Here is a 115,343-nt window from a genome sequence, read left to right as displayed (position 1 = left end):
CGTTTGCGCGAATTCGCGGACGAACTCGGAATCGATCCCGATGGCCTCACCGAAGGCGAACTGCGCCGGCGGATTCGGGCCGACCAGCTCCGGCAGCGTCGCGCGGTGGCGCATCTGGTCGACCTGCGCGACAACGGCGATGCCCGCACCGACGCCGAATTCCGCTCTCGCGCGGCTGATCTCGGCGTCGAGGAGCCTTCCCGTCACCAGATCGACGAGGCGCTGCGCGAGCATGCCGAACAGGACTCCAGGGCCGCGGCCCGGCGACAGGCCGCGGTGCGGCAGGAGTTGGCGAATACCCGCACGCGCATGCCGCGACTGCGGGAGTTGGCGCGCGAATTCGGCGTCGATCCGGAGCTGGATCGAAAAGTGTTGGTGCGCAAGGTCGGCAAGGCGATGCAGGCCGAGACGAACCGGACCATCGAGGGTGCGCGCAAGCTGATCGAGCGGTTGAACGAGTTCCGGGTGGCGCAGGCGAACGAGCGGTTGCGCGATTCGCAGGCCCAGACCGAGGCCGAGCGTGAGGTGATGGACCTCGCGGCGGGCGCACGGGGCAAGGGGCCCAAGGTCTACGCCGGCCTGCGCAAGGTCCGGCTGACGTACGGCGTCTCGCACACCCGCGAGGTCGGGGGTGCGGACGGCCGGACCCAGCGTCTGGTCGGCGTCGGCAAGACCGGTGATCCGACCATCCACATCGATGACGGGCGTCGCCGCGCCCTGGCCGAGCAGGGCGCCGACGCCGTCTACTACCAGGTGCGAGTCGGTGCGGACGGTACCGTGCACGTCACCGAACACCGCCCCGACGACGTGCCCGCGCCACGGCCACAGCTCCCGCCCGCGCCGCGTCCGGGCGATTGGCGCGCCGGCGCGGAGACCGAATATGTGCCCGCGTCGCGGGCCGACCGGAAAGCCCTGCGCAAGTTGGCTGTTCAGGTCGGCGATATGGACAAGGCGGTGAACCGCAACTTCCGCGCCATCCTGCGCGATGTGCGTTGGCTGGACATCGATCCGGCCGGTATGAGCCCGCACGAACTGGCCCGCGCCGTGCGCGAGTTGATCGCCGAGCATCGGGCGCGGGCCGACGAGTTCTTCGACCGCACGGCCATTCCGGCCGGTCGGATGGAGGAGTTCTTCGATCAGCGGCGTGCGATCGAGGCACGGGCGGCGGAGGTGTCCTCGCGCGGCAACGCCTTGTTGCAACGGTTGGGCATTCACGAGCTGGGCGTGGTCATGCACGATCGCAAGGCAGCCGAGCTGACCATGATGGCGGTTCGGAACGTGTTGCGGCACGTCGGCGGCGTCCCGATCGGACGTGACGGTCTGCCGGTCGACGCGGACCATGCGACCGCGGAGGTCGCGCGGCTGCGGGCCTCGGCCGCGGGGCATCCGGCTCGCCTGGATCTCGTCGTACCGACCGCGAATCCGGATCACGTGCTGTCGCGTGCGGTGCGCGAGGGCCTGCTCGGACCGAACGGCGAGCTTGACGTCCGGCGGATTCGGGTGGACGACGAGGGGCGGGTGTGGCTGGCCGATCTCACCGAACCCAGCGGCCGGGAGCCGATCGAGGGTGCTGCCGCGGTCGAGCCGAGGCGAACCGGTGCGCCTACCACGACAGCGGAGTCCGGGATCGCCCGAAAGTCCGGTACCGCCGAGAAATCCGGCGGCGAACCGCAATCCGGCGCCCGCGAGCGAGGAGGCATCGCGAGCGAGGGCCGTGCTGAGAACTCCGGACGGACGGACCCATCTCCCGGCCTCGAAAAGGTACGCAGCACAGATGAATCCGACGCTGGCAAATCGGAGGGAGTCGAAACACCCGGCGAGACAGCCGATCCGGTGGCGAAGTTCGCACCCGATCCGAATCAGGTCGAACTCGACGAGCTGGTGAACCGGCGCGTCGGAGTTGCCGCGGTACACGAATTCTGGCGCACCAAACTGGAATACCGCGCCTCCCGCGTCGATGGCGTGTCGCTGGAGGATGTGTCCCGGGACGACTGGGCGGGCACCGTCGCGCGATTGAGTTCCGAGCGGGTCGGCTACACCCGGGAGGACGCGGGTCTGGATACGCCGGGCATGTCCACCCGGGAGCAGGTCAGCGAGGAGGAGCTGACCCGGCGCCAGGATCCGATCGACAAACTCGCCGAGGCCGCCGAAAAGTATTATGAGCTGGGCGATCAGCTGCGCGAAATCGATCTGCGGATCCACCGGCTCGAACAGCTCGGCGCGAAACACGATGTCTCCGAATCCGCTGAGGCGCATCGTTCGGTCGGCCGGCTCGCCGAGGCGTACAAGGCGGCGATCGATCGCGCCAAACCGCTGCGGCGGCGGTACTTCGGCCTGCGCGAGCGGCACGAGGCCGATCCGGGCGCGGCCACGCCGGAGGATCTGCGTGAACTCGCCGATGCGCGGGAGGCGGTCGACCGCGCCGACAACGAGATCGATCGGATCAACGACCGCCGGGTCGGCATGGGCGGCGGCTGGCGCGCGGCCGCCGAGGGCGTCGTGGACCCGCGAAATCTGTTGCGGGTCACCGACAATGTGTGGATCGATCACGGCCGCGTCCCGGACGAGAACGGCGAGGGCGCCCGCCCGCCACGGATCGTCGTGACCGCGGGCCGTTCGGAGTACGGCCTGGCCGCGGGAGTGGATCACGATCGCGCTCTCGCCGACGCGCTCAGCCGCCATCACATCGTTGCCCGGCTGTTCGAGCGGCCGGAGACATCGGTCCACTATCTGCAGGTAGCGGCCGAGGTCAGCGGCAACGGCCATCAGGTGACCGAACTGGCGTCGCCGCGCGTCGAACATCAGGGCATGCGAACCGAATTCGACGAGGACGGGAATCCGGTCGAGTCGCTGCGCATCATCCAGCACGGTGAGCGGCCGGTGACCATCTCGGGCGCGGTGCGCTGGCGTCAGATGTTGTACGAGGCAACGGGAATCAAGGCGCCGGGCACCGGTGATCGCCGCGCGCTGCCCAGCCGGGACCGGGAGGCGGCCGAGGTGGGCCGCCGTCTTCGCGAACCGGCCGTCCCGCTGGAAATCATGCTCTGGGAACGGCGTTCGGAGACTCCGGGCGGCGAGCCGACCTGGCACGACGTTCGCGAGGGCGAGGCGTACGGCTTCCGGGCGCACAAACCGCGACTGCCGCTGGGGACCGGGCTCGACAAGTACGGGCAGAAGGAGGTCGACGGCTGGCAGCTGCCGCCGAAGGGCTGGGCCCCGTTCGGCGGTGAGGACAAATCGCATCTGCCCGCGCGTTCCTACGAGGAGAAGATGCCGGACGGTTTCAGTGGCGCCATGGCCGCGGAGCCGTTCCAGAACATGGTGGAGCCGGGGCTGTTGCGGCTGCTCACCGGTCACTGGCCGGAGATGAGTTACGAGGAGATTCTGAGCCTGTCCGAGGAGGGGCGGGCGATGCTGTGGGCGACGCAGGGGCCGGGACCCAAGCCCGAAGCGCCGATCGGCTGGGACGAGGACGCGCATCACGAAATGCCGCTCGACGGTGCGCTGTACACGATCGGCAAGCGGTGGTTCCAGCTCTACAATCTCGCGCGCAAACATCCGTGGGTGCTCAATCGTTTCTACAACCATCCCGAGATCGGGCGGTGGGTGCTCGAGCACACCCGCGGCCTGCCGAACGGTCCGTTCGACGAGAATCATCCTGTGCTGCGGTTCGTTCCGGGCCTGCGCAGCATCCGGACGTTCCGCGGATTCCATCCGCCGATCGATATGGAGGTCCAGCCGCCGCATCCCCGGTACCACGTCGCCGAGTTCGCGCCGCCGGCCGGTCGGGTGGACTTCATCTCGGCGAAGTGGGACCGGATGGTCGATCGCTATTCGAAGGTGCGGGCCTGGGCCGAGCAGAGCTACGACGAGTTCGCACCCGACCGGACCGTTCCGGACCTGGCCGATGACCCTGCGGGACAGACACTCCGGCAGGCCGCGCACGACGATATCGCGCACGAGTACAACGCCGATGTCCGGGAGATTCTCGACGCGCTGACGCGGGCGGGCAATCCGCTGCTGCGCCCCGAGGACGGCGGAGTGACCTATGCCGACGGCCTGCGCCTGGCCCACCGCGACGACGGCGCTCCGCTGACGAAAGCCGAACTGGGACAACGGCTGCTGCGCATCAAGAACCACATGATGCGCGATGCGATGTCGGTGTTCGACGCGAGTACCCCGGAGAACCGGTCGAGTACGCGGCGGATGGACGCGATGCCGCAGGTGGTCGATGCCTGGAACCGGTTGACCGGTCGCGGCGACGGTGTGGGCAAGACCTCGCCGACGCGGCCGGATCTGGTGATGCTGGAACACTACTGGGCCGAGGCGCACTACCTCGACACCGAGGACAAGATCACCTGGCACGATGCCGAGGCGCATGCGGACCTGTTGGGGTACAAATGGATTCGCCCGGCGCTGACCGAACATTTCGTGGTCCGCGACGGCGAGCTGATCCATCCGCGCGACCTGCCGCCCGATGCGCCCGAGCGCGGCGGTGCGCCGTTCGCGCGCGACAAGAAGGTGCCGTTCGCGCGGATTCCGTACGCGGTGGAGATGCGGCCGCTGGACGACTCCTGGAAGCATCCGAGGGTGCGCAGGGCCGAGCACATCATCGAGGTGACCCGGCTGCGCGACTGGTACGGCGAACTGCCGGACGATCCGGTCGCGGCGTTGCGGAACGTCGCACTGCACGCCTGGCTCGAGCTGGGCCCGGACGTCACCGCGCGACAGCTCGTCCGGGCGGACCCCGAGCTTGCCGTGGTGATCCGCGCCGGAACGATCGAGCTACTGGCCGATGCGACAACCGGAGACGAACGCCTGGAATGGTCCCGCCGACTGGACGAACCCGCCGAGACCGCCGACCCCGGCAACCTGGACCAAGCGCTGAGCAGACTGCGCAGGGGCGTCGAACGAGACCTCGAACCATCGACCCGAGAACAACTCGGAAGCCCCGCGCGGCCCGGTGAACTGCCCAGCGGCGAACCGGAATCGGCCCGCCCGCAACAGCACCCGACACAAGGTACCACCGAGAAGACCGATCCGGCCGCGCCGACGCAACCGCTTCAGCGTGGGCTACCGCAGCCGGAAGGGCCGGAGCACGCGGCACCCGAACAAGCGGCCGCAGCGTCGAAACCGGCTGCGGCGGGCAGCGATTCGGAGCCCGCAGAACGAACGTCCGAGCCGCCGAAATCTATGACGCTATCCGAATCGTCGCGGGAGACCGGTTCGGCCGCGCCCACGCAACCGCTGCGGCGTGGGGTACGGGAGCCGGAAGGGCCGGAGCGCGCGGCACCCGAACAAGTGGCCGGAGCGCTGAAACCGGCTGATCCGCCGAGGGGGGCGGAGCCGAACGGGCAGCCGGAGCGAACGCCCGAGCCGCCGCATTCCGCGGAGCTGCCTGGATCGCCGACGGTCAGCGACCCGGATGCGCCGACCGAGCCGCAGCGGAGTGGGGCCGCATCCGCGCGGCCGTCCCGGCAGTCCCCGGAGTCGGGTGGCACTCCCGGATCCGTCGAGTCGCCGAAGAAGCCGGGGGCCGTGGGTTCGGACGGGGCCGGCGAGGTAACCGAAACACCGCGGGCGCAAAAGAAGCCGCAGGTGCAGCGCACGGCGAAGACGAATGAGCCCGAGGGCGAGGGCTCTTCGGAGCCGCACAAGGCGCCGAAGCCCGCTGCGCCGGAGACGGCGCCGGGGCGGTCGAAGCCGCAGCCATCCGAGCCGGAGGAATCCGGTGTACCGCCGAAGGGCCGGAAACCCCAGGGGGAGCGGGAGTCCGGGGGCGGTAAGCCGCCGACGTCGCGCAAATCCTCGGGTTCGAAGTCCGGGACGCCGGGTGCGGGCGGCCCGCGTGGGCTCGGGGGCCGGCGCGGCGAGCCGTGGCCGTATTACGGGCCGCGTACGCCGCGCATTCCGATCCGGCATCACTTCCGCTGGCCGGGAAAACCCGGTGCGCCCGAACATATTCCGGGTGCGGACCTCACGCCGGTACCGCCCGACCCGGGACAGCCGCCCAAGCCGCCGAAGCCGCGCGGCCCGGCCCCGCACGGCCCCGGACCGCAGGGGCCGGGGCCGCACGGGCCGGCCGGACCCCAGTCGCCGAATCCCGTACCGAGACCGCCTCGGGGGTCCGAACCGGGCGGTGGGCAGCCGGGTTGCGATCAGCACGAACACTGCCCGCACGGCCATTGCCCGGACGATCCGAATCCGTGTCCGCGGTGTCCGGGACAGGTATCCGACCCGGGCACACAGTGGCCCGGCCTGCCCTCGCTGCCCGATGTTCCGTCGCTGCCGAATATTCCGTCGCTCCCGGGTATCCCGGGATCGACCGGCGCGTCGCAGCCACCCGGATCGCCAGGTGGCGTGCCACCCGGAACTCCGGAAGGTGGCGTGCCACCCGGAACTCCGGAAGGCGCTGTCCCGCCGGGAACTCCGCGATCACCCCGGGACTCCGGCGGCTCGGGCCCCGCGGAGCCGGGCGGGCCCGGATATCCCGGCCCGAACACATTCGGCTCGCTCCCTGGTGCGCCGCAGCCCGGCCGATCCGGTATGAACAACGGTTCGAATGGCGCGAATCCGTCTGCCCCGCAGGGTGATTCGAACGGCAATACGTACCCGATGACGCCCGGCTTCCCCGGCGCCCCCGGACTGCCGGGCGCCGGGCCGGGCGGCTCGGCGAATTCACCGAAGCAGCGCAGGAACTACATGCCCCGCGTGGGCAGCGGTACCGGGCCGGGCAACGACAGCGAGATCTACGTCCGGTCGCACACCGGCTGGGGCGAGAGCGCCGCCTTCGACCCGGCAACGGGCATCCTGCGTCCGGTCGAACTCGCCATGGGCGGGCTCGCCGGGGTGTACGGCGAACTGGGGGGATCGCGAATCGTGTTCTACCGCTGCGCAACCGGTCTGTCGCTGCGCGTGGACGATCGAAGCGTGGACCTGGACGCGCCGGACGTCGCCACGCACTGGCAGCGCATCGATTCGAGCCGGACCCGGTTCGCGGTCGCGGTCGGCGGAGTCGTGGTCTGCGATCTGTACTATCCGGCCACGCCGGACGAGACGGATCTGGGCCTGCTCATTCGCGATGTCCTGGCCGATGCGAACCGGCGCGGCCAGATATTCGCGCGTTGAGCGTCCGCTACCACCACGATCGCGGCCGCAGCCGGTTGGCCAGATCGATCAGCGCGTACCGCTGCAGGCGGCGCGGTGTGGTGCGGGCGATATGACGCAGCGCCAGTTCGATTCCCTCGCGCAGCGCCTCGTCGGAGTAGTGCAGGCCCAGGATCGTCGAATCCGGGTCCGGCGGGGATCCGCCGCGGCGCAGCCAGTCCAGCGCCGCACTCAGGACCAGAACCCGCATCTGCTGCAGGCGGGGTTCGTCGGGCAGACCGCGCAGCTGCGCCGCGGCGTCGTCGAGGTCCTGGCGGGTCAGTTCGTCGGCCGGCCGGGTCACCAGCAGCAGGCAGGCGGTCATCCGGGCCACATCGTGGTGACGCGAGGTCTCCGGCATCTGCCGCAGGGTGGCGACGGCGGCGGTGTGATCCTTCGCCTCGGCCAGGCATCGAGCCAATCCGAAAGCGGCGCTGGCGATTCCGTGATTGGTGCGCCACACCGCGCGATAGTGCTCGGTCGCGGCGCGCTCCCACCGATCCGTATCCTCGGCGTCGGATTCGATCAGCAGTTCGGCGGTCGCGGCCAGAGCCAGCAGCGGGGCGGCCTCGCCGGGCACCATATCGGCGACGAGATCGAAATGCGCATAGGCCTTTTCGTAATCCGCGTCGATGAGTTCGGCGACCGCGGCATACCATTCGATGCGCCAGTCGACGCGGTATCCCGAACGCAGGCCCACCAGTTTGGATCGCGCGTATTCCACCTCGCCGAGATCCAGGTAGGCGCGGATCTCGGTCAGCGCACCTTCCAGTTCGAAGGTCTCCGGCATGGCGATCTTGCCGATGCGCATGTTCTCCCGGCCTTGGCGCAGGGTGTCCAGGGCCCGATGCGGTTCGCCGTGCAGCAGCGGCGAGAGCAGATCCGCGCTGGGATCCTCCGCGTCGATCAGCGGAACTGGAAGGGCCGCAGCGACATTCGCGGCATCCAGGTCCGGCGGGCGAGGCACGCCGTCGACCATCGCGTCGGTCTGCCGGATCAGCGTATCGATGCCGAAATCCCCGCGCGGCGCGCTGAACACGGTGGAAACCTGGGGATATTCCCGACCTGTGTCCTCGGCCAGAACCGCGCGCAGCACGCCGAGCAACTGCCGGTACAGCGCATAGGCGGACGGAAAGCGCTGGGCGGGATCGGGGTCGGTGGCCCGGTGCACCAGCCGTGCGAACGCCGGATAACGCGCCAGCACCGGTTCGTCCTCGGCGGAAGGGATTCCGGGCAGTTTGTGGCCGTGCGCGTCGGTGGGCATCCGCATGGTCAGCGCGGCCAGGGTGCGCCCGACGGTGTAGATGTCCGAGGCGACGGTCGGACCGGTGCGGGTGAATTCGGGCGCCTGATAGCCGGGCGTGCCGTACAGACTGCCGCCGGATCGGCGAGCGGCCACCGCGCCGAGGTCGATCAGCTTGACCTCGTCCTCGCTGACCATGATGTTGTCGGGCTTGAGATCGTTGTAGGCCAACCCGAACGAATGCAGATAGTCCAGTGCCGGAAGCACTTCGAGCATGTACGCCACGGCCTCGGCGACCGGCAGGAATTCGGGGGCGCGCTCGTCCAGCTCGGTTTTGAGCGAGCGCCCGCCGACGTACTCCATCACGATGTAGCCGCACGGAATCCCGTCCGCACCACGATGTTTGACGAAATTGTAGATCTTGACGATCGCCGGATGAGCCATCTCGGACAGGAATTGGCGTTCGGCCAGCGCCACCACGTGCGCCTCGATGTCCAGGGGATTCTGCAATCCCTTCAACACCACCCAGCGTCCGCTGACATTGCGGTCGCGGGCCAGGAAGATCCAGCCCATCCCGCCGTAGGCCAGGCAACCCCGCACCTCGTACTGATCGGCGACCAGTTCGCCGGGTTCGAGCATCGGCCGGAAGTTGAACGGGGAGCCGCAGTGTTCGCACGTCCCGGCCGAGACATCGTGGGCCCGCAGGCCCGACGTGGGTTCGGGAGCGCTGCGCTCGGAGCGCCCGACCGGATGCTGGCATTTCCAGCAGAAGCGTTTGTCCTCGGGCACTTGGGGATCGCGCAACACCGCGGCCGTCGGATCGACCGGACTCACCCGCGGCAGCGTGACCAGCCCGACGCCGACCCGCCGCACCCCGGGACGTGAGCGCTGCTCGGTATCCGACGCAGCCGGAACCGAATCCTCCTGCCCCGCCCAGGAACTGGGCTGGGTGACCACCGTGCGCCGGGTCGCCCACCGATAGGACGTATCGGCGGCCTCGCGCAGCTGGCGCGTCGCCCACGGGGGTGGACTCGGGTGGCCGGACGGGATGGAATTCTCGGCCATTCGTCTTCTCAGAACCTCGAACCTCGCAGTGACCCGGAAACCCCACCGCTCCGCAGCCGGAGTGATCCGTACTGCGGAGCGGCGGGGACCGGTCCCGGCGGTGTTCCGGTGGTTACCGGAATCGTCGGGTATCAGTGCGATTGTGCCTCATCGTCCGAGCTCCCGCTGGGACTGGAGAACTTGTCCTCCCGGTGTTCCATCGGACGCTCGGCGAGCACCGGGAACTGCCCGGTGTAGCCGACCCGCGCTGCCGCCAGCTCGAGCACCCGCTTGCGGGCCAGGAACCAGCCGCCGATCAGCAGCGGAACCACGACCACGGCCATGGCCAGGACCGCACCCCATTGCGTCGAGTCGCCGCTGATCGCCATCAGCACCACGATCGCCGCGAGGAAGATCAGCGTCGCGAAGCTGGTGTACGGCGCGCCGACCAGCCGGAAGGACGGACGTTCGATCTTGCCGTCCCGAGACCACCGCCACAGCTGCAGCTGGCACAGGATGATCGCGGTCCAGGCGAACATGGTGCCCAGTGCCGACATGTTCATCACGATCTCGAACGCCTGCTTCGGCACGACCGCGTTCAGCCCGACGCCCAGCAGAGCGACGCAGCCGGTCGCGAGAATGCCCACGTAGGGCACGCCGCGGCTGGACATCCGCGAGCCGATCTTCGGTGCGCTGCCGTTCATCGACATGGACCGCAGGATGCGACCGGTCGAATACAGGCCGGCGTTCAGGCTGGAGAACGCGGCGGTCAGGACCACCAGGTTCATCAGCGTGCCGCCGCCGTGCAGGCCGAGCTTGGAGAAGAACGTCACGAACGGGCTGACCTTCGGGTCGAACTGGTTCCACGGGATCAGCAGCGACAGCAGCACCAGCGAGCCGACGTAGAACAGCGCGATGCGGGCGATGACCGAGTTGATCGCGCGGGGCATGACCTTCTCGGGGTTCTCCGACTCGCCGGCCGCGGTGCCGATCAATTCGACGGCGGCATAGGCGAATACGACGCCCGTGGTGGACAACACCAGTGGCCAGGTGCCGTTCGGGAACAGCCCGCCGTGCTGGCTGATGACGCTCCAGCCGGTGCTCTGACCCGCCAGGGTGAACCGCCCGGCCAGGAAGACCGTGCCCAGGATCAGGAAGCCGACCAGCGCGACGACCTTGATCAACGCGGCCCAGAACTCCATCTCACCGAACCACTTCACCGAGATCATGTTGATGCTCAGCACGATGGCCAGTGCGATCAGCGCGATCAGCCACTGCGGGATGACCTTGAACGCGCCCCAGAAGTGCATATAGGTGGCGATCGCGGTGATATCCGCGATGCCGGTCATGCACCAGTGGAAGAAGTACATCCAGCCGACGCCGAAGGCCAGCTTCTCGCCGTAGAACTCCCGGGCGTAGGAGACGAACGAGCCCGAGGACGGCCGGTGCAGCACCAGCTCGCCGAGGGCGCGAAGTATGAAGAACACGAACACGCCGCAGACGGCGTAGGCGAGGAACAGGCTCGCGCCCGCTGTGTGCAACCGGGAACTCGCGCCGAGGAACAATCCCGTGCCGATCGCGCCGCCGATGGCGATCATCTGCATCTGACGTGGGCGCAGGGCCTTATGGTAGCCCTCGTCCTCGGCGTGCAGGGTCTGCGCCTGCGTCTCCGGAGGAGGTTGAACGGTGGTCATGTGCGGGACCTTCCTTGTGATGCCGATCATACCGCTGTGTGGTGTAACGTACCGCTGATAAATGGCACATGCAAGAGGTAAGTTCAGATGTAACGTCATGGAAACCCATGGCCCTCACCGAAACCCGGTGGTTACGGGGCACTGTGGACGTGGGTTTCCATATGGTTTCCTGGAGGTATGGCTGTGGAATCGGAGTTCACGATCGACGAGTTGGCGCGCGAGGCCGGGATGACCGTGCGCACGCTGCGCGTGTACAACGAGCGCGGTTTGCTGCCGCCCCCGCAGTTGAAGGGCCGCACCGGCTTCTACAGCGAGGAACATCTGAACCGGGTGCGGATCATCAGCCGGTTGCTCGACCGCGGCATCAAGCTCAACGGTGTGCGCGACCTGCTCGAGGCGTGGGATCGCGGCGATGATCTGGCCGCGGTGCTCGGCGTGAGCGCCTCGAGCGCGCCCGCGCCGGCGCCACCCAAACCGGCTGCTGTCGCGACCGAAACCACCGTTGCCGCAACCGAACTCGCCGAACGCTACAGCGAGATCCCGAACGGTCTGGCGCGCGTGGTGGCCACCGGTCTGTACGAACCGGTGGACGCCACCACGTACCGGGTCAAGGATCCGCACCTGGTCGAGATCGCCGCGCAGCTGATGAGCGCGGGCGTTCCGCCGACCCGGGTGCTCGACGAGATCGAGCGGTTGCGGGACGATTGCGATCACATCGCCCGGCAGTTCGTGGACATGTTCGAGCGGACCGCGGTGCGTGAGTTCCGCCGGTCCGATCGCAAAGCGCAGGACGTCGCCGAATTCGTCGGGCACCTGTCGATGACGCGGTCGATGCCCGGCAAGGTGGCCGGCGACCTGATCGGTCAGTACGTGGCCCGCTATCTCGAACACGTCACCCGGGAGCTGGGCGACATCCTGCCCGACGGCGTGTGAGCCGCTACTGCGACGAGGTCTTCTCGTTGTCCTCGAACGTCTTCGCGGAGTCCCGCAGATTGTTCGCGTTGTCGGTGAACACCGATACCAGCTGCGAGAGCGTATGGAACATCCCGTCGCGGTTGGTGATGTAGCCCTTGTCGCCCTCGGCGAACCGCTTGCCGTTCTTGTCGTCGCCCCAGGGCGCGCCCTTGGCGGCGGTCGAGGACTGCAGTTTGTCCAGAATCGACTTGGTGGTGGCGGAGACCTCGTCGAACTCCGTCGCGGCCTTGCGCAGTCCGTCGGGATTCAGCTCTACCGGTTCGCTCATGTGATCCTCGCTCTCACGGGCCGGTCGGTCCGGGCCGATCAGTCGTCGTCGGATACCGACCAGGGCTGGGCCCGGTCCGGTTGCTCCTTGTTGCGCGCCGAGGGCGGATCGAACGACGCACGTTGCGGTTCGGGCACTTTCACCTGCAGATCCGGCAGATCCGCGACGATCGAGGACAGGCTCGGCAGCCGGGAGCGGGTCTTGCGCACCGGCGCGATCAGTTCCTCGGCCTGGCGGGCGACCGAGGCCGCGGCGTCCTGCGCGGCTTCCAGCACCGCCGTGGCGATCTCGTCGTAGTCCAGATCGTCGATATCGTCGGCGAAGACGATGTCGATCGGCACGCCGTCGGCATTGCAGGTCACCTCGACCCGGCCCTCCTGGGCGGTGGCCGTGGCGACGAGTTCGGTGCGCTGGCGCTGCGCATCCGCGATCGACCGGATGTGGGTGTTGACCGTGTCCAGCAGATCGGCGAGATCGGCCTTGGCTCTCTCGTTACTCACGACAGCGAAATCTCCTCGTGCGGAAACTGGTTCGAGTCTACCGGGTATTCGGGATCGGTTCAGTGCAGATTGAACTCGTATGTGGCGTAACGCGGCTGCTCGGTGCCCGCGTCCTCCCACTGATAGGTGTGCCGCCCGATGTGGCCCAGCCGGATCCGGCTGTCGGCCATGACCCGGAAACCGCTGCGGCGGGCGCGCTCACAGAACGAGTATTCCGCGCTCATGTACCAGTGTTCCTCGCCGTCGGGCAGGACCAGCGGCATGAAGTACGGCACCGTGATGCGGTCGAACTGCTTGTTGCACACCGGAAGTTCCTCGTGCACGATCATCTGCTCGTAGACCGTGCGCTGGGTGTAGCAGAAACCCATTGGCGCGTAACGGATCTCCAGCAGGCCGCCGCCCTCGCCGAAGATGATGCGCGGGGTGTCGGGAAGCAGTTTGCAGGCCAGCTCGCGCCGGCCCTTGCGCGGGTAGATCCCGCACACGATCGGAAGATCGTGCTCGCGCAACAGATCCACCGCGTCCGCGTCGAAGCCGATGTCCGAATCGATCCACATCATCGCTTCGTAGTCGTCCATCAGCGCGTCGGTCGCCATCTGGCTGCGGCCCTGATCGATCGCGGCGTATCGCGGCACGGCACGCACGTGGTAGCCGCGCGCTTCGAGTTGTCCCAGCCCCCGGGCGCATTCGGGCTCCAGGTAGCCGCCGATCGGCACCAGCACGACACAGCGCGACGGGTCCATCGAAGTTCACTCCCTCGTCGAAGTTTGCTCCCTGACCCCGTGCGACCCGATGCGGTCGCGCCGGATCGGAACGGGAGCTCAGAAGTTGAAGGTGAAGCTGGCGAACCGTTCCTGCGAACTGCCCGCGTCCTCCCAGCCGTAGGTCCGCCGACCGATGTGCCCCAACCGGATCTTGGTATCGGCGATGATGTCGTAACCGCAGCGGCGCGCACGCTCGCAGAACGCGAAATCCTCACCCAGATACCAGAAGTTATCGCCCACCGGAACGGCCATCGGCAGGAAGTACGGCACGACCGGGCGGCCGAAATGCTTGTTGCACGTGGGCAGTTGCTCGTGCTCCTGGATCTCGTCGTACAGGTGCCGCCGGGTGTGCATGAATCCGGTGGCGCCGTACTTGATCTTGGCCAGGCCGCCGCCCTCGCCGAAGGTCATCCGCTCGGTGCCCGGCTCGAGGTGGACGACCAGCTCGCGCTGTCCCTTCTTGGTGTAGATGCCGCAGGAGATCGGCAGGTCCAGCGAGCGCAGCTGGTACACCGCCTCGACCGGGAAGGACATGTCGGCGTCGATCCACATCAACTCTTCGAACCCGGCCGCGAGCGCGTCGGTGGCCATCTGGCTGCGGACCTGATCGATACCCGAGGCGCCGTACACCCGCCACACTGGATACCCCTGCTGCTCGAGCATGAAAAGCCCACGCGCGCAATCGGGTTCGATGCTGTCGGCGACCGGTACCAGAATCGCGCACCGAGCCGGATCGAGGCGTTCGCGAGCATCGGAGGCGACCCAGAACGGTTCCAGCCGCGGCCGCGGTGCGGCCGGCGCGTCCGGATCGGCCGCGACCTCGCCGCGCACCCGCGGCTCGACCGGCGTCAGGCCCCTGGCATCGAGGAAGCGCCGGTATTCCACGATCCGGAAATCCACGTCGGGGGCGTCGTCGTACGCATCGGTCCCCTCGAGCTCGGCGAGCCGGTCGAACAGCTCGAGCTCCTCGTCCGTGGCGGGCTGCGGGATCGCGCGCGAGCGGACGTTGCGCACCGACGCGTGATCGATCACGGCGATATCGCGTTCGCCGAGCATGGTCGGCCACAGTGCCGCCAATCCGAGTTCCGAGACCGTCGCGCCGAAATCCGGTACGCACCGATTCAGGAATTCCCGGCCGAAGCACGGCGCCATACCGCCGATATAATTCGTATATCGCAGAACGTGATCCGGAACCGCCCGGCTGATCTCGTGATCGACATAACTGTCGGCCGTGAGCGATGGTTGAGCCAGCGCCAAGGAGTATTCGGCGCAGATATCGAACATCGCATTGATCGATGCCGTATCGGCCTGGAGGTCGTCGTCCGGAATCCATATGTGGTCGTACTGCTCGAGCCTGTCGCCCAAGGTCCGCACCACGTGCTGCACCAGAGGCCATTTCCTGCCCTCGAAATCCATGCGCACCGCGTGCGGAGTACGGAAACGTTTCGCGTTGGGGCCGGTGTAACTGACGATCAGATCCCAATTCCGATCGCCCGGACCGGTCAGCCAGGACTCGTGCTGCGATATTTCGGTGGCTTGGACGATGACAAGGTTACGTCGCACAACGACAGTATTACATCGGTCGCCGAACTCCGCCCGGGCACGTGCGGGGCCGGTGACGTCGGGAAACTCGGTCACGAATTCGGTCCGGACGCCGGTAGTGCGTCGCCGGTTTCCGGCCGCGCCGCGGCGGCGTCCCGCTCGTCCGGCGCCGCCTCGGCCACCTGCTCGGCGTCGGGCTCCTTCGGCGGGCGCAGGTGGTAGGTGTAGGTGTCGTAGCGAGGCGAGTCGGTGCCGGCCTCCTCCCAGCTGTAGGAGTTACGGCCGATGTGGCCCAGGCGAATCCGGGTATCGGCCATGATCGAGAAACCGTTGCGCCGGGCCCGCTCGCAGAAGGCGAAGTCCTCGCCCAGATACCAGGGGTTCTCGCCGTCGTCGACGACCATCGGCAGGAAGTACGGCACGGTAGGGGTGCCGAACTGCCGGTTGCAGGTCGGAAGTTGTTCCGCCGCTTCGATCTTCTCGTATACGCAGCGCTTGGTGAGCAGGAATCCGGTGGCGGCGTACTTGATCTCCAGCACGCCGCCGCCCTGGCCGAACACCAGATGATCGGTGCCGGGCTCGAAGTGCACCACCAGCTCGCGCCTGCCCTTCTTCGCGTAGACCCCGCAGACCACGGGCAGATCCAGTGCGCGCAACCGGTTCACCGCGTCGACCGGGAAGTCGATGTCGGCATCGATCCACATCAGTTCCTCGAACCCGGCCGCGAGCGCGTCGGTGGCCATCTGACTGCGGGCCTGGTCGATCGCCGACGCGCCGTACAGCCGCCAGACGGTGTACCCCTGCCGCTCGAGTTCGAAAAGGCCACGGGCGCAGTCGGGTTCGATCTTGTCCGCGACCGGGACCAGTACGACACAGCGCTTCGGGTCCAGCGCCTCCGGGGACGGGGCCTGCCACACCAGGCGGCGCGCGGTCAGGCCGGGCGGTTCCGGGAAGCCCGCCGGGATACCGCGATACATCACCTGCTGCTGCCGGACCACGCCCTTGCGGGCCATGTAGGCCTCGTACTCCTGTCGCGGGTCCTCCACCCCGGCCTCGCGCACCGCCGCGTAGAGCGGACCGCTGCCCTGAGCCCGGCTGTGCCGCATCGGGACCGCGTCGAGGATGGCGATATCACCCTCGCCGAGCATGGTCGTCCACACGTAGTCCATACCCCAACCCGATTGGGTCTCACCGAATTCCGCGACGGTGCGACGCAGGAACTCCCGGCTCAGGCACGGGGCCATGACCTCGGCGAAGTTGGTGTAGCGCAACGTGTATCGCGGATCGAGCCGGGTGATCGGGTGGACGATGGAACTGTCCGGGGTCAGCGCGGGCTGCGCCAGTGAGAGCTGGTACTCCGCGCAGTAGTCGAACATCAGGTTGACCGCGGCGGTGTCGGCGTCGATGTCGTCGTCCGGCAGCCAGACGTAGTCGTACTGGCCGACCAGGGTGGCCAGATTCTCGATGAGCTGCCCGAGCGGCGGCCATTTGGGGCCCTTGGCATCCACTCGCACCACGTCGGGCACCCGGTAGCGATCCGGGTCGTCGCCGAAGTAGCTGACGATCAGGTCCCAGTTCCGCTCCACCGGCCCGGCCAGCCACTTCTCGTGCATCGACGTATCGCCGGCTCGGACAATGACAAGGTTGCGTCGCACCGCGCCAGTATTGCATCGTCCGTTCGGGCGTGCCCGCGGCCGTCGCCCGGCGAACGGCCCCGCGACCAGCGGTATCGCCTGCGGCGGACACGCCGGTGTGCCGGGCCGGCGAGGCGGCTCGTCGTGTGCGCTATGTCACGCCGAGAGTCGTTGGCCTTCAGGACATCTCGTCGCCGCTGCCGATTCGTCCAGAGTTCTCTGGAGGTTTCCCGGGCGATCCGGTCGCCGGTCGCCCTCCCGTCATGTGACCGGAGATCGGCTGGGCAACTTCGGCATTGCGATGCGAAACCGACCGTGAACCGGCCATGATGAACGTTAACACCGGAAGTGGGTTCAACGATCCGGATATTGCTGGGCGTGCGCCGGGATGAGGCTCTCGACGTGCGGCTCAGGGGGTTCGGCCGTAGCATTGATCCGTGGAGGTTGCCGATGAGCAATGAGCGATTGCAGGCCGATGCCGCGATGATGATGGAGGCGTTCGCCGAGCAGATGTCCGGCCTCGCCGAGATCCAGCGCAACCGGTCACGGCTCACCGCCACGGTCACCGCGTGCGACAAGCGTATCGAGGTCACCGTCAACGCCGATGGCATCCTCATCGCGACCAAATTCGCCGACGACATCAAGGATCTGACCTACGAGGAGATCGCCACCGCGATGACCCAGTCGGTCCAGGCGGCCTCGGCCAAGGTGCAGAAGATGGCGCGCGAACTCATGGAGCCGCTGCGCGAGCGCAAGGAGCGGTTGCCGAAGCTGTCCGAATTGCTCGACGGCGCACCGGATCTCGGCGAATTGATGCCGTTGGTCCCACCCGCGTCGACCGCACCGCCGGATGCTCCCGAGCGACGTCGCGAGGAGGAACCCGCGATGGTCTACGGTGACGTCGAGGATATCCGCCCGCGCTCGATGATCAGTGACACCGACCGGTAGGTGCGGGTTGCGCCGTGAGCCTCTATCTGCCCCCCGAGCTGCGATGGCTGGGGTATGTCGCGGGAACCGAATGGCCCGATGGCGATGAAGACGCGATCTGGGCGGTCTCGCATATCTGGAAGGACGCGGCCGAGGGCCTGCGCGCGGTCATCCCGGAAGTCCAGTCCGCCAAGGGCGTAGCGGTCTCGGCCTACCCGCAGGGAACCGGCGGGGAGAACATCGCGAGCATGTTCGACCAGATCCTGCAGGGTGATTCCTCACTGGAAACCCTTGCCAAATACATGGATTCGGTCGGCGACGCCGCGTTCGACATGGGCACTCAGGTCCAGGCCGCCAAACTCATGGTGATCATCTCGCTGATCATGCTTGCCATCGAGATCGCCTGGGCGTGGCTGTTCCCGCCGACCGCACCCGCGGTGGAGGCCGCCGAGGTCAGCGCCACCCGGCTGGTGGTCCGATTCCTGGCCCGGATGATCGAGGACCAGATCGTCGCGCGCGTGCTGCGGATCTTCGGTGAGAAGTTCGCGAATCTGGCCAAGGGGTGGGTCGCGCGAATCCTGGAGTCCGCGCTCATCTCCGGTGGCGTCGATGCCGCCGTGCAGTTGGGACAGATGGCGGACGGCAAGCGAAAGAGCTTCAACGCCACGGAGTTCGGCGTCGCGATGGCCGGTGGCGCCGGGGTCGGCGGCCTGAGCAAGACCTTCGGCAACTTCTTCGGCAAGCAGTCCGCGAAGTTGTTCGGGGAGATGACGAATCCGTGGATGCGCACCGGCCACGGGATGCTCGTCGGTGCGGCTGGCGGCGAATTCGGCAACGCGGTCACGAGTTTGGTGGCCGCGGGCATCACCGGCGACTGGGGCGACACGTTCGGTAACGGGGCCGGGTGGGCCGGCGGCGCGGTGCGCGGCGCTCTCGGCGGTGGCCTGGGCGGATACCGCGGCATCGTCGCGCCGCCCGGATCCAAGAGCTTCGAGATCGGAACGTTCGCGCCCAAGGGCGGTTTCGAGAATTCCTTCACCCGCGGCGCGGGAGAGGATCCCGGGTCGAGCTTCTTCGGTGGATCCCGCGGCGGGGGCGACGATACCCAGCCGACGTTCTCCACCGGATATCGCAGCGGCAGTACGGAATTCGCGCCGGGCGGCGGCACGAACGGCGCGACCCGGGGCGGGAGCTTCGACGAGGAACATCCGGTCTCGCAGAATCAGGTCCCGATCGGCAACGGCAACAGCCGCGGCTTCGGCTCGGAAGATTCGCTGCCGAACAACCAGAAGCCGACCACCCCGGCCGGCTCTACCCAGAGCAATACCCGGCCGGAGCCGAATTCCGCTGGCGGACAACAGCGTTCCGATTCGACTTCCAACGAGTCCACGGGTCTCGGCGTGGACGGCAGGAAGCAGCCCTCGCAAGGGCCGGTGAATCAGTCCGGCTCGAAGACCGATGTCACCGATGGTCCGGTCATCCAGTCGGGTTCGAAGACCGATGTCACCGATGGTCCGGTCATCCAGTCGGGTTCGAAGACCGATGTCACCGATGGTCCGGTCATCCAGTCGGGTTCGAAGACGGACGTCACGGATGGTCCGGTCGGTCAGGCGGGTTCGAAAACCGAAGTCACCGACGGCCCGGTCACCCAGTCGAGTTCGAAAACCGAAGTCACCACCACTAACAACAACACGAGCAGCAGCACCGGTAACCAGGCCGGCCGGTCGAGCACGAGCACGTCCTCGACCGGATCCAGCAGCACGCAGTCCTCGCCGATCAGATCGTCCTCGTCCACGACCGGGAGCACCGGAGACGGCACCACGGCGCGTCCGGTGCTGCGCCTGAACACCGACGTGAGCTCCTTCAACCTCGCCCGTCAGGGCGACGGCGATGTGAGCCCGTTGTCGGACACCTCGCCGTGGAACTCGGAAGACCTCTCACCGGTGAGCCCGATCACCCCCAAGGCCACACCGTCGTTCCCGGGCGGATCGCAGTTCGGCTCCGACCTGTCGACGAATTCCAGTGCGATACGGCCGGTTTCGTCCTCCGATGCGGCTACCACGAGCAGCAGCACGCCGATCCGGGCGTCCAACTCCACCGCATCCCTCGGCGACAGCGGCGGCACCGGTACGCGCAATCCGATCGCGGCCTCGGTCAAGAACACGCCGGGCGGCTCGTCGCTGCAGAGCGGCCCGCGCCCGGCGGTCAACCTGACCGGCGACGGAACCTCCACCCCGGTGCGAGTCGGCGCTGCTCCGGCGACCGGCTCGCCCAATACCGGAAACTCCGGCGGCCGGCCCCTCGGCGACGGCACGACCACCTCCACCCAGTCCGGCGGCCGCGGCTCGAACGACGATCCGGTCACCACCGGCAACGGCCCCCGCGCCGGGGTCGGCGGCGGGTCGAACCGATCCGATCCGCCGTTGGCCCCCTATGGATCCCGGTCCGGCGACGACGGCGGCGGCTCGCACACCGAACCCGCCCCCGGGACCAACCGCGGCGACTCGCAGGACAACGACAACCCCACCTGGAAGCGGAACAAGGACGGCAGCATCACCGTCCGCCTGCCGGACGGTACCGAGGTCCAGGTACAGGACGGCTTCGTATTCGTCGGCGTGCACGGCGGCGTCGAAGGCGGCGGATCCGCCGCACCGCACAACTTCGGTCGGGACGGTTCGGTCCGGATCCCGGGCCCGAACGGGTCCGACGTCACCGTCAAACCGAACGGCGAAACCGAGGTCAACGCCGGGAACGGCAAGAAGACCACCTACCGCCCGGACGGCACGAAGGTGGAAACCGAACCGGGACAACCCACCATCGTCACCAGGCCGGACGGCACCGAGCACATCGTCCCGACCGACCGGCACAGTTGGACGAAGAACGACGACGGCACCTTCACCGCCACCTCGCACGACGGCACCCGGCACACCGTCGACTCCGAGGGCAGCATCACGGTCGTGCGCCCCGGGGACGAACACGGGATCTCGATCTCGCCGGACGGCAAGACGGTTCGGCTCGTCGGTCCGGACGGCCACGAAACCGGGAGTCCCGCAGGCGAACCCGGCAAGGGCGCGGGTAAGTTCGAGGAGCAGACCTTCGGCCGCCCGGATCAGACGACGCACACCACGCTCTCCGGCGGCGGGGTGCGCACCACCGGCCCCGATGGCTCGACCACCACCGTGAAACCGGACGGCACAACCGAATTCGCGTCCCCGTCGGGACAGCACACCATCCACACCCCGGACGGCGGCAAGGTCGAATTCGGTCCGGACCGCCCTACGATCGTCACCCACCCCGACGGCAGCACCCACATCGTGCAGACCGATCGCGGATCCTGGAACAAGAACTCCGCCGGCGATCTGCTCGCCAGCTCCACCGACGGCACGTCGCACCTGATCAAATCCGACGGCGGCCCGATTCAGGTGGGACGCAGCGGAGACGATCCGCATCGCTTCACCGTCCATCCGCCGGCGCCGGCGGGCAAGCCCGGTCTCCTCAGCCGGATCACCCCGAGTTACTCGACGCCGAAGACCAACGACCACAGCGTCGAATTCTTCGGCCGGGACGGGAAATCGGTCACGGTCGAGGTGCAGCCCAACGGCACGGTCAAGACCACCGCAGCCGACGGCTCGACGATCACGATCAAGCGCAACGGTTCCGCGGATTTCGTGGCCGAGGACGGCACGAAGACCGGGTTCGGTTCCAGCGGAAGGGAATCGGGGTCCAAGTCCGGGTGGCAGGGCAGCGTCGCGGCCTGGAACAAGAGCGGCGACGAAGTGCACATCACCGCACCGGACGGCACGCACTTCACCGTCGACAAGGACAAGAACATCACGTTCGGGCACCCGGGCGATCCGCAGCGCACGATCACCATCGATCCCGATCGCTCGATCTCCTTCGACCGGCCCGACACCACGACCCACGCGATCGGTCCCGACGGAACCGTGCGCACCCGGACGCCCGACGGCACCGTAACCACCGTCAAGACCGACGGCACAACGCATTTCGAGCAGCCGGACGGCCACACCACGCTGTCCAAGCCGGACGGCACCGCGGTGCAGAAGGGCCCGGACTCCCCGACCGTGGTCACGACGCACGACGGCACCGAGCAGACACTGCACACCGACGGCGCGGTGACGGTGAAGGATCCGGACGGCACCACCCACTCGATCGGCGACGTCTCGAATCCGTTCGGCGGGCGCAAGACCACGTATCCGGACGGCTCGACCACCACCGTGCCCAAATCGCCGGTACCGACGGGATTCCGGGACCGGATGACCGGACCGCAGCGGCAGCCGGTGACGCTCGACCGGCCCGACGGCACCGGGCTGCGGGTGGACCCGAAGGGCACCGTCAGGGTCACCGATCCGAACGGCACCACCTTCGAGAAGGACGCCAAGGGCAAGGTCATCGTCACCGGGCCCGATGGTGAGGCGCTGAAAGGCGGTTCGCCCGTCGAGTCGTTGCACGGGACCGTCGAACTCTCCAACGGCGCGATACTGGAGCACACCTCCACCGGGTTCAAGGTGTTCCACGGCGAGTCGGTGTCCGAAGTCGGCAAGGGCGGGGTGAAATTCACCGACCTGCAAGGTATTTCGCGTGAGACCAGGCCGGACGGGATGGTCGGGGTCGCCGAGCCCGGCGGGTCGGTCCGGGAGGTCCGCGCGGATGGTTCGGTGCGGATCACGGCCGAGGACGGCACCTCCTGGGGCAGCCGTCCGGACGGCACCACCTGGACCGTCGACGAGAACGGAAAGGTGCACGTCAACGATTCGGACGGGGTGAAGCAGCCGCCGGTGGACCGGGACAGCCCGTTCGTCGAGGGTGGCAGTCTCACCACTCCGTTCCGTTCCCGGCTGGTGCTGCCCGCGCCGCCGCCGGAACCGGTGATGTTCGTCGCGCCGATGGGACCGTTTCCCGTCCAGTTCATCCCGGAAGCCGATCTGGTGCCGCCCCCGCCGCCGCCACTGGAAATACCGCCACCGTATCTGCCGCCGCCCCCCTTCGTGCCGCCGCCGCCCTTCGTGCCGCCGCCGAACTTCCAGCCGCCGCCGTTCCACTGGAATCCGCCGTGGACGAGCAACTGGGGCGGCGGCGGATACGGCGGCGGTCACCACTCCGGCCCGGATCTGTCGGGTCTGGACCGGGCCGCGCGCCGGGCTGCCAGGGATCTGGCGGGTGTGTCGGGCCCCTCGTCGGCTGCCGCCCAGCAGGCCGCCGCCCGCGCGGCGGAGGCGCACCAGGCCGCCGCCGCGGCCCAGCGAGCGGCGGCCGAGCACCTGGCCGCGGGGCTGCGGGGATTGAACTCCGCGCAACTTGCCGGGCTGTCGAATCTGGCCAACCTGCCGGGACTTTCGAGCCTCGGCGGACTGTCCGGACTGTCGCCGTCGCAACTGTCGGGGCTGGCGGGCCTGTCGCATCTGTCGCCGTCGGCGATGTCGGATCTGCTCGGTTCGACGGGTGGCGGCGGGCCACTCGGCCTGGCGAGCCTGCTGTCGGGATTGAACGGTCCCGGTGGACTGGCGGGTCTGAACAACATGCTTTCCGGGCTGAACGGCCTGTCGGGTCTGAACGGCCTGTCGGGACTCGGCAATCTGTCGGGGCTGGGCGGTCAGGGGACCTCGGGCCTGGGCGCTCCAGGTTCGCCGGGCCTGTCGAATCTGCTGAACTCGGCCACTCCGGCCCTGAACGCGCTGCTCAACGCGCTCACCGGACAGAACGGCCTGCAATCGCTTTCGGGGACCGGACTGCTCGACGCGTTGCGGAACCCGCTCGGTTCCCAGGACGCATCCGGCTCGGGTGCGGGCGGATCGTCCTCGGGGACGGGCAGCGGCGGCACCGGATCGGGATCGGGCGGAACCGGTTCCGGCGCGGGCGGGCCCGGATCCACCACGGACGGAACGGGTTCCGGCACCGATGGAACCGGGTCCGGCAGCGACCGAACAGGTTCCGGCACCGATGGGACGGGCACGGACGGCACAGGTTCCGGCACGGGCGGTACGGGTTCGGCCACGGGCGGTACGGGTTCCGGCACGGACGGCACAGGCTCGGGCACGGACGGAACAGGCGATCAGCAGCCGGGATCACCGTACGGAGCCGACGCGAACAAGTCGATGGCCGACGTCACCAGCGATGACGGCAGCAACGGCGCCCACCACGGTTCCCCTGGTTTGCTGGACGACGGGACCGGTTCCCCGGACCCGTCGAACCGGAGCGATCCGCTCACCCAGAGCGATCCGAACGCCCAGAGCCCGAATGGGTTCGACGACCAGAGCATGCCGGGCTCGGGCGGTTCGGGTTTCGGCGGTTCTGGTGGTATGGGTGGTATGGGTGGTGGTCCGGAGACGGCCGAATCCAAGGGCCCCAAGGACCGCAAGAAGGATCGCAAGAAGGACGACAAGCGAAAACGCAAGCGGCCCAAGGCCGTCCTGATGCCCTCGCCGGACGAGGAAGTCGGGGTCGAGGGTCCCGAGGCCGATGTGGACGTCAAGTTCACCCTGGGGGAACCCTTACTGCCGCAGGCGGGTTCCCGAGATCCGGACAAGCGGAAGGCGAAGCCGAAGCCCGAGGCGACGCCGGTGACGACGATTTCGGAAGGCGAGCCGAAGGGTTCCGACGGCGAACCGAGGGCCCCGAGTACGAGCTATCGGGATTCCGACTAGGGCAGCAAGCTCGAAACACGTTAGTGACCTTGATGAGGGAGTAGGAAGCAGATGGCTGACGGCACCGGCACCAGCGGGAGCATCGGCACAACGACCGGTGGGCCCGGCGATACCACACCGGAGGATTCGTCGGACTGGCAGTACTTCGCGAACAACCCGGGTTCTGTCGGCATCAGCACCGCACCGGGGATGAGCGCCGACTACCAGGTATTCAAGGACAGTGCCGCGGCGATCCACGAGCTGATCAAGCAACTCGACTCTTACCACAAATACATCACCGACAACCAGCTGAACGCCATCAAGCCGATCACGAACTACGCGCTGGATCCGGCCGGTCCCGAGCTGACCAATATCTACAACCAGAAGGGCACTACGATCCTGACCGGGATCGAGGGCCTGCAGAAGATTCTGACGAATATGCAGGACACCTTCATCGGGGCGCTGAAGGCTTATCAGACTGCTGAGCACAACTCCTCGGACGACTTCACCAGCATCACCAATGCCGGGGTCAAAAACGATCCAACGAGCCGCACACCACCGGACCCGTCGCAGTTCTCGGTGGGCAACGGTGATATGCCGGATGCGCCGACGACACCGCAGAACCATGATCAGAGCCAGACGGTCCAGATCAACGATGCCAGCTCGTGGACTTACGACGACTTCTACTACTTCGATCGGTCGATGATCGGCAGTGACTGGAACACCGACGCCGCGGCCGTCCGCTACGGGTGGGTGGCCACGCAGATGGCCAACGACTTCTCGAACGTTACGCAGCAGTTGTCGAAGATCACCGGCGATATGTGGACGGGCACGGGCGCGACCGCGGCCATGGCCGCGATTCAGCGTTTCGAGAACGGTGCGACGGCGTTCAGCAACAGCATCAGCGAACTGGCCTCGGTCCTGAAATACACCAGCGGCTTCCTCAAGGCCACATTCGATCAGATGCCCACTGACACCAGGGAAAATCAGTCCGGTTACGCCGACTGCACGATCAAGAAGTGGCGTCAGAAGGCTCTGGACGCATACAACAACGACTACAAGGTCGGCATCCAGAACGCGATGAAGGCCCTGCCGTACATCACGGTCCTCGGCTCGGGCACCGGGAATACCAGTTCGAGCGGCTCGAACAGCAGTAGTACCAGCACGACCAGCAGCGCGAGCACCACCGCCAGCGCGAGCACCAGTGCCAGCGGTTACGGTAGCGGCAGCGGTTACGGCAGTGGTAGCGGTTACGGCGGTGGCAGCGGCTACGGCAGCGGTGCCGACTCCGGTTACAGCGCAGGCTATTCCGCGGGTTACGGGGCTGGTTATTCAGCAGGCTATTCGGCCGGTTACGGCGCCGGATATTCCGCCGGTTACGCCGCGGCACAGGCAGCGGCGAGCAGTGGCGGCGCGGGCGGCTACGGCGGCGGTACCGGTGGCGGGACCAGTGGTGGCACAGGCGGCGGCACAGGCGGTGGCACAGGCGGTGGTGGCACCGTCGGCAGTTACGGGGGTTACGGCGGCTCCAGCGGCGCCGCGAGCGGTACGGGCGGCGGCACCGGCGGTACGGGCGGCGGCACCGCCGGCAGCTACGGCGGTGGTACCGGCGGCGGTACCGGTGGTGGCGTCGCCGGCAGTTACGGCGGCGCCGGTTCCAGCCACCCCTACGGCGCCTACAGCGGCGCCGGGGCGACCAGCGGCGCGGGCGCTGCCGGTGGCGGCGGCAGCTACGGCGGCACCGCGGGTGGCGGCGGCACCACCGCCGGCGGTGGCGGTTCGGCAGGCATGGGCTCGGCGTACATGGCCGGTTACTCCGCCGGCCTCGCGGCCGCATCCAGCGTCACCGGCGGTTACTCCGGAATCGGGGCATACTCCGGAATCGGCGCTTCCGGACTCGGTTACGGCAGCGGTGCCTACGGAAGTGGTTACGGCAGCGGTTACGGTTCGTACGGTTACGGCAGTGGCTACGGCAGCGGTTACGGCTCGTACGGTATGAGCGGCTCGGGCTACGCCGCCGGTTACAACGCGGGCTACTCGGCGGGCTACCTGGCCGCCGAAGAGGCGCTGGGCATGTCGGGGGCCTCCCCGTACAGCGCGCTGTCCGGGCTGGACTCGCTGGGCAATACGCTCGGTGGTGCGCTCTCGGGCATCCTGCCCTCGCTCCTCAACGCCGCGACCTCGGGCCTGGCCAATGTGCCGGGCATGCTCAACAACGCGCTGAGCAGCATCGGCCAGGGGCTGACCGACGCCGGGAACGCGCTCGGCGCGGCCGGGCACGATGTCTCCAATGCCGTTGGCGCGGCGCTGGATCCGAACGGTTCGCCGGACGTGTCGAAATTGTTTCCGCGCGCGGCCGGCGGCAGTACACCGTTCACTCCCGACCATCAACTCGACGCGTCGAATGCCAACGGTCCGAGCATGCCGGGTATGCCCGGGCCCATGGGCGGCAGTCAACAGGCCAACAGCAACAAGGAACACAAACGGGCGAAATTCCTCGATGGCGCAACGAATCTCGATGAAATCCTCGATCCGGTCGACAAGGTCAGGCCGGTGATCGAGCCGTGAATCTGTCGTGGAATTTCACCGGTATCGAATTCCAGGTGCTCTGTGAGAAGTACCGCGAGGGCCAGATGCCGGACCCGCTGTTCTGGACGCTCGACGAGCATATGTCGATCGACAAGTCGGCGGCACTGAAAGCCGAGGTCTGGGAGGAGCTTCGGGCCAAGTGGGATCCGGCCTGGGACTCGATGATCGATGTCATGTGCGCCCCGGAGATCTACATTCGGCTGCACGGCTGGGACGAGCGGGATATGAACAACGGCCAGAAGTGCATGTACATCCATTTCGCGCGCAGTGGCGCACAGGCGTTCAAATTCGAGCAGAAGCCCGGAAAGACGTACTGGCACACCGACGGATACATCGTCACCGAGTGCGATCCGCGCAGTCTGGCCTCCGAGGTGGTCAAGGCCCTGCCGCCCACCGAAGCGGGCAGCCTGCCCAGCACCCCGATCATCATCGATCCGGCCGAGCACGTCGGCCACGGTGGCGGAAGCTTCTTCAAGGACGACGACGAGGATCCGCCCGCCGTCGCCTCCACGAAGTTCTTCAACATGCCGGCCAGCAAGACCGGGACGTTGCGCGTCGTACAGGGCCGTTCGAAATTCGGCCCGCGCGGAATTCAGGAGACGAAGCTGCTCTGGCGCGACGTGATCGGCGACGGCCGCTACGTGATGAATATGGATGGTTCGCCGGTGGCTGTCGGAATCGGTCGCGCCGCGCTCGCCAACAAGATCCAGCAGCAGATCGACAATTTGATGGAGCGGCTCGATACCCATTGGGAGAGCGGACGTCCCGAGGATCGTTGGTGAGGCGGTCGCGGATGATGATCAGAAAGGAAGAATTCGATGGGTAAACCGGTCGAAGTCGACACCACGAAACTGCGGCAGGCCGCGGGCACGATGAACGATGTCACCAGCCGGGTCACCACGGTCATCAACACGCTGAAGAACGGCCTGAACGCCAAGGGATATCCCTGGGGCCACGACCATTACGGCGACAAGTTCACCGGCGGCGAGAGCGGTTACACCACCTCCAGCAAGAACCTGTTGGCAGGCGGGGACAATATGGTGGCCTCACTCGGCAAGTTCGGCACCGGTATGACCGATGCCGCGCAGAAGATGGATGATATGGACCACTAGTCCCGGGTTTCGGCCGCGGTCGTTTTCGAAGTATTGGCTCGTCGTTCACGTCGATCGGCGATACCGTTGAATAGCGTGACGGTCGGTGACACGGCATGATTGCGCGTGTCCGTGATGAGGCAGGCCGTTGCGGCACACAGGAGGGTTCGAGCACATGACCGATCCGCACCAGGAGGCCCCGAAGGGCCAGGACGCGCCGGACGTCACCTTCAGCCTGGGCGGTCTCCTGGGTGGGGACACGTCCGGCGACCCCGCGGCCCCGGCCGCTGCCCCGGCCGCGGCCCCGGCCGCGGGGCCGGCGGCGGACGCGAGTGCCGCGCCGACGCCGCAGGCCGCTGCCGAAGCGCCACTGGACATCTCGCTCGTGGACGAGGAAGCGCCCGGTGCTGCCCCCGCCGCGCCGCAGCCCGCTGCCGAGGAACCCTCCTCCATCGAGCAGCAGGCGACCCAGCTCGCGCACACCATCGCCCGCGAACTGGCGGTCGCCGGCCCGGAGGGCTGGAGGCGGCTCGAGGCGTACTTCGCCATCACCGTCGCGGGCGGGGTGACCTACACCCTGTACTACGACGACGCCGATCGGGTGGCGCGGCGCGAACCGTCCTCGGAGATCCTCGATCTGGTGCAGATGCAGCGCGAGGTTTCCGCGCAACTCGGTGACGGCCCGTGGTGGCGGATGGAGATCCGGCTCGATGTCGCCGGTCACATCGAGGCCGACTACGACTACGGTGACGAGCCGTTCCCCGAGGATCAGATGCTGGTCCCGGACGCGTATCTGGCGGACCTGCAAGCCTTTCCGCGTGAGCGGCTGCCGGTGTGGTTGGCCGCGTATGTCGGTCACGACAACCGGCAGTGGCGTTCGCCGCAGCAGGCCGCGCAGAACGCCCGCGCGGATCGGGAGGGGGGCGTCGTCCCGGTCCCGTCGTACGACGATTTCCCTGTGCTGCCGGTGTTCTGGTCGCGCTGGGCCACTATCGCGGCGGCCTTCGTCGCGATCGGCTCGGACTGGGGGCCGCGGGTGCTGCCCGCGCTGGGCGTTTTCGAGGGCGCCTCGCGCAGCGGCTCGACGCTGTACATCCTGCCCGGCGGGCGCGCTGTGCTGTCCGGCGGCGTCTGGGACGCACCCGCGCTGGATGCCGCCTACAACGATGGTGAACCGATGCCGGACCTGTATTCCGGTGCGCCGGAATGGGTTGCGAACCAGGTCTTGAATCCGCGCGCGGCGCGCGGGCTGATGTCGTTCTGCTACTGGTGGGATCGCGACAGCTGGTATCGCGGCGAATCGCCGACCTCCGACCAGATCAGCTCCGCGATTCCGGGCGTGTGGTCCGCCGATACGGTCGCCGACGTGCTGTGCGGCGTGGTGAGCAACGATCCGAGCACTGAACAGCGCACTGCCGCAATGAATCTGGTGTCCGCCGCCGAGGCGGGCGTGGTCACCCGCGAAACCCTCACCGCGCTGTTCGACGACCCCGCCGACGATATCGACGGCGCCCTCTACCAGTTGTCGCTGGCGGGTCTGGTGACCGGCGATCCGGTTGCGCTGTCCCAGGATCGGGCCATCGCCCTGGTGCGCGAGCACATCCTGAGCCTGGGCATCGACACCACCAACTACCCGGTCGAGGAGCTCGTCGCCGAGCGCCTGAACGTCGGCTGGATGGTCTTCGTACCGGTCCCGGAGGGCGAGATCGCCATCGGCCGCGCGATCTTCTACATCGCCGACGACGGAGTGATCGAACAGTCGTCCTCGTCCACAGCGCCGTCTGTCTACGCCACGGGTTTCGAGGAGCGTTTCCACCAGCGGCAGACCGGTGCGGCAGCCGATCTATCGATTTGATCCGGCGCCGCGCGGCCCGGGCGCGGCGGGGGAGCGAGTCAGGCGGATTCGTCCTTGATGCTGCGCACCATGGTCACGATCTCGCTGTTGATCAGGTTGATCAGGTGATCCTTGTCCGCGCAATGGGCGACGTTCGGCGTATCGGCCGAGGTGACGTATCGGCCGTCCTCGCTGACGTCGCGCCAGTGCAGGGCCCGCTGAATTCGCCCGCGCGGGCCGAATGCCGAACGCATCTGGCTGATTTCGATCATGCCCCGGGTGGTGACGGGCATGCTCATGAATCGACGCGCCGTGTCGGCGGAGCCGAGCTGGATGGGTTCCAGCACCGCGGATCGGCCGTAGGCGTAATCGGTGGCGGTTTCATCGGTGTCATCGATCTCGGTGTCTTCGTTCGAGAGCACGACCTCGGGGATACGTCCGGCGTTCATCTCCGGCAGATTCGCCACGATGGCGTCCGCCAACCGCACTGCCTCACACTCCGTCGCGACGAAACCGCCGCTGTGCCAGAATGTTTCGCCCGGCTTCTGCCGAACGACCCAGCCGTGCGGGCCTTTTCGAGCACCGAACAGCCGAATGGCGGCCTTCGGATCGAGGATGTCCACACCGCTGTACCCACGGACGGTGACGAGTATGTCGGCGGTCGTCAGCACGTCGAACAGCGCACCGATGCCCTCCCGTCGGAGTTGCTGTATGCGGTCGGCGATACGTAATTGGGCGTGCTCCAAGGCATCCAGAGTTCGGATATCCGTGGTGTACGACAACGGAAGCGGGACCATGTTGCCGTCTGCCCGGTTCCAGAGCGTGACGAACTCCAGGTCGGTGAGATCCCACACCCGCGTCACCGGTCCACGACGGGCCGGGCGACGACCACGGGATCACCGAGCGCCTCGTCGAGGTCCTCATCGGACTGCAGATAGTCCGGCCGCTTGTACTTGTCGTCGTCCTTACCGCCGCGCCCGGCGCCGCCCATGGCGGGCATACCCATACCCGGCATTCCGGTGGTCGACGCGGCAGCCACCGAATGAGTGGTGTCGGCCAGTTCGCCCTCCGTGGCGGCGCTCAAAGTGGCGCTGGCCCTGGGGAACAGCTTCGACGAGGCGAGCGCGGCATCCTTCGAGATCGTGTCGAGGGGCGAGGAGAGTCCATCGCCTCCGCCACCGCCGCCACCGCCTCCGGCCAGGCCGGTGAGCGCCTTCTTGGCCTCGTCCGCCAGCTCCCCGGGCGTTTTCTCGAGGTCCGCCAGGCGGGCCGCGGCCTGCTGCTGGGTCTGCTGCAACTGCGACTGTGCGGTGGACATGAGCGAACTGAGCAACTGCTGGCCCATCGACAGGGCGGTGCCCAGCTGGCTGAACACATCAGTGCTCGACGACGTCCCGCTGCCGCTGGTTCCGAAAGCGCTGCTCCCCGAGCCGGAGCCGGACGTGGCTCCGGGGTAGGTGCTCCAGCCCTGTGAGGAGGAGGTGCCGGAAGTGCCCGTCGATCCGTAGCCGGTTCCGTACGGACTGTTGCTCGCGGACTGCTGTTCCAGTTGAGCGAGTTTGGCGTTGGCTTTCTTGGCCGCGGCGGCAGCCGCACGGCTGCTGGCGCTGCTGGACCCGTCGGTGTTGCCGCTCCCGCTGGGGGTGCTCGGGTTACTCGGAGTGGACGGGGTGCCGTTCTTGTTCTTGTTCTTGTTCGGGTCGCCGGTATTGTCGGGTGGCGGTGGCGGGGCGGGATTGGTGGCCAGCGCCGGCGGCGATGTCAGCATCGGAATGGCCGACGATGCGGTGGCGACCGCTTTGACATAGGTATCGTCGAATTCATTGATCGCATCGGCGCGTTTTTGTTCGGCAACGTGGATGTCCACGTCCACATTGGACATGCTGGCTTCGCTCAGAGTGCCGTTGGCGATCTTGTCGATCGTATCCTGCGCGTTCGCGATCGCGTGATCGTACTCATCCAGGTCCGGCTTGATCTTGCCGATCGCCTCGCTCGTTTTACCGACCACCGCATCCAGAGCGTCGCCGATCGTGTTGAATTGTGACACCAAGCCGTCGCCCTTGGTGCCGATAATTCCGGACTGAAAAGCCTTCGCGTTGTCGATCGCGGCGTCGTGACCTTTTCCGGTCCAGTCCGATACGGCTGACGTCAGGCTTGTGAAAAACGTATCCGCCGCGCCCTGCAGATCGCTGGCAGCTTTTTTCCACGCCGCAGGCTTGATCTGGTTCTTGGTGTCCGGATTGGCGACAAAGGTCCTCAGTCTTTCTTCCCACTGGCCGGCGCCCAATTCCAGGACAGGGTTCTTCACACCTTGACTCACCTGCTGTTTTGCGCGCGCCAGCAGTTGATCGGGGGTGGGATTATTGGGGTCGTGTGTATCGTCGTTTATATTGACGGGATCCGGCACTTTTGTCTTGGGAATGTAATCCGGTCCCTGGTCCTCGGTGCTGCCCCCCAACGTGTAGCGCGACTGTTTGTAGCCGTCGATCAGGGAATCGCTCGGTTCTTTGTAGGGCGATTTCACCATGGCGTCGAGGCTCGCGGACCATTTATGGCCGAGGTCGACCGAAGACGATGAAACGTCGACCAGTGCCGAAAACTCGTCGTCCGCCTCCTTGGTGCTGCCGTACAGGTTGCCGGCCTTGCTCACCTTATCGGCGTTGCCCTGGTCGGTGGCGTTGTAGAATTTTCCGACCTGGAGGAACGCGTTACCGAAGTGGTTGAACGCGTCTCGGGTGTTCTTGAGGATTTCGTAAGCGGCGAGCCCGGCGCTGTAGAACTCGCCGCCCAATGATTTTCCGGAATCCACGGCGCTGATCGGATCGTTGTTGGTGATCCCGGCGGTGACCAGGTCGTACATGATCGTCTGCAGTTGTACGTACCCGTCGGCGCACACCTGCGCGGCCTTGCCCATCACGTCCTCCGGCACCGAGATGGGGTCCGTGGTGAACTGCCACTTGGGGACGTCCGGAGCCATCGCACTCCTACCTCTCTGCGATCACGTCATCCGCTGTGCCGGCGGTCCGCCCGCACGTGGGATAACCGTGAGCCCCCACACCCGAACGGAAGACGAACCGCGCCCGCGGCTCGCTGGTGTACCACACCCGCCCACCCCATCCTGACATATATCGGCGACAGGCGCGCCGGGATATTGCCGCGTCGACAACCCTGCGCAGGCACTGTCCGCGGCCTTCGGACAGGCGGATATGGCAACGCGCGGCGTATTCTGAGGCGGGCGCGGCCGACGAGATGAACGAATGGGGATCCTGTCATGAACGCGGAGAACTTCGGGCCGGCAATGGATCCGGTCGTGGGCGAGCAGGCGGCTCAGGAGGAGTCCGGCGACGGTGCCCCGGTCGCCGAGCAGGCGCAGCAGCCGGTGCTCGTGGAGTGGTCCGCGGCCAACCGGACCGGGTCGATCTCGGTGCGAACCACCGAACAGGGTCTGCCGCTGGGGATTTCGGTGGATCCGGCCGAATTGCGGCGCGATCCACAGGCTTTGGCGGCCGAGGTGTTGCGGCTGTGCAAACAGGCGGCGAATCGTGCTGCGCTGGCGCGGCGGTCGGAACTCGAGGAGGCCGGGGTCGCGCCGGAGGCGTTGCGTCGGATGGGGCTGCCCACCCCCGCGGAGGTCGCGCAGAGCGAGCTCCAGGAGGAGGACGAGTACGAGACCGAGCCGGACAGCTGGCTGCGGTCCGTCTGAGACGGTCCGGCCCGTCCGAACGACGAAAACCCTTGGGAGGAGCCTCATGTACGAAACGATGGACGAGCTCGAGGCCAGCGTTCGCCGGCGGCTGTACCGGCTGCGTGACCTCGGTGATCAGATGGCGGGGGTGCGCGCTCGCGAGACCGCGCCGGACGAATCGTTGACCGTCGAGGTCGACGGCAACGGCGCGCTCGTGGATCTGCAACTGTCCGAATCGATTTCGCGGATGACCCCGGAACAGTTCGAGAACACTCTGGTGACCACGGCGTATGCCGCTGCGCGCCAAGCCTTTGCCGAACGTGCCGATCTGGTTAATACGTTCAATGACGAGGTTTCGAGCTGGTGAACTTCTGACCGAAGGCCGCAGGCCCTGGGCTACGAGGGCAGCAATTGCGTAGCGCGATGAGCGCGGCTCCGCTTACCATTGGTGGCAAGTAAGGATTTTCGTCACCGGATCGGGGTTTTACGATGGAGCCTTTTGTCACAGTGCCGGATGCCATCCGCGGATACGGCGCGTCGTCGGCCGCGATGGCGACGACGATCGCCACGGTCGGCAATGTCGACCAGGCCGCCACCGTGGGTGCGGCGGTGCCGGTGTTCGGCTTGATCGGCCAGGATTTCCTGGCGGCGTTCGCCTATGCGCAGGCCAACCACATCTCGTCGGTCAACGAGCTCGCCAACGTGCACGCCGGAACCGCGCTCGCCGCCTTCACGGCCGCGGATCACTACCAGGCCACCGATGACGACTCCGCCGCGCACCTCGGCTCGGTATAAGCCCGATGAGCGCGCCACTCGACCCCAGCATCTCGGATCTGCTGCGGGGTAGCTCACTGGCGCCGATGATGGATCAGCCGGTGAGCCACATCCTGCACAGTATGGGATTGCCGCAGCTGCCGACCATTCCACCGATGCCGCCCCTGCCGGGATTGCCGCCGATGCCGGTGATCGACCTGACGGCGATCGTCCGCCCGCTCACCGACATGGCCTCGAGTTTCGGCACCGGGCAGTTCGGCGGCGCCGCCGTGCACCCCGCTGTCGGTGTCGCACCGGTGCCCAGCAATCCGGTGAATGTACCTGCGGTACAACATAATTCACCGACGCCGCAGGCGAACGCACCGCAGGCGGCCGCGCCGCGGCCCGCGACCCCGGGGGCCCCCGCGGGCGCCAACGCGCCGGGCGCGCCGACCGCCGCGCAGCCGAATGTCGATCCGACCCAGGTACTCACGGCGATCACCACCGGCCTGCAGACCGCCATGCAGCTCGGCATGTCGGCACTGCAGCTGGTGATGCAGATGTGGCAGGGCCAGGGCGCGCAGCAGGCGGCCTCGACCGCCGCGCGCACGGAGTCCACCGGTAACCAGCTGGCCGCGCAGAGCACCGGGCAGAAGGCGATTCTCGGCGCGGGCGCGACCTCGGTCTTCACCGGCGGCGCGCTGATGGCGACCGTGGTCGGCAAGTACATGACCACGATGGCCCTCACCGCACCGGCTCTGTCGGTGCCCGGCGGTGCGGCGTTCGTGGTCGCCGAGACGGCCGAAGCCATCGCCGAGGCGCTCGCGGTGATCACCAAGACGCGCGTCGAGCTGACCATCCACTCGGCCAATATGACCGAGGCCGGGCAGAAGGTGGCGGTCAGCACCGCACCCACCGGCGTCAACGCGGCGTCCCGGGCGGCGACCGCCGCGGATACCGCATCCGCCACCTCCGGCTCGTCCAGCAGCGAACTCCAGCAGCTGATGCAACTGATCACGCCGGTGGGCCAATTGCTCACCACCGGAGCGCAATCCGCGACGCAGCTGGGGGAGGCGGCCAAAACTCTCGTCCCCGGCATCACCACGACACCCACGGCGGCGGCGCTGTCCGGCGACAAGATCGCGCTGGGTGCGTACAAGGGATCGGATTCGAAGAGTTCCGACGCTGCCGGCGGTGCCGGCGTCGGCGGCGCCGGCAGCATCGCCGCGGTTCCGGCGACGCCGCTCACCCCGTACGTCGGAACCCAGCTGGCCGGCGGCGCCACCGCCGGGCCGGGCGCGGCGGCGGCCTCCGAGGCGCTCGCGGCCGAGCCGGTGGCGACATCGACCCCGTTGTCCGCCGCCAGCCCCATGATGCCGATGGGTGGTGCGGGCGCCGCCGCGGTGGCGGCCAGAGGTGTCGGTGGTGCGGGCGATGCCGATGGCGGGACGAACAGCAATCTGGTCACCGGGGTTAACGGTGATGAGGTCATAGGCGATCTCAAAGGTGCGACGTTGCCCGTGGTCGGCGCCTACGTCCGGGCCACCGAAGCGCCACCCGACAAAGAACTGACGTTGTGATGGTGCAGCGCAAACCAATTGGAGGGATCGTCATGACAGACAACAACTTCGACGGGGTGTACTTCAGCCCGGCTGCCGCGACCGACGCCGCGGGCCGGCTGGACGCGCTGGCCCAGCGCCTGCAGCAGGACATGCAGACCAGCAAGACCGCGCTCACCGTTCCGGCGGCCGGGACCGACGAGGTGTCGGTGCGTGCCGCGCACACCATGAACGAGGTCGCGGGCTCGTTCTCGACCAGTGCGGATGCGGGCGTACTCGAACTGCAGAAGCTGGCCGCCTCGCTGCGGGCCCAGGTCACGCATTTCGATCGGGTCGAGAACGAGAACACCACCGGGATCGAGCAGGCACGGTCGGTCTAGATGATCGAGCCACCGCAGCCCGGATTCACCGGGGTCGTCTGGGAGGCGCGCGAACCCGACCGGCTCGCACGCGATCTCGACACCGGCCCCGGTCCGCTTCCGATGGCCGAGGCCGGTGCCGCCTGGTCCCGCCTGGCCGTCGGTTTCGCGGCTGCGGCGGCCGAGTACGAGGCGATCGTCGTCAGCCTGCGCGGCGCGTGGCAGTCGATCAACAGCGCCGGTGTGCACGACCGCATTTCGGCGTTGCGTGATTGGCTGGCCGGTGCCGCGCAGGCGGCGGCCGCCAATGCCGCCAAAGCGCAGGAGCATGCCGCGGCCAATGAGCTGGCTCGCCTGACGATGCCGAATATGGCCGACATCAAGGCGATTCAGGAAGCGCAGCAGATGTTGCAGCTGATCGGCGTCTCGCTGGGCGCACCGATCCAGGCGATCGCGGCGGTCACCGATACCGATTCGGATATGGCCAAGGCCACGGCGTCCCGGGTGATGCGCGTCTACGAGGCGGCCACCGAGCCGCTGGCCACTCCGTGGGTGCAGGACCATCCGCCGCAGCTGACCACCGGTGCCGCGCTGGCGGCCGAGCAGGCCGGAGCGCAGGCGCCGAAACTGCCCACGCCCGAGGGCGTCACGATACTGCCGCCGAATTTCGATCCGGCCGCGTTCGCCATCGCGCCGCCGGCCAAGACCGCTTACCGCGCACCGTCTTTGGTGGAGTCGGCGACCACGGCCGAGGAGGCCGCGGAGGTCGTTCCGGCGTCCGCGACCGGTTCCGCGAGCCCGATTCCCGCCGGCGGCGTCCCGGGCGCGGTCGCACCGGCCGCGGCGGGGTCGACGTTGCAGAACGAGGAGCATCGCGCCGGAATCGCGGTGGAAGGTGCGGACGCGATCGGCATCGACAACGGAATCGTCAGTGCCCCTGCTGTTCTCGGTGGTTCGACCGCCGCGCCGCAGCAGACCGCACAGGCCGCGCCGGGTACCGCTCAGCCCGGAGCGGCCTGATGACGACGCTCACCAACGACGGCCTGTTCGCGGTGGCCGAGCGTCTCGGTGTGCAGACCCTGCCGGTGGTGCTCGCCGTTGCGCCGCAACACGATTCGCACGACGACTGGCAGGCGGCGCAGCAGGAGGCGATCGCCGGACTGACCGAGGCCGGGGTGTTCGACTCCTACGGCGAGGTGAGTCCGGATCTGGCACAGGCGTTGTTCGTCCTGGCGCAGCCAGAGCGCGAACTGGTGGCGCGGATCTACCGCGTCGCGCCCGATCGTGCCGGCGCGGAGCCGGGCGAACCCGCCGACGTGGTGCGAGTGTGCTTGGCGCGCAGGGGAGAAGACCACGCGATCGCCGTGCGTACCGGCGACGATTTCGAGCTGGCGACCTTCTGGTCCGACGGTTCGGGCGAGTCGCTGGCGCGTCCGCTGCTCGGTGCGCTCGGATCGTGCGCACCGGCCGAGATTCCCGATTTCAATGTGCCGTCACAAGATCTGAGCGAGCGGCTCAGTGCGGCGAACACCGCCACGGAGTATGCCGACGCCTGTTATGCACTCGGCGTGCCAGATCGCGAGGCCACCATTCTCGGACTGGCCTTCGAATCATGTTATGCCTACGCCGAAATCGTGGCTTACACGCACGAGGACGGCATTGCCACCCGGACGCCGGGCGCCGTCGCGATGTACGACACCGGCCGCGGCCGGATTATCGCCATTCCGGCGCTGGCGCCCGATCAGCAGTCTTGGTCGACCGTCACATCGGGTACGGATCACCGGATCGCGCAGGCGATTTCGGCGCTGATCCAGTTGTTGCCCGGGGAAAGGTGGCTGCGGCTATAAGTTCTGAAATATGTCCGGAAGTCTTCTATTCTGAGGAGGTCGGACGACCTCCGAACAGCAGTAAACCGTGATGAAAGGTTGGGAAAATGGCAGGCGCAGTCGGTCTTGATAAGGCCGCCATCGAGAAGGTGGCCAACGACATGGACACCTCGATCAACAACATTCGTAACCACATCCAGAAGATCGAAGATGCCGCCGACGCCGCCAAGGCCGGGTGGCACGGTGACGCGAACGCCTCGTTCGTGAAGTCCGCCACCGCGTGGCACGAGGAGGCGGAGACCCTCAAGGCCAACCTCACCGCGCTGCACCAGGCCGTTGTCGACGGCAAGAACAAGCTGCTGTCGATGGACCAGGAAAACGCTGGCTGATCGCATTCCGGCACCCGCCGACGCAGCGGCGATCCTGCTGCACCCCATTCCTTCACGATGAGGAGATACATTCATGAGTGATATCCTTTACGACCCCGCCACAATGAACACGCTGTACGACGACCTGCAGCACTCCGGTTCGCAGCTCAAGCAGGAGGGGCAGAACCTCGAGACGAACGCCACCGCGTTCCACAACGCTCTGCAGGGTGACAACGCGTCGGCCAACTTCGACTCGGTGCACAAGAAGTGGTCGGACGAGTTCAGCCAGCACCTGGGCGTTCTCGACCAGCTTTCCAACTCGGTGGAGGAGGCGCTGCACCGTGCGCTGGCCGCCGACTCCGCCGTCGGTCAGGGCTTCGAGGTCTTCTGATTTCGCGGCGTGAACGGCCGCTCGGGGAACTCCGAGCGGCCGTTCACATATTCGAACCATCCGGCCGTGCGAAATATCTTTGCGCGGCCTTTCCGCTGTTGTCCGGCAGCGTAATCCAAACGCGGGCGGCGCAATCGAATCGGGTCTGCCGACAACGAAGGGACTTCCGTTCCTGCTTTCGTTTCGAATACCGAATCTTCGGATAAGACGGGGTTTCCCGTTGCCGGCGCAAACCTGGACGGCCGCCGGATGCGTGTTCACATATGTGGCGAAGAATTCACGTATATGACCGAATCCGAAACGGCGGCACTCCGATATCTCGGTGCTCCAGGCGAATTCATCGTGTGGCGAGCGATTCCCCGATGTATTGCATCTCGTCCGGGGTGGTGACCATGTGCACCGTCGCCGAATCGGTCGCGGTGCGGACGGTGATCATATTCGGCGACGCGGGATCCTGCAGCAGCGTGACGTCGGCGTCGAACGGGCTTTCCGGACCGTCCTCGTCGCGCACGTGCAGAATCGTGGCCCCACCCGGCAGCGCCGTCGGAGTGATCCCGTCGAAGACCACGACAGTCGTTGTGGGATAAGAGCTTCCGGGCTGCATCGGCGGTGCGGGCGGATGGTGACTCGCGCCCGCCGAACGCGGTGCGAGCGAAAGCGAATGCGGTGCGGCCACACTCGCGACCATGGCGTTCCAGGCATCGGGCCGAGCGGTGTGCACCACCGTATGCGCACCCAGCGCGATCGCCCGTAATACCACCTGCTGGGCCAGGTCGAGCATGCCGATGACCTCGAGATGCCTTGTGCCCTCACCGATCAGCGGCACCGCGACGCCCTGGCCGGTCGGATCCGCGCCGATCAGCTGCCCGCATCCCGCGGTGGGCACCGCGAGCCCGTCCAGCGCGTCCAGCGGGCCGCGATAGTCCTCCGGCGCCTCTCCGGGCGTCACCGCGATGGGCAGGCTGTCCAGGAAGGCGCGCAGTTGCTGTCCGGGCAGCCGCCGCAGGCCCGGCACCGGCGGGTCGGCCGGTTCGCTGAGGGTGTCGAACCGAACCAGCGCGTGCAGCGCGATGCCGGGCCGGATCTCGTCGTGCCCGGCGTGCACCGGCTGCGGGCGCAGCCGGACGGTGATGGTCGTGGAAAGACTCGGCGCGGCCCACAGATCGGCGAATCCGGGCGAGGCGATCAGGTCGCGCCCGATCGCGTAGCTGGTCAGGTGCAGCCCCTCGTACTCCAGGGTGTTGGGCGATTCGGTGAACTGGTCCGGCGTAATGCCGTGCGTGAGTTGCCTTACCGCACTGTTGATCTCACCGGCGGTCAGCACCGAGACGGTGATGTCGCGTGCGGCGAGCCGGTTGGCGACCCGGCGGGTGGCGATGATCGCCGCGCGCAGCGCCCCGGCCCCGCCGCCGCCGCGGTTGTCCACCGCCTGCGCATTGGCCAGCGGATCGAACCGGAGCACCAGCCACACCGTGCGCCGCGCGATCGCGGGCAGCGGGCCCAGGATGCGGTCGTAGAGCCAGGCGACCGCGCCGTTGCCCGCGGTGCGCGCACCGGTGCTGATGACGTCGATGGAGTCCAGGGTGATGTCGAATTGCCCGAGGCAGTTGGCGATTTCGCTGAGCGGCAGCTCCTGCACCGAGCCGAGCGAGCCCGGGCGCAGCCAGGTCATCGAGTCCGGCGGCGGTTCGATCCGCAGCATGCTGATCAGCCGGTCGTCGTCCCAGCGCACGCCGTAGCTGCCGCCCTCGGGCAGCGGGACGTCGAACGCCTCGGGCGGCTCGGCGCTCGGGTCGTGCCGCCACCGGTTCCAGCGAAAGGTGATGGCGCCGCTGATGATTCCGGCGAGTGTGCGCGGCAGGCGACGGCGCAGCGGCACGAGTCCGATCAACACCACGACGACGCCGATCGCGACGATCAGGTACAGCCGCAGGTGACATGCGGTGGCGATCCAGGCCGCTAGCGCGGCCAGCAACAGCACCGGAACCACCTGGCGCAGCGGGAAATCCCGGAACAGCCAGAAGTCCTGATCATGCAGCGCGATCGCCGGGCGGCCGGTACGCGCCACGCCGTGCTGCGACGGCCCCTCCTGCGATCCGGATTCCCGCTCCTCGGGTCCGGTGTACACGATCGCTTCTTCGACCATCGTTTCCCATATCTGTTCACGAGCCTGCCGCAATGGAGCCCGGCCGGTACGGCCGGAAGCACGGTCCGAATGGCCGGTTTCGCGGATTACGTTACCCGTTTCGGCTGCGAGTGGCGTCCCGCCCGCGCAACCGCTTAGTCTTTTCCCTGCGGGGAGTTCCCGAAATGGGCGGCCACACCCGCGCGTTCGACCGATGCCCTACCGTTCGAGGGAGATCCAGTGCCGGCACAGCTGACGACTCGGGCACAGGTCAATGGTTACCGCTTCCTGCTGCGTCGTCTCGACCACGCGATGGTCCGCCGGGATGTGCGAATGTTGCACGATCCCATGCGCTCACAGTCTCGTTCGCTGATCATCGGCGCCATTCTCGGCGTGCTGGCCGTGGCCGGTTGCATGATCCTGGCGCTGCTGCATCCGCAGGGTTCGGTCGGCAAGGCATCGATCATCGTCGGCAAGGACAGTGCCGCGCTGTTCGTGCTGGTGAAGGACCAGTCCGGGAATCAGACCCTGCATCCGGCGATGAATCTGGCCTCCGCGCGATTGATCAGCGGCACCGCCGAAACGCCCACCTCGGTGAAGGATTCGAAGCTTTCGGCCTACCCGCGCGGCCCGTTGCTGGGGATTCCGGGCGCTCCGAACGCGTTGCCGGGCAGTTCGCAGGGCAATCACTCGGACTGGTCGATGTGCGAATCGGTGGCCCTCTCGGCCAGCGGCAGCGCGACGAGTTCCTCCGCGGTCACCACGACCGTCGTGGCCGGTGCGCCGGAGCTGGGGTCGCGCGCGCGGACCGCGAACCAGGACGAGGCGGTGCTGGTGCGCCACGAGGACAAGACCTATCTGCTCTACGACGGTAAACGCGCGGAGATCGATCCCGGCAATACGGTCGTGGCCCGCACGCTGAATCTGGGCGCGCATCCGGCGCGGGAGACCGGCACCGGCCTGCTCGACGTCGCGGTCCCGATGCCGGCCCTGACCCCGCCGACGATCCCGCAGGCCGGTCATCCGGGCCCGGGTAAGTTGTCGAATGTGCCTGTGGGCGGCGTGATCTCGGTCGCGCCGTTGGAGGGCAGCGGCGCTCCGGACCTGTACGTGGTGCTGTCGAACGGCGTGCAGCACATCGGCCCGTTCGTCGCGCAGTTGATCCGCAACGCCGACTCGCAGGGGATGAGCGAGATCAAGACGGTGCCGCCGGACGCGCTCGACGGCGTTCCCGTGGTGACCACGCTGCATCTGGACCAGTTCCCCACGCAGGTGCCGAAAATCGTTTCCGCCGAGGACGATCCGGTGACCTGCGTGCACTGGAAGAAGAATTCGGGGATGGCCACCGAACAGGCCGAGTCGAGTAATCCGGCGGACAAGGCGGACGTCTCCATGGTGCTGGGAACCCAACTGCCGCTGAGTAATTCGCAGCATCCGGTCAAGCTGGCCACCGCCACCGGCGGCGGCGACCACGTCGACGAGGTGTTCGTCCGGCCGATGTCGGGTGAGTTCGTGCAGACCACCGGGATGGACGCGGGCAGCCTGCGCCGGGACAGTCTGTTCTACATCGCGGACGACGGAGTCCGTTACGCCGTACCGGATCTGGCCACCGCGCAGATGCTGGGCCTGGGCAAGACGCCGCATCTGGCGCCGTGGGCGATCGTGGGCCAGCTGGTCCCGGGGCCGACGCTGTCGCGGACCTCGGCACTGCAGAGTTACGACAGCGTGCCGCCCAGTGCGTCGAGTTCGGACGATTCGTCGAAGACCAGCACGGCGTCCAACTGAGCCGCCGAAACCCGGTCCGGCCCCGAAACGACTGAGGCTCTGCGTCTTTCGAATCCCTTCGCAAGAAGCAGAGCCGCAGTGGTACTCAGCTCAGGCCGAGCGAGGCCAGAATGGTCGCGAGGGCCGCCTGCATGTCCGGCGCCTCGATACGCATCAGCACCGACTCGTCCACCTCGGACAGATCCAGCGAATCGTCGTTGGCCAGACGGAATTCGCGCTCCTCCTCGGCCGCCTCGATGACGTTGCGGATGAAACGACCGTTACCGGCGAGATCGACCCCGCGCCGCGGCTGGCCGCTCTGATCGGTGCTCTCCATGTCGTACAGCCGCCGGCAGGCCGCGACCAGTTGCTCGGTGGCGCCCTCGGCCAGTTCCGAGTCGCGGGACTTGGCGATGACCTCGCCGATCTGTCCCAGCTCCTCGGCGGTGTAGGACGGGAACTGCAGGCGCTTGGAGAAACGTGAGGCCAGACCGTCGTTGGCGGCCAGCAGCCGGTTGATCTCACCGTCGTATCCGGCGATGATCACCACGAGCCGGTCGCGGTCGTTCTCCATGCGGGCCAGCAGCGTGTCCACGGCCTCACGGCCGAAGGCGTCACCGCCGGAAAGGCCGGTTTGGATCAGGGTGTACGCCTCGTCGATGAAAAGCACACCGTCCATTGCGCTATCGATCAATTTATCGGTTTTTATCGCGGTGCTACCCAAATGTTCACCGACGAGATCCATTCGCTTCGCTTCGACGACCTTGTCGGTTTTCAGAATTCCGAGCCCGCAATAGATCTTGGCGACCACGCGAGCGATCGTGGTTTTACCGGTACCCGGCGGACCGGTGAACGCCAGGTGATTGCCACGCGATTTCGCCGAAAGCCCCTTCTCGGCCCGGATCTTGGCCAGCTGCGCACTCGACTGCAACCGGGCGACCTGGGTTTTCACCGAGACCAGACCGATCTGGCGATCGAGTTCCTTGCGCGCCTCGTCCAGGATCTTCTTCGCGCGATCCTGGAATTCGGCCTCCTGCTGCTCCTGCATCGAGGGGGCCGATTCGGGGTCCCAGCGGTCGGTCCGGGCGGCGATGGTCTCCTTGGAGGTGATGGTGATCCGGTAGGTGCGATCCCGCATGGCCTCGGTGTTCGCGGCGAAGTCGGGCGCCTGCGAGTACACCTTCTCGAAGAGCTTCTGCGCCTCTGCCTCGGCGCCGTTCTCGCGCAGGCACAGGCCGCGACAGAACATCGCCGTGGTGCGCGCGGCCGGAATCGGGCCGTGCTCGGCCATTTCCATGCGGCGAATGGCCTCACCGAACAGGCCCAGCTGAGCGCAGGCCGAACCGACCATGACGTGCGCGCCCGCCGCCATGAACGGATCGTCCCACTCGGCCGAACCGGCCAGCACGGTCATCACATCGGGCCAGCGCTGGGTGTTGTAGTGCAGGACACCGCGCACGTAGGCCGAAATCCGGTTGTCCGGCTCGGTTTCCGGGGCCGGCTGCTGGCCGCGACGGAATTCGGCGAGTTCGTCGAGGACCTTCTCGGCCTCGTCGTATTGTTTGGCGGCGATGAGCTGCGCGGCGTGGGCGACCCAGATCTCGGTGTAGTTCGCGAGCGGGTAGTCGATGTACAGGCCGGTGACGAACCGACCGGCCAGCTCGCGCGGGCGCAGTCCCAACCGGCGTTGCTCACGGTAGAGCGTTGCGCCACTGGTCTTCTGCAGTTGGGTGAGCACCTCGGGGGTCGTCTCGCCGGCGGCGGCCAGGCCCAACCAGGCGTCGCACATCGTGGGATCCCACTCGGTGGCCCGCTGGAACGCCAGTTTGGCGTACTCCAGGTCGCGCGTGGCCTCTTGGCCGTCGATCGTCAGACCCAGCGACAGAACGCCGGCGTCGAAGGCGCGTTGAGCTTGGCGGTTGCTGGTCATAACACTCGAACCCCGAATTTTCTTTTGTGAAGGCCCATTCCGTATCTCTCCTGACCAGCCTACCGATCGCGCGCTACTCACCTGTCCGATACATTAGGGTTCGCTGCGTAGAGGTCGCAACGCGAAGGCAATTGACGGGGTGAAAGTGGTTCGGCCAGCTGACAGATCGTCGTGTGAAACACCGTTGGTTACCGTAGGTCCGGGATCGGCGGCCTCATGACGGCACCATCGCCCGGTGGCCGGACCGCCGCGGAGCCCGAGCTCTGCCGAGTCTCGGTCATCGGAGGAAACACCCAGATCGATGTGGGCCTGCCCACGGCGATTCCGGTCGCCTCGTTCATCGGTGACCTGGTCTCGCTGATCGAATCCCGCAATCCGAGCGTCACGGACGGCGAGGACGACGCCGGGCCGCTGCAGACCCAGCACTGGACGCTGGCCCGGCTCGGCCGCGACCCGATCCCGCCGAGCCGGACCCTGGTCGAGGCCGAAGTGCACGACGGTGATCTGCTCGTGCTGCGTGCGGTGGGCGCCAAGGAGACTCCGGCGCTGTTCGACGACGTCATCGACGCGGTATCGCGCTTGACCGCGGACACCTTCCGCGGCTGGTCGGCGCAGTCGGCGCGCTGGACGGGCCTGGTCGCGGCCGTGGTGTCCACGGTCGTGGCGATGTCGCTGCTGGCCGTGGGCCGATCGCACATCAACTCCCTGGCCGCCGGTTTCATCGCGGCCGGTGTCGGGGTGGCGGCCATGGTCGCCGCCGCGATCGCGGTGCGCCGCTACAGCGATACGCTCGCGGGCACCTGGCTCTCCCTCGCGTCGCTGGTGCTGTTGTTCTCCGGTGGCGCGTTCTTCGTCCCGGGCAGTCTGGGCAGTCCGCATCTGCTGCTGGGCTTTTCGGTGGCCTTGGTGGCCGCCGCGGTGGGCTATCGCGCGACCGGCATCGGCGCGACGCTGTTCCCGATGGCGATCACCGTCGCGCTGTTCGGCGGAATCGCCTCGGCGGTAAAGATGTTCGGGGATGTGGCACTGCCCGGCATCGGCGCGGGAATGCTGGTCGGCGCGCTGATCGTGATCTCGATGGTGCCGCGGCTGTCCGCGGTGCTGGCCCGGTTGCCCGTGCCGCACGTGCCCACGGCCGGCGCCGCGATCGATCCGGCCGATCACGAACCGCGCCCGACCATCGAGGGCATCGGCGCGATCGGCGCCACGGCACTGCCGTCGGCGGTGGGCCTGGGCCGGCGTGCCAAGGCCGCCAACGCATATCAGACCGGGATCATGGCGGGCTGCACGCTGGCCGCGGTCGTCGGCACGGTCGGCGCGGCCGCTCCGCTCGGCGGCGTGCACTGGCCGGGTATCGGGCTGGCGATCGTGACCTCGATCATCCTGGCCCTGCGCGGACGCTCCTTCGCCGATCTGACCCAGGCCGGAGTGTTGATCATCGGTGGTGCGGTGATCTTCGTCGCGACGTCGGCCGGTGTGGCACTGGGGGATTCGCGCGCGGTGCTGATCTCCGCGGGACTGCTGCTGGTGTTCGCGGCGGCGGTGGTCATCTTCGGGGTCATCGGTCCGCACATCGAGATCACCCCCGTCATGCGCAGGATGAACGAACTCTTCGAATATCTGCTGATCGTGCTGGTGATCCCGCTGGTGCTGTGGATCATGGACGTGTACTCGATGGCCCGCGACATATGACCGGTGTCGGCCCGGTGGGCGGGGAAGGTTTCGGCCGGAGTCGATCCGTGCTTCGGATGCTTTGCGCGGTAGCGCTTCTCGGGGCCGCGGTATTCGCCGTCCCGGGGCCGGCGAACGCGGTGCAGCCGCCGAAGGTCGATCCCGGTGCGCTGGGCGCGGCCCAGGCGCTGAGCGGACGTCCCGCACCGCTCGAGCCGACCGAGCAGCGCGAGGTCTGCGCGACTCCGATGCTCAGCGGGACCGCGCCCTCGGACGCGCCGATCGCGCAGCGGGTGCTGAATCTGCCTGCGGCATGGCGGTTCTCCGAGGGCGCCGGGCAGAAGGTGGCGGTGATCGACACCGGGGTGAACCGGCATCCGCGACTGCCGAATCTCCAGCCGGGCGGCGATTACGTCTCCAACTCCGACGGCACCTCCGACTGTGACGGTCACGGAACCATCGTCGCGGGCATCATCGCCGGACAGCCCAGCGCGGACGACGGATTCTCCGGTGTCGCACCGCAGGCGCAGATTCTGAGCATCCGGCAGCTGAGCCTGGCGTTCTCGGCCAAGAACAACCGGTCCAGCGGGCAGGCGCCGGGCGCGATCTCCGACTCCGGCTACGGCAATGTGCTCACTTTGTCCGCGGCGGTCGTGCGGGCCACGGACATGGGCGCCACGGTGATCAACATCTCCGAGGTGGCCTGCACGGGAGCGGGGTACGACACCGCGGACGGATCACTCGGCGCGGCAGTGCAATACGCCTACAATCACAATGTGGTCGTGGTCGCCGCGGCCGGGAACATGCAGTCCGACGGGCCGTGCAAGACGCAGAACTCCGGCTCGGGCTGGGATGGAGTGCAGACGATTCCGAGTCCGGCGTGGTTCGATAAATATGTGCTCTCGGTCGGCTCGGTGGATCCCAGCGGGTCTCCTTCGGAACTGACGCTGCGGGGACCGTGGATCGGCGTCGCGGCGGTCGGCCGCGAGATCGTCTCGCTGGACAGCAAACCCGGCGGTACCGGCCTGGTCAACGCCGTGCAGGGCACCGACGGCATCCGGCCCATCGAGGGCACAAGTTTCGCCGCGCCCTACGTCGCCGGCCTTGCGGCACTGGTGCGTTCGCATTTTCCCGGGCTCACCGCCGGTCAGGTCATCGACCGGATCGAGCAGACCGCGCACCATCCGGGCGCGACCCGGGACGATTCGGTCGGTTACGGGATGATCGACCCCGTCGCCGCGCTGACCGCTGTGCTGCCGGATCGTCCGGTGTCCGCGGGCGCGGACGTGCCGCGGGCCATTCCGACGCCCTATTCGCCCCCGCCCGCGGACGCGCGCCCGCGCAAGTACGCCACGATCGGCTCGATCGCCTGTCTGGCCGTGCTGGGAATCGGAGTCGCACTGGCGATTCCGCTGCGCCGACGCCCCGGGGACGCCGCCGATACCCTCGACCACGATCGGTAGGACCCATGATTACCGAAGGTTTCGTCCGCCGTCCCCGCATCGCGCCGCCGCGCGCACCCGGCGGCGAGGTGACGCTGAGCCCGCCGCCCGAGGTCACCCGGCCGGTGCCCGGTCCGCTGATCACCAAGCTGATGCCGGTGGTGATGGTCGTCGCCGTCGTGGGCATGCTGGCGATGATGGTGATGATGGGACGCTCGCTGCTGAGCAATCCCATGATGATGATGTTCCCGATGATGATGCTCGTGTCGATGGTCGGCATGATGATGGGCCGCGGCGGCGGTGGCAGCAAGTCCGCCGGTGAACTCAACGAGGAACGCAAGGACTACTTCCGCTATTTGGACCAGATCCGCCGCGACGTCCGCAAAACCGGTCTGCGCCAGCTGGATTCGCTGCGCTGGTCGCACCCCGAACCGGTCGATCTGGAATCGCTGGTCGGCACCCGCCGGATGTGGGAGCGCCGCCCGAACGACCCGGACTTCGGACATGTGCGCGTCGGGGTGGGCAGCCACCGCCTGGCCACGAAACTGGCTCGCCCGGAGACCGGTCCGCTCGAGGACCTCGAACCCGTCTCGACCGTCGCGCTGCGCCGGTTCGTGCGTACCCACTCGGTCGTGCACCAGCTTCCCACCGCGGTCTCGCTGCGCGCCTTCCCGGCGATCAACATCGAGGGGCCCGACGAGGATTCCCGAATGCTGGTGCGCGCCATGTTGATGGAGTTCACCGCGTTCCACGGGCCCGATCACGTCGCGGTCGCGATCGTCTGTGCCGATCCCGACGGCGAGGCGTGGTCCTGGGCGAAATGGCTTCCGCACCTGCAACATCCGACCCACCGCGACGGAATGGGCTCGGCCCGGATGATGTACGGCTCACTCGGTGAGCTGGAGACCGCGCTGTCCGCGGAGCTGATGGAACGCGGCCGGTTCATGCGCAATCCGCAACCGACGCAGGGCCGAACACACCTGATCGTGATCATCGACGACGGATTCGTGAACGGCACCGAGCGCCTGGTCAGCGAATCCGGTCTGGACTCGGTGACGGTGCTGGACCTGACCGCGCCGGAGAACGGCCTGGCCGTGCGCCGCGGTCTGCAACTGGTCGTCGGCGACGGCGCGGTGAGCGCGCGCAGCGCGGCCGGGGTGGAACGCTTCGCCACCGTGGACGTGATCAGCACCGCGCAGGCCGAGACCTTCGCCCGAGCCTTGGCGCGGTACCGGATCGCCACCGCCGCGCAGATCGTCAGCCTGGGGGAGGAGACCCGCACCGACCCTGGCCTGATGGCGCTGTTGAAGATTCCCGACGCCGCGCAGATCGAACCGGCCAAGGTCTGGCGTCCGCGCACTCCGCGCGAACGGCTGCGGGTGCCGATCGGCGTCACCCCGGACGGCACCCCCGTCGAACTCGACATCAAGGAATCGGCCGAGAACGGCATGGGCCCGCACGGATTGTGCATCGGCGCAACAGGTTCGGGTAAATCGGAGTTTCTGCGCACGCTGGTGCTGTCCATGGTGACCTCGCATTCCCCGGACGCGCTGAACCTCATCCTGGTCGACTTCAAGGGTGGGGCGACGTTCCTCGGCCTGGACCCGCTGCCACACGTGGCGGCGGTCATCACCAACCTCGAGGCCGAGCTCTCCATGGTCGACAGGATGAAGGACGCGCTGGCCGGCGAGATGAACCGCCGCCAGGAGCTGTTGCGCTCCGCGGGCAACTTCGCCAACGTCACCGACTACGAGAAGGCCCGCGCCGCGGGTGCGGCGCTGGACCCGCTGCCCGCCCTGTTCGTCGTGGTCGACGAGTTCTCCGAATTGCTCTCGCAGAAGCCGGATTTCGCGGACCTGTTCGTGATGATCGGCCGGCTGGGCCGGTCGCTGCACGTCCATCTGCTGCTGGCCTCGCAGCGACTCGAGGAGAACAAGCTGCGCGGCCTGGACTCGCACCTGTCCTACCGCATCGGCCTGCGCACCTTCTCCGCCAACGAATCCCGCGCGGTACTGGGTATCACCGACGCCTACCACCTGCCGAGCGTGCCCGGTTCCGGATATCTCAAGACCGATGCCGCGGATCCGTTGCGGTTCAACGCGACCTACGTCTCCGGTCCCTACGTGGCACCGGTGGCCAGCGGCCCCGTCGTGGTCGGCGGCCGGACAATCGGCGGTTCGCCCACGATCTTCACCGCGAGTCACGTCGAGATTCCCGAGTTGCCGCCGGAGCCGGAGCCGGAATTCGATCCGCTCGAGCTGCCCGAACCGCCCACGGCCGAGGAGGGCATCCCGGATTCACTGCTGACCGTGGTGGTCAAGCGGCTGACCGGGCACGGCCGCCCCGCGCACGAGGTCTGGCTGCCGCCGCTGGAGGAATCCCCGTCGGTGGATATGCTGCTGCCCGACCCGGATTGGCGGTCGCCCGCGAACCGGCACGGTCAGCTCTGGATGCCGATCGGCATCATCGACAAGCCCTACGAACAGCGCCGCGATGTGCTGACAATCCAATTGTCCGGTGCGCGAGGACATGTCGCGGTGGTCGGCGGTCCGCAGTCGGGCAAGTCCACCGCGCTGCGCACCATCATCATGTCCGCGGCCGCCACGCACACTCCCGAACAGGTGCAGTTCTACTGCCTGGACTTCGGTGGCGGCAGTATGGCGGGTCTGGTCGGTCTGCCGCACGTCGGCTCGGTGGCCGGTCGCCTCGACGTGGACCGGGTCCGGCGCACGATCGCGGAGCTGACCTCGCTGATGCGTCAGCGTGAGGAGCGGTTCAGCGAACTGGGCATCGAGTCCATGGCCGAGTTCCGGCGGCGCAAGTTCTCCCGGATCCGTACCGATGGCACGATGCCGCCGGACGATCCGCTGGCGGCGGACCGCTTCGGTGACGTATTCCTGGTGATCGACGGGTGGGCGACCATCCGCGAGGAGTTCGAGGCGCTCGAGCCGCAGATCAATGCCATTGCCGGACAAGGCCTCTCGCTCGGCATCCACCTGATGATCGGCGCCTCCCGCTGGGCCGAGATCCGCGCGGTGGTCAAGGATCAGGTCGGCACGCGCCTGGAATTGCGGCTGGGCGATCCGACCGATTCGGAGATGAATCGGCGTTCGGCGGCGCTGGTTCCGGTCGGCCGTCCCGGCCGGGGTCTGACGCCCGAGGAACTGCACATGTTGATCGCGTTGCCGCGCTTGGATTCTCAGACCGAGCCCGGCAACCTGTCCGAGGGCGTGGCGGCCTCGCGCGAGGGCCTGGCGCAGCTGTGGGGCCACCGCAAGGCGCCCGAGGTGCGCATGCTGCCCATGCAGTTCTCCCGCGAGGAACTGCTGGCCGTGGCGGCCGAGCGCGGTATCGAGCAGAGCCCGACCCGGATCGTGGTCGGCCTCGGCGAGAACGAACTGGAGCCGCTGGTACTGGATTTCGGCTCCGAACCGCATCTGATGGCCTTCGCCGACGTGGAGTGCGGCAAGACCACGCTGCTGCGCAATATCGCGATGGGCATCATCGAGAGCGCGACGCCCGAACAGGCCCGGATCATCATGATCGACTACCGCCGCACCATGCTCGGCGTGGTCGAGGGCGACCAGCTGGCCGGATATTCGACCTCCTCGCAGACCTGTGGGTCGATGGTCAGCGATATCGTCAAATTCCTGTCCGAGCGCATCCCGGGCTCGGATATCACCCCGAAGCAGTTGCGCGAACGCAGTTGGTGGAGCGGTCCGGAGATCTACATCCTGGTCGACGACTACGACATGGTGGTGCAGGGCGCGGGCAACCCGCTCACCCCGCTCCTGGAGTATCTGCCGCAGGCCCGCGACATCGGCATGCACCTGATCGTGACCCGCCGCACCGGTGGCGTGTCCCGTGCGCTGTTCGATCCGATCCTCGGCGGTATGAAGAACATGTCCGTCGACGCGCTGATCATGAGCGGCCCCCGCGACGAGGGCAAGATCATCGGCGACGTGCGCCCGTCCAAACTCCCGCCGGGGCGCGGAATCCTGGTGTCCCGCACCCACGGTCAGGAAATGGTCCAGATCGCCAACTTGCCGCCGTTGTAAGGGTTCGACCGTTCACCAGGCGGGCAGGCGGCGGCGTCCGGCCAGGACGTCGGCGACGAGATCGTCGTAGGCGTCGGCCAGTTCGGCCAGGTGGTGCCAGGCGACGTGCAGGATCTCGTCGTTCGCGTCCAGCGTCATCAGGGCGTGGTGGGCACGGACCGATGCCTCGGCGATGCGGTCGATGACCGCGCCGATGGTTTCGGTGTGCAGGGTCGCGCCGAGGCGGTGCTGGGGGATCGACCGGGAGATCCAGTCGTCGATCGCCATCACCAATTCGTTTCGGCGACGGTCGATCTCGATGAGGGTGGGCGGATCGTGAGCCGGCTCGGACCCGCCGCGCCCGATCAGTCTGCGCTCGTGCAGCACCGCGAGATCGCGGGTGAACCACACCATCGGCCCACCGACCACGCGATACCCGCGACATGCGCGTAGGAGCAGATCGGAACTCGGCAGAATGCCGCTCACGAATTTTTCGACCGTGGTCACACTCCGAGGTGTGTCGGGCACTGCCACGACCACCGTCTGAGATGTCTCCGAACCTGCCACGTTGCCTCGCCGTCATCGCCGTACAACACCCGTTCAGGACGTTCATTACAATAAACCTCTGAAGCCCGGTGTCAAGGGTCCCGCGCCGAGCGAACAGCGGGGGTAAACTTTCTTACCTTGAAGTAACAACCCGTAGGAGCGAGATGGCGGACGGTCCGAGGTATCAGCGGATCGCGGATCTCCTCCGAGAGGAGATCCGCAGCGGCACATGGAAGCCGGGCGATCGGCTGCCGAGCCACAACGAACTGGCCGATCAGATGCAGGTGTCGATCACCACCGCGCGTAACGCGATTCAGGTCCTGGTCGCCGAAAACCTGCTCTACACGGCCACTTCGCGCGGCACCATCGTACGCAGTCAAGAGGTGCTGGAATCGGTGGTGACCATTCCGCTGCGGCCCGATCGCCCGAAGTCCTCGCAGGACATCTTCTCCGAGATCGCGCGTGCGGCCGGTCGGGAACCGGCCAAACATTTCACCGCCCGGATGGAACCGGCCGGTCCGGATGTGGCACTGTGGCTGGGTGTACCGGAGGATTCCTGGGTTGTCGCGCGCACGGTCGTGCAGTACCTGGACAACGAGCCGTGGTCCTGGGAGGTCAGCTTCTATCCCCGAGACTTGGCCGAGGCCACCGGTGTCGACTCGCCGCGCGACATCCCCGAGGGCACCACGCGCCGCCTGGCCGAGCGCGGTCATGCCGAATCCGCGCATCGGGACACCGTCGTCGCCCGGCCCGCGACCGCCGAGGAGGCTGCTGTGCTGGGGGTAGGGACGGGCACTCTGCTGCTGGATCATCTGCGCATCGGCGCGAACGCTTCCCGGATCACTCGCGTGACCCGGACCCGTTCCATCGCCGCGCGCAATCGTCTGGCCTACGAACTCGGCGACGACGCCGGCACCGAGCTCATCCGCAAGACCCTGGGCGCGCAGTATCCCCGGGGCAATTCCCATTCCTTCGGTAACTCGCTGGTCCCCGGAACGCCATGACAGTTCGCATACGCCAGGCCACGCTGGCCGACCTCGGCACTATTTGCCGACTACGGCTCCAACGAACGGCCTGGCTTGCGGCGCGCGGGTCGGATCAGTGGACGAGGCAGGGCCGGGGCCTGCCCATCGAGATATTTGCTCACGTCGTGGGCCGTGCGGTGCACGCCGGGGAAACCTGGATCGCCGAGGAGTCCGGCGAACCGGCAGGCACCATCACGGTGAACGACCGTGCGGACGAAGGACTCTGGACCCCGCAGGAAACCGCCGAATCGGTCATCGTGCACTACATGATCGTCGACCTGCGCTTCGCCGGCAACGGTGTGGGGTCGCATCTGCTCGCCCACGCCGCCGCGCTCGCCCGCGCCCGCGGCCGCACCTGGGTCCGCCTGGACGCCTGGACCACCAACACCGATCTGCACGACTACTACCGCCGCGCCGGATTCCGCCTGGCCCGGGTGGCGGGCCCGGAGGCCCGGGGCCCGTCCACGGCCCTGTTCGAACGCCGCGCCCACTCCTGGCTTCCCGCAGTGATTCCCAGCATTCCCCGCGATCCCGAAAGCGCCATCCGTTCGGCGACCTCGCGCTGAATTCCGCGGTCGGAATTCGGCCGGCGACAGGCCGCCGTCACACCGCTGGGTGCCGTGTTGCCAAGCCCCCTTGCTTCGCCGCGGCCGACGGGTGGTGACCAGCCGAGATGGATTCGAATCTCGGGTACCGCGATTCCGGCCGCGTGTGCCCGCACCGATTGCGGGTATTGCGTCGCCGTACTGGCCGGACGAGTTGCGAGTGAAGTGATGGACCGAGTATCCGAATTTCCGTGCCCGTGTCGACCCGAGTGCGCACCCGCGTACATTCGGACAACTTCGGCGGTGCGTTCGGCACCAGAGGCTGGTTGCTGAGTGTCGGCGGCGGGCGTGGTCGGCGGCCGGTGTTGTCGATCGGAGCGATCGGAGCGATCGGAGCGACTGGGTGAGATCGATTCGCACTATCGGCAGTCGTTGCGGCGCTTCGCCGCTCGGCTTCTCGGCGACACCGGTCGTGCCGACGAGATCGCGCAGGAGGCTCTGGTCAAGCTGTGGCAGCAACCGCGACTGTGCGAACAACCGGTGCCGTCGCTGCGCGGATGGTTGTTCAAGGTCACCCGCAATCTGGCCTATGACGATCTGCGGTCCGCTCGACGGCGTCATGAACTCCTCGGCGATGTCCACGCGTTGCTCGACCGTCCGGTCCCGGACCCGTGCGCGAGCGTGGCCGACGTGCTGGCCGTGCGCCGAGCCCTGGCCGCATTGAGCCGTGAACATCGGGAGGTCATCGTGCACGCCTACTACCGCCGCGGCAGCACGGCCGATATCGCCGCCCAGCTCGCCATCCCGCCGGGAACGGTCAAGTCCCGCTTGCACTATGCCCTGCACGCGCTCCGGGACGCCTGCGCCGAACAGGGCATCACCGCGGGGAGCTGATCGGGACCGGTGACCGGAATAACATCGGCGCGAGCGTCGTTCGACAGCACATGCCGAAACCTTTCTCGGAAGCAGAGCGTCAAGAGTTCCTGGCGGGCAAGCACATCGGAGTTCTGTCGGTCGCGGCGACCGACGGGCGTCCGCCCGCCACCGCGCCGATCTGGTACGACTACACTCCCGGCGGCAATATCCGGATCAACACCGGCGCCAAACGCCGCAAGGCGCGGCTGGTGCGGGAGGCCGGGGTGGTAACCCTCACGGTGCAGCGCGAGGAACTGCCGTACCAGTACGTCATCGTGGAGGGGACGGTCATCGACGCCGCCACCCCCGCACCCCGGGACGCGCGAGTGGAGATCGCCACCCGCTATCTCGGCCCCGAGGGCGGCCGTGCCTTCGCCGACCGAATGGACGGCGCCGACTCCGTGCTGTTCACGATTCGCCCCGACCGCTGGATCTCCCAGGACTATTCGGGCGATCTGTGACCATCCCGGCGCTGCCGCGTGACTCCGGCCGCTGAAGTGCGCAGGCCGGCTCGTATCGCGTCGTGACTTCCCGAACTCTCCAGTACGGCAACCGAATACGAGCAGTCTGCCGAATACCTGCGCCGCGGCGCTGCTCGCGGTGCGTCGGGTTTCCCGGCAACCGCCGTCAGCAGGCCGATCGAGTGGGTATGCGCAGAGGGTGTGCGGCGGTGACGGCTCTCGGGCCCGCGGGAGTGTCGAAGGTTATCGGGCCGCCGGAAGTGAGGGTCAGTGTCGTGGTGTGCGGGGCGATCCGGACGGTCACCGCGCTGGTGCCCACCGAGAGTCCGCGCACCGTGAGGCCGCTGGGAAAACCGTTGGGCAGCATGGGATCCAGCCGTGGTCGCGGATCGGCCCAGCGCAGCCCGGTCGGGGCGTAGAGCAGCCCCTGCAGGAAGCCTGCCGCGCCGGTGACGAAGACCCACGCCGCCTGGCCGAGCGCGTTGGCGCCGGAACGGTCGCCGCGCGCCTCGGACTGGAAGTCGTAGGGGCCGCGCGTATACGGCTGCACCGACTGGTCGAGGAAGTGCTGGGTGCGGCAGGGGTCGTATTCGGCGCTGAGAATCGCGCCGATGGCATTGCTCATGTTCGGGCCGCCGGGGTCGGTGCGGTCGAAGTAGTAGTGCAGCGTGTCGACCGGCGAGTATCCGGGTGCGGTGTAGGAGAACGGGTAACTGAGCAGGACGGTGTCGGCCTGCTTGATCGGTGCCCCCGCGTACCCGAGGTATTCGGCGGGTACGCCGGGGGCGATGTCGGGCGGCATGGCCATGTTGGCCGCGACGTCGGCCCAGCGCGGGTCGACCGGCAGCCCGGCCGACTCGGCGGCCCGGGCGGCGATGCGCATCGTGTTCATCACTCCGCCGTTGGTGAGAGCGTTGTCGACGGACGCCGCGACGTACTCGTCGGACCCGGCCGCGGGCGCGTAATGATATTTGCCGTCGGGCATTCTCGGGCCCACCCGGGCGGTGAGGTAGTCGGCGATGGCGGTGATCACGGGGGCGCCGCTGTCGTGCAGCCATCGCCGATCGCCGGTAGCGGTGTAGTACTGCCACTGAGCCAGGGCGATCTCGTTGCTCAGGTGTTCCTCGCCGAGCCCGCACACCGCCGGTGAGGCGCACTGCTGGGCAGGACCGTCATTCCACGGGTACAACGCGCCCGGAAGTCCGTAACCGCGAGCGTTGGCGCGTGCGGAGGGCAGCGACCGGCCGCGGAAGTCGACTATCGTGCGCGCCAGATCCGGATACAGCGCCAGCAGCGTCGGGAAGATCCAGGTATCCGCATCCCAGAACGTCATCCCGCCGTAGTCGTCGGAGGACAGACCCGCCGGCTGCACGGCCCACCGGTCGCCCGCACGGACGCTGGCCAGCACCGAATACAGGGCCGCATGGATCCACCGGGTGTAGTCCGCGCGGCCGGCGATTTCGATCCCCCTGCGCCACAACCGTTCCCATGCGGCCGTATGCGCGCCGTACTCGGCACGGTAGCCTGCCGCGCGGCCGGCCTCGGCCGCTGCGGTGGCGGCGCTGAGCGGATCGGGACCGTAGTCGGTCGAGGAGAATCCCACGTACTTGGTGAAGGTGTAACTCCCGCCCGCGGCCACCGGCGTGGTGTAGCGGATGCCGCTGGTGGCCGGCAGTGCCGCGGCAGCGGTGTGCCGCGGGGTGTCGACGGCCGAGACCACGAAGGCGGTATCGGTGGTTCCGTCCGCGCGCACCCCGGCGGCACTGCGCTGATGAGCAGGATCGGCGGACGCGGCCAGCGGGGTCACTCGTCGCGCGGCAGCGGTGTCGATCAGGTCGGTGACATCGAGATCTCCTGAGAAGTCCGGGACCAGAGTCAACCGCTGCACCGCCAGGTCGGGTTGTGAGCGGGAGACGAAGGTGTCGTAACGCAGCCGCACCCGATGCCCGCGATCCGGCGTCCAGGTGACCCGGGTCGTCGCCGTCGCGCTCCGGTAGTCCAGTGTCTGCCGGTAATCGTGCACCGTCGCCGGATCCACATCGGCGCCGTATCGATGACCGAGGACCCCGACGGTGAGCCCGGACCACGCCGGTAGGGCCGCGATCACCTGGGTGTACTGCGGCGAGGGAGCCGCCCGGGCGTAGAAACCCGCCAGATAAGTGCCGGTGTACCGAGGCTGCTGCAGCGGGAACGAGGTGCGCGCGGTGTCGCCGTAATCCTGGTACCCACCGCCGCTGGGCGGCAGCATCGTGCCGATCCGGCCGTTGCCCAGGTACGGGGCGGCGCGGAAATCGTTCGGCGCGAACATGTTCGACGTGGCGGACCACTCCGCGTCCGCCCCGTCGCGCGCCCGTGCGACACCGGGCGTCAGCGTCACCGGCACCACCACACCGGCCACCACGACCAGCACCATCCACAGGAACCCGCCCCGCGCCCGCACGACGCTCCCGATCCGGATCACGCGGCCCATCCTCGGAACCCGGCCGATGGTCGGTCAACCCGACACGCGCAAACGCACGCGGCAATTACTCAGCGGCTTTCCCGGTGCACGGATTCGTCGCGCACCGGCCGCCGGAACACAGCCGCTCGAGGACGCCGACGTACTCGGGGGGAGTGGTTCCCATACCGAACAGGAGGCGGATGTACAGCGATGCGAGCAGGTGGTCGAGCCGCGCGCTGCTCGGCGCCGACCACTTCGGCAAACGCCGCTCCGCAATCGTCGTTCAGCCCGGCGGCTGGTTCCGGGCCTGGGACCGGCCGGCCCAACTCATCGGTGGCTGAGCGCGACAACACATCCCTGCGCCGTATGCGTCGGATACCGCTCGGCGCAATCGGATTCGGCGGCCGCTGCCGAAGCCCGTCGGCAACCCGTCGTCTATACGCAGATCTCCCGGAATCCGGTGTGCCGCCCTCGGCTCACGCTCGTGGTGCGGCGCGGATCCGGCGCAGCACCAAGGCGAGTTGGGTGCGCTGTTTTCCGCGCTGGCTCAACACGTTCCAGCCGAGGACCCGGTCGGCTCGGGCGGCGCGCTCCTGCACCGTCGAGTGGTGCAGATGCAGCAGGCCCGCGGCGTCGCGCACACTGTTGGTGGTACTGATCGCGTGGAGGGTCTCCAGCATCCACGGGGTCGTGGCCGCCGCGTCGTCCAGGGCCACGACATCCGCGGGTGGCGGCTCGTCCGGGCGGACGCCGGCGGCCAGGACCAGCAGGGTGTCGCTCTCCTCGGCGATGATCACCCGATCGCCCGGATCCTGTTGTGTGCCTTCGGCGGTCAGCATGCGCGCCAGCCGGGCCCGGGCCCAGGAGGTCGCGGCTGCTCGGGCGGGAACGATCGGGCCGATGCCCGCGCGGCCCGTGCCGATCGCCTCGCGGGCATCGTCGAGCGAGCGGGCGAGCAGCGGACCGTCGTCCATCGCCACGACGCACAGCGGGGTCGTGGCGGTCAGTTCGAGTCCGCGCAGGGCGGTGTCCCGGGCCGCGTCGTCCGAATCGTCGGCCAGCAGCGCCCGGACCCATTCGGCTCTGCGCTGTTCGGGGGTGTCCAGGGTGCGGCCGAGCATGGCCGCCGCCGCCAGCAACGCGCGTTCCAGCACGAGCGCGTCGAGACTCCCGTCGACGGGTTCGTCACGCTCCAGCCACATTTCGAGCGATCCGTCGCCCGCCACGGCCCGCGGCCACACGTCCGCGAGCGTGGAATCCGGTGTCGTGTATGTGCCTTCGGGAAGAACCCGCAGACGATCGCCGCGCGATCGATCGACGAAACCGGCCGGGCAGCCGGAAAGTATCGCGGCGCCGCGCAATACCGAACGATAACCGGCGCGGTGCTCGACGAGCCGGTCGAAGTAGGCGACCACATGCAGGGCGTTCGCCGCCTCGGGAGCCAGGGCCGAGAGACGGATCGTCAGCTCTCGCATCGTTCTTCCTCTGCTCGGTACCGGCCTCGTGCCCGGCGTTGCGAGGCAGTCAGGAGTTCATGATCCTCCGCAGCCACCGAATCCGGGCGTCCTTGGTATCTTGCGACACCGTCGCCTGCGGGGCCAGGCCGTCGTAGCCGTGGAAGCCTCCGGCGAAAACGTGCAGCTCCGCCTGGCCTCCGGCGCGCCAGATATTGCTCGCGTAGCTGACCGCCTCGTCCCGGAACGTTTCCGCGGAGCCCACATCGATCAAAGCCGGTGGCAGACCGGATAAGTCGGTCGCGCGGGCGGGAGCGGCGTACGGCGAGACGTCCGGGCCGCCGCGCGCCGCGCCGAGCAGTGCCGACCAGCCGATTTCGTTCGTGTGACGATGCCAGACGCCGCGCCCTTCACCCTGTATCGCCGAAGCGGTGTCGTTGCGGTCGTCGAGCATCGGGCACATCAGGACCTGAGCCGCGATCGCCGGCCCCTTCCGGTCCCGGGCCAGCAGGGTGGTCGCCGCGGCCAGCCCGCCGCCCGCGCTTTCACCCGCGATGACGATTCGCGCCGGATCGATGCCGAGTTCTCCGGCGTGATCGGCCACCCAGGCCAGCCCGGCGTAGCAGTCCTCCACCGGTCCCGGGTGCGGCGTTTCGGGAGCGAGCCGGTACTCGACCGAGATCAGAGTCGCGTCGAATTCCGTTGCCCAGTCCAGCATGTCGTCGCTGATCATCCGGTTGCTGCCGATGATCATGCCGCCGCCGTGGATGTGATAGATCGCCGCGCTCGGCGCCTGGATTCCCGCGGGGCGGCAGACGATCAGCGAAATCCGGTCTCCGGGCGCGCCGGGAACGAGAATCTCTTCGACGTGGAAGGCGCCGTCACGGCTGAGCTCCTCGTTCGAGCGGTACACCATGAGCTCGTCGGCCATGGCGCGGATTCCCGGTATGACATCCACCGAGGTGAACTTCGGCATATGCGGCAGAATCACTTCCAGCGCCGCGGCGAGTTCCGGGTCGAATGGGACCGGTGGCCCGATCGGTGCTGTGGTCGCGACGTCGCTGTCGGTCATGGTTCCTCCTGCTCACAACTGCTCGACCCAGTGTGGCCGGAGGTCGGCACGAGCGGTACAGCCAAGCGACGGAAAATACCCGCCATATGGCGGGCGATCACCGCGTCCGTGCCAGGCCGGCTCGCGGACACCCCTGTCCTACAGCGTTTTCGAGCTGTACGGCAATCCCTGTCCGACGGCCCAGTTCTCGGCGATCCGGCCGTCGGCGATGCGGAAGATCTCGATCAGCATCGGCCGGGGCCCGTCCTCCGGGATCGGAATTCCTTCGACCGAGGATCGAACGGCGACCTTCTCGCCATCGACGAGGATGTCCTCGAGGACGATCCGGATGTCGGGAAATTGGGCCACCAGGCTGCGCCAGGCGTTCTTTCCGGCTTCGAATCCGGTGGCGCCGAGGGGGTGACTGTAGAAATCCGGGGCCATCAGCTCGTCGGCGCTGTCGAATCGGCGGGTGTTGAAGCACTCCAGCATTCGCCGTACCAGCGTGCCAGGGGCGTCTGTGTGGGCCATGGCTGTCTCCAGATGTTCGCGATCGGACCGTCGCGGGGCCCCGGGAACACGCGCCCGCTTCCGAGTCGAAGCAGGCACGCGAACGGTTGGGGTCGAACGGTCAGTAGCTGAAGCGGTGGTGGTCGGTGGCGAAATCGTCGGCGACGGTGGCGGCCAGTTCGACCAGTGCGCGCTTGGTGGTTTTGTGCAGGCGGGCCAATTCGATTTCGGCGCCCTCGGACAGGTGGGCGTCGTACGGGATGACGTGGACGGCGCGGCAGCGGGACAGGAAGTACTCGCGCAGCTGCTGGATGCCGACATTGGGGGAGCCGGGGCGGGGCAGGTTGATCACCACGACGGCGTTGCGCACCAGGTGGTCGTGGCCGTGCAGGGACAACCAGTCCAGCGTCGCCGCGGCGCTGCGGGCGCCGTCGATCGCCGAGGACGAGATCAGCACCAGCGAGTGGGCCAGCTCGAGCACACCGGCCATCGCGGAATGCATCAAACCGGTGCCGCAGTCGGTGAGGATGATGTTGTAGAACCGCTGCAGGATGCGTGCGACCTGGCGGTACTCGTCCTCGCTGAAGGACTCCGAGGCAGCCGGATCTCGTTCGCTGGCAAGCACTTCCAGGCGGCTGGTGCCCTGGGAGGTGTGCCGCCGGACGTCGGAGTAGGAGTTGATCGACGGATCCAGCAGCAGATCGCGCACCGTGGAACGGGTCTGCAACTGCACCCGCTGGGACAACGTGCCGAAGTCCGGGTTGGCGTCCACCGCGATGACCCGGTCGCCGCGGATGGAGGAGAAGATCGAGCCGATGCCCATCGTCGTGGTGGTCTTGCCGACGCCGCCCTTGAGCGAGAGCACCGCGATGCGGTAGTCACCCCGGACCGGCTGCCGGATACGGGCGACCAGCTCCTGCAACCGCCGCTCCTCGGCCGACATGCCGGGATTGATCGCGCCGCCGGAGATGTGGTGCACCGTGCGCCGCCATCCGGTGCCGGGAGCCTTCTTGGCCCTGCGCACCGGGACGTCGTCCAGTGAGGGTTGCTGTCCGGGCGGGAACTGCTGCGGATATTGCGGCGGCTGCTGCTGGTGTTGGCCCTGTTGGTACTGGCCCTGCTGGTACTGCTGCGGATAACCCGGTCCACCGTGCGGCGGAGCCGGGGACTGCCACTGGCTGCCCTGAACCGGCGGTTGCGGCGGGGCCCCGAAACGCGGATCGCCCTGGACCGGTCCCGGCGCCTGCGGCGGGTACTGCCCGTTCGGCGGCGCGACCGGCGGCTGCGGTGCGGCGACATCGGGCACGTCCGGCGGGGGGACCTGCCGAAAGTCGCCGGACGGCGGACGATCACCGGAAAATCCTTGGGCGGCAGGCGGATACGGGGTCCGGGAGTACTGCTCATCCGGGCGTCCGGCGACCACGGTCCGGTCGGCCTCCGGACCCGGGTGGGTGGGCCCGGGCGCGTCGAATGCCTGGTGCCGGCCGCTGTCGGGGCCGACGCCGCGCTCGGGAGCGAAAGGCGGCCGCGCGGGCTCCTCGGGGGCGGGCGTATTCGGTTGCGGGGTGGGAGTTTCGGGTAGCCGCCGCGGCGCCTCGGCATCGGACGGACCGGAAACCTCTTGCGGCGCGGGCGAGTCCAGGCCGCTCGCCCATGCGGGGGCGCCCCTGCTGTCGTCGGGCGCCGGGGAATCCTCTTTCGTCCCAGGCGGTTCGGGCAGCGGCGGTCGTTGCGGCGTCTGCTGCGGGGGAGGCGGCAGATCCGGCCTGCCATCGACCCGCACGGTCATCTCACTCGCGTCGCCGGACTCCGGCGGCGCGGGCGGCGAATAGGCTTGCGGCGCATCGGGCAGCGGCGGGCGGTTGGCGGGCGGCAGATCCGGCTGGGCCGGGGGCAGCTGCGGGATCGCGTCGGACGGCCGCGGCGGAAGCTGCTGCGGCGGCAGCGGAGCGATCGGAGCGTGCGGCTGATTCTGTTGCGGCTGAACGAATTCGCTCTGCGGCATCGGCCCTGGGCCGCGCTGATCCGGGCCCGGGAAGCCCTGGCCCAGCTGCTGCGGGCCGGTATTCGGCTGCGGGCCGGGGCCGAAACCGTTCTCGGGCCGCGGGTATCCGCCCAGCTGCGGATTCTCGGGCTGGAAATCGCCATCGGGCCGCTGGGTGTTCGGCGCGAACCGACGCGGATCGACCGGTGCCGCGGTCTCGTTCGGCGGCTGGGACTGCGCGACGGCGCTGTGCTGCGGCTCGCCCCACGCCTGCGACTCGGACTGTGGCTCACCCCACGGCCGCTGCTCGGGCGCATCCTCGGATTTGGATTTATTCTTCTTCTTACGGCCTTTGAGTGCGGGGTCGGGACGCTCGTTGTCGGTCTTGCGGCCGAACCGGGGGCGCTTGGATGCCTTCTCCGAGATCAGATCTCGCTGCGGCAGGTTCTGCACCGGCGCCTCGTAGCCGGACCGGGTGTCCTCGCTCTCCGACAGCCACGGCGGCAGCATGGGAAGTTCGTTGTTGCTCACAGCGCCACCCCGTCGGTGTTCGCCGTGGCCGCGTGCGCTGCGTCGCCGACGTAGTCGCTGCGCTCGCTCACTGGTATCCCCCTGGGATCTACTCGGCCGATTACCTGAACTGTCCGCAGTTTACGCGAGCACAACCGATGGCGAGTGATCCGCTGCTCCATCATGTGGGGCGGGTGCGCGAGGTGTGCGCGGTGTAGTCTCGGCCGGGCTCGGCGGGCGCTGTCGTCGGGCGTTGCGCGAGTTCGGGAGCAGGGCGGCATGGCACTTTCGGTGGATCACGAGGACGCCGCGCGCTTGGACCGGCTCCCGGTTCGGCCCATACATCGCAAGCTCGTCGCCCTGGTCGGGATGGGCCTGTTCTTCGATCTGTACGAGCTGTTCCTGGCCGGGACGATCGCGGGCGTCTTCAAAGAGCAGTTACATCTGTCCACGTACCAGCTCAGCGGCATCCTGGCCTCGGCGTTCGCCGGCCAGTTCCTCGGCGCGCTGGTGCTGGGCCGATTGTCGGACCTGTTCGGCCGCCGCCGGATGTTCATGATCAATATCGGCCTCTACGCGGGGTTCACACTGCTGGGCGCGTTCAGCCCGAACGTGTGGTTCCTGATGGTCACCCGGGTGCTGGCCGGCCTCGGCATCGGCGCGGAGATGACCCTCGCGGACACCTATCTGTCCGAGGTGATGCCGCCGCAGGTGCGCGGCCGGATGATCTCCATCGCCTACACGATCGGATTCTGCGCCGTTCCGGTGGTGGGATTCCTGGCGCGCTGGCTGGTTCCGCTGAAACCGCTGGGCCTGGACGGCTGGCGCTGGTTGTTCGTGGTCGGCGGACTCGGCGCGGCGCTGGTGTTCTTCGCCCGCCGGTTCATGCCGGAATCGCCACGCTGGGAACAGCATCGGCAGCGCACCGCCGAACGCACCCGCTTCGTCGAGATCCTCGCCGCACCGCTGCGCACCCGCACCCTGCTGTTCTCGGCGGCGATGATCCTGCAGGTCTTCGGGTATTACGGCTTCGGCACCCTGGCCGTTCTGGTGTTGCAGCACAAGGGTTTCACCGTCGTCAACTCGCTGGGGTACCTGGCGATCACCTATCTCGGCTACCCGATCGGCTCGATGCTGGCGATCCCCCTGATCGAGCGGATGGAACGCAAATATCTGGTGCTGGCCTCCACCGCCGCGATGGCGGTCTTCGGGCTCGTCTTCGGCTTCGCGGTGAGCGTGCCGCTGATCCTGATCTCCGGCGCGCTGTTCACCCTGGCGAGCAACGTGTTCTCCGACGCGATCCACACCTACCTGCCCGAGTCGTTCCCCACCAGCGTCCGCGGCACCGCCTCGGGCACGACCTATTCGCTGTCCAAACTCAGCACCGCGATCCAGCCGTTCCTGCTGCTCCCGCTCCTGGACAGCCGAGGCCCCGGCACCGTCTTCACCATCATCACCGCGGCCCTGCTGATCATGTTCGCCCTGATCACCGTCTGGGGCCCGCGCACCGGCCGCGGCCCACTGGCCTGAGCCCGAAGCGAGGCGAGGCGAGGCGATCCCCGACGCCCCAGCGGCGAAGCGTCTCCATCCGCCGGTAGTCGAAAGGCTCCACAACACCAACCCCAAAAGGGTTCCGGCGCAGATCACACACCGAACCTCCACCGAAGCGAAGCGAGGTGAGGCGATGACCAACGCGCCCAGCGGCGAAGCGTCTCTGTATGGCTGGGAGTCGCCCGCGAAGCGATAGGTTCAGCAACGCCAGCCCGAAAGGTTTTCGGCGCGGGCTCGTCGTTCAGCCCTCGAAGCACATGGCCGAAGGCCGAGTCTCGAGGGCTGAACGACGAGCCTCAAAGCGCCGAAAACCCGCCGGAGCGAAGCGGAGGCCAAAAATCCAGCAGCGAAGCGGAGGCCGAAAAACACAGCCGGGTTTGGTGCGGGAAGTACGCACAGGTAAGCTTGGTCGGCGGTGCACCTATCCGCCGGTCGGTTCATGTTCGCGTGTTGCTGTCCGGTGAGTATGGCACCCGGCCGGTGAAAGTGCACGAGAGTCGGCCGGAAAACAGACGGTGAGGGCGGAGAAATCCGCTGACGAGCTGTGACCAGCCAGGGTCTCAGCGCAAACGGGATCGCGGAGGATATGGCGAAGAAGGAAGGGGCCATCGAGGTCGAGGGCCGGGTCATCGAGCCGTTGCCCAACGCGATGTTCCGGATCGAGCTGGAGAATGGCCACAAGGTTCTCGCCCACATCAGCGGTAAGATGCGGCAGCACTACATCCGCATCCTCCCCGAGGATCGCGTGGTCGTGGAACTTTCGCCGTACGACCTGACCCGCGGTCGCATCGTCTACCGCTACAAGTGATCGCCCTGGCGATCACCCCATAGATTTCCCCGGCCGAACCGGTCGGGGAACACCTGTGTTCACAGCCGGTGAACACCGACAAGATTGGAATGACGTGAAGGTCAACCCGAGCGTCAAGAAGATCTGCGAGAAGTGCAAGGTGATCCGCCGTAACGGCCGGGTCATGGTGATCTGCGACAACCTGCGGCACAAGCAGCGCCAGGGCTAGTCCCGTCGGGGGCGACCCCGGCTCGCACACCAGCCAAGCACCGAACGCGGTTCGGATTGGCAGAGAAGAAGAACTCCCAGCGCCACACGGCATCGGCGAGCCCGCGAAGTCCCCAGGGACGAGGCGGGCGGATGCCGGAACCACCCCCGGAACGGAGGCCGGGGCCCCAGACGAGGGGACGGCCAGGGAGCAGACCTCCGCAACATGAAGGAAATGCCATATGGCACGTCTGATGGGCGTCGACCTCCCGCGCGAGAAGCGCATGGAGATCGCACTGACCTACATTTTCGGTATCGGTCGTACCCGTTCCAAGGAGATCCTCGCGGCCACGGGCGTCAGCCCCGACCTGCGTTCGAAGGACCTCTCCGACGACGACGTCACCCGGTTGCGCGATTACATCGAGGCGTCGGACCTCAAGGTCGAGGGTGACCTGCGCCGCGAGGTGCAGGCCGACATCCGCCGCAAGATCGAGATCGGCTGCTACCAGGGCATCCGCCACCGTCGCCACCTTCCGGTGCGCGGTCAGCGGACCAAGACCAATGCGCGCACGCGCAAGGGTCCGAAGAAGACCGTCGCCGGCAAGAAGAAGTAGGGGATAACAACCGATGCCTCCGAAGAGCCGGACCTCCGGCCCCAAGAAGACCCAGAAGTCGCGGCGCAGGGACAAGAAGAACGTCCCGCACGGCCACGCGCACATCAAGTCCACGTTCAACAACACGATCGTCTCGATCACCGACCCCGAGGGCAACGTCATCTCGTGGGCGTCCTCGGGCCACGTCGGCTTCAAGGGTTCGCGCAAGTCGACCCCGTTCGCCGCGCAGCTCGCCGCCGAGAACGCCGCCCGCAAGGCGCAGGAGAACGGCGTCAAGAAGGTCGACGTGTTCGTCAAGGGTCCGGGTTCGGGCCGTGAGACCGCGATCCGCTCGCTGCAGGCCGCCGGCCTCGAGGTGGGCACGATCTCCGACGTCACCCCGCAGCCGCACAACGGCTGCCGTCCGCCCAAGCGGCGTCGCGTCTAGCGGGAAAGGAAGTAGCGAAAAATGGCTCGTTATACAGGCCCCATCACCCGCAAGTCGCGTCGTCTGCGCGTCGACCTCGTCGGAGGCGACCAGGCGTTCGAGCGTCGTCCTTACCCGCCCGGCCAGCACGGCCGCGCGCGGATCAAGGAGTCCGAGTACCTGATGCAGCTGCAGGAGAAGCAGAAGGCGCGCTTCTCCTACGGCGTCATGGAGAAGCAGTTCCGCCGGTACTACGAAGAGGCGAACCGCCAGAAGGGCAAGACGGGTGACAACCTGCTGCGCCTGCTGGAGTCGCGTCTGGACAACGTCGTGTACCGCGCCGGTCTGGCCCGCACCCGTCGGCAGGCCCGGCAGCTCGTCTCGCACGGCCACTTCCTGGTGAACGGCAAGAAGGTCGACGTTCCCAGCTTCCAGGTGAGCCAGTACGACATCATCGATGTCAAGGAGAAGTCGCTGCCGACACTGCCGTTCCAGGTGGCGCGCGAGACCATCGGCGACCGTCCGAGCGCGGGCTGGCTGCAGGTGGTGCCGAACCGGCTGCGGATCCTGGTGCACCAGCTGCCCGAGCGTGCGCAGATCGATGTGCCGCTGAACGAACAGCTCATCGTCGAGTACTACTCGAAGTAACAAGGCGTTACCGCGCCGCTGGTGGAACCGCCCGTGGGTGGTTCCACACATTCCAGTCGTGGACGTCAAATAGCGGGCGTCCAGAAGGAGGAAGAAAATGCTGATTTCACAGCGACCGACGCTGACCGAAGAGGTTATCGCCGAGAACCGCTCGAAGTTCACCATTGAACCGCTCGAGCCGGGCTTCGGTTACACCCTCGGCAACTCGCTGCGCCGCACGCTGCTGTCGAGCATCCCGGGTGCTGCTGTCACGAGCATCCGCATCGACGGCGTGCTGCACGAGTTCACCACCGTCCCGGGCGTGAAGGAGGATGTCACCGACATCATCCTGAACCTCAAGGGCCTGGTCGTGTCGTCCGAGGAGGACGAGCCGGTCACCATGTACGTGCGCAAGTCGGGCCCCGGCGCGGTCATCGCCGGTGACATCGTTCCCCCGGCGGGCGTGACCGTGCACAACCCGGATATGCACATCGCCACCCTGAACGACAAGGGCAAGCTGGAGATCGAGCTCGTGGTCGAGCGCGGTCGCGGTTACGTCCCGGCCGTGCAGAACAAGGCGTCGGGTGCGGAGATCGGCCGGATTCCGGTCGACTCGATCTACTCTCCGGTGCTGAAGGTGACCTACAAGGTCGAGGCGACCCGTGTCGAGCAGCGTACCGACTTCGACCGGCTCATCCTGGACGTCGAGACCAAGAACTCGATCTCCCCGCGGGATGCGCTGGCCTCTGCCGGTAAGACCCTGGTCGAATTGTTCGGTCTCGCACGGGAATTGAACGTCGAGGCCGAGGGCATCGAGATCGGGCCCAGCCCGGCCGAGGCGGATCACATCGCCTCGTTCGCGCTGCCGATCGAGGACCTGGACCTGACCGTGCGGTCGTACAACTGCCTCAAGCGCGAGGGTGTGCACACCGTGGGTGAGCTGGTCGCGCGCACCGAGTCGGACCTGCTGGACATCCGCAACTTCGGGCAGAAGTCCATCGACGAGGTGAAGGTCAAGCTGCACTCGCTGGGTCTGTCGCTCAAGGACAGCCCGGCCTCCTTCGATCCTTCCAGCGTCGTCGGCTACGACGCCGCCACGGGCACCTGGAGCGACAGCGGCACGTTCAGCGACACCGACAACGGCGAGCAGGACTACGCCGAAACCGAACAGCTCTAGGCCGTACGGGGCAGCAGTCCCCGGGGCCTTCCCAAAGGAGAACACCAATGCCCAAGCCCAAGAAGGGTGCTCGCTTCGGCGGGTCGGCGTCGCACCAGAAGGCGATCTTCGCCAATCTGGCGCAGGCGCTCTTCGAGCACGGTCGGATCACGACCACCGAGGCCAAGGCCAAGGCGCTGCGCCCGTACGCCGAGAAGCTCGTCACCAAGGCCAAGGCCGGCTCGCTGGCCGACCGCCGCGAGGTGCTCAAGGTCATCCGCAACAAGGATGTCGTGCACGAGCTCTTCGCGACCATCGGACCGTCGTTCGAGGGCCGCGAGGGTGGCTACACCCGGATCATCAAGACCGTCCCCCGCAAGGGTGACAACGCGCCGATGGCGATCATCGAGCTGATCCGCGAGAAGACCGTGACCAACGAGGCCGATCGTGCCCGCCGGGTCGCCGCGTCGCAGAAGGCGAAGACCGAGGAGGCCCCCAAGGCCGAGGCGGCTGCCGAGACCGAGGCTCCGGCCGACGAGGCCGCTGCGGCCGAGCCCGCCGAGGCTGCCGCGGACGCCGAGAAGAGCGAGTAAGAGCTCTGAACGCATGAGTAAGCCCGCCGTCCCCTCCGGGTCGGCGGGCTTACTCGTCATTATCTTTGGTAGCAGAACTTCTGACCAGCGATGATCAGGAGTTTCTCCCCACAGGGGGAGGACATCACGTTAACCGGGAGTTCGCTGTGACCATGTCCGATTCGCCCCGGGGAAGCGTTGCGATTCGGGTACGGCTGGATCTGTCCTATGACGGCACCGATTTCACCGGCTGGGCGCGTCAGCCGGGGCTGCGCACCGTGCAGGGCGTACTCGAGGAGTCGCTGGGCAAAGTGCTGCGGGAGCCGATCCAGCTGACTGTCGCGGGCCGCACCGACGCCGGGGTGCACGCCGAGGGGCAGGTGGCGCATTTCGATACCACCGCCGAATTCGACGTGGGCAAATTGCTGCACCGGCTCGCGCGATTCCTGCCGAAGGACGTGCGCGTCACCGGAATCCGGCCTGCCCCGGCCGAATTCGACGCCCGCTTCTCGGCGATCCGGCGGCACTACATCTATCGGCTGACCACCGCGCCCTACGGTGCGTCCCCGCTGCAGGCCCGCAGTGTGGTGCCGTGCCGTCCGGTGGATCTGGACGCGATGCGCGAGGCGTCGCGAAAGTTGTTGGGCCTGAACGATTTCGCCGCGTTCTGCCGCCGCCGGGAGGGGGCGACCACCGTTCGCGAACTGCAGCGTTTCGACTGGGACCGGACCGGCGACCTGTTGTTCGCGCACGTCAGCGCCGACGCCTTCTGCTGGTCCATGGTCCGCAGCCTGGTCGGCGGCGTTCTCGGGGTGGGCGAGGGCCGCCGCACTCCGGACTGGCCGGCCTCCCTCCTGTCCGAACGCACTCGCTCCAGTGCCGTCACCGTCGCCCCCGCACACGGTCTGAGTCTCATCGCCGTCGATTACCCCGCCGACGAGGATCTGGCCGTTCGCAACGCACAGACCCGGGAGATGCGCACGGTTCCCGGCGCGCACGGCTGCTGCGGCGAATAGGGTCACGCCGCGCCCGGCCGGCCGACACCGCCGATGCGCCCGGTGCGTCGAGTGAAAGCCATTCGCGCACTTGCTATTACGTACGGGCAGTACTCACGGCAACTTCGGCGGTGCCGAGGTCGCAGGCGGTCGGCAGGTTCCGTTCCGCCTCCGGCGCAGGACGGTGCGCCGGGCGCACTCGGTCGGAATCGCCTGGCGTGCACGGGAATCCGTCAGCGCCCGGCCAGCGCTTCGCGCCGAATCCACTGGTGGCGTGGAGCTGGAATCTCAACGGTGAACCCGCGGGCGAGATCTGGTATGAGACTCGGTGGGCGGTGCACCCGGCCGGGAACCGGACCGCGGTGAAGACAGCGCCGACCCGGCAGACTGGTGGCCGGACTCCGGGGGGCCATCCGGAGGCTGTTGTCGGCGTGATGTGACCCGATATGCGTTGCGTCGGCCCGGCTCGCCGGCATGGCATCACGCCGGGCAGAGGTCCGGATATGTGCCGGTTCAATCCGTCTGGCGGGCAGCCGATCCGACTGCGGTGATCAATCGGCGCACAGTGCGTTCGATGGGGCACAGGAACAGGCCGGCGAGCCGGGTGTACGGCCACAGGGCTATGGCCGAGACGACCGTGAGGGCCCGGAACTGGTAGAGCAGCGGGGCGCGGGTCATCACCGCGGGCTGCGGATCGAGGCTGAACAGCGAGGGAAACCAGACGAAGAGCGTGCGCGCGGCCGTGTCGTGCGAGCCCGTGGTCTTCGGGTCGAAGATCACCAGGACGCCCGACAGGATCGCCACGGTCAGGATCGGCAGGGTGATGCGGTCGACGACGGTGACCGGCCGGGTCGAGCCGGCCACCATGGTGGGCAGCAACAGCAGGACCGCGCCGGTCAGGGCGATGGGCGCGGCGACTACCTCGCTGACGAAGACGACCTGGGCGATGCTGACGGTCGATCCGGAATGCACACGGCTGAGCACTATTTGGCCGATTCGCGGGATCAGCACGACCAGGATGCCGACGCGGAACAACCACAGACCGGTCCGCGACACGTCGGTCCGGCCCCCGAAGACGCCGGACCGGAATCGATCACGCCGCCAGCGCCACCAGTGGCCCAGGCCGAAGGAGGCGAAGGCGAGGTAGGGGACGACGACCCAAACCAACGTTGTCATGAGATTTCTCGGTGCCCTCCGGAGGCCACCGTGCTGGTCGGCCGTTCGTGACAAGCCTATGCCGCCGGAGGCGGAATCCGAAGGGCCGGTAGTAAATATCCGATGGTCCTCGGTGTGGTGCGGTGCGCGTCGACTGCCTGCGCCGACTCGCTTCGCGGGGTGGTCGTGCGCCGAGGGGAGAAGGTGGCAGACTCGGCATCCATGAGTCCGGTGAGCCGTGGCCGTAAAGGCAAGGAGAACAAGCGAGAAGAGGCGCGCGGGAGCGGCGCGGAGGTCGTCGAGGCCGACGATCTCGGCGTCGGCGAGATGATGGCCGAGGTCGTCGCGCGGATAGCCGAATTCGAGCAGGTGGAAGAGCCGGTGGACGGGGAGTACCTTGCGGCGGGCCTGCTCTCGGTCGGTTACGGGGAAAGCGCGGACTATCTGGAGGTTTTCGTGCGGCTGTTCGCCGACCGGGCCGAGGAGATGGCGACCCCGGGTGCGTTGGCCTTCCTGCGCTGCGTCGCGGCGCTCGCCGGGGAGCCCTCGCGCACGGTCGCCCACGAGGCCACCGATCGGCTCGCCGCGGCCGGTGTCGTCCCGCCCGCCTGGGTCCCCGAACTGGACGAACCGCTCACCGCGGGCGAATTCGTCCGCTGGGACGATGTGGAGGGCACGGGTGCGACCCTGTTCGGCAGCTTCGCGCGAGCGGGCCGCACGGACGGCTTCCTGATCTTCGTGGACGACGAGAATTGCGGCGCCGCATACGATTTGGCCCCGTTCGTCGGCGAGGGGCTGACCGAGTCGCGGCGGCTCACCGATGAACAGGAACCCGCCGAGGAGCAGGCCATGACTCCGGGCGAGTTCCGCTGGCGGGTGCAGGCGGCGCTGGACGCGCGCATGCTGCACGATCGCGGCGCGCGCGAGGCGGGCGTGGAATGGGAGGAGCCCGAAGAGGACGACGCGATTCCGCACGAGGTCGCCGAGGTGGTCGTGCGGGCGCGCCTGGCAACCCTGCCCGCCGTGGGCAAACCGCTCCCGATCCACGTGCACCCGGAGTTCGAGGCGGGGTTGGTGTAGTGGGCCACGCCGGGGTGGAATACGTGCCGGAGTGCCGGAGTTCACATCCAACATGACGATTCGTGGACTCGGCAGGTTCGGGGTGTGGCGCTACTACGGGGGAGTGAGTCCGGACGAGGCAAAGGAATTGGAAGGGCTCGGGTACAGCTCGATCTGGCTGGGCGGATCGCCCGCCGCCGAGTTGCCGGTGGTGGAGTCGCTGCTGGAGGCGACGGAGAATCTGCTCGTCGGCACCAGCATCGTGAACGTGTGGAGCGCGCCCGCGCAGGAGACCGCGGAGTCCTTCCATCGGATCGACAAGCGCTTCCCGGGCCGTTTCATCCTCGGCATCGGAATCGGCCATCCCGAACACGACAACGACTATCGCAAGCCGTACGACGTTCTGGTCGAGTATCTCGACGTGCTCGACCAAGCAGGCGTGCCCAAGGAGCAGCGGGCCCTGGCCGCGCTCGGTCCGCGGGTGCTGAAGCTGGCGCGTGACCGCACGGCCGGAGCGCTGCCCTACCTCACCACACCGCAGCACTCGCGGGAGGCGCGCGAGATCCTGGGCCCCGGCAGTCTGCTCGTGGCCGAGCACAAGGTCGTGCTGGACACCGACCCGGCCACCGCGCGTCCGGTCGGCCGCGGGACCGTGAAGTTCTACCTCGGGCTGCGGAACTACGTCGCCAACCTGCGTCGTCTCGGCTTCAGCGACGAGGATCTGGCCACCCCGGGCACCGACCGCCTGGTCGACGCACTGGCCCTGCACGGCACCGCGGAGCAGATCGCGGCGGGCCTGACCGAACACCTGACCGCGGGCGCCGACCATGTGGCGATCCAGCCGCTGGGTGACGACTACATCGGGACTCTGCGCACGTTGGCCGCCGTACTCGACTGATCAGCGCACCGCGCCGCCGCCGTACCGATATCAGCGGCGGCGGTGCGGTAGCGGTGTGCGGATCGGTGCGGACTCGGCACACGGCACGGGCGAGTATCGGTCGCCGGGTCGTTCGGATGAGCGCCCGCATCCACACCTGTGCGCGGTCCCGTGCGGGAATCGCTCAGGAGCGGACGAGCCGGGCGATGGCGTCGGTGGCCTCTTTGATCTTCTGCTCGGCCTCGGGGCCGCCGCGCACGGCCGCGTCGACGACGCAGTGGCTGATGTGGTCCTCGAGCAGGCCCATCGCCACCGCCTGCAGCGCCTTGGTCATGGCCGAGACCTGGGTGAGGATATCGATGCAGTACTGCTCCTGCTCGACCATGCGCTGCAGGCCGCGGGCCTGGCCCTCGATGCGGCGCAGACGTTTGAGGTAGTCGTCCTTGGCGGTGATGTACCCGTGCCCGGCGTGCTCGTGACCCGACGCCGTCTCCGCCGTGGTGATGTCGTCCTCGGTCACCGGATCTTCCTCTTCTCCCAGCCCATCGAGCCTGCCGTCTGTGATACCCCACCAGGGTACATGCCGGAGCGAGTGGTAGCGCCCCGGTTTCCGTCCCCGGCGCGAGGGTGCGGGAGAATCGGCGCATGAGTTCGGTTCCCCGGCCCGCGCTGGCCATCATCGGCGGCAGCGGCTTCTACGATTTCTTCGGCGACGACGCGGTGAGCCTCGAGGTCGAAACGCCCTACGGTGCGCCCAGCGCGCCGATCACCGTCGGCGAGGTCGAGGGGCGGCAGGTCGCATTCCTTCCTCGGCACGGACGAAAACACGAATTCTCCCCGCACACCGTGCCCTACCAGGCGAATCTGTGGGCGCTGCGGTCGATCGGCGTGCGCCGGATCCTCGCGCCCTGCGCGGTGGGCAGCCTGCGCGCGGACTGGGGGCCGGGCACGGTCGCGGTGCCGGATCAGTTGGTCGACCGCACGTCGGGGCGGGCGCAGACCTACTTCGACAACGGCGGCATCCACATCTCCTTCGCCGACCCCTACTGCGATGAACTGCGCGGCGCGGCAATCCGGTCCGAGGTCCCCGAACTGCCGCTGAAATCGACCGCGACGATGGTCGTCGTGCAGGGCCCGCGATTCTCCACCCGAGCCGAGAGCCGCTGGTTCGCCGGGCAGGGCTGGGAACTGGTCAACATGACCGGATTCCCGGAGGCGGTCCTGGCTCGCGAGCTCGAAATGTGCTACGCGGCAATCGCTCTGGTGACCGATCTGGATGCCGGTCTGGAGTCCGGCGAAGGGGTCAGCGCCGCTGCCGTTTTCGCCGCATTCGAGCAGAATCTGGTGCCGTTCAAGGCACTCGTGCGGAACGCGGTCGCGGCGGTCGAGGGCACCGACACCTGTGCGAGCTGCCGTGTTCATGCCGGTGTGGCGTTGCCGTTCGAACTACCCTGATGCCATGGGTGTACCGTCGCAGACCTCGGTTCCGGCGGCGGTCGCACCGATCTTCATGCGGGGGATCGGCGGACCGATGGAGATGATATGCGGGTATTGCTGACCGGGGCGGCGGGATTCATCGGACTGCACGTGCGCGGCACGCTCGCCGACGCGGGGCACGAGGTGGTCGCCCTGGACGCGCTGTTGGAATCCGTGCACGGGCCCGATCCGGTTCCGCCCGAAGGAATCGTGCGCGCGGACATCCGCGATCCCGACGCCCTCGATCCGCTGCTTCGCGGCGTCGACGTGGTCGTCCACCTGGCCGCCGCGATCCCGCCCGGATCCTCGGCCGGGGGCGGGAACGGCTCGTCGATGGGAGTCCAGGGTCCGCCCGCACTGCCGCGCGAGCGCACCGGTTCGGCGGCGAGCACGGGCGCGACGACTGCGGTGCGGCCGGGCGGCCCCAATGTGCAGCGCGCCCCGATGTTCGCCGCGCACAACGATTTCGGCACCGCGGTCCTGCTGGCCGCGATGGAACGCGCCGGAACCCGTCGGCTGGTGCTCGCCTCCTCGGTGTCGGTGTACGGGGAGGGCCGGTATCGCGGAGCGCGCAGCGGGCCCTTCTTTCCGGGGGTGCGCCGCCGGGCCGATCTGGACCGCGGCATGTTCGACCATCGCGCGCCGCGCTCGGGAGAGATCCTGACCTGGGAACCGGTCGGTGAGGACGCCCCGCTGCGGCCCCGGACCGGATATGCGGCGAGTAAAGCGGCACAGGAGAATTACGCGATGGCGTGGGGCGCGGCCACCGGCGCGGGCGTCACGGTGCTGCGGTATCACCACGTGTACGGCAACCCGATGCGCGAGAATGCCGCGCTGAGTGCGCATTCCGGTGTCGCGGCACGATTCCGGGCCGAGCTGGCCGCCGGGCGCGCGCCGTACGTCTTCGAGGACGGCGGGCAGGTGCGGGATTTCGTGCACGTCCGGGATATCGCCGCCGCCACGGCCGCGGTCGTGGCGCGGCCGCTGTCCGGATTCGTCCCGCTCAATATCGCCTCCGGACATCCGATCACGCTGTGGGAGGTGGCCTCGATCATGTCCCGGGCTCTCGGCGGGCCGGATCCCGTCGTGAGCGGCCAGTATCGGATCACCGACGCCCGGCATATCGTCGCCGATCCGCAACGTGCCCGTCGCACAGTCGATTTCAGCGCCACCGTGGCACCCGCGCAGGGGTTGGCCGAGTACGCCGCGACTCGCGTACATCCCTGACGGAGTGTGTCAGCGGACTTCGAAGCGGACCAGGGCGAAACGCGGCGGGCCTTCCTCGGCGCCGTGCGGAAGCGGACTGATCTCCGCGTCCACCCGCAGCCAGCTGCCGTCCGTGCCGGCCAGGCGGAGCCCGGACAACGTCAGGTTGCGTTTGCCGGCTCGAATATCGTTGCGCGCCTCGCGGATTCGGTCGAGATCGTCCGGATGCGGCAGAGTGCGCTCCTCGACGTCGCCGGACCACAGCAAACCGGGTATCGGCTCGCTGATCCAGCGCAGCACGCGCACCTGCGCGGTGTCCACGACCGCCAGATACAGCCCGGGGTTGGCGCTGATGAGGGTGTCCACCGTCGCGGCCTCGAACGACTTGGGTTGTGGCGGAACGCTGTCGGTGATGTCGACGAGCAGTCCTCGCCAGCGGCCCGGATCCGTCTCGTCGCTGCGGGCCGCGGTCATCAGGGTGCGCAGGCCCTCGGGGGTGCGGACGGTCATCTCGCCCAGCCAGCGCGCGCCCGGCACCGGCTGCGCCATGGTCGCGACCCAGTCGAGCGCATCGTCGAAACGTTCGACGTACTCGTAGGTCTCGGCCCCGGTCCACACCGACCGGCCGCGGTCGAAATTCGGCCCGAGGCCGGCGGAGACGACCTCGAGCCGCCGGTCGTCGTTGGTGTACAGATAGGGCGCGGCCGGTGTCGGCTCGGTATCGCCCTCGCCGACCCGGACGTGCACCGCGTATACGCGATCATCCGGCCCGGTAATGGGAACGGCCCGCACGTACCGCTGCGACCAGGCGTGCCGGGACTTGGGCAGAATCCGCTCGACCGGCGCACCGGTGGCATGTGCCATCGCGATCACCGTGAGCGCCGGGCCGGGTACCGCGCGCACCAACGATTTCCACTTGCGCGGCGCGGTGCCCACGGCGACCAGGGACCAGGTCCCGGGCGCGCCGAGCGTCTCGACGAGCAGCCATGCGGTAATTTCTGCCTCCCGTATTTTCTGCCTCCGCTTCGCTTCGGCGGGCGGCCCTATCAACCCCGGTCCTTCCTTCCTTCCTTCCTTCCTTCCCTCCCTCCCTCCGCTCCCGCGCTTCGCTCCTCCACTCCGGCCAGTCCAGGACCGGAGCGGGCCCCGGCCTTGGAGTGGGCGTAATTCGGGGCGGGCGGAACTCGGGCGGCCACTGTGTGTTCGCGCTGCTGCGGTGGGCCGGACTCTGTTGCCCCTGGTCGTCCGTTCCTTTGTCTGGTCGCTGGGTTCCTCGGCTGCGGTTGGTCCTGGATCGGGGTGGGCCCCGGCTTGGTTGTTCAGGGTGGGCGGAACTCGGGGGTGGGGTTGCCTGTTGTGCTTACTGTCGAGTTCTGCTTCGTCGGTACAGAATCGACCCTGGTGGGGGGCTCGTTCAAATCGCCGATGTTTCGCCGAACCGGCTGCCGTGGCCGGAAGGTGTGCTCGGAGTTGAAGTAACCCTGTTGCGGGGGTGTTTTGCTGGACTCGGCCGGAATATCCTCGGTGCCCGCCGGTGTCCGGTCCGGACGTGGGCGGGCGGGATTCATCACCGTGACGTTCGCTCGCCAGGGTCGCACGGTGGCTGCGGTTAGGCTCGCTGACATGGATACTCCGTTGCGGCTCGAGGTGATCGTCGCCAGTGTGCGGCCGGGTCGGTTCGCGCCGGTAGTCGCCGACTGGTTTCTGCGGGCCGCGCGAGCCGACGACCGGTTCGACGTCGGTGTCATCGATCTGCTGCACACCCCGTTGCCGGTGGATCTCACCGAGACGCCCGAGGTCGTCGCGTATCGCGAACGGCTTTCCGCCGCAGACGCTTTCGTCGTGGTTACCTCGGAATACAACCACGGCTATCCGGCCGCGCTGAAGACCGCCCTGGACACCGCCAAACACGAATGGCGTGCCAAGCCCATCGGATTCGTCGGCTACGGCGGACTCTCGGGCGGTCTGCGGGCCATCGAGCAATTGCGTCAGGTAGTGGCCGAGGTGCACATGGTCTCGATTCGCGAATCGGTCAGCTTCCATCAGGTCAAGCGTGCCTTCGATGCCGAGGGCCAGACCCGCGACGGCGCGGCGATCGATGCGGCGCACCGGCTGCTGCGCCAACTCGCCTGGTGGGCAGGGCATTTGCGGGTGGCGCGCAGCGCCGACCCGTACCCCGGCTGAGCCTGCCCACCGCAGCGCCGACGTGATCCGGCGATCTCCTCGGCAGTCGCCGCCCGGCTAAGCGGACAATTGTCCGGTACGGTTGCTATCGTGATCGAACGACTTTCGGAGGTATCTCGGTGAGCGGACTGGACGGCAAGGTCGTTGCCATCACCGGAGCCAGCAGCGGGATCGGCGCGGCGACCGCGACGGAACTGGCCTCGCGCGGCGCGGCCGTCGTACTCGGCGCGCGGCGGACCGACCGGCTGGAAGAGTTGGTGACGCGCATCCGGGGCGCGGGCGGGCGCGCGGAAATGGTGGCGGTCGACGTCACCCGGCGGGCCGACCTCGAGGATCTGGTGGCATCGGCGGTGAACCGCTTCGGCCGCCTCGACGTGCTGGTGAGCAATGCGGGCATCGCCCGGATCGCGCCGGTGCGGGCGCTGGACCTCGACGACTGGGACGCCATGATCGACGTCAACGTGCGCGGCGTGCTGCACGGAATCGCCGCGGCGCTACCGGTTTTCCGCGGTCAGGGTCGCGGCCACTTCGTCACCACCATCTCTACGTCCGGACTAAAGATCGTGCCGACCCAGGCGGTCTACGCCGGTACCAAGAACGCCGTGCGCACACTGCTGGAGGCGCTGCGTCAGGAATCCACCGACGGCGTCGTGCGAACGACCTCGATCTCGCCCGGATTCGTCCGCACCGAACTCGTGGACCACGTCGACGACCCCGGTCAGCGCGAGCAGGCTCAGCAGGCGATGGCGACGTTGGGTATCAGCCCCGAGGCCGTGGCGCGGGCGATCGCCTTCGCCATCGAACAGCCCGAGGACGTGGAAATCGGCGATATCACCATCCGGCCCACCCGGCAGGGCTGAATGTCCTGCTACCGGGCCATCGCCCGGCGCTGCTGTTGCTGCTGACCGCGGGGCGAGCCGATATAGGTGGACTCGCGCGGAATGGAGACCAGGCTCAGATCGACCTGGGTGGTGCCGGTGCGCAGGATGACGTGGTTGCCGATCGCGCCGGGCTGGTGGATCTGCAGATCGGGTTTGGTGGCGGGCCAGCCCATCGGATCGCCCGTCACATAGATGGTGGTGACACCGGCGTGCGGCGCGGGCGCGAGCACCCCGTCCACGACCGCGGCGGTGAACGACGCGTCGCTCTGGTGGGTCTCCACCGCGATGGTGAGCCGCTCCGGATTGCCGATGGTGCTGACCAGCTGCTCCCACGCGCCCGGCCGCTCGGTGCGGATCAGGATCCGTTCGCCGACCGCCAGCGCGCGGAACACCAACTGCTGCGCCAGGTACAGCTCGCCGGCCACGTACACCGTCGAGATACCTTGTCCGACAAGCCGAATCGCGACACCGTTGCCGTCGGCGTCGGAACCGATCAGCTGACCGCAGCCCGACGAGGGCAGATGCAGCGCGTCGATCACGTCGATCGGGAACTCCGACATCGGCACCGTATCGTCGACGTCCGGAATTCCGATCGGGAAGTGCGCCAGCAGATTCTGCCGATGCCGCCCGCTCATCGAGACCATGCCCTTGCGTTTGATCTGCTCGGGCATCTCGCGGGCGGTCAGGCGCCAGGCCGCGCCGATGTTGACCGTCTCGGCCGAACTACCCGGCCGCAACCGCACCGCGACGGTGGTGCCGCGCGAGGGCGGCACCCACAGTTGGGCGAGCAGATCCGAACCCAGGCGCTTGGGATCGACCGCGGCGCCGATGTTCACGCCGTTGCCGAGTTCGGCGTATCGCCACCGGTGGGTCAGGGTGCGCGGATCGATTCCGGCGCTGATCTGCAGCACCGCCTGCCGGATCTCCGGCGCGGTCAGCACGCGCGAATAACAGTCCGCGTCCTCGAGCGCGCGCACGATCCGCTGCGTGGCCACGGTGACCGCGCGGCACGCGCCCTCGGCGCCCCCGCCGCGCCGGTCCGCGGCATCCGGGCAGGCCAGGGCATCGAAGCTGATGGCGAGCCACACCGTGCGGTGCGCGGTCGCGGGCAGCGGGCCCAGCAGCGATTCGTAGATCGGCCCGGCCGGGGTGCCCGAGCGGCTGCGGTGGCCGTGGCTGATGATGTCGATCCCGCTGAGCAGGATGTCGTGCTGGTTCAGGCATTGCGCCAGTTCGGGCATCGGCAGCAGGTGCGAGGCGTGCACGGTACTGCGATCGATCCGGGTCAGCCCGCCGCGCGGGGGCAGCACCTCGACCACCGCGACCACCCGGCTGCCCTCCCAGAACAACCCGAGCGACCGGCCGTCCGGACCACGGAAATCGATCGTGTCGCCGATCTCGTACTCCCGCTGCGTCGAGAAGCGCCAGATCGTGGCGATCCAGGAGGCGATGGTGCGCTTGCCGAACGGAATCAGCAGCAGCAGACCCGCCACGATCGCCGCGCCCAGTGCGTACCAACCCGGCAGTCGCACGGCCAGCACCGCCACCGCGACCACGAGGCCGAGCAACTGTGCGGCGAGCAGATTCGACAGCGTGATCCGCCCGAGAAGCGGGCGCCTGTTCGCCCCGCTGGGTTCGGCCATCGTGGTCCCCCATGTAACCGGTGTCGGCCGGATTCGGCGGCCGAGCTGAACTGAAGTCCTCGTGAACTGTACTGTGTTCCACGAACGCGAGCACTGTTCGGGGGAGGACTCATGCCTTCAAGACCCACAACCAGGTGGCAGGTAAGCGGCTATCGCTTCCTCGTACGCCGCATGGAGCACGCCCTGGTGCGCCGGGATGTGCGAATGTTGCACGATCCCATGCGTTCTCAGTCGCGCGCCTACACCGTCGGACTCATTCTCGGCGTCGTGGCGCTCGCCGGATGTGCGGTCCTGGCGTTGCTCAAACCGCAGGGGTCGATCGGGAACAGCAAGATTCTGATGGGCAAGGAGTCCGGTCAGATCTACGCCGTGATCGACGGAACCGTCCATCCCGCACTGAATCTGGCCTCCGCGCGCCTGGCCGTCGGCGATGCCTCGAGTCCGGCCAGTGTGAAGGAATCGCAGCTGTCCAGCATGCCGATGGGTGCGTTGATCGGCATTCCCGGCGCGCCCTCGCTGCTCACCTTCGACAACAGCGGCGCCGGCCGGCAGTGGACGGTGTGCGATGAGTTGAAGACCGATGGCAGCGATACCCTGACCACCACCGCCATCGCCGGCGATCTCACACTCGGTGACAAGGGCTCGAAACTCCCGAAGAACAGCGCGTTGCTGGTGCGGGGCAAGGACGCGACCTACCTCGTCTACGACAACAAGCGCGCGCGGGTGAACATGAACGATCGCACGGTCACCGACGCGCTGAAGATCACCGGCGACACCCCGCGCCCGATCAGCCAGGGCCTGCTGAACTCGATCCCCGAGGTGCTCCCGATCGTCGCGCCGAACATCACCGATCCGGGCGGCAGTTCGGCACTGGCCGATCACCGCAACGGCGATGTCGTGCAGCTCGGCACCGACAACCAGTACTTCGTGGCGCTGGAGAACGGAATCCAGCAGATCTCCCCGCTGACCGCCGACATCATCCGCAACTCGAACCCGACCGCGGGTAACGGTGAGATCAGCCCCTACGGCCGCGCCCACACCCCGATCGTGAACACCCTTGCGGTGCAGGATTATCCGGACACCGCGCCCGCGGTCGTGGACTCGAAGGACCAGCCGGTCGAGTGCCTGTCCTGGAAACCGCTGGCCTCCGCGGACAAGTCCGACGGCAGCATGCATGCCGAATTGTCCCTGGTCACCGGGCACGCGCTGCCGATCCCGGACAAGGCCAAGCCGGTCCGCCTGGCTCAGGCCGACAGCTCGGGCAGTGACAAGGCCGACCAGTTCTACAGCACTCCGGGCACGGGAATCCTGGTGCAGACCACCGGAATCGAGCCGGACAGCCAGCGCAAGGACGCCGTGTTCTTCATCTCCGACACCGGCGTCCGCTACGGCCTGAAGGACACCGATGCCGCCAAGGCGCTCGGCATGGATACCGCCAAGACCAAGTACGAGCCCGCGCCGTGGCCGATCGTCGGCCTGCTGGCTTCCGGCCCGGCCCTGTCCCGGCAGGACGCCATGGTCGCCCACGACGGCGTCGCACCGGACTCGGCCCCGGCCAAGACGCTGGTCTCGCCGACCTCGGCGGCGGCGGCGAACTGATCGAAAACGTCGGCGGTACAACAGGTTTCGGACACCTCGCGAATCGCGAACGAGCGCACGGTCATCGGTGACCGTGCGCTCGTTTCGGCTCGGGGCCGTTGCGGTGGCCCTGCTGCGTCAGCGCGAATTACCCAGCCCGGCAGCGGGATTCGCGTGGGTACCGGAGTGCGCCGACCGGACGGCGCATCCGGAACCGGTTCACGCGGCCGGTATCGGCTCGTTGGGCCCGAGGTCCGCCCCGAATTTCACGCCCTTGGCCTCCTTGCCCACCGCGGTCAATATCGCCACCATGATGAGCACCGGAATGATGGTGACCGCCAGGGCGAACGGATAGCCGTGGTGCTGGGCGAGACGTTCCTGGATGGGCAGGTTCAGCGCGGCGAACAGATTGCCGAGCTGATACGTGACGCCGGGATAGAACCCGCGAATGGCATCCGGTGACAACTCGGTCAGATGCGCCGGGATCACGCCCCAGGCGCCCTGCACCATCAGCTGCATGAGGAACGAGCCCAGGCACAGCATCGCCGCGGTCGTCGAATAGGCGAACAGCGGGACGATCGGCAGGCCGAGGACGGCGCAGAAGATGATGGTGTACCGGCGGCCGAAACGTTCCGAGAGCGAGCCGAACAGCAGACCGCCCACGATCGCGCCGATGTTGTACACCACGGCGATCCATTTCGCGGTGACCGCGCTGATCGCCGCGCCGCCCTGGGCGTGCGGCGCGGACAGGAACGTCGGGTAGACGTCCTGGGTGCCGTGGCTCATCCAGTTGAACGCGGTCATCAGCAGCACCAGGTAGACGAATCGGCGCACGATGACCGGATTGCGAATGACATCGCGAATCCTGGTCTGGGTCACCCTCATTCGCTCCTGGGTCCGCTCCCACGCCTCGGATTCCTCGGTGCGGGTACGGATGATCAGGATGATCAGCGCCGGGATGATGGACAGTGCGAACAGCCACCGCCAGGACAGCCCCGCCCAGTTGATGACCACCAGCGAGGCCAGCGAGGCGAGCAGGTAGCCGAACGAATATCCCTCCTGCAGCAGTCCGGAGAAGAATCCGCGACGTTCGGTCGGGATCTTCTCCATCGCCAGCGCCGCGCCCAGGCCCCATTCACCGCCCATGCCGATGCCGTAGAGCATGCGCAGCACCACCAGCACGGTGAAGTTGGGCGAGAACGCGCACAGGAAGCCGATCACCGAATACATCGAGACATTGGCCATCAGCGGAATGCGGCGGCCCACACGGTCTGCCCACATGCCGAACAGCAACGCCCCGACCGGCCGCATGATCAACGTGGCCGTGGTCAGGAAGGCGACCTCGGCCTTGCTCATGTGATAGGTGTGCGCGATGTCGGCGTAGACGAAGACCACGAGGAAGTAGTCGAAGGCGTCCATCGTCCACCCGAGTTGGGCGGCGATGAACGAGTTGCGTTGATCGGCGGTCAGCTTCGGTCTGGGTGCCTTGGGTACGGCGGTGGCCATGGGTATCCCTGCCCTCTCTCAGGTGTACGGCGGGGTCTGTCCGCTCGACCGCGCCGTAGCGCATTCTGCAACGCAGGGCGCTCGACGCAACTGGAGTTCGCCACGTTCGTTGCCCTTCCGAACGGAATTTTGGCTCGCTTTGGCGAGAATTTGGCAAAACCTTGGTTTTCGGCCAGCGCCCTGACCGCCGAATTCGGCGCGCCCTCCGCGGGTCCGCCGCCCTGGCGCGGCTACCGGGTGAGCGCGGCCTCGGCGACGGCGGTGGCCGCGGTCGAGCCGGGCGGGGCGACACGCTGACTCTCCGATCGGGTTCGACCGAACCCGTTGTCGCACAACATCAGTCGCGCATCCCGAATCGGCGCCGGATCGGGAACGAGGCCAGATAACCCAGGATCAACAGCACCGCGATGGCGGCCGTGCCGATCAGCGCGACGTTGCGGGCGGTGTTGTCCGGCGCCTTCGGCGGCTCCGGGACCGCCATCTGCCAGCTCTTGGCCGAGAACGGATGCTTGGGCGGGATCTGGGTGGGGACCTCGGCGGTCAGCGCGGCGACCGGATCGATCGCGCCGTAGCCGACGTACGGATTCCAGCCCCCGGCCGGTGCGTGTGCGGTGGCTTCGATGCGTTTGATCACGTCGAAGGCGCTCAGGCGCGGGAACTTCTGGCGGACCAGCGCGGCGAGGCCGGCCACGTACGGGCTGGCGAAACTCGTTCCGGCCATTTCGGTCTGCTTGTTGCTCTCGATGAACGCGGTCGCCGTGCCCTTGCTGTTGGCCGAGCCGTAGTTGACGTCCAGCGAGGTGATCTTCTCGCCCGGCGCCGCGACGCCGACCCAGGGGCCGGGGACGGTGAACTTCGACGCGGAGCCGGTGGCCGGATCGATGGCGCCGACCGAGAGCACGTAGTTGTCCCAGCGGGCGGGGGTGACGTTCTCGTTGACCCGGCTCCACATGTCCCCGTCGGGATCCGTCGGATCCAGCACCGGATTGGTTCCCTTGCAGGCATCGCTGTTACCGGCCGCCACCACCACGACGACGTCCTTCTGGACCGCCGCGTACTGCACCGCCGCACCGATTTTCCCGTCCGACGGGGTGCCCGCGACGCAGTTGACCTCCGAGATGTTGATCACGCGAGCGCCCAGGTCGGCGGCGTGCCGGATGGCGGAGGCGAGCGAATCCAGATCGCCGTAGCTGTTCTTCTCGATCTGCTCCTGGGTCTGCCCCTGGGACGCGCCCTTGACCTCGAAGTAGTTGCTGGTCTGGCGGATCGCGACGATCCGGGCATCGGGCGCGACGCCCGCGAAACCCTGTCCGTCCACCCGGCTCGCGGCGATCAGCCCCGCGACCGCGGTGCCGTGGCCGTCGCAGTCCTGGGTGCCGTCGCCGTTGCTGACGTAATCGCCGCCCGCGGCAAGGTTTCTCAGTCGCGGGTTGCGGGCCACGCCGGTGTCGATGACCGCGACCGTCTGGCCCGCCCCGGTGGCGAACTTCCAGGCCTTGTCCAGATCCAGAACCCGCTGCGCCTGCGGCACGGTCTGACCCTCGCCGCCGGGAACGGTGCTCATGCACGGGGTGTTCGGCTTCGGCTCGGTGGTCTTGGACGGATGCGGCGCACCGTCCGCGGGCAGATCGGCCGGATTAACCGCGGGCGGCCGCTCGGCGAAAGACGTTCCGGCGCCGGCCGATACGCTCAACCCCAGCACCGCCGCCGCGGCGGCGACGCGAATAGTTTTGCGGCCGAATGTCTTCGGGTTCATCGCGCGGCTCAGAGCGAGAGCGAGCGGATGATCGAATACAGATCGGCCACCCAGAAGGCCAGCGGCAGAATCGCGGCGACGAAGCCGTATTCGAGCAGTTCCACCGCGCGGCGCATGGGCGGGGTCGCGGTCTGGTTCGGTATCACCAGACCGCAGATCAGCGCCCCGATCAGCAGGATCATCGCCGCGCCGAAGACCGCCAGCGGCTGCGACTGGGTGAAGGCCGCGCCGAGCATCACCGCGAGCAGAATGGCCGCGCCGCCGCCGATCAGCACCACGGCCAGTTCGGCACTGGCGTAGGTCCGGCTGCGGAACAGCAGCACCACCGCGGCGACCAGCGCCAGCGCGATACCGGGCCAGAACGGGCTGTGCGCACCGGGGTTGCAACCGGCCAGCGCGCCGACCACGGTGACCAGCGTGGTCGCACCGACCATGCCGCCCAGGTACATTCGCGCTCGTTCGGACTTCTCGCGCAGCACCTCCATGGTCGGCAGCGCGCGGTGGTCGTCCGGATCGTCCTCGGTCGGGTCGATCGGGGTGCCGGGCGAGGGGACCGGCGGCAGCGGCAATTTGGCCAGCAGCATCGACACCCGCGGCGCGAGCGACAGCGCGCCGAGGGCCAGTACGGCCGCACCGGCTCCGATGGCCCGGGTCGGCTGCGAGGTCAGCAGGCCGACCAGCGCGGCCACGACCGCGAACAGCGACACCGTGGTCGCGCCGATGAACAGCGCCAGCCCCACGCCGCTGACCCGCCAGGCCAGAACCGCCGTCGCGCCGAACAACACCGAACCCAACAGGATGTTCGCCCAGCCGTAGTGGTGATGCTGCAGTGGCACCAGCAGCATGCCCGCGGCGAACGCGGCGGGCAGCGAGCAGCCGCCCACGACGATCGCCGTCGCGACATCCCCGTACATGCGGCTGAGCACCGTGCCGGCGACGACCAGCAGGATGGTCAGGAAGGCCGCGACCGCGCCGGAGATCCAGCCGGGCATGGCATTCGGCGCGGCGAGCAGGCCGACGCAGCCGACGATCATGGTCAGCACGGCGATGGCCGAACCGGAGATCCGCGCCATGCGCGGAGACCAGGAGCGGAAGTTGTCGCCGTCGGCGATGGCGACGTTGTACATGATGTCGTCGAACAGCGGTGTCGGCGCGACGTGGTCGGCGCTCTCGAGCATCAGCAGTTCGCCGTCGCGCACGCCCTGCTCGCCCAGGCTCAGCGAATTGGAGAACGGCGGCTGCCCGATTCGGGCCAGAACCCATTCGGCGGGCTGGAATTTCTCGCCGCTGGTATCGAAATCATTGGTCTTGCTGTGCTGGGCGACCATGTCCACCACGCTGGGAATGACCAGTGCCACCGGCACATCCACCGGAATCGCCATGTCGACCTGCGTGTGCTTGGCCAGAATCGTGACCCGGGCCAGATCCGGCGCACGGACGATCCCCCGCGTGGAATCGTCTTCGATATGGCTCATTCGCGCATGCGTCACGCTGCCCCCAACTCCGTCTCTACCTGGTGTTTCCGCAAGCGCGCGAGTTGCGATCGCGCGGCTGGCCCGTGCAGAATGCCTCCCGAACTGTACGACATGTCGGCCGTGACCTCTACACTGAGGCCGCACCATGCCGCCGAAGGGGGAGCTTCAGTCGATGAGCACAGTCCGTTTCCAGCGTCGCCAGCGCCGGGAGGTGCCACGTTCACCCGGCGGCGAGGTCACGCTGCAGCCGCCTCCGGAGATCCCCCGCTCCATTCCCGGCGGCCTGCTCGGCAAGCTGATGCCCGTCGTGATGGTGGTCGGCATGGTCGGCATGATGGCGGTCATGTTCACCAAAAGTGGTGGCATAGGGTCGAATCCGACCGCGCTGATGTTCCCGATGATGATGGTCTTCTCGATGGTCGGCATGTTCACCCAGGGAGGTGGCAAGGGCCAGAAGGCCGCCGAGGCCAACGAGGACCGCAAGGATTATCTGCGTTATCTCGACCAGGTCCGCAAGGACGTCGACGAGACCGCGCGGCAGCAGCGGGCCGCGGTGGAGTGGAGTCATCCCGAACCGGGCCTGATCTGGATGCTCGCGGGTACCAGCCGGATGTGGGAGCGCCGCCCCGGCGACAAGGACTTCTGCCACGCCCGCATCGGCCTGGGCGGTCAGCGCCTGGCCACGCGGCTGGTGTCCCCGGAGACCGGTCCGGTCGAGGAGCTCGAGCCGATCGCCGCGGTCTCGCTGCGTCGCTTCGTACGCACTCATTCCACCGTGCCGGATCTGGCCACGGCCATCGCGGTCAAGGGTTTCGCGACCATCCAGCTCAACGGTGACCGCGCCCAGGCTCGCGATATGACGCGCGCGATGTTGTTGCAGCTGTGCATGTTCCAGGCCCCGGATCAGGTCCTGGTCGCGGTGGTGGCCGGTCCGGACACGATCGCGGAGTGGGAGTGGACCAAATGGTTGCCGCACACCCAGCATCCGGAATCGCAGGACGGCGTCGGTACCGAACGCATGGTGTACGGCTCGGTCCGGGAGATGACGGCCGGCCTGAATCCGTTGGTGCACAACCGCGTCCGGTACTCGCGTAATCAACCGGCCAATCAGAATCTGACCCATATCGTCGTCGTGGTGGACGGCGGCCTGCTCGAGGCCGAAGAGGATGCGCTGCGCGAATCCGGCTACGAGGGCGTCACCATCATCGATCTGTGCAATTACGCTCCGCGCCTTGCGGTTTCGCGTGGCATCCAGATGGTGGTGGAGAACGGCGAATGCGTCGGCCGCGGCGCCACCGGCAATATGGAGCGGTTCGCGGTGATCGACCGGATCAGCGCGCGCCAGGCCGAGCAGGTCGCCCGCCGTCTCGCGCCGTTCCGGGTGGTCGCCCAGACCGGCGGAGAAACCGCCTCGGAGCAGGGCGGCGAGGCCATCACCTCGTGGGCGCAGATGCTCGGACTGGGTGATATCGGCACGTTCAGTCCGGAAAGTCAGTGGAAGCCGCGCTACGGCCAGGACCGGTTGCGGGTGCCCTTCGGTGTCGGTGCGGACGGGCTGCCGGTCTTCCTGGACATCAAGGAGGCCGCGGAGAACGGTATGGGCCCGCATGGCCTGTGCATCGGCGCTACCGGTTCGGGTAAGTCGGAATTCCTTCGCACCCTTGTGCTCTCGATGATCGCGTTGCATTCGCCCGATCAGCTGAATCTGGTTCTGGTCGACTTCAAGGGTGGTGCGACCTTCCTGGGGCTCGACGGGGTGCCGCATGTCGCGGCCATCGTCACCAACCTGGAGGAGGAGGCCGACCTGGTCGACCGGATGAAGTATGCCCTCGACGGTGAGATGAACCGCCGTCAGGAGCTGCTGCGTACGGCGGGCAACTTCGCCAATGTCGGCGAATACGAGAAAGCCCGCGCCGCGGGCGCCGATCTGGATCCGCTGCCCGCGCTGTTTGTCGTGCTCGACGAGTTCTCCGAACTACTGCAGCAGCATCCGGATTTCGCGGACCTGTTCACGATGATCGGCCGCCTGGGCCGCTCGCTGCAGGTCCACATCCTGTTGGCCTCCCAGCGTCTGGAGGAGGGCAAGCTCCGGGGCCTCGATTCCCACCTGTCCTACAAGATCGGCCTGAAAACCTTCTCCGCCAACGAATCCCGGCAGGTGCTGGGTGTTCCGGACGCGTACAACCTGCCGCCCACTCCGGGTGGCGGTTATCTCAAGGCCGGTGACGGCGAGATCCGGCGTTTCCAGGCGTCGTACGTCTCGGGGCCGTACGTCGGCGGCGGCTCGCAGCGCGCGGTCACCCAGGCAGGCATCCAGGGCGGCGAGATCGATATCCATGCCCGCGTTTTCAGTGCCGGTCACGTGGATTTCCGCCCCAGCGACCGCATTCCGGTGGCGGCTGCGCCGGAACTGACCCAGGAAGCCATCACGGGCGAGGACGGGGAGGAGATCTCCAACCTCGATATGCTGGTCTCCCGGATCCGCGGGCACGGCCGCCCGGCGCACGCGATCTGGTTGCCGCCGCTGGACGAGGCGCCGACCATGGATTTCCTGTTGCCGCGTTCCATTCTGACCGGCGACATCCCGCAGGTCGCCTCGCTGTGCGTGCCGATCGGCATCGTCGACCGCCCGTATCACCAGCGTCGCGATCCGTTCACCGTCGACCTGTCCGGCGTCGGCGGCAACGTGGCCGTGGTGGGTGGTCCGCAGTCGGGTAAGTCGACCGCACTGCGGTCGCTGATCATGGCGATGGCGTTGAGCCACACCGCCGAACAGGTGCAGTTCTACTGCCTGGACTTCGGCGGCGGTACGTTGATCAGCCTCGAGGGCCTGCCGCACGTCGGTTCGGTCGCGGGCCGTCTGGACGAGGAGAAGGTGCGGCGCACCCTGTCCGAGATGCACAGCATCGTGCGGTCGCGCGAAATGCGGTTCCGGCAGCTGGGCATCGAGTCCATGTCCGAATTCCGCCGGCTGCGCGGCGCCGATCCGGCCGGGAATTCGGCGGCGGCCGGTGTGCAGGAGGACTCGTTCGGCGACGTTTTCCTGGTCATCGATGGTTTCAGCACCATCCGCCAGGACTTCGACTCGCTCGAACAGGGCATCATGAACCTGGCCGTGCAGGGTCTGTCGTACGGCGTGCACGTGGTCATCGCGTTGAACGCCTGGCGTGAGGCCAAACCGGCGCTCAAGGACCAGATCGGCACCCGCATCGAACTGCGGCTCGGTGATCCGATGGACTCCGACCTGGGCCGCAAGTTCGCCGCACTGGTTCCGAAGGGGCGTCCCGGCCGCGGTATGACCGCCGAGACCCTGCACATGCTGACCGCGCTGCCGCGTATCGACGGCGATCCGAACCCGGAGACGCTCAGTACCGGTGTGGCCCAAGCGGTCGCGGCGCTGCGGCAGATGACCCCGGGCCGTCCGGCCCCGCGGGTGCGCCAGCTGCCCGAGCGGCTGGATCGCCAGGAACTCCTGCGCCTGGCCGGCAACTGGGCGGGTGATCCGTCGCAGAAGTGCATGCGGTTCCCGATCGGTATCAACGAATCCGAGCTGGCCCCGGTGTTCATCGACTTCAACGTCAGCCCGCACCTCGTCATCGTCGGTGATGAATCGGGTAAGACCACCCTGCTGCGCTCGATCGCGGAGGGCATCATCGCCTCCAACACACCCGGTCAGGCGCGCATCATCATGGGTGACTACCGTCGCAGCATGCTGGGTCTACTTCCACAGCATTACCTGGCTGGATACGGTTCGACCGCATCGCAATTCACAGAGAATATGGCCGATTTGGCGGCTTATCTGGAGAAGCGGGCCCCGGGCCCGGACGTGACGCCCCAGCAGCTGCGGGACCGATCCTGGTGGGACGGCCCGGAGATCTACGTCATGGTCGACGAATACGACCTGGTCGCCGGTTCCGCCGGCAACCCGGTGCAGGCGCTGCACGAACATCTCGCGAACGCACGCGATGTCGGTTTCCACCTCATCATCGCCCGGCGCGCGGGCGGTGCCAGCCGTGCGATGTACGAGCCGGTGATCGCACGCATCAAGGATCTGGGCTCGAATGCTCTGATCATGAACGGCAGTCGGGACGAGGGTGTGCTGTGGGGCCAGGCCCGTCCATCGGCCATGCCGGCCGGACGCGGTATCTACGTCACCCGGAAGGGCCAGGAACTCATCCAGACCGGATGGATGCCGCTCGTCTGATGTCGATCGTGGACATAGTGCTGACCGACACACGAGTGTGGGCGCGCAGCGAGTCGACGCACTGGGATGGTCCGCCATCGATCGTTCCGGCCAGTGATGGCAGGAGTCTCGTTGTCGGAGAACAGCTTCGGCCGCAGTACCCCGCGGTGTCGATGGTTCGGATGGCCGCGGCGGACCGGATCGCCTTCGCGCCGACGTTGCCGTCGGTCACCGATGCCTGGGCGGTGACGCTGGGCGCGGTGCTGACCAATCTGCAGTTGCCCACCCCGTGCGAGCGGCTCACCATCGCGGGCCCTTCGGCATGGGGGCGTCGGCGGCGAGCGGAGCTGGAGACCGCGGCCCGGCGACTGGTCTCGCAGGTGACGGTCGAGCCGCTGGCCCGTCGCGCCGCATCGCTGGGAGCCAGTACCGCCCAGCAGCAGCGGATCGCCGTGCTGGAACTGGACCCGCTCTCCACCACCGTGACGTTGGTCGGCCGGTCCGGGCAGGACACCTGGATCGAATCGTGTGAGTGCGAACCGTCCGTCGGCCTGGCCGATGTCGAGGAGGGCCACGGCCTGCCGGGTGTCGTCGGCGTCATCGCCCGGCTGCTCGCCGGTCAGGCCCCGACCTATCTGCTGGCCCTCGGCGTGACGGACCGGGGCCTGCTCGACGCGCTGACCGCAACCCTGGCCGAACAGTGCGGCTTCCCGGTCGATGTGCGTCCGCTCACCGGTGTCGAGCTGATCCGCGGTGCCCACCCGGGGATGCCGATGCCCCTCGGGCCGACCGCTCGGCCGCCCGGTGCGCCGGGCTCCCGGTCGACGCCGACGGAGTTCGATTCCCTGCACGAGCACGCGCTGGCCACCCAGCCGCCGCGGCGGGGCCCGAGCCGGTTGCTCATCGCCGCCGCCGCGGTGATCGCGTTGCTGCTCGTCGGCGTGGGCGTGACGGTCGCGCTGACCCGGTCCAACTCGTCCCACGCCACCGCCGAGGCCGAATCAACCGGTCCCGCAACGCCTTCGGCAGCGGCGACCAGCGTGTCCCGGCCGACCGCGCAGACCTTCGGCCGGGTCCAGGCGCAGATCCCCGCCGGCTGGCATATCGCCTCGCATCTCGGCGACCGCGTCGACCTGTCGCCGAATGATGGTGCGCGCGAACGCATCACGCTGATCCAGAAGACGCTCAACCCGGGCGCCGGCCTGGCCGACGTCGCCGACACCCTGGACGCGCAGATCAAACGCCGCCCGGCAGGCCAGGTGAGCGACCTGCGGCGCGACGCGGTCTTCGGTGATCGACCCGGCCTGTCCTATCAGGAATCCCCAGGCGACGGGACCACCGTCCGCTGGCAGATCCTCGTGGACGCCGGCCTCCAGGCCAGCGTCGGCTGCCAGTACGTCCAGGGCAACTGGCAGCCCATCGCCGATCCGTGCGAACAGTTCGTCCACGATCTGCGCATCACCGGATAGCGGGAGCCGTCGCGGCGGTCGCCTCCACGATCTTGCCGAAGTCCAGCTTGACGATCTGATCGGCGCAGTCGAAATAGCGGTCGTCGTGGGTGATCACGATGACCGTCTTGCCGCGGCGTTTCAGTCCCGCCAGGATCTCGGTGTAGAACACCTCGCGGAACCTGGGCTCCTGATCGGCGGCCCATTCGTCGAAGACGTAGATCTGCCGATCCTCGAGCAGCGCGGTGAGCAGGGCCAGGCGTTTGCGCTGTCCCTGGGACAGGGCGAGGGTGGACAGCTTGCCGTCCCGCACGGTCACCTTGTGTGCGATCTGCAACTCTTCCAGATATCCGCGCACCTCCTCATCGATTCCTGGACGGTCGAAGCCCAGATAGTCCTCGAACAGATGGAAATCGGTGAACACCGCCGATGAGTTCTGCCGGAACCACTCGATGTTCTCGTGATCGATCCGCTCGTCACCGAGCGAGATCGAGCCGGTTCGCGGCACGTAGAGACCCGTGATCAGCTTGGCCAGAGTCGATTTGCCGCTGCCGTTACCGCCGATGACGAAGCTGATCTGCCCGGGCTCGAAGACCAGATCCAGCGGTCCGAGCGCGAAGCCACCATCGTCGCCGGGCTCGTGCGGACCGGCCGGCGGCGGGGCCATCGGCACCGGCCGGTCGTCCGGACGACGGTGATCCAGATGCCGTCGCCCGTTGACGTCCGGACGAGCGGCACCGGGCGGCCGGGCGCCGGGTGGCGGCGGCAGCGGCGCGCCCGCCGGCCGCCCATCGGGTGCGTGCGCCGGTCGGCCATTGTGCGCGTCCGCGAGATGTCCACCGCGCGAACGTTTCTCGCCGCGACCGGGACCGCCGGGCAGCGGCGGCATTCCGGGCGGGGGCGGCGCACCCGGAATCGGCGGCACCGGCGGCGGCGCCTCGGTCCGGTAGCTGTATGCGACGTTCGTCAGCACCAGCGGCACCTGGCCCGCGGGCGGGCGCTCGGTGTACGGCAGCGCCTCCTCGTCGTGCAAGGTCTCCATGGACAGGTTCATGGTGCGGATCTTCGCCAGCGCGACGTCACCGCGAACCAGGTCCGGGATGCGATGCATGAAGTTCTGCATCGGCATCGCCAGGAAGGTCGTCACCAGCACGTAACCGACCATCACATCCAGCGACAGATGCAGCGCCGAGGCCAGGACGAACAGGATCACCGCCATGGTGCCCAGTTGCAGCAGCTGCCCGAAGCCTTGTGCCAGTGAGAATTTCGAGCCCGCCGCCACATTGCGGGCCCGCACGTCCCGGGCCGATCCGAGCAGGTGCCGGTCCATGAAGTCACGGCGACGCCCCCGGTGCAGTTTGAGTTCCTTGATGCCCAGGGTGACCGCCTGGAACGAGCCCAGCAGTCCGTCCTCGTGCTCGCGCGCGGCCCGGTACAGTACCCGCACCCGCTTGAGAACCAGTTCGACACAGGCGATTCCGAGCAGCGTGCCCGCGATCGTCACGGCGAAGATCGGACCGGAGACGATCGCGAGGAATACGAAACATCCCACGATGGTCGCCACGTCGACGCAGATGCTCGGGATCGCGGTGACCGCCTCGGACAGCGAACGCACGTCCTCGGTCAGTGTCGCCATGAGGCGGTGGGTGCCCAGGCGCTCGAGGTGTTCCAGTGGGGCGGAGACGATTCCGGTGCTCAGGTCCGCGCGCAGCCGGTAGATCGCGTCCTGGGCCAGCCGGATCAGCAGCAGTTGCGACAGCACGCCGCTGACCAGGATGACCACGCCGGCCAGCACGAAACTGGTGATGGTGACCGGCGGATGCGGCGGCGGTGACACGACCCCCCGGATCAATGTCACCAGATAGGTGTTCGCCACACCGCAGACCAGTCCGGCGGCGATGACGGTGGTGATCCGCACCCAGGAGATCGAGATCAGAAAACGGATGAGTTGCATGATGATGCTGCGTCTTTCGGCTCGGGCAGTCCGAGGACTCGGGCGGGGTCGCGGCGCACTAGCGGCGGATGATGTCGAAGATCATCCCCTCGAGGGTGACTCCGGGCGCGAAGGAGAAGGCGACGCCGGTGGATATCGGCTTCGCGGAACCGGCCCGGACCATCTCCTCGAGGACGAAGATCAGCGAGACGCTGAGCATATTTCCGTACCGGGCTAGCACATCCCAGCTCGGTGCGGCCTGTTCGGCCGGGATGCCCAGGGACCGCGCGGACTCCTCGATGATCTTCGGCCCACCCGGGTGGATGGCCCACAGGTCGACATCGGATTTCCGTAACCCGTTGCGCTCGAGCATCTTTCCGATGACCGGATCGACTCCGGTATAGATGTAGCGCGGCAGCTGTTCGGACAGCTCGCAGGTGATGCCGTGATGGTTGACGCCCAGCACGATGCCGTCCTCGGCGTCGTCCAGCAGATGGCTGAAGCTGTCCCGTATCACCACCCGTCCGGGCGCGAGAGGCTGATGCACCTGACCCGCCCCGATGACGACCGCGCCGCAGCCGTCGCCGAACAGGCTGTGCGTGATCACGTCGTTGATATCGTCGTCGAACACGGCGTTGACCGAGCTCAGCTCGAGGCAGATCACCAGCGACTTCTTGTCCGGATGCGCGCGAACGTAATCCACGGCGGTGCGCACGGCGTTCATGGCCGCGGCGCAGCCCATGAAATTCACCATCACCCGGCCCACGGTGGGGGACAGGCCCAGCTGTTTGACGACCGCGACGTCCACACCGGGCGCGATGAGGCCGGTGCTGGTGGCGAAGATCAGCTGCCCGATCTCCTCGGCCGGGTCGTCCAGGCCCGCCACCGCGCGTCCGGCGACCTCGACCGCGAGCGGAACCGCGTGCCGGAAGAACAGATTCATCCGATCGCGAATGGTCGCGGGTTCGCGGCTGAATTCGAGGAATTCCGGGTCGAGCGGGTCGACCGCGAGCTGCCGGGTGCGCACCATCGTCTTGGCGTAGATCCGCGGAATGCGCGCTCGCTGGGCGGGATCGGCGAACAGCGCGGCCACCTGCTCGGCGGAGGCGGCCTGGTCCATGACCCGGCCGGGGGCGCCGGTGGCGATGGATTCGATGACGCCCACCGTGGTCGGCGGCGCGGGCGGCAACTGGGCCAGGCCGTGCTCACCGGCTGCCTCGGGCCGGATCGCTCCGTCCGGGCGAGCGCCCCCCGCATCGAACGTGGTATAGCTCACGAATTCTCCCCTTCTGATGAAACATCCACACGCCGGAATCGTGGCGCGGTGATTGCGAAACCTGTTTACACCGTTCCGATTCCGGTGAATCCCTGCACCATGTAGACCGCGCAGGTCTTGAGCGCGCCCGGTGCGAGATGCTCGCGGACGAATCCCCAATCGCGTTCCTGCGCATCGCGTGAGGGGGCGAGCAGATAGGTGCGGCACTGCTTCGGGAAACGGTCGGTGAAGAAACTCTTCGCCGGAAGCCATTCGACGCCGAATTTCGCCGCCTCCTCGCGCACCACGTCCTCGGTGGCGATATTGGCGAATCCGCTGCGCTGGAACGGCAATACGTGATGCACGCGGTGCGAGCTCAGTCCCGCGGACAGGAAGCAGTCGAGGTAGCGGTTGCCGACCACGGTCAGGTCGTAGGCCTGTTCGAGCTGGTTGACCGCCCAGTCCTCGGTATCGGCCTCGGGCAGTTCGCCGACCTCCTCCTCGAAGTCGTGGCTCGCCACGACCAGGAAGGTGCTGATCCACAGCGTGATCACGAATTGCAGTGCCCAGGCCCAGAAATCGCCCGCCACCGCGAAGGCGACGAGTTCGCCCAACAGCAGGAATCGCACCGCGAAGGAGCCGATGAAATGCGGCAGCGCGCCGCCCCAGGTGCCGTACATGTCCTTGACGCCGACCTTGCGGGTCAGGCGGCACACGTCCAGCAGGCGGATCGTCATCCCGGTGACGGTGTGCCCGAACTTGTGCACGGTGTGCACCGGGATCCGATAGGTCCGCGGTATGCGCATCATCATGGTGAAGACGTTCTTCTTGATGTCGACTTCACTCTGGGTGTGCGGATGGTGCAGCAGCGCGTGGCCGTCCGCGGTCACGAAAGACAAAGCCACATAATTGAAATCGAACGCGTTGGTGAATATCTTGTTGAGCCCCTTCTGGGCCCGGTGGATTCCGTAGTGGCCGAAACCGGCCAGGGAACTGCGCAGCAACACCATCGCGACGACGAACACCGGCAGCGGCACCCAACTGCGCTCGAACAGGCGCAGGCCCTCCACCGCGAAATAGGCGATGGTCAGCACGATCGCGACGATGTTGAACAGCTTGTCCATTCGATCCAGGCGGGCGGCGAGTTTCGGTTCGCGCAGGCGCGCCTTGATCTTGTGCAGCAGGTCGTTCTCGTCGTCGAAACGGTACTTCGGGGTATCGGTCCAGCTGTCGAAACCCTCGGTGAACAGGAAGTCCGGGGCGTTGTTCTTCGGGTGGACATCCTCGGGCAGGGCCTGGCGGTCCAGTGAGTACCGCTCGAGCATCCGCGCGATCCGCTCGGGTTCGCGATGATAGGAGCCGATGATGGAGGTGATGTCACGATTCTTCGTCCGGCCGATGAAGAATTCTCCCCCGGGATGCTTGGAAATCCAATCGCTCAGATCGTAAGCTTTGCCGTTGTAGATCCAGACATTGGAGACCGGCGGAGGTCCGTCGGGAATGGGAGGTCGGCTGAACTCCCGCTCCTGCACTTCCGGGCGGTCGGTCATCTCTCTTACCTCCATGTCTGATCGGCCCGTCGAGGCCGTGCTGCCGATCAGGTGCTGCGGCAGGCGTCGCGTTCGAGCGTCGTCGACGTTCAGATTCCGCGCGGCGCCTTGTATTTGACTGAATAATCCCTTAAGCGGGGCGAGATCGCGTTCCGGGGCCGGGATTCGGGCGCGGAACACCGCCGGCACTCACCGCGAGCCTGCGATTCGGCTGGGGCGGAACGATATTCGAGCCGGTCCAGGAAGGCGTACGGCAGCACGGTGCCGCCGTCACGCGATCCCGGACCGGCTCGCGGATCCGAACCGCCGGCTTCGGCGGATCAGCCGGCCGGCTTGGTCACGGTGACGGGCTTGGCCCAGTTGGACAGGTCGATCTTCGCGTTGCCCTTGTCCTTGGTCACCTGGGCCTGCACCAGATTCGGGCCGGTGCCCGGGGATGCGGCCGACGAGGGCAGGGTGGTCGCCGCGGCCGAGGACTTCGGCGGCGCGACATCGGTGATCCACAGGGTGATCGGCAGGCTGCCCTGGACCTTGTCGCCGATCTTCGGCACGACCGGATCGATCACGGTGGGGTCGATGGTGCCGGAGACCTTGACGGTGTTGACGCCGTTGATCGTCTCGCGCGCTTCGGCTTTCGCATCCTTCACGTGTGCGATGACGTTCGCGATGCCCTTGTCCTTGTCCAGGATGACGCCCGGGTCGTAGACCTTCTGGGTATCGCCGACCGGAACGTACTTGGTGCCGTCGCCGGAGACGTAGATCTTCTTGTCCACCGCCAGGAATTTGGTCTTGGTGAACTGGTCGCCTTCCTTGAGGCGGATGTTCGCCTCGCCGATCGCCTGCCCCGAGGGCTGGTTGGTGACATCGGCGGAGATGGTGTCGACCGGCAGGTTCGGGATGTCGCTGACCTTGATGTCCAGGTGGACCGAATGCAGGGTTTCGGTGGTCTTGGCCGATTCGGAGATCAGCTGCGCGCCGTCCGGGAGCTGGCTGGGCGGCGGCGCGGACGCGGTGCTCGAGGCGGAGGAGGACGAGGAGGAGTTCGAGCTGCAGCCGGTGACGAGCGCGCCGAGCAGTGCGCCCGCCACGACCGCCGCGCTCACCGTCTTCGCGGTGGTCCGCCGGACTCGGCGGACGGGTCGGTCGAGCGATTTCGGATCTGTCATGTGTCAACCCCCGGAGGTTCTTTGGGCACTCGGCTGAGATGCGCTGTCGCGACTCGCGTCGCAGTATGCAGTAACCCGCCGACGTACGCTCGGTCGAGCGGACACGGGCATTCAACCAGCACCGCCGCGCCGGTGTCGACCGGTTAGCCGAACTCGCGGGCGCCCGGATCATCACGGGAACGGCGGGTCACGACACGATTCGGGCCGAGCCCTGCGGCAATCGGTGTTTCACATCCGCCGGCGGGCGCCCGGTGCCCCCATGGATGGGAATTCGCGCATACCGGGAATTGATCTGTGCCGCAAGACGCTCCAAGTAGTGGCGGAGGCGCGGACGCATCGTCGAGCGGTATGTCCTCCTCCCGAGGCGCAGATCACAATTCTCATAGGGAGAGTTCAGCGGGGTTTCTGTTACCGTTGTCTAAACGGAGAATTCCTCCGCTTACGCTCTCCGGGGAGGACATCACATCTCATGGCGCTAGTGAAGACTCGCCCGCACTACAACGTCGTCTTCGCGGTGCTGCTGCTCGGAATCGCCGCGTACGCGATGCTTCAGTCGATGGTCGTGCCGGTGTTCTCGTTGTTGATTCCGGCCTTGCACACCACGCAGAACACCGCGACCTGGCTGATGACCGGTTACCTGCTCTCGGCCTCGGTGGCCACGCCGATTCTCGGCCGGATCGGCGACAAGGTCGGCAAGGAGCGGATGCTCGTCGTCACGCTGGTCGGGCTCACCGTCGGCTCGCTCATCGCGGCGCTCACCGATTCGGTGAGCGTGATGATCGTCGCCCGGGTGATCCAGGGGCTGGGCGGCGGCGTGATCCCGTTGGCGTTCGGCATCATTCGCGACGAGTTCCCGATAGCCAAGTTGAACGGCGCGGTGGGCATCGCCTCCTCGCTGATCGCCGTCGGCTCCGGAATCGGGCTGGTCCTGGCCGGTCCGATCGTCGATCACCTGAACTACCACTGGCTGTTCTGGATTCCGATGATCATGACGGCGGTGGCCGCTGTGGCCGCGGTGCTGTTCGTGCCCGAGTCGCCGGTGCGCAGTCCGGGCCGGATCAATTGGGGCGCTGCGATTCTGCTGTCCGCCTGGTTGGTCGCGCTGCTGCTCGCGGTGAGCAAGGGGCCGTCGTGGGGCTGGGGGTCGGGCATCACCCTGGGCCTGTTCGCCCTGACGGTGATCTGCGCGGTGGCGTGGGTCGTGGTCGAGATCCGTTCCGAGACACCGCTGATCGATATGACCACGATGCGGATCCCGGCGGTGTGGACGACCAATATCGTCGCGGTGCTGACCGGCGCCGCGATGTACGCGATGATGACGTTCCTGCCGCAGCTGCTGCAGACGCCGAAATCCGTTGCCGGCTACGGCCTCAGCGCGAGTATCACGCAATCCGGCCTGTACCTGCTGCCGTTGTCGGTGGCGATGTTCGTCATCGGACTGGCCATCGGCCCGCTGGCCGCGCGGCTGGGTTCCAAGGCGATCGTGTTGCTGGGCACCGTGATCACCGCGCCCGCCTTCTTCCTGCTGGCGCTCGGGCACGATCAGAGCTGGGAGATCTACCTGGCCGCGGCGTTGCTGGGAATCGGCATCGGCATGGCGTTCTCCTCGATGCCCGCCATCATCGTCGCCGCGGTGCCGCCCGCGCAGACCGGCGCGGCAACCGGGATGAACGCCAATGTCCGGACCGTCGGCGGCGCGATCGGCAGTGCGATCTCCTCGGTCATCCTGACCTCGGGCGCGCATGCGGCACACGGGCTTCCGGCCGATTCGGGATATGCCAACGTCTTCTGGTTCCTGGGCGGGGTTTCCGCCGCGGCGGCGGTGGTGAGCGTATTCGTTCCGTCCGGCCGGGCGCGGCCGGTGGGATCGGTGGAGCTCGCGCATTCGGCCGCGGAAGCGGAACTCGTTCCGGCGCAGCGGATTGTGGACGTCGCTCCGCTGCCCGGCGCTGCCGGTGCCGCGGACTCCGCTGTCGCGCGGTCGATCTCGGCCGCCGAACTCGACGCGGCCAGCGGCCCGTCGGTCGTGGGCCATGTGCGCCACGCCGGGGGCCGGCCGGTGCCCGGTGCCGCGCTGACCTTGATCGACCCGCGCGGACAACAGGTTTCGCGGGTCGCCAGCGATGCGGACGGCGGCTTTCTGGTCGCCGCGCCCGCGCCGGGCAACTACGTGCTGATCACCTCGGCGCACGGGCACCGGCCGGTCGCGGTCGGCGTCGCCGTGGGCGCGCGACCGCATCTGCTGACCGTCACGCTGCCGGGTTCGGGCGAGCTGACCGGAGTCGTTCGCGGCCCGGATGCCCGGCCGGTGGCCGGTGCGACGGTGACGTTGACCAATGCGCACGGTGAGGTGGTCGGGGCCGCGGTCACCGGTGCGGACGGCACGTACGGCTGCGGTGTCACGCCGGGTACGCACACCGTGGTCGTCGTGGCCGAGCACGCGCGTCCCGCCGCGAGCACGGTAGTCGTGCCCGAGAGCGGCGTGCTGCGGCACGATGTCGACCTCGCCCCGACCGCGACCCTGGCCGGTGCGGTGCAGGCCGGTGACCGCGTCGTTCCCGATGCCCAGGTGACCGTGCTGGACGAGACCGGCGAACTGGTCGCCACCGCTCGCACCGACGAGAGCGGCCGCTACCTGGTCCCCGACCTGCCCGAGGGCCGCTATGCCGTGGTCACCCGCGGTTATCCCTCGGTGGCCAGCAGCGTCCGGGTGACGGGTGAGCGCATCCATCACGACCTGGAGCTGGGTTACGACGAGGCGGCCACGCTGCCCGTCCGGTAGTCGCGGTCACGCTCGCAGCCCCGCCGGAACAACCACTGTCACAGAGGTTTCCGACGGGGCTGGCTGCTGTCGTATCGATGGAGCTGGATCTTCCGGTGCCGCCGGGGACCGTGACCGCATCACCGCCGCGGCTCCCGATCTGCGCCGCATCCGCGCGGAGATTCCGGCCGGTCGTTTCGGTGACCCCGTTCGACGACGAGGCAGGGTCGTCGCCGCCGGGAACGATTCGATACATACGCACGACGGCCGGCCGGTTCGACGTGCCAGGCGTCGGCACAGATGTCACCCCATCGACAGATGTGCTCGCGCCGCAAGTTCCCCGATGCCGATCGGCCGGCCGGGGCGGCGGCGCTGTGACCGAGGTCCGGGGAGATTTCGCGAAAATCCTCTTCAGTGCCGGGCGGGTTGGGCGAAGGTGCGGCGGTAGTCGCTGGGTGTGGTGCCGACCTCGTCGGCGAATCGGCGGCGGAAATTCGACGGGTCGGGAAAGCCGGTGGCCGCGCCGACGGCGGCGACGGTCGCGTCGGTGCGTTCGAGCAGGGCGCAGGCGTGGTGAATCCTGCGGCGCAGCAACCATTTTCCCGGGGTCGTGCCCAGGTGCCGGTCGAACAGGCGGGCCAGGGTTCGCGGGGAGACCGCGCACCGGGTGGCGAGTTCGTCGACCGCGATCGGGCGATGCAGATTGTCCTCGATCCAGGACAGGGCGGGGGCGAGGGTATCGGGTTCGGGGGTGCGGCGGCGCGGGGGAGTCCGGGTGTACTGGCGCTGGCCGCCCTCCCGGTGCGGCGGCAGCACCATATGCCGCGCGATATCGGCCGCGTGTGCCGCGCCGAAATCGCAGCGGACCAATTCCAGGGCCAGATCGATGGCCGCGCCGGTACCGGCGCTGGTCGCGACGTCGCCGTGGTTCACGTACAGAGCGTGCGGACGCACCCGCACTCGCGGGTACCGTTCGCCGAGTTCCTCGGCCATCCGCCAGTGCGTGGTCGCCTCCCGGCCGTCGAGTAATCCGATGGCCGCGAGCGCGAAAGTGCCCGAACAGATGCCGACGATCCGCGCGCCACGGCGATGCGCCTCGGACAGGGCGCGCGTGAGCGCCGGCGACGGCTGTTCATCCCGGTCCGGCCAGCCGGTCACGAAAATCGAATCCGCCGTGCGGAGCGCGCCCAGACCGTGGTCGACGAGCATCCGGTATCCCGCCTTGGTGGGCAGCGCGCCGGGACTCTCCGCGCAGACCTCGAACGAGTAGCGGTTCGGCACGCCGGGATGTTCGATACCGAAAACCTCTGCCACACAGGCGAGCTCGAACGTCGACTGCGGCGGTATGACCACCGCGGCGACACGATGACGTCGATTCACGGTGGCAGGATAATCCTTGTCGGTGTCGATTTCGCCGCTTTCGGCGCACCCCGCGGGGCGGCCATCCTGAATGTATGACCGAAAGCGGCGAGCGCACCTGGATCGGGCGATGGCGCAATCAATACGGTTCGATTCTGACGATTGTCGACGATTCCGGAGGGCGTATTCGGGGCACCTTCCGAACCGCTCTGCAGGACAGCGGTTTCGCGGGCGCGGAGGCCGAAATCAGCGGCATCCACACGGGCACCTGCCTGAATTTCGCCTTCGCCCGATCGGATGAGCACGTCGAGACGATCGCGTCGTTCACCGGGCTGCTGCGCGAGGGGCGATTGGAGACGGTGTGGCACGTGGTCGCCGACTCCGCCGTGAAACCCCCGCGCCCGGGGGAGCCCGCGCAGCGGATGACGCTGCCCTGGCCGCACGCGGTGACGACCAATGCCGACACCTTCCAGCGGGTGCCGTGACCGCCGGACCTGCGGGTGCGGCGCGGATTGCCGGCCGTGTGCCGGCGCGGCGCGAAGTTATCTCGAGTCGAGATGAAACCGGCTTCGGTCGCGCGGGCCTGTTCGAGGTGCCCGAACCGACCGGCTCGCGGCCTACTGCCGCGTGGTCGGCGGATTGTCGATCATCCGATTCGGGTGAGGCGCTTACCCGGTGCGGATCGTCCGATTCCCCCGTGCGGACTAGTACGGTTGTGGCCTCGAGCCCGTTTTTTCTGATACCCGAGAGGTACTGCGCCAGTGTTTGTTCTGCCCGAGACCGCGAAGGCGGTCCTCATTCGCACGGACTTCTCCGATCAGCAGGCGTGGGAGGCCTGCCGGTCGGCGATCGATGCCTCCGCAAGGGCGGCGTTCGATGTGAGCATCGAACAGGACGTCGAGATACTCGACGATCCCGCCAATCGCGACATCACCGTCGAACAGCTGCTCGCACTGGAGAGCCTGGAGGACACCGACCACACGTTCGTGATGCTCGCGGACCGCGAGACCATGACGAGTTCGGAACATCCGATTCTGTTTCTGGACCTGTTCGAGGATCAGCGCGGAGCCACCGTCCGGGTCGCCGCCTCCGAGTTGGGCGAAGCGATCGGCAACGTGGACAACGGAAATATCACCATCGAGGACTACGCCGCCGCCGCGCAGCACGCGGGTGACGGGGCGGTATTCCGCGGTTTCGCCTGAGTGTCCTTCCCGAACCGAGGCCCGGCCTGCGACACGTCCTGTGGACCGTGTCAGGCCGGTGCCCGGGGTGCGCCCGGCGGGAAAGCCGAAGCCGGCCAGCGCTTCCGAGATCTCCCAGATGCGCCGGGCGTCGTCCGCGCCGCACAGGCGCGAGTGCATCTTCTGCTCGGCCGGTGGCCCGAATGACTCGCCCCAGCGGCGTAGTGCGTTCGCGGCCGGTAACCCGGGAAACCCAGTCGCGCACCGCATCCGAACTCGCGGACCGATCGTGACCGGAGTGCTCGGCCATTCGGATCGACGCGCGCAGCCCGGCTTTCGCGAATCCGGCAACGTGACCCTGTGACGATACGTTCGCGTCGGCTCAGTCCGGGAACAGCACGTGGATGGCGTCGGAGAAGTCCGTCACCGCGTCCGGGCCACCGAGAGCCAGATTGAGCAGGAACCCCGGAAGGATGGACAGGATCGCCTGTGCGACAACGTCTGCGGGCACGCCGGTCCAGGTTCCGGCTCGCTGCCGATCGCGGATCAGGGCGGCCATGTCCTGGGTCATGGTGCGTATCGCAGCCGAGAGCCGTTCGGCCAGTGCGGGATTGCGCAGGGACTCGGACCAGACCATCAGCGCCATGGCGGCGAGTTGCCGGTCGCGGTGGCGCTCGGCGACCGCCTCGAGCAGTTCGGCCAGCACGCCGCCGACGCCGCGCTCGGCGCTGCCGCTGTTCAGCGCGGTGTGCAGGACGTCGGCGACATCGTCGAGGTTCTGCACCGCGACGCCGATGATCATGTCCTGCTTCTTCGGGAAGTACCGGTAGACCGCGCCCGCCGACCTGCCGGCCTCGGTGAATACGTCCTGCATGGAGGTGCGGTGAAAACCATTGTTCAGGAAGCACTTTCGCGCCGCCGCCAGGATCTCGGCGCGCTGGTCGTCCTTGTACTGCTGGCTCACCCGTGGCATCGGTCCGCTCTTCCTCACCTGTTGACATACGGCCGGTACGAGCATAGCGTCGAAAAAAAGCGGATATCCGTCCTCTTTCTAGAAAGGGGTATGAAATGTTCCACGGTTCCCCCGATCCGGCCGATTTCGGCACCTTCGGCCGCTACAGCGAAACACCGGTCGACGACATGCCGCCGGATATGCGCGCCGCGTACGAGTACACGCTGCGGTTGCGGGGCATGGTTCCCGGCCCGCACAAGATCTGGCTGGCCAACCCGGCGCTGGCCGAGGCGATCGTGCCGACCGGGGCGTACTTCCAGCAGAGTTCGTCGCTGTCGAAGGCGGAGATCGAGATCGTCACCACTGTCGTCACCGGGCGCTGGCTCAGTGCCTACGCGAATTACGAACACGAGAAGATCGGCGTGCAGCTGGGTGGTCTGGAGCCGCGGCAGGTCGAGGCCCTCATCGGCGGACTTCCGACCTCGTTCGACGACCCGCGCCGGCAGGTCGTCTACGAGCTGGCTTCGATCCTGGTGCAGGCCCGCGTCGTTCCTACCGGCACGTACCGCCGGGCCGTGGCCGCGATCGGCGTCGCGGGCATCGTCGATGTCACCGTCCTGATGGGCTGGTTCACCGGCGTCTCGCTGACGCTGGCCGCCTTCGACGTTCCCGCGAACGCCACCGGACTCCGAGAGGAGAAATAAGTCGTGAAACAACTGCCCATGCCCGCGCCACTGCCCGATTCGATCCCGGTTCCGATCGCGGACCCACCGGCCGAGATGGATCTCGTCGCCGTGCCGACCGGGGTGAACCACCGAAATGCCGCGTATGCCTACGCCGGTGGGTCCGTCCTCGAGCGGCGCGATTTCTACATCGGTGCCGCACTCGTCAAGCATCCGCGGGGCGATCTGCTGATCGACTCCGGATTCGGACGCGATATCGCGGCGCAGCTGGCCACCATGCCCCGGCTCTTTCGAATGCTGACCCGATACGATGTCTGGAAGCCCGCGGCGGACCAATTACGCGGCGCCGGTTACGATTTCGATCGCCTGTCCGGGATCCTGCTGACCCACGCGCATTGGGACCACATGAGCGGAATCCCCGATTTCCCCGGCCTGCCGGTGCTGATCTCCCCGCGCGACCGGGCCGCGTTCCACCGCGACGACATGTTCGGCAATTTCCGCGGGTCCTTCCGCGAATTCCCGTTCAACTGGCGGGATCTGCACTTCGAGGGCGGGCCTTACCTCGGGTTTCCCCGGCACCACGACGTCTACGGCGACGGCTCGATCGTGTGCGTTCCGGCCCCCGGACACACCCCGGGCAGCGTGATCGTCTTCGTGACCCTGCCGAAGCAGGTGCGCTATGCCCTGGTGGGCGATCTGGTGTGGCAGCGCGAGGGGCTCAGCCGGCGGGTGGAGCGGCCGTTGCCGATCCGGCGACTGGGCGACTTCGATGCCGAGGGGAACCGGCAGAACATCCTGCGCATGGTGTCGATCATGCAGCGCATACCCGACCTGATCGTCGTACCGGCCCACGATCAGCGCGCATTCGCGGAGATGGGCCGTCTGCCGAATGTCACCACCGAAGGCCCGATCCTGTCCGGCGGATGAACACGGCCTATGAGATGCCTTGTCTGCCAGAAGTTTTCGCCAGTTACGCAGTCTGCTCGCGCAGGTGTTCCGGCAGCCAGCCGGGTGGGGCGAAGATGTAGCCGAGCCGGTCGCGCAGGCTCTTCGCGGCGCGGACATCGCGAATGATGTTGCCGTACTCGCGATATTGCAGCGCCAGCAGATTGTAAGTGCCTACAGGTTTGGTGAGACCATAAGTGGGGCGATGGGTTTCGGGTTCGAAGCTCCCGAACAGCCGGTCCCAGACGATCAGGATCCCGCCGTAGTTCTTGTCCAGGTACTGCGGGTCGCTGCCGTGGTGCACGCGATGGTGGGATGGCGTGTTGAACACGAATTCCACCGGCCGCCAGAGCTTTCCGACCGTCTCGGTGTGCACGAAGAACTGGTAGATCAGGTTGACCGTGAACGCGATGTAGATCGTCCAGGGTGCGAAACCCAGTAGCGGCAACGGCGCCCAGAAGATCGCCTCGGACCACGGATTCCACTTCTGCCGCAACGCCGTTCCGAAGTTGAAGTACTCGCTCGAATGGTGGGCCTGGTGTGCGGCCCACCCGATCCGCACGCGATGGGAGAAGCGGTGGTTGGCGTAGTAGGCCAGATCGAGGACCACCGTCAGCAGCACCCAGCTCCACCAGGTGTGGGCCGGAACATGCCAGGGCGCGAGGTAGGTCCAGAGGAAGACGAACAGCACCAGCGTCGCGGCCTTGAACAGTGCCGACGAGACCAGCGACCCCATCCCCATGCTGACGCTGGTGCGCGTGTCCCGGGGCTCGTAGCCGGTCGTCTCGTCGCGATCGCGCAACGTCAGCGCCTCCACGGCGACGCACAGGATGAAGACCGGAACCGCGTACAGCAGCGGCGTATTGATCTGGTGCCAGACCTGCGGGAACATCACGACTCCTCGAATTGACCAATTCGTAAGTTACCAATTCGTCAATTCGATGGCAACAGATTCGCCGGATCGTGACACCCCCGGGGCGGTCCGGTGGCTCAGCGGATCGCGGCGAAGAGCCGGCCGCTGCGCGCGATCATGGCCTCGGCGCTCTGCTCCGGATGACTCAGCCACCAGTCGACCAGGGCGGCGACCAGGCCGGTCCACACGGCGACCAGGGCGGACATATCCTGCGGATCGGTGAGGCCGTGGCCCGACAGGAATGCGGCCACGCCCCGGTCGGCCTGTGCGGCAATGCGTCCGCGAGCGGCCAGGGCGGCCTCGGCCGCGGGGCCGTGATCGGGATGCGATTGGTCGTAGACGACCTTCCAGTCGTGCGGGCGCGGTTCGAGCGCGGTGAAGATCGCCACGAGCGTGCGCTCGGCCATGTCGAGCGAGGCCGGACCGGCGAAGGATTCGTCGATCGCGTCGCCCAGCACCGTCGCCGCACGCTCCACGCAGGCGACGTAGAGGCCGTCCTTGGAGCCGAAGTAGCCGTACACCAACGGTTTCGACACCCCGGCCGCCGCGGCCACGGTTGCGGGTGACAGGCCCGCGTATCCCACCCGGGCGATCTCCACGGCCGCCACGTCGAGGATCTGGGCCTCGCGTTCGGCCCGGGGGACGCCCTTGGTGCCCGCGGTGGTCACGCGCTTCCCGGTTCGCCCGTCACCTCCCGCATCCGATCGCATCTGAAGAAAATTACCATCCGGTCGATCCGACGCTGAATCGAGCGACCGGCGCTGTGCGCGGCTCGCTCTCGATGCCGAATTACCTTGTGGGGTAGGGCGATTGGACCCTCCGCCGACCTCGATCCCGAAGCGACCGCCTCCAACCTGTCGGCGATGCTCGAGCACTCCTGCTATCTCTGGGTAGGCTTGGACGCCGACGCGGTCGGCGGTCCCCGCGACGACGTCGAAGCCATCGCCTCGGTCGCCACGCTGTGGTACACGGCCCTGCGCGGACCGCACGCGCCGTGAGGCGGGGCCGAGAGAATCAATTCCGGCCGAACCGAGCAGTAATTCCAGCGCTGCGGAACAAATAGAATCTCGATGATTTCAAAGAATTGATCAGCCCTCGGAAATCCTCGTCCGAGGAAACGGAATAATTCGAATCGTCCTGATCGTATCGATGGCCGGCGGGCCGGAAATCAGGCTCCCGCGGCCAGCCGCAGATGCGGGGAAAGCAGCGGGCGCAGTGCGTCCGCGGCGATCTTCGCGGTCGCCGCGGGCAGTCCCGGTCGAGCGCCGACGGACAACAGCAACGGCTTCGCGGCGGGGAGGTCGGAGCGCGGGACCAGCCCGTCGGGCGTCTGTCCGAGCGTGGCGAGCAGGGCCACTCCGACGCCGGTCGCGACGGCCGCGTGCACGCCGCCCAGTTGCGGGGCCTCGGCGCGGATCGAGGCCGGGAGATCGACCGCGGACAGAGTCTCGAGGGCGCGGCTGCGCAGTGCGCAGGGACTGTCGAAGGCGACGATCGGCACCGGATGCGGGCGGGGCGGCAGCTGCCAGCCCGGTGCCGAGTACCAGGTCAGCTCGAGTTCTCCGACGCGGATCGCGGTAGGATCATCGCAGTTCAGCAGCAGTGCGAGGTCGATCCGGCGGCTCGCGAGGCCGTCGCGCAGAGCAGCGCCGCGGTCGATGCGGAACCGGAACGAGAACTGTGGCGCGGCGCGCTCGATCGCGGTGGCGAGGGCCGGCAACAGCTGGGCGGCGGCGTGTTCGGTCGAGCCGATGGTGATGGTGCCGGCCGCCCGCGTGCCGAAGCCGCGCAGCGCGTCGTCGTGCAACTCGAGGATCCGCCGCGCGACGGCGAGGAGTTCGTCGCCGTCGGCGGTGAACCGTGAGCTGCGGCCGTGGCGCTGCAACAGTTGCCGGCCCACCGCGTCCTCCAGCCGGCGCACGTGCTGACTGACCGCGCCCTGGGTCAGGTGCAGATGGGTCGCCGCGCGCTGGAAGCCGCCGCAATCCGCGATTGCTACCAAGCTCCGTAACGGAGCGATGTCGAGATTCTTTTGCATGATTCCTACGATTATGCACTCATATTACGAATCATGATGGTTCTCATCACGAATGCTCGTTGGATGGGCGGTACGAATTCCCGTAATTTCGATGTGGCAGGAAATCGTTGGACGGAGCGGCGTGCGAAACAGACGGCAGATTCATCTGGGAGCCGTTCCCTACGGAACGGGCGGCCCGGGCAGTCATACTCTCTGGCTGGACCCGGACATCCCCGGCGACGCGAGCGTCGACATCGACTGGTTCACGGAGATGGCGTGCCTGGCCGAGCGCGGGCTGTTCGATCTGGTGTTCATCGTCGACAGCCAGTTCATCACGCCGTATTCGCCGCCGCACTACCTCAATCGGCTCGAGCCGTTGACGCTGCTGAGCGCGCTGGCGGTGCGCACGAGCCGGATCGGCCTGGTCGGGACGGCGACGACGAGCTTCAACAGCCCGTTCAACCTGACCCGCAGGCTCGGCTCCCTCGACCTCATCTCGCGCGGTCGCGCGGGATGGAACGTCGTCACCACCGGTGACGCGGGCACCGCGCGCAACTACGGGCTCGATGAGCACTACGACTACGACACGCGCTACGGGCGGGCCCTGGAATACGTCGAACTCGCTCGGGCACTGTGGGATTCGTACGAGGACGACGCCTTCGTGCGGGACCGGGCGAGCGGGCGGTTCCTCGACCGCGGCAAACAGCACCGGCTGGACCACGACGGCAGGTTCTTCCGCGTGCAGGGGCCGCTCAACCTGGTCCGCTCCCGGCAGGGGCATCCGGTGATCTTCCAGGCGGGCGACTCCGACCAGGGCCGGGACCTGGGGGCGCGGATCGGCGAGGGCATCTTCACACACGCCGCCGACATCCCTTCGGGCCGGGCGTTCTACGACGACATCAAGAGCCGGGCGAAGCGGTTCGGCCGCGATCCCGACCATGTGCTGATCCTGCCCGGCGTCAAGGTCGTGGTGGGCGACACCGACGCCGAGGCGCGGGAGATCGAGGCCGCGAATCACGCGGCGGACCACACCTTCACCGCGGCGCTCGAGGAGTTCGGGCGCCCCTTCGGGTGGCACGATTTCACCCGCTACGACCTCGACGCGCCGTTTCCCGCCGAGGCGCTGGTGCACGGCGAACGCTCCTTCTACACCCAGGCCAAGGCGATCACCGAGCGAGCCCAGCGCAACGGATGGACACTGCGGCAGACGGTGGAGGCCACCCGCGAGCGACGCAAGAGCGAGTTCGTCGGCTCCCCGGCGACGGTCGCGGACAAGCTCGTCGAATGGTGGCGGGCGCGCGCGTGTGACGGCTTCAACATCGCCATCGACCACCCGGCCAACTTCCGCCGGATCGTCGAGGAGGTCGTGCCGATTCTCCAGGAGCGCGGCGTGTTCCGCGCGGAGTACACCTCGCAAACCCTGCGCGGCCACCTCGGCCTGCCGATTCCGCCGAACCGCTACAGCGCGGCGGCCGGCCGGGCCGGATGACCGTGCCGCTCTCCGAGAAGGAACCAGCTTCGTCCATGTCTCTCAGCGTTCAGCGGACCGGCCGCTCCGCTCCCGTCACCGTCGGCCGCCGGGCGATGCTCCGGCTCGGTCTCGGCGCCGGCGCCCTCTTCGCCCTCGGGGCCTGCAGTGATGCGGGCGCCGGTTCGGTGAGCGGCGGAGGTCCGGGCACCGTCTCGTGGGCCTGGCAGCTGCCGACCACCTGGGACCCGGTGACCTCCTCGGCCGGCTCCGACGTCACGATGCTCGCGCTCGCCTACGATGCCCTGACCGCGCTGGACGGCGACGGCAACGCGGTCGGCTGGCTCGCCGAGAGCTGGGCCTACAACGAGGACGGCACCCGGGTCACCTTCACGCTCCGTCCCGGGCTGAAGTTCTCCGACGGCTCGCCGCTGGACGCCGCGGCCGTGGCCAAGTCCATCCAACGCGGGCGATCCGCGCCGGGCTCCCTCATCGCTCCGCAGATCGCCGACCTGAAAAGCGTTGCGGCGCAGGGAGACCGCGATGTCGTCATCGAGCTGGCCAAGACCAACTACCAGTACCCGCTGCTGCTCGCGGGCAAGACGGGCATGGTGGTCAATCCCGCGGTGTTCGAGAAGAACGCGCATGCCCTCGCGACCCGGCCCGCCGGATCGGGACCGTTCACGCTCGTCTCGTACGTCGACAACGACCACGCGGAACTGCGCAAGAACGAGCATTACCACCTCGCGGACCAGATCGGGATCACGCGGTTCCTGCTGTACCCGGCCGCCGATCCGGCGACCGTCGTCGCATCGGTGGCCTCGGGGCAGTACGACGTGGCGAAGATTCCGCCCTCGGGAATCAAGGCGGCCCAGGCCAGCGGCCTCGAGGTGCAGGTGCTCGACTCGATGTACGTCGCCGTACTCGACGTCAACACCTCGAAGCCGCCGTTCGACAATCCCGCGGTCGTCGAGGCGTTGAAGTACGGCATCGACCGCGAGGCGATCAGGAAGATCGCCAACTTCGGCATCGGCGACGTGGTCTACCAGCCCTTCCCCGAGGGCTACGTCGGTTTCAGCGCGGCGCTGAAGGATGCGTTCGGCTACGACCCGGCCAGGGCGCGCAAGATTCTCGCCGATGCCGGATTGTCCGGCGGTGTGCGCTCCACGCTGTCGGCGTCGGCGCCGATTCCGGCCGCGGTGGAACAGATCCAGGCCCAGCTCGCGGAGATCGGCATCCACCTCACCATCGACCCGGTGCCGACGTCGCAGTGGACCCAGATCGTCTACCTGAACCGCGCCAAGGCCCTGGGCTACGACGGATTCGCCGGCCGGGAGTCGCCGGTGCAGGCGTTCCAGGTGCTGTTCAGCTCCACCGGGCTGATGAACCCGGCGCGCTCGGGCGACCCGGAGCTGACCGCGCAGCTGGCGAAGGTCGCGGCAACTCCCACCGACGCGCCCTCCTACGCCGCGACCTTGCAGGAGGCGACGCGGATCGCGGTCACCCGCTTCCCCAACACCTTTCTGTACGAGGTCCCGAGCATTCTCGCCCGGCGCAAATCGCTTGCGCCGCTGAAACAGCATCCGAGTCTGCTGCGCTGGGAAGGAGTGCCCGCATGACGGAAGTGACTGCGGTGCAGAATCTTTCGGCGGTCACGCCGCGGCGCGCGTCCATGGGATCGCCGGCGGTCCCGGTGCGCCGGTTCGCCCGCTTGCTGCTCACGTCCGCGACCGTGCTCGTGCTCGCGTCGCTGATCACCTTCGCGCTGGGTGCGCTCAGCAAGAACAACCCGGCCGCGGTGGTGCTCGGCGAGACCGCGACGCCGGACGACATCGCGCGGCTGAACCACCGGTTCGGACTCGACCGGCCGCTCGCCGTGCGGTATCTCGACTGGGTGTGGGCCGCGCTGCACGGCGATCTCGGGCAGTCGTGGTTCACCACGGTCCCGGTCGCCCGGTCGGTTCGGCTGGCGTTTCCCGTGGACCTCTCGATCGCGCTCTACGCGCTGCTGCTCGCGCTGGTCCTGGGCTTCGGCTTCGGTATCGCCGCTGCCGTGCGACCCGGCGGGCCGGTCGATCGGATCGTCACCGTGCTGTGCTCGGTGCTGGCCACGATGCCCCCCTTCGTCATCGGCATCGCGCTGATCGTGCTGCTCGCGGTGAAGGCCCGCATCTTCCCGGCCGGCGGCTACTCGCCCTATGCGATCGACCCGCTGCACTGGCTGCGCTACGCCACGTTGCCCGCTCTCGCCCTGGCACTCGAAGTGGCCGCGAACATCGCGCGCCAGTTGCGCACCTCCCTGGTGACCGCGCAGTCGGAGAACTACGCCATCGGCGCTCGCATGCGCGGATACAGCAGGGCCCGTGTGCTTTTCGGCCACGTGCTGCGCAATGCCGTCGCGCCGGCGCTCGCCGTCGTGACCACCGCCCTGCCGTTGATCATGGGTGGCGCGGTGATGACCGAGAAGCTGTTCAACCTGCCCGGCGTGGCCCAGTTGGCGTTGCAGTCCGCCCAGCGCGGCGACGTGCCCGTCGTACTCGGCACGCTGCTGGTCACCTCGGCCGTCGTACTGCTGGGCACCTTGGCGCTCGGTGCGCTGCAGATCGTGCTCGACCCGGCCGCGCGCCGCGGCGCCACCGCATCAGGAGGCCGGCGATGACGACGCTGCGCAGACTCGTCTCGATTCGCAGCGCCCGGATCTGCCTGCTGATTCTCGCCGCGGTGCTGTTCCTCGCGGTCTTCGGAAGCGCGCTCGCGCCGTACGACGCCCTGCGCCAATCCCCGGATATCCTGCGCGGCCCCAGCGCCGCGCATCTGCTGGGCACCGACTATGTCGGGCGTGACGTGCTCAGCCGCCTGATGTCCGGAACCTGGTTGTCGGTCGTCGGTGCGGTGGAGGCGGTCCTGGTCGGAGTGTGCCTGGGCGTGCCCGTCGGTCTCGGGTCCGTGTGGGCGGGTCGGGCCGGCGAGTGGTTCGCGCTGCGCATGTCCGAGACGTTGACCGTGCTCCCGTTCACCGTGTTCACGATCGCCGTGGCCGCGACCCTCGGGAACGGTATGAACCAGGCCATGATCGCGGTCGGAATCCTTTCCTCCCCAACGTTTTTCCGCATCAGCCGCGCGGTAGCCCTGGGGCTGCGGACCACCCAGTACGTCGAGTCCGCCGAGCTGATGGGCGCGTCCACCTGGTGGATCCTGCGCACCCACATGTGGAGCAAGGTGCTGCCGAACGTCGCGGTGGCGGCGGCGCAGGCCACCGGCGCCGCGCTGCTGATCATCGCCTCGCTCACCTTCCTCGGCGTCGGCGTCACGCCGCCGTCCCCGACCTGGGGCGGCATGCTGGCCTCGGACCTCGGATATCTGGAACTGCAACCGTGGGCGCCGCTGTTCCCGGGCGTGCTGATGATGCTCACCGTCGGCGCCCTCAACATCCTGGCCGACTGCGTCCGCGAGGCGAGTTCCGCGGCTCCGCGCGTGCGGCGCGGACTGTTCACCCGGCTGCTGGGCCGCGGCCGGCCGACGCCGAGCGTGATCGCCGCGGCGAATCCCGCCTTTCTCACCGAGGAGTTCGACCGTGTCCCTGTTCGATGATCCGACCTCCGGCGCCGATCGGCCGGTGCTGCGCGTCGAGAGCCTGAATGTCGGTGTCGGCGGCGGCCACCGGGCCTTGCGGGACGTCTCCTTCGAGATCCGGCGGGGCGAGACCGTCGGCCTGGTGGGCGAATCGGGGTCCGGTAAGACGCTGACCTGCCGCGCCGTCCTCGGACTGCTGCCGCCCGCGGTGACGATCGAGGGCGGCGCCGTCACGCTGGGCGAGGGCGCGGACGAGGTCGAACTCACCGGCGCCCGGCCCGCCACCTGGAAGCGGTTGCGCGGCAGCCGGATCGCCGCGGTCTTCCAGGACCCCGGCTCGTACCTGAACCCCTCGCTCACCATCGGGTATCAGGTCGCCGAGCAGTTGCGCGTGCGCGGCGGCCTGACCCGTCGCGCCGCCCGGGACCGCAGCCACGAACTGCTGGGCGAGGTGGGTATCCACGACGCGGAGCGAGTTCACCGGCTGTACCCGTTCCAGCTCTCGGGCGGCATGCTGCAGCGGGTGCTCATCGCCATCGCGATCTCACTCGGCCCGGAGTTGCTGATCGCCGACGAGGCGACGACCGCGCTGGATACCATGGTGCAGGCCGAAATCCTGGATCTGCTCGAGCGCCTGCGCCGCAGCCATCGGCTGAGTCTGCTGTTGGTGACGCACGACCTGGCGGTGGTCGCCCGGACGTGTCACCGCGTCATGGTGATGTACGCGGGCGAACTCGTCGAGAGCGGGCCGACCGAGCAGGTACTGCGCGATCCGCGCCACCCGTACACGCAGGCCCTGTTGCGTGTCGCCTCGCTGGGCGACTGGTCGCGGCGCAGGCTTGCGACGATCGACGGGCAGCCACCGGCCTCGGGCGAGCAGATCACCGGTTGCCGTTTCGCCGCGCGGTGCGCGCACGCCGGGCCGGGCTGCGCCGACGGGGTGATTCCGTTCCGCGAAGTCGGCCCGCGGCGTTCCGCGCGGTGCGTCCGGGATTGGGCGGC

Annotated in this window: 89 protein-coding genes (1 of these 89 running past the window's edge); 56 read left to right on the top strand and 33 right to left on the bottom strand. The window is 67.8% G+C overall.

Translation table 11 applies throughout. From position 1 onward, the window contains the following. Positions 1-7,128, top strand: the final stretch of a protein-coding gene (locus AC5WS7_RS29410) for a WXG100-like domain-containing protein (RefSeq protein WP_495957856.1). 15,741 nt of this gene lie to the left of the window's left edge; only the last 7,128 of its 22,869 coding nucleotides appear in the window; its start codon lies beyond the left edge, outside the window; its stop codon occupies positions 7,126-7,128. Between the two features lie 7 nt (positions 7,129-7,135). Here AC5WS7_RS29410 and AC5WS7_RS29405 read toward each other — a convergent pair whose 3' ends face one another. Further along, a complete protein-coding gene (locus AC5WS7_RS29405) occupies positions 7,136-9,454 on the bottom strand; it encodes a serine/threonine-protein kinase (RefSeq protein ID WP_495957855.1) in 2,319 nt (772 codons plus the stop codon). A 131-nt stretch (positions 9,455-9,585) separates the two neighbouring features. Then, positions 9,586-11,127 carry an amino acid permease gene (locus tag AC5WS7_RS29400; RefSeq protein ID WP_495957854.1) on the bottom strand — a complete coding sequence of 514 codons (1,542 nt, stop codon included), beginning with the start codon at positions 11,125-11,127 and terminating at the stop codon, positions 9,586-9,588. A 177-nt stretch (positions 11,128-11,304) separates the two neighbouring features. Here AC5WS7_RS29400 and AC5WS7_RS29395 point away from each other — a divergent pair, with 177 nt between their 5' ends. Then, positions 11,305-12,060 (top strand): MerR family transcriptional regulator, encoded by a 756-nt coding sequence (locus tag AC5WS7_RS29395; RefSeq protein ID WP_495957853.1) that lies wholly within the window; start codon positions 11,305-11,307, stop codon positions 12,058-12,060. 4 nt (positions 12,061-12,064) lie between these two features. Here AC5WS7_RS29395 and AC5WS7_RS29390 read toward each other — a convergent pair whose 3' ends face one another. The 5 genes from AC5WS7_RS29390 to AC5WS7_RS29370 form a co-directional block, all read right to left on the bottom strand. Then, on the bottom strand, positions 12,065-12,370 hold the full coding sequence (locus AC5WS7_RS29390) for a WXG100 family type VII secretion target (RefSeq protein ID WP_495957852.1): 306 nt from the start codon (positions 12,368-12,370) through the stop codon (positions 12,065-12,067). 38 nt (positions 12,371-12,408) lie between these two features. Continuing rightward, complete coding sequence (locus AC5WS7_RS29385) at positions 12,409-12,870, bottom strand: YbaB/EbfC family nucleoid-associated protein (RefSeq protein WP_495957851.1); 462 nt, start codon at positions 12,868-12,870, stop codon at positions 12,409-12,411. A gap of 59 nt (positions 12,871-12,929) precedes the next feature. Next, positions 12,930-13,613 carry a hypothetical protein gene (locus AC5WS7_RS29380; RefSeq protein ID WP_495957850.1) on the bottom strand — a complete coding sequence of 228 codons (684 nt, stop codon included), beginning with the start codon at positions 13,611-13,613 and terminating at the stop codon, positions 12,930-12,932. 78 nt (positions 13,614-13,691) lie between these two features. Further along, positions 13,692-15,197 carry a hypothetical protein gene (locus AC5WS7_RS29375; protein ID WP_495957849.1) on the bottom strand — a complete coding sequence of 502 codons (1,506 nt, stop codon included), beginning with the start codon at positions 15,195-15,197 and terminating at the stop codon, positions 13,692-13,694. Positions 15,198-15,268: 71 nt separating this feature from the next. Continuing rightward, positions 15,269-16,831 (bottom strand): hypothetical protein, encoded by a 1,563-nt coding sequence (locus AC5WS7_RS29370; RefSeq protein ID WP_495957848.1) that lies wholly within the window; start codon positions 16,829-16,831, stop codon positions 15,269-15,271. Between the two features lie 429 nt (positions 16,832-17,260). Here AC5WS7_RS29370 and AC5WS7_RS29365 point away from each other — a divergent pair, with 429 nt between their 5' ends. The 6 genes from AC5WS7_RS29365 (at position 17,261) to AC5WS7_RS29340 (ending at position 29,913) form a co-directional block, all read left to right on the top strand. Next, positions 17,261-17,758: a YbaB/EbfC family nucleoid-associated protein gene (locus AC5WS7_RS29365; RefSeq protein WP_495957847.1), complete on the top strand. Its 498-nt coding sequence runs from the start codon at positions 17,261-17,263 to the stop codon at positions 17,756-17,758. Between the two features lie 14 nt (positions 17,759-17,772). Beyond that, a complete protein-coding gene (locus AC5WS7_RS29360; protein WP_495957846.1) occupies positions 17,773-24,399 on the top strand; it encodes a WXG100-like domain-containing protein in 6,627 nt (2,208 codons plus the stop codon). Positions 24,400-24,450: 51 nt separating this feature from the next. Further along, entirely contained in the window at positions 24,451-26,946 is a 2,496-nt protein-coding gene (locus tag AC5WS7_RS29355) for a hypothetical protein (protein WP_495957845.1), read from the top strand. After that, positions 26,943-27,749, top strand: a complete 807-nt coding sequence (locus AC5WS7_RS29350; RefSeq protein WP_495957844.1) for an ESX secretion-associated protein EspG — start codon at positions 26,943-26,945, stop codon at positions 27,747-27,749. The genes AC5WS7_RS29355 and AC5WS7_RS29350 overlap by 4 nt, the downstream gene beginning before the upstream one ends. 36 nt (positions 27,750-27,785) lie before the next feature. Then, positions 27,786-28,079 (top strand): WXG100 family type VII secretion target, encoded by a 294-nt coding sequence (locus tag AC5WS7_RS29345; RefSeq protein ID WP_495957843.1) that lies wholly within the window; start codon positions 27,786-27,788, stop codon positions 28,077-28,079. Positions 28,080-28,233: 154 nt separating this feature from the next. Then, positions 28,234-29,913, top strand: coding sequence for a hypothetical protein (locus AC5WS7_RS29340; RefSeq protein WP_495957842.1), 1,680 nt, complete (start codon positions 28,234-28,236; stop codon positions 29,911-29,913). A gap of 38 nt (positions 29,914-29,951) precedes the next feature. Here the strand turns inward: AC5WS7_RS29340 and AC5WS7_RS29335 are convergent, their stop codons facing one another. Further along, on the bottom strand, positions 29,952-30,755 hold the full coding sequence (locus AC5WS7_RS29335; protein ID WP_495957841.1) for an ESX secretion-associated protein EspG: 804 nt from the start codon (positions 30,753-30,755) through the stop codon (positions 29,952-29,954). Further along, positions 30,752-32,869, bottom strand: coding sequence for a hypothetical protein (locus tag AC5WS7_RS29330; RefSeq protein WP_495957840.1), 2,118 nt, complete (start codon positions 32,867-32,869; stop codon positions 30,752-30,754). The genes AC5WS7_RS29335 and AC5WS7_RS29330 overlap by 4 nt, the downstream gene beginning before the upstream one ends. A gap of 294 nt (positions 32,870-33,163) precedes the next feature. On the opposite strand from AC5WS7_RS29330, the gene AC5WS7_RS29325 reads away from it, so the two are divergent. The 9 genes from AC5WS7_RS29325 to AC5WS7_RS29285 all read left to right on the top strand — a co-directional run bounded on the left by AC5WS7_RS29325 (position 33,164) and on the right by AC5WS7_RS29285 (position 38,833). Next, positions 33,164-33,595, top strand: coding sequence for a hypothetical protein (locus AC5WS7_RS29325; protein ID WP_495957839.1), 432 nt, complete (start codon positions 33,164-33,166; stop codon positions 33,593-33,595). Between the two features lie 46 nt (positions 33,596-33,641). Further along, entirely contained in the window at positions 33,642-33,944 is a 303-nt protein-coding gene (locus AC5WS7_RS29320; protein WP_495957838.1) for a YbaB/EbfC family nucleoid-associated protein, read from the top strand. 140 nt (positions 33,945-34,084) lie between these two features. Then, positions 34,085-34,372 (top strand): type VII secretion target, encoded by a 288-nt coding sequence (locus AC5WS7_RS29315; protein ID WP_495957837.1) that lies wholly within the window; start codon positions 34,085-34,087, stop codon positions 34,370-34,372. Between the two features lie 5 nt (positions 34,373-34,377). Continuing rightward, positions 34,378-35,910 carry a hypothetical protein gene (locus AC5WS7_RS29310; protein WP_495957836.1) on the top strand — a complete coding sequence of 511 codons (1,533 nt, stop codon included), beginning with the start codon at positions 34,378-34,380 and terminating at the stop codon, positions 35,908-35,910. Between the two features lie 32 nt (positions 35,911-35,942). Beyond that, complete coding sequence (locus AC5WS7_RS29305) at positions 35,943-36,269, top strand: PE family protein (RefSeq protein WP_495957835.1); 327 nt, start codon at positions 35,943-35,945, stop codon at positions 36,267-36,269. After that, complete coding sequence (locus AC5WS7_RS29300; protein ID WP_495957834.1) at positions 36,270-37,268, top strand: PPE domain-containing protein; 999 nt, start codon at positions 36,270-36,272, stop codon at positions 37,266-37,268. Next, positions 37,268-38,095, top strand: coding sequence for an ESX secretion-associated protein EspG (locus AC5WS7_RS29295; RefSeq protein ID WP_495957833.1), 828 nt, complete (start codon positions 37,268-37,270; stop codon positions 38,093-38,095). Before AC5WS7_RS29300 ends, AC5WS7_RS29295 begins: the two co-directional genes overlap by 1 nt. Positions 38,096-38,181: 86 nt before the next feature. Then, positions 38,182-38,463, top strand: coding sequence for a WXG100 family type VII secretion target (locus tag AC5WS7_RS29290; RefSeq protein ID WP_495957832.1), 282 nt, complete (start codon positions 38,182-38,184; stop codon positions 38,461-38,463). Positions 38,464-38,536: 73 nt separating this feature from the next. After that, positions 38,537-38,833 (top strand): WXG100 family type VII secretion target, encoded by a 297-nt coding sequence (locus tag AC5WS7_RS29285; protein ID WP_495957831.1) that lies wholly within the window; start codon positions 38,537-38,539, stop codon positions 38,831-38,833. Positions 38,834-39,170: 337 nt separating this feature from the next. Here AC5WS7_RS29285 and eccE (AC5WS7_RS29280) read toward each other — a convergent pair whose 3' ends face one another. Beyond that, complete coding sequence (gene eccE / locus AC5WS7_RS29280) at positions 39,171-40,979, bottom strand: type VII secretion protein EccE (protein ID WP_495957830.1); 1,809 nt, start codon at positions 40,977-40,979, stop codon at positions 39,171-39,173. A gap of 219 nt (positions 40,980-41,198) precedes the next feature. Here eccE (AC5WS7_RS29280) and eccB (AC5WS7_RS29275) point away from each other — a divergent pair, with 219 nt between their 5' ends. Next, positions 41,199-42,743, top strand: a complete 1,545-nt coding sequence (gene eccB / locus AC5WS7_RS29275; RefSeq protein WP_495957829.1) for a type VII secretion protein EccB — start codon at positions 41,199-41,201, stop codon at positions 42,741-42,743. An 85-nt stretch (positions 42,744-42,828) separates the two neighbouring features. Here the strand turns inward: eccB (AC5WS7_RS29275) and eccA are convergent, their stop codons facing one another. Next, positions 42,829-44,652, bottom strand: coding sequence for a type VII secretion AAA-ATPase EccA (eccA, locus tag AC5WS7_RS29270; protein WP_495957828.1), 1,824 nt, complete (start codon positions 44,650-44,652; stop codon positions 42,829-42,831). A gap of 216 nt (positions 44,653-44,868) precedes the next feature. On the opposite strand from eccA, the gene eccD (AC5WS7_RS29265) reads away from it, so the two are divergent. From eccD (AC5WS7_RS29265) to eccCa (AC5WS7_RS29255), 3 genes are read left to right on the top strand one after another with little or no spacing between them, the layout of a single operon-like run. Next, entirely contained in the window at positions 44,869-46,344 is a 1,476-nt protein-coding gene (gene eccD, locus AC5WS7_RS29265; protein ID WP_495957827.1) for a type VII secretion integral membrane protein EccD, read from the top strand. Positions 46,345-46,400: 56 nt separating this feature from the next. Then, entirely contained in the window at positions 46,401-47,786 is a 1,386-nt protein-coding gene (gene mycP, locus AC5WS7_RS29260; protein WP_495957978.1) for a type VII secretion-associated serine protease mycosin, read from the top strand. 5 nt (positions 47,787-47,791) lie between these two features. Further along, a complete protein-coding gene (gene eccCa / locus AC5WS7_RS29255; RefSeq protein ID WP_495957826.1) occupies positions 47,792-51,823 on the top strand; it encodes a type VII secretion protein EccCa in 4,032 nt (1,343 codons plus the stop codon). 12 nt (positions 51,824-51,835) lie between these two features. Here the strand turns inward: eccCa (AC5WS7_RS29255) and AC5WS7_RS29250 are convergent, their stop codons facing one another. After that, a complete protein-coding gene (locus tag AC5WS7_RS29250; protein ID WP_495957825.1) occupies positions 51,836-52,309 on the bottom strand; it encodes a DUF4254 domain-containing protein in 474 nt (157 codons plus the stop codon). A 203-nt stretch (positions 52,310-52,512) separates the two neighbouring features. Here AC5WS7_RS29250 and AC5WS7_RS29245 point away from each other — a divergent pair, with 203 nt between their 5' ends. From AC5WS7_RS29245 to AC5WS7_RS29230, 4 genes are all read left to right on the top strand, one after another. Continuing rightward, positions 52,513-53,352, top strand: coding sequence for a GntR family transcriptional regulator (locus AC5WS7_RS29245; RefSeq protein ID WP_495957824.1), 840 nt, complete (start codon positions 52,513-52,515; stop codon positions 53,350-53,352). A gap of 146 nt (positions 53,353-53,498) precedes the next feature. Beyond that, positions 53,499-53,939, top strand: a complete 441-nt coding sequence (locus AC5WS7_RS29240; protein WP_495957823.1) for a GNAT family N-acetyltransferase — start codon at positions 53,499-53,501, stop codon at positions 53,937-53,939. Between the two features lie 312 nt (positions 53,940-54,251). Continuing rightward, a complete protein-coding gene (locus AC5WS7_RS29235) occupies positions 54,252-54,812 on the top strand; it encodes a sigma-70 family RNA polymerase sigma factor (RefSeq protein WP_495957822.1) in 561 nt (186 codons plus the stop codon). 50 nt (positions 54,813-54,862) lie between these two features. Beyond that, on the top strand, positions 54,863-55,294 hold the full coding sequence (locus AC5WS7_RS29230; RefSeq protein ID WP_495957821.1) for a pyridoxamine 5'-phosphate oxidase family protein: 432 nt from the start codon (positions 54,863-54,865) through the stop codon (positions 55,292-55,294). Between the two features lie 166 nt (positions 55,295-55,460). Here AC5WS7_RS29230 and AC5WS7_RS29225 read toward each other — a convergent pair whose 3' ends face one another. Continuing rightward, entirely contained in the window at positions 55,461-57,755 is a 2,295-nt protein-coding gene (locus AC5WS7_RS29225; RefSeq protein ID WP_495957820.1) for a glycoside hydrolase family 65 protein, read from the bottom strand. Positions 57,756-57,934: 179 nt separating this feature from the next. Here AC5WS7_RS29225 and AC5WS7_RS29220 point away from each other — a divergent pair, with 179 nt between their 5' ends. Further along, positions 57,935-58,075 (top strand): hypothetical protein, encoded by a 141-nt coding sequence (locus AC5WS7_RS29220; RefSeq protein WP_495957819.1) that lies wholly within the window; start codon positions 57,935-57,937, stop codon positions 58,073-58,075. A 135-nt stretch (positions 58,076-58,210) separates the two neighbouring features. Here AC5WS7_RS29220 and AC5WS7_RS29215 read toward each other — a convergent pair whose 3' ends face one another. From AC5WS7_RS29215 to AC5WS7_RS29200, 4 genes are all read right to left on the bottom strand, one after another. Further along, on the bottom strand, positions 58,211-59,209 hold the full coding sequence (locus AC5WS7_RS29215; protein ID WP_495957818.1) for a helix-turn-helix domain-containing protein: 999 nt from the start codon (positions 59,207-59,209) through the stop codon (positions 58,211-58,213). A 49-nt stretch (positions 59,210-59,258) separates the two neighbouring features. Further along, a complete protein-coding gene (locus AC5WS7_RS29210; RefSeq protein WP_495957817.1) occupies positions 59,259-60,260 on the bottom strand; it encodes an alpha/beta hydrolase in 1,002 nt (333 codons plus the stop codon). Positions 60,261-60,398: 138 nt separating this feature from the next. Further along, entirely contained in the window at positions 60,399-60,770 is a 372-nt protein-coding gene (locus tag AC5WS7_RS29205) for an ester cyclase (protein ID WP_495957816.1), read from the bottom strand. A 100-nt stretch (positions 60,771-60,870) separates the two neighbouring features. Next, a complete protein-coding gene (locus tag AC5WS7_RS29200) occupies positions 60,871-63,264 on the bottom strand; it encodes a MinD/ParA family ATP-binding protein (protein WP_495957815.1) in 2,394 nt (797 codons plus the stop codon). Between the two features lie 258 nt (positions 63,265-63,522). Here AC5WS7_RS29200 and AC5WS7_RS29195 point away from each other — a divergent pair, with 258 nt between their 5' ends. From AC5WS7_RS29195 to truA, 9 genes are all read left to right on the top strand, one after another. Next, complete coding sequence (locus tag AC5WS7_RS29195) at positions 63,523-64,773, top strand: MFS transporter (protein ID WP_495957814.1); 1,251 nt, start codon at positions 63,523-63,525, stop codon at positions 64,771-64,773. A gap of 607 nt (positions 64,774-65,380) precedes the next feature. Beyond that, entirely contained in the window at positions 65,381-65,602 is a 222-nt protein-coding gene (infA, locus tag AC5WS7_RS29190) for a translation initiation factor IF-1 (protein ID WP_040804562.1), read from the top strand. Positions 65,603-65,696: 94 nt separating this feature from the next. Further along, positions 65,697-65,810: a 50S ribosomal protein L36 gene (gene rpmJ / locus AC5WS7_RS29185; protein WP_040818798.1), complete on the top strand. Its 114-nt coding sequence runs from the start codon at positions 65,697-65,699 to the stop codon at positions 65,808-65,810. 220 nt (positions 65,811-66,030) lie between these two features. Beyond that, positions 66,031-66,402, top strand: a complete 372-nt coding sequence (gene rpsM / locus AC5WS7_RS29180; protein WP_067895101.1) for a 30S ribosomal protein S13 — start codon at positions 66,031-66,033, stop codon at positions 66,400-66,402. A gap of 13 nt (positions 66,403-66,415) precedes the next feature. Next, positions 66,416-66,829, top strand: coding sequence for a 30S ribosomal protein S11 (rpsK, locus tag AC5WS7_RS29175; protein WP_040818607.1), 414 nt, complete (start codon positions 66,416-66,418; stop codon positions 66,827-66,829). Between the two features lie 21 nt (positions 66,830-66,850). Next, positions 66,851-67,456 carry a 30S ribosomal protein S4 gene (rpsD, locus tag AC5WS7_RS29170; RefSeq protein ID WP_495957813.1) on the top strand — a complete coding sequence of 202 codons (606 nt, stop codon included), beginning with the start codon at positions 66,851-66,853 and terminating at the stop codon, positions 67,454-67,456. A gap of 97 nt (positions 67,457-67,553) precedes the next feature. Further along, positions 67,554-68,612, top strand: coding sequence for a DNA-directed RNA polymerase subunit alpha (locus AC5WS7_RS29165; protein WP_040818611.1), 1,059 nt, complete (start codon positions 67,554-67,556; stop codon positions 68,610-68,612). Between the two features lie 47 nt (positions 68,613-68,659). After that, complete coding sequence (rplQ, locus tag AC5WS7_RS29160; RefSeq protein ID WP_495957812.1) at positions 68,660-69,184, top strand: 50S ribosomal protein L17; 525 nt, start codon at positions 68,660-68,662, stop codon at positions 69,182-69,184. A 152-nt stretch (positions 69,185-69,336) separates the two neighbouring features. After that, positions 69,337-70,179, top strand: a complete 843-nt coding sequence (gene truA, locus AC5WS7_RS29155; RefSeq protein WP_495957811.1) for a tRNA pseudouridine(38-40) synthase TruA — start codon at positions 69,337-69,339, stop codon at positions 70,177-70,179. Between the two features lie 492 nt (positions 70,180-70,671). Here the strand turns inward: truA and AC5WS7_RS29150 are convergent, their stop codons facing one another. Beyond that, positions 70,672-71,334, bottom strand: a complete 663-nt coding sequence (locus AC5WS7_RS29150; RefSeq protein WP_495957810.1) for a respiratory nitrate reductase subunit gamma — start codon at positions 71,332-71,334, stop codon at positions 70,672-70,674. Positions 71,335-71,535: 201 nt separating this feature from the next. Between AC5WS7_RS29150 and AC5WS7_RS29145 the strand changes: the two genes are divergently transcribed. Both AC5WS7_RS29145 and AC5WS7_RS29140 read left to right on the top strand, forming a co-directional pair. Beyond that, positions 71,536-72,393 (top strand): hypothetical protein, encoded by an 858-nt coding sequence (locus AC5WS7_RS29145; RefSeq protein WP_495957809.1) that lies wholly within the window; start codon positions 71,536-71,538, stop codon positions 72,391-72,393. A gap of 52 nt (positions 72,394-72,445) precedes the next feature. Further along, positions 72,446-73,270, top strand: a complete 825-nt coding sequence (locus tag AC5WS7_RS29140) for an LLM class F420-dependent oxidoreductase (protein WP_495957808.1) — start codon at positions 72,446-72,448, stop codon at positions 73,268-73,270. A 163-nt stretch (positions 73,271-73,433) separates the two neighbouring features. Here AC5WS7_RS29140 and AC5WS7_RS29135 read toward each other — a convergent pair whose 3' ends face one another. Then, entirely contained in the window at positions 73,434-73,769 is a 336-nt protein-coding gene (locus tag AC5WS7_RS29135; protein ID WP_495957807.1) for a metal-sensitive transcriptional regulator, read from the bottom strand. A gap of 125 nt (positions 73,770-73,894) precedes the next feature. On the opposite strand from AC5WS7_RS29135, the gene AC5WS7_RS29130 reads away from it, so the two are divergent. Next, positions 73,895-74,704, top strand: a complete 810-nt coding sequence (locus AC5WS7_RS29130) for an S-methyl-5'-thioadenosine phosphorylase (RefSeq protein WP_495957806.1) — start codon at positions 73,895-73,897, stop codon at positions 74,702-74,704. Positions 74,705-74,791: 87 nt separating this feature from the next. Continuing rightward, positions 74,792-75,952 carry an NAD-dependent epimerase/dehydratase family protein gene (locus tag AC5WS7_RS29125; protein WP_495957805.1) on the top strand — a complete coding sequence of 387 codons (1,161 nt, stop codon included), beginning with the start codon at positions 74,792-74,794 and terminating at the stop codon, positions 75,950-75,952. 9 nt (positions 75,953-75,961) lie between these two features. Here AC5WS7_RS29125 and AC5WS7_RS29120 read toward each other — a convergent pair whose 3' ends face one another. Further along, positions 75,962-76,981 (bottom strand): GAF domain-containing protein, encoded by a 1,020-nt coding sequence (locus AC5WS7_RS29120; protein WP_495957804.1) that lies wholly within the window; start codon positions 76,979-76,981, stop codon positions 75,962-75,964. A 573-nt stretch (positions 76,982-77,554) separates the two neighbouring features. On the opposite strand from AC5WS7_RS29120, the gene AC5WS7_RS29115 reads away from it, so the two are divergent. Continuing rightward, the gene (locus AC5WS7_RS29115; protein WP_495957803.1) at positions 77,555-78,115 is read left to right on the top strand and encodes an NADPH-dependent FMN reductase; all 561 of its coding nucleotides are present in this window, start codon (positions 77,555-77,557) and stop codon (positions 78,113-78,115) included. Between the two features lie 119 nt (positions 78,116-78,234). Continuing rightward, on the top strand, positions 78,235-78,975 hold the full coding sequence (locus AC5WS7_RS29110) for an SDR family oxidoreductase (RefSeq protein ID WP_495957802.1): 741 nt from the start codon (positions 78,235-78,237) through the stop codon (positions 78,973-78,975). A gap of 8 nt (positions 78,976-78,983) precedes the next feature. On the opposite strand, the gene eccE (AC5WS7_RS29105) is transcribed toward AC5WS7_RS29110, so the two are convergent. Then, positions 78,984-80,639: a type VII secretion protein EccE gene (eccE, locus tag AC5WS7_RS29105; RefSeq protein ID WP_495957801.1), complete on the bottom strand. Its 1,656-nt coding sequence runs from the start codon at positions 80,637-80,639 to the stop codon at positions 78,984-78,986. A 111-nt stretch (positions 80,640-80,750) separates the two neighbouring features. Here eccE (AC5WS7_RS29105) and eccB (AC5WS7_RS29100) point away from each other — a divergent pair, with 111 nt between their 5' ends. Next, positions 80,751-82,238: a type VII secretion protein EccB gene (gene eccB / locus AC5WS7_RS29100; RefSeq protein ID WP_495957800.1), complete on the top strand. Its 1,488-nt coding sequence runs from the start codon at positions 80,751-80,753 to the stop codon at positions 82,236-82,238. A gap of 198 nt (positions 82,239-82,436) precedes the next feature. Here the strand turns inward: eccB (AC5WS7_RS29100) and AC5WS7_RS29095 are convergent, their stop codons facing one another. Then, on the bottom strand, positions 82,437-83,723 hold the full coding sequence (locus tag AC5WS7_RS29095) for an MFS transporter (protein ID WP_495957799.1): 1,287 nt from the start codon (positions 83,721-83,723) through the stop codon (positions 82,437-82,439). 150 nt (positions 83,724-83,873) lie between these two features. Between AC5WS7_RS29095 and AC5WS7_RS29090 the strand changes: the two genes are divergently transcribed. After that, positions 83,874-84,020: a hypothetical protein gene (locus AC5WS7_RS29090; RefSeq protein ID WP_495957798.1), complete on the top strand. Its 147-nt coding sequence runs from the start codon at positions 83,874-83,876 to the stop codon at positions 84,018-84,020. A 40-nt stretch (positions 84,021-84,060) separates the two neighbouring features. Here AC5WS7_RS29090 and mycP (AC5WS7_RS29085) read toward each other — a convergent pair whose 3' ends face one another. Further along, a complete protein-coding gene (gene mycP, locus AC5WS7_RS29085; protein WP_495957797.1) occupies positions 84,061-85,479 on the bottom strand; it encodes a type VII secretion-associated serine protease mycosin in 1,419 nt (472 codons plus the stop codon). 8 nt (positions 85,480-85,487) lie between these two features. Continuing rightward, positions 85,488-86,954, bottom strand: coding sequence for a type VII secretion integral membrane protein EccD (eccD, locus tag AC5WS7_RS29080; RefSeq protein WP_495957796.1), 1,467 nt, complete (start codon positions 86,952-86,954; stop codon positions 85,488-85,490). Positions 86,955-87,126: 172 nt separating this feature from the next. Here eccD (AC5WS7_RS29080) and eccCa (AC5WS7_RS29075) point away from each other — a divergent pair, with 172 nt between their 5' ends. Both eccCa (AC5WS7_RS29075) and AC5WS7_RS29070 read left to right on the top strand, forming a co-directional pair. Then, positions 87,127-91,158 (top strand): type VII secretion protein EccCa, encoded by a 4,032-nt coding sequence (gene eccCa, locus AC5WS7_RS29075; protein WP_495957795.1) that lies wholly within the window; start codon positions 87,127-87,129, stop codon positions 91,156-91,158. Further along, positions 91,140-92,606 carry a type VII secretion-associated protein gene (locus AC5WS7_RS29070; protein WP_495957794.1) on the top strand — a complete coding sequence of 489 codons (1,467 nt, stop codon included), beginning with the start codon at positions 91,140-91,142 and terminating at the stop codon, positions 92,604-92,606. Before eccCa (AC5WS7_RS29075) ends, AC5WS7_RS29070 begins: the two co-directional genes overlap by 19 nt. Here AC5WS7_RS29070 and AC5WS7_RS29065 read toward each other — a convergent pair. From AC5WS7_RS29065 to AC5WS7_RS29050, 4 genes are all read right to left on the bottom strand, one after another. Further along, on the bottom strand, positions 92,596-94,539 hold the full coding sequence (locus AC5WS7_RS29065; RefSeq protein ID WP_495957793.1) for an ATP-binding cassette domain-containing protein: 1,944 nt from the start codon (positions 94,537-94,539) through the stop codon (positions 92,596-92,598). The genes AC5WS7_RS29070 and AC5WS7_RS29065 overlap by 11 nt on opposite strands. Before the next feature lie 58 nt (positions 94,540-94,597). After that, on the bottom strand, positions 94,598-95,746 hold the full coding sequence (locus AC5WS7_RS29060; RefSeq protein ID WP_495957977.1) for a type III polyketide synthase: 1,149 nt from the start codon (positions 95,744-95,746) through the stop codon (positions 94,598-94,600). A 113-nt stretch (positions 95,747-95,859) separates the two neighbouring features. Next, positions 95,860-97,323 (bottom strand): fatty acid desaturase, encoded by a 1,464-nt coding sequence (locus AC5WS7_RS29055; protein ID WP_495957792.1) that lies wholly within the window; start codon positions 97,321-97,323, stop codon positions 95,860-95,862. Between the two features lie 320 nt (positions 97,324-97,643). Then, a complete protein-coding gene (locus AC5WS7_RS29050) occupies positions 97,644-98,489 on the bottom strand; it encodes an LppX_LprAFG lipoprotein (protein WP_495957791.1) in 846 nt (281 codons plus the stop codon). 469 nt (positions 98,490-98,958) lie between these two features. Here AC5WS7_RS29050 and AC5WS7_RS29045 point away from each other — a divergent pair, with 469 nt between their 5' ends. After that, positions 98,959-101,271, top strand: coding sequence for an MFS transporter (locus tag AC5WS7_RS29045; protein ID WP_495957790.1), 2,313 nt, complete (start codon positions 98,959-98,961; stop codon positions 101,269-101,271). Between the two features lie 390 nt (positions 101,272-101,661). Here AC5WS7_RS29045 and AC5WS7_RS29040 read toward each other — a convergent pair whose 3' ends face one another. Beyond that, complete coding sequence (locus AC5WS7_RS29040; RefSeq protein ID WP_495957789.1) at positions 101,662-102,630, bottom strand: GlxA family transcriptional regulator; 969 nt, start codon at positions 102,628-102,630, stop codon at positions 101,662-101,664. A 74-nt stretch (positions 102,631-102,704) separates the two neighbouring features. Here AC5WS7_RS29040 and AC5WS7_RS29035 point away from each other — a divergent pair, with 74 nt between their 5' ends. Then, on the top strand, positions 102,705-103,094 hold the full coding sequence (locus AC5WS7_RS29035; RefSeq protein WP_495957788.1) for an avidin/streptavidin family protein: 390 nt from the start codon (positions 102,705-102,707) through the stop codon (positions 103,092-103,094). 276 nt (positions 103,095-103,370) lie between these two features. Further along, a complete protein-coding gene (locus tag AC5WS7_RS29030; protein ID WP_495957787.1) occupies positions 103,371-103,811 on the top strand; it encodes a DUF6924 domain-containing protein in 441 nt (146 codons plus the stop codon). 361 nt (positions 103,812-104,172) lie between these two features. On the opposite strand, the gene AC5WS7_RS29025 is transcribed toward AC5WS7_RS29030, so the two are convergent. Continuing rightward, a complete protein-coding gene (locus tag AC5WS7_RS29025) occupies positions 104,173-104,763 on the bottom strand; it encodes a TetR/AcrR family transcriptional regulator (RefSeq protein WP_495957786.1) in 591 nt (196 codons plus the stop codon). 95 nt (positions 104,764-104,858) lie between these two features. Between AC5WS7_RS29025 and AC5WS7_RS29020 the strand changes: the two genes are divergently transcribed. Beyond that, entirely contained in the window at positions 104,859-105,446 is a 588-nt protein-coding gene (locus AC5WS7_RS29020; protein ID WP_495957785.1) for a carboxymuconolactone decarboxylase family protein, read from the top strand. Between the two features lie 3 nt (positions 105,447-105,449). Then, complete coding sequence (locus AC5WS7_RS29015; RefSeq protein ID WP_495957784.1) at positions 105,450-106,352, top strand: MBL fold metallo-hydrolase; 903 nt, start codon at positions 105,450-105,452, stop codon at positions 106,350-106,352. 43 nt (positions 106,353-106,395) lie between these two features. On the opposite strand, the gene AC5WS7_RS29010 is transcribed toward AC5WS7_RS29015, so the two are convergent. Both AC5WS7_RS29010 and AC5WS7_RS29005 read right to left on the bottom strand, forming a co-directional pair. Then, positions 106,396-107,262 carry a sterol desaturase family protein gene (locus AC5WS7_RS29010; protein ID WP_495957783.1) on the bottom strand — a complete coding sequence of 289 codons (867 nt, stop codon included), beginning with the start codon at positions 107,260-107,262 and terminating at the stop codon, positions 106,396-106,398. 98 nt (positions 107,263-107,360) lie between these two features. Beyond that, positions 107,361-107,993: a TetR/AcrR family transcriptional regulator gene (locus AC5WS7_RS29005; RefSeq protein WP_495957782.1), complete on the bottom strand. Its 633-nt coding sequence runs from the start codon at positions 107,991-107,993 to the stop codon at positions 107,361-107,363. Between the two features lie 153 nt (positions 107,994-108,146). Between AC5WS7_RS29005 and AC5WS7_RS29000 the strand changes: the two genes are divergently transcribed. Next, positions 108,147-108,281, top strand: a complete 135-nt coding sequence (locus tag AC5WS7_RS29000) for a hypothetical protein (protein ID WP_495957781.1) — start codon at positions 108,147-108,149, stop codon at positions 108,279-108,281. A 170-nt stretch (positions 108,282-108,451) separates the two neighbouring features. Here the strand turns inward: AC5WS7_RS29000 and AC5WS7_RS28995 are convergent, their stop codons facing one another. Continuing rightward, positions 108,452-109,321 (bottom strand): LysR family transcriptional regulator, encoded by an 870-nt coding sequence (locus tag AC5WS7_RS28995; RefSeq protein WP_495957780.1) that lies wholly within the window; start codon positions 109,319-109,321, stop codon positions 108,452-108,454. A 121-nt stretch (positions 109,322-109,442) separates the two neighbouring features. Between AC5WS7_RS28995 and AC5WS7_RS28990 the strand changes: the two genes are divergently transcribed. The 5 genes from AC5WS7_RS28990 to AC5WS7_RS28970 all read left to right on the top strand — a co-directional run. After that, positions 109,443-110,789: an LLM class flavin-dependent oxidoreductase gene (locus tag AC5WS7_RS28990; RefSeq protein ID WP_495957779.1), complete on the top strand. Its 1,347-nt coding sequence runs from the start codon at positions 109,443-109,445 to the stop codon at positions 110,787-110,789. A gap of 35 nt (positions 110,790-110,824) precedes the next feature. Further along, positions 110,825-112,387: an ABC transporter substrate-binding protein gene (locus tag AC5WS7_RS28985; RefSeq protein ID WP_495957778.1), complete on the top strand. Its 1,563-nt coding sequence runs from the start codon at positions 110,825-110,827 to the stop codon at positions 112,385-112,387. Next, on the top strand, positions 112,384-113,427 hold the full coding sequence (locus AC5WS7_RS28980; protein WP_495957777.1) for an ABC transporter permease: 1,044 nt from the start codon (positions 112,384-112,386) through the stop codon (positions 113,425-113,427). The genes AC5WS7_RS28985 and AC5WS7_RS28980 overlap by 4 nt, the downstream gene beginning before the upstream one ends. After that, positions 113,424-114,359: an ABC transporter permease gene (locus AC5WS7_RS28975; protein ID WP_495957776.1), complete on the top strand. Its 936-nt coding sequence runs from the start codon at positions 113,424-113,426 to the stop codon at positions 114,357-114,359. The genes AC5WS7_RS28980 and AC5WS7_RS28975 overlap by 4 nt, the downstream gene beginning before the upstream one ends. Next, on the top strand, positions 114,343-115,343 hold a 1,001-nt coding region (locus AC5WS7_RS28970; RefSeq protein WP_495957775.1), incomplete at its 3' end, for an ABC transporter ATP-binding protein. The genes AC5WS7_RS28975 and AC5WS7_RS28970, both read left to right, overlap by 17 nt.

This window comes from Nocardia sp. PLKS1-43, assembly GCF_059510335.1.
Note: the sequence above shows the minus strand (reverse complement) of the source record. Positions and strands in the feature narration are given on the sequence as shown.

Bases quoted from the DNA above. Each gene is read 5' to 3' on its own strand.
- AC5WS7_RS29025 (WP_495957786.1), bottom strand. From the start codon at position 104,763: ATGCCACGGGTGAGCCAGCAGTACAAGGACGACCAGCGCGCCGAGATC.
- AC5WS7_RS29020 (WP_495957785.1), top strand. From the start codon at position 104,859: ATGTTCCACGGTTCCCCCGATCCGGCCGATTTCGGCACCTTCGGCCGC.
- AC5WS7_RS28975 (WP_495957776.1), top strand. From the start codon at position 113,424: ATGACGACGCTGCGCAGACTCGTCTCGATTCGCAGCGCCCGGATCTGC.
- AC5WS7_RS29400 (WP_495957854.1), bottom strand. From the start codon at position 11,127: ATGACCACCGTTCAACCTCCTCCGGAGACGCAGGCGCAGACCCTGCAC.
- AC5WS7_RS29210 (WP_495957817.1), bottom strand. From the start codon at position 60,260: ATGACCGACAGCGACGTCGCGACCACAGCACCGATCGGGCCACCGGTC.
- AC5WS7_RS29325 (WP_495957839.1), top strand. From the start codon at position 33,164: ATGAACGCGGAGAACTTCGGGCCGGCAATGGATCCGGTCGTGGGCGAG.
- AC5WS7_RS29050 (WP_495957791.1), bottom strand. From the start codon at position 98,489: ATGACAGATCCGAAATCGCTCGACCGACCCGTCCGCCGAGTCCGGCGG.
- eccB (WP_495957800.1), top strand. From the start codon at position 80,751: ATGCCTTCAAGACCCACAACCAGGTGGCAGGTAAGCGGCTATCGCTTC.
- AC5WS7_RS29115 (WP_495957803.1), top strand. From the start codon at position 77,555: ATGGATACTCCGTTGCGGCTCGAGGTGATCGTCGCCAGTGTGCGGCCG.
- AC5WS7_RS29010 (WP_495957783.1), bottom strand. From the start codon at position 107,262: ATGTTCCCGCAGGTCTGGCACCAGATCAATACGCCGCTGCTGTACGCG.
- AC5WS7_RS29345 (WP_495957843.1), top strand. From the start codon at position 27,786: ATGGGTAAACCGGTCGAAGTCGACACCACGAAACTGCGGCAGGCCGCG.
- AC5WS7_RS29045 (WP_495957790.1), top strand. From the start codon at position 98,959: ATGGCGCTAGTGAAGACTCGCCCGCACTACAACGTCGTCTTCGCGGTG.
- AC5WS7_RS29165 (WP_040818611.1), top strand. From the start codon at position 67,554: ATGCTGATTTCACAGCGACCGACGCTGACCGAAGAGGTTATCGCCGAG.
- AC5WS7_RS29035 (WP_495957788.1), top strand. From the start codon at position 102,705: ATGACCGAAAGCGGCGAGCGCACCTGGATCGGGCGATGGCGCAATCAA.
- eccCa (WP_495957826.1), top strand. From the start codon at position 47,792: ATGATTACCGAAGGTTTCGTCCGCCGTCCCCGCATCGCGCCGCCGCGC.
- AC5WS7_RS29130 (WP_495957806.1), top strand. From the start codon at position 73,895: ATGAGTTCGGTTCCCCGGCCCGCGCTGGCCATCATCGGCGGCAGCGGC.
- AC5WS7_RS29215 (WP_495957818.1), bottom strand. From the start codon at position 59,209: ATGCGAGAGCTGACGATCCGTCTCTCGGCCCTGGCTCCCGAGGCGGCG.
- AC5WS7_RS29390 (WP_495957852.1), bottom strand. From the start codon at position 12,370: ATGAGCGAACCGGTAGAGCTGAATCCCGACGGACTGCGCAAGGCCGCG.
- AC5WS7_RS29320 (WP_495957838.1), top strand. From the start codon at position 33,642: ATGTACGAAACGATGGACGAGCTCGAGGCCAGCGTTCGCCGGCGGCTG.
- AC5WS7_RS29070 (WP_495957794.1), top strand. From the start codon at position 91,140: ATGGATGCCGCTCGTCTGATGTCGATCGTGGACATAGTGCTGACCGAC.
- AC5WS7_RS29340 (WP_495957842.1), top strand. From the start codon at position 28,234: ATGACCGATCCGCACCAGGAGGCCCCGAAGGGCCAGGACGCGCCGGAC.
- rpsK (WP_040818607.1), top strand. From the start codon at position 66,416: ATGCCTCCGAAGAGCCGGACCTCCGGCCCCAAGAAGACCCAGAAGTCG.
- mycP (WP_495957978.1), top strand. From the start codon at position 46,401: ATGCTTTGCGCGGTAGCGCTTCTCGGGGCCGCGGTATTCGCCGTCCCG.
- AC5WS7_RS28985 (WP_495957778.1), top strand. From the start codon at position 110,825: ATGTCTCTCAGCGTTCAGCGGACCGGCCGCTCCGCTCCCGTCACCGTC.
- AC5WS7_RS29295 (WP_495957833.1), top strand. From the start codon at position 37,268: ATGACGACGCTCACCAACGACGGCCTGTTCGCGGTGGCCGAGCGTCTC.
- AC5WS7_RS28980 (WP_495957777.1), top strand. From the start codon at position 112,384: ATGACGGAAGTGACTGCGGTGCAGAATCTTTCGGCGGTCACGCCGCGG.
- AC5WS7_RS29245 (WP_495957824.1), top strand. From the start codon at position 52,513: ATGGCGGACGGTCCGAGGTATCAGCGGATCGCGGATCTCCTCCGAGAG.
- AC5WS7_RS29150 (WP_495957810.1), bottom strand. From the start codon at position 71,334: ATGACAACGTTGGTTTGGGTCGTCGTCCCCTACCTCGCCTTCGCCTCC.
- eccE (WP_495957801.1), bottom strand. From the start codon at position 80,639: ATGGCCGAACCCAGCGGGGCGAACAGGCGCCCGCTTCTCGGGCGGATC.
- AC5WS7_RS29405 (WP_495957855.1), bottom strand. From the start codon at position 9,454: ATGGCCGAGAATTCCATCCCGTCCGGCCACCCGAGTCCACCCCCGTGG.
- eccE (WP_495957830.1), bottom strand. From the start codon at position 40,979: ATGGTCGAAGAAGCGATCGTGTACACCGGACCCGAGGAGCGGGAATCC.
- eccA (WP_495957828.1), bottom strand. From the start codon at position 44,652: ATGACCAGCAACCGCCAAGCTCAACGCGCCTTCGACGCCGGCGTTCTG.
- eccD (WP_495957827.1), top strand. From the start codon at position 44,869: ATGACGGCACCATCGCCCGGTGGCCGGACCGCCGCGGAGCCCGAGCTC.
- AC5WS7_RS29330 (WP_495957840.1), bottom strand. From the start codon at position 32,869: ATGGCTCCGGACGTCCCCAAGTGGCAGTTCACCACGGACCCCATCTCG.
- AC5WS7_RS29355 (WP_495957845.1), top strand. From the start codon at position 24,451: ATGGCTGACGGCACCGGCACCAGCGGGAGCATCGGCACAACGACCGGT.
- AC5WS7_RS29285 (WP_495957831.1), top strand. From the start codon at position 38,537: ATGAGTGATATCCTTTACGACCCCGCCACAATGAACACGCTGTACGAC.
- AC5WS7_RS29065 (WP_495957793.1), bottom strand. From the start codon at position 94,539: ATGCAACTCATCCGTTTTCTGATCTCGATCTCCTGGGTGCGGATCACC.
- truA (WP_495957811.1), top strand. From the start codon at position 69,337: ATGTCCGATTCGCCCCGGGGAAGCGTTGCGATTCGGGTACGGCTGGAT.
- AC5WS7_RS28995 (WP_495957780.1), bottom strand. From the start codon at position 109,321: ATGCAAAAGAATCTCGACATCGCTCCGTTACGGAGCTTGGTAGCAATC.
- AC5WS7_RS29230 (WP_495957821.1), top strand. From the start codon at position 54,863: ATGCCGAAACCTTTCTCGGAAGCAGAGCGTCAAGAGTTCCTGGCGGGC.
- AC5WS7_RS29380 (WP_495957850.1), bottom strand. From the start codon at position 13,613: ATGGACCCGTCGCGCTGTGTCGTGCTGGTGCCGATCGGCGGCTACCTG.
- AC5WS7_RS29055 (WP_495957792.1), bottom strand. From the start codon at position 97,323: ATGACCGACCGCCCGGAAGTGCAGGAGCGGGAGTTCAGCCGACCTCCC.
- infA (WP_040804562.1), top strand. From the start codon at position 65,381: ATGGCGAAGAAGGAAGGGGCCATCGAGGTCGAGGGCCGGGTCATCGAG.
- eccCa (WP_495957795.1), top strand. From the start codon at position 87,127: ATGAGCACAGTCCGTTTCCAGCGTCGCCAGCGCCGGGAGGTGCCACGT.
- AC5WS7_RS29310 (WP_495957836.1), top strand. From the start codon at position 34,378: ATGAGCGCGCCACTCGACCCCAGCATCTCGGATCTGCTGCGGGGTAGC.
- AC5WS7_RS29205 (WP_495957816.1), bottom strand. From the start codon at position 60,770: ATGGCCCACACAGACGCCCCTGGCACGCTGGTACGGCGAATGCTGGAG.
- AC5WS7_RS29220 (WP_495957819.1), top strand. From the start codon at position 57,935: ATGTACAGCGATGCGAGCAGGTGGTCGAGCCGCGCGCTGCTCGGCGCC.
- AC5WS7_RS29395 (WP_495957853.1), top strand. From the start codon at position 11,305: ATGGCTGTGGAATCGGAGTTCACGATCGACGAGTTGGCGCGCGAGGCC.
- eccD (WP_495957796.1), bottom strand. From the start codon at position 86,954: ATGAGCCATATCGAAGACGATTCCACGCGGGGGATCGTCCGTGCGCCG.
- AC5WS7_RS29290 (WP_495957832.1), top strand. From the start codon at position 38,182: ATGGCAGGCGCAGTCGGTCTTGATAAGGCCGCCATCGAGAAGGTGGCC.
- AC5WS7_RS29000 (WP_495957781.1), top strand. From the start codon at position 108,147: ATGCTCGAGCACTCCTGCTATCTCTGGGTAGGCTTGGACGCCGACGCG.
- rpsM (WP_067895101.1), top strand. From the start codon at position 66,031: ATGGCACGTCTGATGGGCGTCGACCTCCCGCGCGAGAAGCGCATGGAG.
- rplQ (WP_495957812.1), top strand. From the start codon at position 68,660: ATGCCCAAGCCCAAGAAGGGTGCTCGCTTCGGCGGGTCGGCGTCGCAC.
- AC5WS7_RS29365 (WP_495957847.1), top strand. From the start codon at position 17,261: ATGAGCAATGAGCGATTGCAGGCCGATGCCGCGATGATGATGGAGGCG.
- AC5WS7_RS29140 (WP_495957808.1), top strand. From the start codon at position 72,446: ATGACGATTCGTGGACTCGGCAGGTTCGGGGTGTGGCGCTACTACGGG.
- AC5WS7_RS29145 (WP_495957809.1), top strand. From the start codon at position 71,536: ATGAGTCCGGTGAGCCGTGGCCGTAAAGGCAAGGAGAACAAGCGAGAA.
- AC5WS7_RS29195 (WP_495957814.1), top strand. From the start codon at position 63,523: ATGGCACTTTCGGTGGATCACGAGGACGCCGCGCGCTTGGACCGGCTC.
- mycP (WP_495957797.1), bottom strand. From the start codon at position 85,479: ATGAACCCGAAGACATTCGGCCGCAAAACTATTCGCGTCGCCGCCGCG.
- AC5WS7_RS29005 (WP_495957782.1), bottom strand. From the start codon at position 107,993: ATGCGATCGGATGCGGGAGGTGACGGGCGAACCGGGAAGCGCGTGACC.
- AC5WS7_RS29305 (WP_495957835.1), top strand. From the start codon at position 35,943: ATGACAGACAACAACTTCGACGGGGTGTACTTCAGCCCGGCTGCCGCG.
- rpsD (WP_495957813.1), top strand. From the start codon at position 66,851: ATGGCTCGTTATACAGGCCCCATCACCCGCAAGTCGCGTCGTCTGCGC.
- AC5WS7_RS29125 (WP_495957805.1), top strand. From the start codon at position 74,792: ATGCGGGTATTGCTGACCGGGGCGGCGGGATTCATCGGACTGCACGTG.
- AC5WS7_RS29300 (WP_495957834.1), top strand. From the start codon at position 36,270: ATGATCGAGCCACCGCAGCCCGGATTCACCGGGGTCGTCTGGGAGGCG.
- AC5WS7_RS29095 (WP_495957799.1), bottom strand. From the start codon at position 83,723: ATGGCCACCGCCGTACCCAAGGCACCCAGACCGAAGCTGACCGCCGAT.